The following is a 115,343-nucleotide window of genomic DNA, read 5'->3' as shown; positions in this document are numbered from 1 at the left end:
GTCTCGGCATCCCGACGGCGCCGTTCCGGGCGGTCGACACGCCCGACGACCTCGACCGCGCGATCGAGGTGATCGGCCTGCCGGCGGTGCTCAAGACCCGCCGCTTCGGCTACGACGGCAAGGGGCAGCGCATGCTGCGCGAGCGGGCCGAAGGCGACCGCAACGCCCTGTTCGCCGAGTTCGGCGGCGCGCCGCTGATCCTGGAAGGGTTCGTGCCGTTCGAGCGCGAGGTCTCGGTGGTCGGCGCCCGCGCCCGCGACGGCAGCTTCGCGGCCTTCGACCTGTGCGAGAACGAGCATCGCGATCACATCCTCGCGCTGACCCGGGTCCCGGCTCCCGGCGTGTCGCCCGAGACCCGTCGCGCGGCCCTCGACATCGGCAGGCGCATCGCCGACGCGCTGGACTATGTCGGCGTGCTCGCCGTGGAGATGTTCCTGGTGCGGGAGGACGGTGCCGAGCGCCTCGTGGTCAACGAGATCGCGCCGCGGGTCCACAATTCCGGGCACTGGACCATCGAGGGGGCGCGGACCTCGCAATTCGCCCAGCATGTCCGCGCCGTCTGCGGCTGGCCGCTGGGCGATGCCGCCCGGGTGGGCGGTCTGCCGGTGGAGATGCGCAACCTCATCGGCGCCCAGGCCGACGACTGGCACGCGCTGTTGGCCGAGCCCGGGGCGCATCTGCACCTCTACGGCAAGGGCGAGGCGCGCCCGGGCCGGAAGATGGGGCACGTCACCCGTCTCGGATCCGACCCGGCCGAAGCCTGAGGCTTCGGGGGCACACCCGCGCCGCCGCGTGCCGCGCGGAGGCCCCGACGCGGCGCCGGGGCAGCGTCGAGCCATACCTTCGCCACATCCCGCCGCTTCCACCAAGTCGTGGTCGGTGCCGAATGCTGTCGATCGATTCACCCGTGCCGCCTTTATCCTGTTGGGACGGGTGACGGGCCGGGTGACGAGGCGGCGCTTTCTTAAGCCGGCCTTCACCGTGATGCGCGACGGTGCCCCGGATCGGGTGTGCCCGGCGCGCGGCGCGGGCGCTTGGACGTGAGGGGCGAGGCGGGTACGCGGGATGCGGGCCGCGCCTCGGGGAGAGTGGGGCGATGATCGTACGCAACGGGCTGGTTCGGACGACGGCACTGATCGGCGCGGCCATAATCTCGGCCGCGGGCCTTGCGGGCTGCGAGACCGTCGGGAGCGCGGCCGGCCCGCGGCAATACGCCGTGCTGGAGACCGACACGACGGGTGCCACGAACGTGAACATCGCCTCGCTGACCGAGGTCGTGCAGCGCAACCCGAACGATGCGGCGGCCTACAACACCCGCGGTGCCGCCTACGCCCGTGCCGGCCAGTTCAGCGATGCCATCGCGGACTTCACCAAGGCGATCCAGATCGATCCGAACTCGGCCTCGGCTTACAACAACCGGGCGCTCGCCAGCCGCCAGATCGGACGCGACGGCCCGGCGCTGCAGGATTTCACCAAGGCGATCGGCATCGATCCGAATTACGGCCCCGCCTATATCGGCCGGGCTAATGTCGAGCGTGCTCAGGGCAACCTCGATCAGGCGCTCAATGACCTCAACGTCGCGATCCGGCTGATGCCCGAATCGGCCGAGGCCTATCATGCCCGCGGCCTCGTGCGGCAGAAGCAGGGTCAGGACACCCAGGCGATCGCCGATTTCGACGCCGCCATCGACCGCGACCCCTTCAAGTCGGCGCCTTACGCCGCCCGCGGCCAGAGCCTGATCGCCACGAACCAGTACCCGAAGGCGATCGAGGACTACAACGCGGCGCTCAACGTCAACAACAAGGACGCCACCTCCTGGGCCTATCGCGGCCTGGCCTACGAGAAGTCGGGCCAGCGCAAGGAGGCGATGGAGAACTACCAGCGCGCCTCGACGATCGACCCGAACAATTCCGTCGCCCGCGCCGGCCTCGGCCGGGTGCAGGGCGGGGTCGGCTCGCTGTTCAACTGATCGCGGCTACCCCAACCACGCCCTCATCCTGAGGTGCCCGCGTCAGCGGGCAACGAAGGAGGGCTTCGGGGATTGCGCGGCCGGCTGGAGGCCTCCTACGAGGCCTCCGCTGCGCTCCGGCACCCCAGCATGAGGGGACGGTCGGATGCACATCCCTCAGGCCGCCAGCAGCCCGTTCTCGTTCTGCGTGATCTGGCGCAGGTGGTGGGCGGTGTCGCCGAGCTGGTACTCGATCATGGCGAGCCGCTTGAAATGGTGGGCGCCGATATACTCCAGAGTCATGCCGATGCCGCCGTGGAGCTGGACTGCCTCCTGGCCGACATAGCGGCAGGCCTTGTTGATCTGCACCTTCACGGCCGACAGGGCCGCGGCCCGCGCTTTGGCATCCGGCGTATCCACCATCATGGCGGCGTAGAGCGCCATCGAGCGGGCCTGCTCCAGCTGAATCAGCATGTCCACGGCCCGATGCTGCAGGGCCTGGAAGGAGCCGACGCTGACGCCGAACTGCTTGCGGGTCTTGAGGTACTCGACCGTGAGCTTGTGGAGCGCGTCCATGGAGCCGACCGCCTCGGCGGCGAGCGCCGCGATCCCGTGCTCCACCACCCGCTCGAGGAGCGGCAGGCCGCCTTCGGGATCGCCCAGGGCTGAGTCGGCGGGGATCTGCACCTCCGAGAAGGACACTTCCGCGGCCCGGCCGCCATCCTGGGTCGGATACGCTTCGATGGCGACGCCCGCGGCGTCGGTCGGGACCAGGAACAGGCCGATCCCGTGCGGATCGCGCCGCTCACCCGAGACCCGGGCGGAGACCACCATCAGGCCGGCCGCGTCGGCGTTGGGTACGACGCTCTTGGCGCCGCTCAGCACGAAGCCGTCGCCGCTGCGACGGGCCGTGGTGGCCACGTCGGCGAGGTCGTAGCGGGACTGGCGCTCGGTGTGGGCGAGGGTCAGGCGCAGGCCGCCGGCGACGAGGTCCGGGACGAGGCGTTCCTTCTGCGCCGCGCTGCCGCCGAGCCGCAGGGCAGTCGAGCCGAGGACGAGGCTTGCCAGCAGCGGCTCGACCACGAGGTTGCGGCCGACCGCTTCCATGACCAGCAGAGTCTCGACCGGGCCGCCGCCGAACCCGCCTTCCTCTTCCGAGAACGGCAGTCCGGTGACGCCGAGTTCGGAAAAAGCCGCCCAGCCCTCCGCGGGGAAGCCCAGCGGCGCCTTCAGCCGCGCCTGGCGGCTCTCCAGCGACGGGTAGAGGTCGGCGGCGAGCCGCTCGACCGAGTCGCGCAGGAGCGACTGGTCCTCGTTCAGGTCGAAATCCATGGTGGTGTTCCCCTGGCCCCTCTCCTCCCCCTTGCGGGGAGGAGGCGGAGGTGGGGGTGGTGCAGGAGGCACCGTGGCACTCAATCCTGAGCCACCCCCACCCCTGACCCCTCCCCGCAAGGGGGAGGGGAAATCGCTCACAACCCCAGAATGCCCTTGGCGATGACGTTGTGCTGGATCTCGTTCGAGCCGCCGTAGATCGAGACCTTGCGGTTGTTGAAGTAGCTCGGCGCCGCCGCGTCGACCCAGTCGAAGCCGCCCGGCAGGTTGTTGGCGCCCGCCCCACGCGCCGGAGCCGCGAGGGCGAAGGGCCCGGCGAGTTCCACCAGCAGCTCGGTCGCCGCCTGCTGGAGCTGCGAGCCGCGGATCTTGAGGAGCGACGAGGCGGGATCGGGCTCCACCGAATCCGCCCGGCCCTGCTTGGCCGCCACCCGCATCTGGGTGATCTCCAGCGCCTTCAGCTCGATCTCCACCTCCGCGACGCGGGTCCGGAAGGCGGGATCATCCCACATGGTGCCCGAACCGGCCGGCATCTCCCGGGCGAGACGCTTGATCCGGGCGATCCGCTCCTTGGTGAGACCGATCCGGGCGATGCCGGTCCGCTCGTTGGCGAGCAGGAATTTCGCGTAGTCCCAACCCCGGTTCTCCTCGCCGACAAGGTTCTCGACCGGCACGCGGACGGAATCGAAAAAGACCTCGTTGACCTCGTGCCGGCCCTCCAGGGTCAGGATCGGCCGCACGGTGATGCCGGGCGTCTTCATGTCGATCAGCAGGAAGGAGATGCCGCGCTGCTTCTTGGCCTCGAAATCGGTGCGAACCAGGCAGAAGATCCAGTCGGCGTGCTGGCCGAGCGTCGTCCAGGTCTTCTGACCGTCGACGACGTAGTGGTCGCCGTCGCGCAAAGCCTTGGTCTTGAGCGAGGCGAGGTCGGAGCCGGCGCCGGGCTCCGAGAAGCCCTGGCACCACCAATCGTCGAGATTGGCCGCGCGGGGGAGGAAGCGTTCTTTCTGGTCCAGCCGCCCGAAGGTCGCCAGCACCGGGCCGAACATGTAGCAGTTGAACTGCTGCGGCAGCGGCACCGCCGCCTGGAACAGCTCCTCGGTGTAGATGTAGCGCTGGATCGGAGTCCAATCCCGGCCGCCCCATTCCTGCGGCCAATGCGGCACCGCCCAGCCCTTGGCGTTGAGGATCCGCTGGCTCGTGACGTAATCGTCCTTGGTGAGGCTGCGCCCCTCCGAGACCTTGCGGCGAATCTCGGCGGGGATCTCCGTCCGGCAGAAGCTTCGGACCTCGTCGCGGAACGCGATTTCTTCGGATGTGAAGCGGAGATCCATCGTCAGCCTCCGATCTCGAACAGGCCGGCGCAGCCCTGGCCGCCGGCGACGCACATGGTGACCACGGCGTAGCGCGCGCCGCGGCGGCGGCCCTCCAGCAGGGCGTGGCCGACGAGCCGCGCCCCCGACATGCCGAACGGATGGCCGACCGCGATGGCGCCGCCGTTGACGTTGACCCTCGAAGGGTCGATCCCGAGCTTGTCGCGGCAGTAGACCGACTGGGACGCGAAGGCCTCGTTCAGCTCCCACAGGTCGATGTCGGCGACGCTGAGGCCTTGCCGCTCCAGCAGCCGCGGCACCGCGAAGACCGGGCCGATGCCCATCTCGTCCGGTCCGCAGCCCGCCGAGGCGAAGCCCCGGAAGGTGCCGAGCGGCGTGAGGCCGCGCCGCGCCGCCTCCTCGGCCGACATCAGCACGCTGGCCGAGGCCCCGTCCGAGAGCTGGCTGGCATTGCCCGCCGTGATGAAGGCGCCCTCCCCGCGCACGGGCTTGAGCTTGGCGAGGCCCTCCAAATTCGTGTCCGGCCGGTTGCCCTCGTCCTTGGCGAGCCGGGTCTCGACCTCCCGGGTCTCGCCGGTTGCCTTGTCGGTCACCGCCATGACGGCGCTCATCGGGACAATCTCGTCATCGAACAGCCCGCGCGCCTGCGCGTCGGCCGTGCGGCGCTGGCTCTCCAAGGCGAATTGGTCCTGCGCCTCCCGGGAGATGCCGTAGCGTTCCGCCACGATATCGGCAGTCTCGATCATCGGCATGTAGATCGCCGGCAGGTGCGCCTCCAGCCACGCGTTGCGGGTCAGCTCCCGCTGGACCTTCGGCTGGACGAGGCTGATCGACTCGACGCCGCCGGCCACCGCCACCGGCACGCCGTCGAGGATGATCCGCCGCGCCGCGCTGGCGATCGCCTCCAGGCCCGAGGCGCAGAAGCGCGAGACGGTGACGCCGGCCGACTCGACCGGGATCCCCGCCACCAGGGCCGCGTGACGGGCGACGTTGCCGCCCGTGGCGTTCTCCGGATAGCCGCAGCCGAGCACCACCTCCTCGACGGCCTCCGGCTCCAGCCGCGCCCGGTCCAGGGCGCCGCGGATCGCGTGGGCCGCCAGGTCGGCGCCGCGGGTGAGGTTCAGGGCGCCGCGATGGGCCTTGCCGATGGGGGTGCGGGCGGTCGCGACGATCACCGCGTCGGTCATGATCTTCCTCCCGCTCAGGCGTTCTTCAGGCTGGCGAAGCTGCCGCCCGCGTCGGCGAGCTTCTTGAGGAGCGGCGCCGGCTCCTGGCTGTCGTCGCCGGTCTCGGCCGCGAAGCGCGACAGCGCCTCCGCGATCGTCTTCAGCCCGACCGTGTCGGCCCAGTGCATCGGGCCGCCGCGCCAGGCCGGCCAGTTGTAGCCGTTGATCCAGATCGTATCGATGTCGCCCGGCCGGGCCGCGACGCCCTCCTCCAGGATCCGCGCGCCCTCGTTGACCATCGGGTACATCAGCCGGGCGACGATCTCGTCGGGCGTGAAGCTGCGGCGGGCGACGCCGTGCTCGGCGGCGACGCGCGCGATCAGCGCCTCCACCTCCGGGTCGCGCGTGCCGGTGCGGGCGCCGTCCGGGTAGAGGTAGAAGCCGCGCCCGGTCTTCTGGCCGAACCGGCCCTGCTCGGCGAGCGAATCGGCGACCGGGGCCCGGCCGCCGAAATCCTTGCGCGAGCGCCAGCCGATATCGAGGCCGGCGAGGTCGCCCATGGCGAAGGGCCCCATCCGGAAGCCGAAACCGGTCACCGCCGCGTCGACCTCGTGGGGCAGCGCGCCCTCGAGCAGCAGGCGCTCGCCGGCCCGGCTGCGGCGCTCCAGCATGCGGTTGCCCACGAAGCCGAAGCAGACCCCCACCGTCACCGGCAGCTTGTTGAGGCGCTTGCCGAGATCGAGGGCGGTGGCGAGCACGTCTGGGGCGGTCTTCTCGGCGCGGACCACTTCGACGAGGCGCATGACGTTGGCCGGGCTGAAGAAGTGCAGGCCGAGCACGTCCTGCGGCCGGTTCGTGACCGCCGCGATGGCGTTCACATCGAGGTAGGAGGTGTTAGTGGCCAGGATCGCGCCGGGCTTGGCGATGGAATCGAGCTTCGAGAAGATCTCGCGCTTGACGCCCATATCCTCGAAGGCCGCCTCGATGACGATGTCGGCCTCCCGGGCGTTCTCCAGCCCGAGCGCGCCGGTGATCCGGCCGATCCGCTCGTCGCGCTGGGCCTCGGTGATCGAGCCGCGCTTGGCCGAGCCGGCATAGAGGCCCTTCACCCGGTCGAGGCCGCGCGCCAGGGCGCTCGCCTCCGTCTCGATCACCGTCACCGGGATGCCGGCATTGGCGAAGCACATCGCGATGCCGCCGCCCATCGTGCCGGCACCGATCACCGCGGCCGTGCGGATGGGACGGCGGGGCGTGTCCTTCGGCAGGCCGGGCACCCGGGCGGCCTCGCGCTCGGCGAAGAAGGCGTAGCGCAGGGCCTTGGAGCGCGGATCCTCCACCAGGGCGCGAAACTCGGCCCGCTCCACCGCCACCGCGGCGTCGAAATCCTGCTCCAGGCCGGCGCGCACGGCCCGCACCAGGGCATGGACGTTGGTGGCGTCGGGGTCGCGCTTCACCGCCTCGGCGGCCTGCGCCTCGAAGGTTTCGCGCGCCGCCGGCGTCAGCTTCTCAGACCGGTCGCGCACCCGCGGCAGAGCGCCGGAATCGGCGAGCTCCAGCGCCCGCCTGCGGGCCACCGCCACGAGGTCGCCCGGCACCACGGCATCGACGATCCCGAGCGCCGCCGCCTTCTCGGCGGAGACGGGTTCGCCGGTGAGCATCATCGGGAAGGCGGCGTCGGGCCCGATCAAGCGCGGCAGGCGCTGCGTGCCCCCCGCTCCCGGGATGATCCCGAGCTTGATCTCCGGCAGGCCGATCTTGGCGGACGGTGCCGCCACGCGGCCGTGGCAGGCCATGGCCAGTTCCAGCCCGCCGCCGAGCGCCGCGCCGCCGATGGCCGCAACCACCGGCTTCGGGCTGGCATCGAGGCGGTCCAAGAGGTCCGGCAGGCTCGGCGGCTGCTGCGGCTTGCCGAACTCGGTGATGTCGGCGCCGCCCACGAACACCTTGCCTTCGGCCGCCAAGACGATTGCCCGGACCGACGCGTCCGCGACGGCCTGCGCCAAGGCCCCGTCGAGGGCTGCCCGCATCGCTGCGCCGAGCGCGTTGACCGGCGGATTGGCGAGCGTGAGCACCGCCACGCCACCATCGACCTCCTGACGAACCACCCCAGACTCCGTGTTGTTCTGCATCGCAGAATGACTGTCTGCAATTGACTAGGATGTTGGTTAGATGAGCCGGTTACGTCAAGGCAAACGGCTTGATGGTTGGCGCAGCCCTGTTCCTGTTCTGCATTGCAGACTTCTGTAACAGCGAGCGTTTGACCGGCCTCTGCCGCCCGTGTCATCAAAACCGCGCCCGGTGCGATCGGCCACCAGTGTCGCGGATGCGGTGCCGAGAGGAACCGGGCGCCGGGGAAGGGGAGGAGCACGATGCGCAGCATCGATCTGAGCGAGCGACCCGGCCGTGGCCGATCGGCGCGCGAGCCCATGGCCGGGCGCGGCCGATGAGCGACGGTCCCGAGCAACCGCAGGCCGGGCGCCTGCCCGCGGCTCTGCGCGGACGGCTCGCCCTGCCGGTGATCTGCGCGCCGATGTTCATCGTGTCCGGCCCGGAGTTGGTGATCGCCCAGTGCCTGTCCGGCGTGGTCGGTTCCTTCCCCGCCCTCAACGCCCGGCCTGCCGAGTTGCTGGACGAATGGCTCACGCGGATCACGGAAACGCTCGCACAGGCCCGCGCTGCGGATCCGTCGAGGAAGGTCGCGCCCTTTGCGGTCAACCAGATCGTCCATGCCTCCAACGACCGGCTGGCGCAGGACGTCGAGGCCTGTGTCCGGCACCAAGTGCCGATCATCATCACCTCGCTGCGCGCCCCGGACGCGGTGATCCGGCCGGTCCACGCCTACGGCGGCGTGGTCTTCCACGACGTCACCAACGTCCGCCACGCCGAGAAGGCGCTGGAGGCCGGCGTCGACGGGCTGATCCTGGTCTGTGCCGGCGCGGGCGGCCACGCCGGGACGCTGAGCCCCTTCGCCCTCGTCGGCGAGATCCGGCGGTTCTACGACGGGCCTCTGATCCTGTCGGGGGCGATCACCTCGGGCGCGGCGATCCTGGCGGCCCAGGCCATGGGAGCCGACCTCGCCTATATGGGCACCCGGTTCATCGCCACCCGTGAGGCGAATGCGGCCCCGGCCTACAAGGACATGATCGCCGGCAGCGCGGCGGCCGACATCCTCTACACCCCCTACTTCACGGGTGTGCCGGGCAACTACCTGACGCCGAGCATCCGCGCCGCCGGGCTCGATCCCGAGGCCCTTCCGGTGCGCGACAAGACCGCGATGAACTTCGGCAGCGCCAGCGTGAAGGCGTGGCGCGACGTCTGGGGCGCCGGCCAGGGGGTCGGCACCATCGCGGACGCACCGGCAACCGCCGATCTCGTCGCCCGGCTCGCGCGCGAATACGCGGCGGCGCGGGCGCGGATGGCCGGGCTGTCCGCGGATTACGTAGGCGGGGCCGCTTCGTGAGCGTCCGCGTCGCCGATCCGGAGCCCGGAATCCGGCTCGTCACCATCGACCGGCCGGAGCGGCGGAACGCCCTCGACCGGACGACCTATGCGGGGCTGACCGCCGCCTTCGAGGCGGCGGGCGCGGACGCGGCCGTGGGCGCCGTGGTGCTCACCGGCGCGGGCGGCTGCTTCACCGCCGGCAACGACCTCAAGGATTTCCAGGACGTGGAGACCGGGGGCGACAGCCCCGGCCTGACCTTTCTCAAGGCCCTGCGCGCCTGTCCGAAGCCGGTCGTGGCGGCCGTCGAGGGCCATGCGGTCGGCATCGGTACGACGCTGCTCCTGCACTGTGACCTTGCCTATGCGGGCGACGGCGCCCGGTTCCGCCTGCCCTTCACGGCGCTCGGCCTCAGCCCGGAGGGCGGGTCGAGCTACCTGCTGCCGCTGGTGGCGGGCGCGAAGCGCGCGGCCGAGCTCCTGATGCTCGGGGAACCCTTCACGGCTGCGGATGCTGCGTCGGCCGGCCTCGTCAGCGCCGCCGTTCCCGCGGGCGCGGCGCTGGAGACCGCCCTGGCCAAGGCGCGGGCGCTCGCCGCCCTGCCCCGGGCCTCAGTCGCCGCCACCAAGCAGGCTCTGCGGCGCGGCTACGACGACGGCGTCGCCCGCGCCATGGCCGAGGAGGCGGAGGTCTTCCACGCGCTCCGTCGCGGCCCGGAGGCGCAGGCCGCCTTCGCGGCGTTCCTACGCCGATGAGGGCCGGGGAGACGACGGTGCTGACCGAGGCCGGCGCGGCCGTCCCGGGTGCGGACGGCGCCAAGGAGGACCGGCACTTCGTCACGGCGCTGGCCCGGGGGCTGGCGGTGCTCGCCTGCTTCGGTCCGGGCCGGACGAGCCTCGCCAACCACGACATCGCGGAGGCCTGCGGGCTGCCGCGCTCCACCGTGTCACGGCTCACCTACACCCTCACCAAGCTCGGCTACCTGCAGCACATGCCGGAACTCGGCCGCTACCGGCTCGGCACCGCGACCATCGCGCTCAGCTCGGCGGCGCTCGGCGGGCTCGACGTGCGCACCATCGCGCGACCGGTCCTGCGGGCGGTGGCGGAGGCGGCGAACGCCTCGGTGGGGCTGGGCGTGCGCGACCGGCTCAGCATGCGCTACGTCGAGTGCCAGCGCGGCCCGGCCGCGATCTCGCTCAACCTCGACACCGGTTCACGCATCTCGCTCGCCCGCAGCGCCATGGGCCGGGCCTACGTGGCGATCTGCCCGGAGCGGGAGCGCGAGGGGATCTACGAGGATCTGAAGGCGCTCGATCCCGTGGCCTGGCCCGCGCTCCGCGCCGGTCTCGACCGGGCGGTGGAGGAGCACCGGGAGATCGGCTGCTGCACCTCCTTCGGCGAGTGGCAGGAGACGGTCTGCGCCATCGCGGTGGGGTTCCATCCCGGCGGCGGCATGCCGCCCATGTCGGTCAATTGCGGTGCCCCGACCGTCATCACCGATGCGCGCTTCCTCATGGAGGTGGCGCGTCCGAAACTGATCGACGCCGTGCGCAGCCTCGACGGCGTCATGGGAGCCTGAGGACCTTTCGCGATGGATGCCGTTGCCGACCTGCCGCTCGCGGGGATCCGCGTCCTCGACCTGTCCCGGGTCCTGGCGGGGCCATGGTGCGCGCAGGTCCTGGGCGACCTCGGCGCCGACGTGATTAAGGTCGAGCACCCGGAGCGCGGCGACGACACCCGCGACTGGGGCGTGCCGACGAGCCCCGGCAACACCTCGTATTTCGACAGCGTGAACCGCAACAAGCGCTCGATCGGGGTCGACCTCGCCACGCCCGAGGGGCTGGCGATCGTGAAAGCGCTCGCCCGCGAGAGCGACGTGCTGGTCCAGAACTTCAAGACCGGCGGCGCCGAGAAGCTCGGCCTCGGCTACGCGGACCTGTCGGCCGAGAATTCCGGGCTGATCTACTGCTCAATCGCCGGCTATGCGTCGGACGGCTCGGAGGCCGGCCGGCCGGGCTACGACCTCGTCGTGCAGGGCGAGTCCGGCGTGATGGCGCTCAACGGCGAGGCCGGCGGGCCGCCCCTGAAGTTCGGGGTCGCGGCGGTCGATCTGTTCACCGGGCAGTTCGCCGCACAGGCCGTGCTGGCGGCCCTGTTCCAGCGGGAGCGGACCGGGCGCGGCAAGGCGATCGACCTCGCCCTGTTCGATTGCGGCGTGGCGCTGACCTCCTATTACGGCCTGGAGGCGCTGGCCCGCGGCATCGACCCGCCCCGATACGGGAACGCCCACCCGTCGATCGTGCCCTACGGGGTGTTCGAAGCCGGCGACGGGCCGGTGGTGATCACGGTCGGCAATAACGGCCAGTATCGCCGCTTCTGCGAGCAGGTGCTGGACCGTCCGGACCTCGTCGCCGATCCGCGCTTTTCCACCAATCTCGACCGCTCGAAGAACCGCGCCGCCTTCATCCCGGTCCTGGAAGCCGAACTCGCCAAGTGGGAGCGCGCACCGCTGATCGCGCGGCTGCGGGCGGCCGGCATCCCGTGCGGCGAGGTGATGGGCCTGCGCGAGGCGCTGACCTGTGCGCGCGCCGAGGAGGCCGGGCTCGTGGTCGCGGCGCCGGGGAACGCCCATGTCATTGCCCCGCCCTACCGGCTCGACGGTCGCCGGCTGCCGGTGCGCCGCATGCCGCCGAGCCTGGGCGACTCGAGCCGGGAGATCCTGACGGAGCGGCTGGATTATCCGGACGCGGCGCGGGACGCGCTCGTGGCGAAGGGCGTGCTCCGCTAGAGCGGGGCGCCGGTGTGCGCGCCTCTCCCGCGGAGAGGCGCGGGCTGAGGCAGCCTTATGCCTGTGTCGGTGCCGCGCGTGCCCGGGCATCGTCCAGCACCCGCATCAACGACACGTCCCAGTCGACCCGCGGCCGCCAGCCGGTGGCGGCCTGCAGGCGGCCGGCATCGCCGGCAGCGAGCGGGATCTCGGTCGGACGCACCCGCTCGGGAGCAGTCCGGACCTCGAAAGGCACCTGCGCCCGGGCGCGCAGGTCCGCGAGCACGCTGGCGATCGTGCGCGGATGGCCCGAGCTGATGTTGAACACGCTCCCGTCCGCCAGCGACTCCGCCCGGCCGATCAAGTCGGCATAGGCCTGCGCCACGTCGGCCACGTCGAGGAAATCGCGGTGGGAGGAGAGATTGCCGACGGCGAGGCACGGCGGCACCAGCCCGGCCTCGATGCGGGCGATCTGACGCGCGAAGGAGGCCACGACGAAGCGCTCGTCCTGGCCCGGCCCGATATGGTTGAACGGCCGCAGGACGACGAGCTTCACGCCGATCCGGGGCAGCAGGTCGCGCAGCAGCTGCTCGCCGACCCATTTCGACCGGGCGTAGGTGTTGCGCGGCAAGGGCTCGGCCGCCTCCGTGAGGGCGTGCCCGGCCAGGAAGGCGCTGCCGTAGACCTCACCGGAGCTGACGAAGAAGAACGTGCAGCCCGGCACGGCCTCGACGGCGGCGACGAGGTTCATCAGGCCGTTGACGTTCACACGCCACGTCTGTCCGGGCCCGCTGGCGGAATCGGCCACCGAAGCGAGACCGGCGAGGTGCAGGATCGCGGTCGGCCGGAAGCGGGCCACGAAGCCGCTCAGCGCGGCTTCGTCGAGAAGATCGAGCGTCTCATAGGTGACGCCCGCCGGCAGGTTCGGCAGCATCCCCCGGCCGATTCCCGCCACGCGGTCGCCTGTCTCTGCCAGCAGCGGGAGGACATGGCCGCCGACGAAGCCCGCGGCGCCGGTAACCAGGATACGCCTCACGACCGGTCTGCCGATCCGTGCCGCGCGGGCGGAGCCGCCGCGCGGTCGAGGACAGGAGCCGTCACCTAGCCCAGGTTCCGGGAGCCCCAGCGGGCGCCCATGCTGCCCTGCCCGCCCCCCGGCGAACTGCCCGCATCGGCGCCGATCGCCGGGCCCGAGGCGGTCTTCGGCCTGTGCTGGGAGCCGGCCGCAAGCGGTTTCGACGCCATCGTGTCGGGCACCTCGGACAGGTTTTCCTCGTCCCGGTCGGTGTTGAATTGTCCCGCCTTGCGGAACGTCCAGAGATAGCCCGGAACCACGGCCTCGGCGGCCGTCGGGGTGATCCCGATGCCCTCGAACGTCCGTCCCTCGGCCTTGGCGGCTTCCGAGACGATGTTGTCGTTCTGGAGCAGGATGACCTGATCGCGGGTGAGCTTCAGCGTGTCGGGCAGGAGGCCGAAGGTCAGGGTGTCGGCGATCTCCAGCAGGCGGGCCTGGAGCTTGGCGGCCGGGAGCGGCAGGTCGACGACGGGGCGCTTCCGCCGGATCGTCTTGAGCATGTAGCGCACGAAATGCTCCAGCGTGCCCACCTCCGGGCCGCCGAGTTCGTAGACCCTGCCGCCGGCTAAGGTGCCGTCGACCGCGCGGGCGATCGCCTCGGCGACATCGCCCACGAAGGCCGGCTGGAAGCGGGACTGACCACCCGCCAGGGGCAGGACCGGAAGCGCCCGGGCGAGGCTGGCGAAGCGGTTGAAGAAGCCGTCGCCCGGTCCGAAGATCAGAGAGGGCCGGAACACCACCGCGTCCGGGCAGGCGGCGAAGACCCGCGCCTCACCGTCCGCCTTGGTGCGGGCGTAGAGCGAGGGCGAGGCCGGATCGGCGCCGATCGCCGACACGTGGATCATCCGGGCACCCTGCCGGGCGGCGGCGCGAGCGATCGTCTCGGCGCCGTCGACCTGCAGCTTGGCGAAGCTCTGCGACCCGGTTTCCTGCAGGATGCCGACGAGGTTGATCAGCACGTCCGAGCGCTCGGCGGCGCGGGTCACCGAGTCGGGGTAGCGGAGGTTCGCCTGGACGGCCACGATCTGGTTGACCTGCCCCAGCGGCTGCAGGAACAGCGCGAGGTCCGGCCGGCGCACCGCGACGCGGATCCGGTAGCCGCGCTTGGCCAGAGCCCGCACGACGTGCCGGCCGAGAAAGCCCGAGCCGCCGTAGATCGTCACGAGCTGGGATTGCGGGCGCAGCGGCCCCGACGCCGTGAGGGGCGCCGTGTCCCGGGACGTGTTCGCAGTCGTCGTGTCTAGGCCGGTCATCGCCGTGGTCTCGGTCCGCGCGCGCCCGGGGGCGCCCTCTTGCGGCCTACTTAGAGCGGGGGGCGCGGGCGTTGCAATCAGGGGCCATCCGATCTTTCTGTTTTGACACCCGCGCGTGATGAGCGCGGGCCGGCTCCGGGAACGGCTGCCGGCTCCGTGCATTCCTCCGGACCCGTTCAACCCGCCGGACCCTGGACACGGGCCGCGCCGGAGAGGCCCGATGATTGTAGGGATGCTGATCTCTGCGGCGATCGCCGCGTTCGGGCTTCTGGTCGCCCTCGGCCGCATCGGCCATCCAATCGACGCCCAGCTCGTCAGCAATTACGGCTGGAGCATCCTGATCATCGGCGTCGCCCTGTTCGTGCTGTTCGCCGTCCGCTTCGTCACTCGGACGCGCCGGGCGCGATCCCCGCGCCATTCCGCCTGACGCGGCCGCTCCGGCGACGCTCAGGCGACCTTAACCCGACGGCGCATCTCCCGTGCGACGGCGGGGCGGCTCACCGTCCGGGGCGCGCCTACCGTGATGCTCTGGCGCTCCCGGGCGATGAAGGCCGTGGGCATCTCGGCCTGGAGATCGGCCTCCATGTCACGCAGGCTCGTATCGGAGTGCGCCGGGTGGAGGTGGATGATGGCCAGGGCCTTCACGCCCGCCGCCCGCGCCAGCTCGACGCCCTTCTGCCACGTGGAATGCCCCCAGCCCCGGCAGGTCGGGTACTCGCCGTCGGTGAACATGCCGTCATAGACCATCAGGTCGGCCCCGCTGACGAACCGAACCAGATTCGGATCCGGCCAGGGGTCGCTGTGCTCGATGTCGCTGATGAGGCACAGGCGCCGGCCCTGATGCTCGAACCGGTAACCGACCGAGCCCTGCGGGTGGTTCAGCGGAATCGTGTCGACCCGCGCCCCGTCCGGGAAGGTCAGCGTCTGCCCCGCCTCGAACCCATGATGGTTGAAGGTGCAGCACAGCTTGTCGAGCGTAACCGGGAAGAGCGGCGGCGCGAACAGGCGGTCGAGCGTCGGGCCGGCCGATTCGCCGCCGAGGTTGCCGCAATAGGTGTTGATCACCCGGTTGCAGTCGAGCACCGCCGGCTTGAAGAAGGGGAGACCGGCCGTGTGGTCGAGATGCAGGTGGCTGAACAGCAGATCGACTTCCTGGGGCAGGTCGGTCCGGTGGCCCTGGCCGAGGTTGTAGATGCCTGAACCCGCGTCGACGATGAACATGCGCTGGCCGCAGCAGACCTCGATGCACGGCGTGCTGCCGCCGAACTCGGCGTATTGCGGGCCGCTGACAGGGGTTGAGCCGCGGACGCCCCAGAAGCGGAGGACGAGGTCCTGGTCGGCCGCCGGGAGGATCGGCTCGGAACTGTTGGACATGGCGATCACGAATCTGCGGACAGACGGTCCCGATCCATTATGATCGAAACCCCGTCGCCGTTCCGGGAAGGGAAATGTGAATACGGCAGGCCGACGGGACAGGAGTACCGCGCATCTCCTGCCGTACCATGAATTGGTGTGCCGCGAGCCGCTGTGATGTGCGGCCGCGCACACGGATGGGCCGCTATCGGGGGTCGCTGCATGCCTAGAGGCTCTCGGCCGAGGCCAGGAGTTCGGGGACCGAGCCGGACAGATTCGGGCGGCCGGCGAGCGGGCCGCCGAGTCCGGTCGCCAGCCAGGAGGGCAGTCCGTCACCGTAGCGCGCCGGCAGGCGGGTGGTGAGCGCAGCGAACGGGTCGGCGGCGCGCAGGTAGGATGGGACGAAGCCCGCCATCCAGCGCGGCGACAGGACGGAATCGGGCGCGGCCCAGGCGGCCCAGACGGTTTCGGGTACCGGCCGCGCGGCGCGGTGCCCGGGCACGACCACCACCTCCTGCCCGGCGAAGGCTAGGGCCTCCGGCCGGCTGATGTCGCCGACCGCCCCGCCCCGGGCCGTGTAGGCCGCCCAGAAGGCGTTCTGGCCACCATCCGAGTAGGTGGTGCGCACGGCGGGCTCCCCGGCCTCGGCGAGCGCCGCGATCCGTGCCTCCTCCACGGCGCGGCGCGTGGTCACGGCCGCCTCGATCACGGGGTCGCGGGAGGGCGCGAAGGCGTAGCGGCCGGCGACCACCGAGACCTGGAGCTCCTCGCGACTCGCCTCGAACCGGTCGGAGCCGGCCTTGAGCTCGCGCCAGAAGGCGATGTTCGGATCCGTCCGATGCCGGGCCATGTTCTCCGCGGTCATTCGGAACGGGTAGGACTGGAACTGGAAGGCCGCCTGCCCGCCGTTCAGGGCGTCGCGGGCGATGGCGTAGATCTCGCCGACCGTGCCGTTGGTCATGGCGAAGCAGCCCATCGACGAGCAGATGCCGTGCACCATCACGGCCGAACCGGTGCCGCCATGGGCCCGGTCGTAGGCGTTCGGATAGCCGACGTCGAAGGACAGGTAGTAGTGCGAGTTCGGGTTCATCTGGCGCCGGGGCACCGTATAGAACCCCTCCGGGGTCTGCCGGTCGCCGCTCTTGCGCTTGGGCCCGAGCTGGCCGGACCAGCGGCAGATCGGGAAGGTCTTGATGAAGACGTAGCCGGACGGTCCCTTCTTCCAGACTTCGATCTCCGATTCCTTCTTGTAGGCCCGGAACAGGACCGGCGAAGCGGCCGTCACGCCCTTCTGCGCCATGAGGGCGAGGGTCGCGCCCGGGATCGGCGCCTCGGCCTTTCCGGCCTGCGCGGCGGCAGGGCCGGACAGGGCCAGGAGGGTGAGGATCGCGGCGCGCGGTATCGGGATCGTTCGAGGCATGGACCGTCCGCGCTGGATCAGCCGAGATGGCGCCGGACAGGCACGGCCTCCCGGCCTGACCAAAGTATTGCGGCGGCCGTGAGGCTGCCGGCCGTAAGCGCGGAGGGCCGGTCTCAGGCCGGGGCCGGCTCCCGTTCGAGCGCCGCCGGCACGGGCGCGACCACCGCGCTGTTCTCCACGACGATCACCGCGTCGAACGGCTCGGCGCCCTCGGGCACGCCCGTCTCGGGCAGGCAGACGATGAGGCCGCGCCCGGCCCGCGCCTGCCGCAGCCGGGCGAGGCGGTCGCGCAGGCCCTCGGCCTTGCGCTCGTCGGCGGCGATCGCGACGACCAGGATGTCGGGCTCGCGCGCGAGGCAGCGGGTCAGCTCGATCGCCACCCGCTCGCGGGCATTGATCGCGCCGTCCGCCAGCGCGCCGGTGCTGGGCTGGATCTCGACCTTGCTGTCCAGGCCGAGCCCGTAGACCGAAGCCTCGAGCCCCTCCTCGGCGAGCACCCGGCGCACCAGTTCCCGCACCCGCGGCTCGGCGTTGGCCTCGCCGAGGCTGATCCGGCCGAACAGCAGATTCTCCTCCAGGCTGGCGGCGGGATTGACCCGGGACGGATCGTGAAACTCCACGGCGCCCGCGAGGTGGGACGGCAGCATCCGGGCGAAGGAGCGTCGCGCCTGGACCAGCCGCGCCTCGAAGGCTGCGTCGATCAGGCCGAAGCGGTGGCGCGTCTCGCTGTAGCGCAGCGCGAGACCGATCAGGCGGATGCGGTCGCGCTGGCCTGCGGGGCCCCGTCGCAGGGCCGCGGCGTTGGGCAGCCGCACCACGAGATCCTCGAAATAGCCGCGCTCCGAGGCCTGGAACAGCGAGTAGGCGTCGAACAGCGGGTGGTCGTTGGGCAGGTCGGCGAAGATCTCCACCGTGCTCCGGGCTACCGACAGGCCGATCTCGGTAAGCGGGCGCACGAGTCCCTCGGCCTCCAGCACCGCCCGGAGATAGGGATGGCGGGCGAAGCGCAGCGGCGCGAAGGCGCCGCCCACCGGCTCGCCGAACAGGATGTTCTCGCCGATGCTCGCCTGATGGTTGTAGCGTTCGGGGTCGAACGGTTCGACGAGGCGCTCGGCTCCCTTGGCGGCGAGCGCCTGCCGCATGGTCCGGCGGGCGGTGACGATCGCGGCCGCGAGCCGCGGCTGGGTCGCCGGATCGAGGCGGCCGGTCAGGCCGCGGGCGTAGACGAAGCCGTCGAGGCCCGTGAGCCGGCTGATCCCGATCAGCGCGATGTCGTCCGGGGCGCTCGCCGGGTCGGTGCCGTAGAGCAGGTTCTGCCGCAGGGAGCCCGCCATCAGGATCGCCTCGCCAGCCGCGAAGGCGATGCGGCGGGCGCGTTCCGCGGCGTCGAAGGCGCGCAGATCCGCCCCCGCATAGGTGACGGCGCCCGCGGTCGGCTCGACCTGCCCCGCCAGCACCGCCGCCAGGGCCCGGGCGCCGCTGCCGCGGCTCCCGGTGATCGCCACATGTCCCGGCATGGCCACAGCGACATCGACACCGGCCAGGCGCTCGCCCGTCGCCGGATCGAAGGCACCCACGCCCTGGGTCGCGAGGAGTCCGGATCGGGGCAGCGGCAGTGCGTCGCCAATCCCGCCCGACCGCATCCTGCGGCCCTCGAGGGACGCGACGATGCGGGCGAGGTCGCGGAACCGCGGGCGGACGGCCTTGCGGACGGTCCAGAGACGCGCGCAGATCGCGGCGAGCCAGCCTGCGAGGCCGAAGGCGCCGACCGCGGCCAGGAGGGCGGCCGGATCCACCGGCGGAACCTGCGGTCCCGCCTGTCCGGAGCGCCACAGGGCCGTGCCGGCCGCGATCGCCGGCAGGATCACCGCCAGGGCGAGCGCCGGCGCCCGCGCATAGGCCAGCCGCGCCTCGGAGCGCGCCACGTTGGTGCGCATCGCGGTGACACGGGCCGCGATGCGCGTCCGCTCCAGGGCGGCCGCCCCGTGACTGCGAACCGCCGGGAGCCGCCGGACGAGGTCGTTGAGGTTCTCCTCCGCCCGTGCGCTCGTGCGCAGGCGCAATTCCTGTCGGTCCCGGGCCCGCTCCAGCACCAGCCCGTAGGCGAGACCGACCGCCCCCAGGCCCACCACCGCGGCCGGGATGAGCCGGGGCGCGGCGAGGCCCGCGAAGCCCAGCGCCAGAACCAGGGCGGCCAGCGTCATCGCCGGCACCACGATACCGGCGGCGAGCAGCCGGTCGGCCCGCGCCAGAACCTCGCCGACGATCCGGGCGAGGTTGCGCGCCTCGTCCCGGGCGCCGGCCGGTGCGTCGAGGATCGCCTGCAGGACCCCCTCGCGGACCGCATCGGACGCCCGGTTCTGGGCCTTGAAGCACAGGCGTGCCACGCTCCAGCCGAGGACGGCCAGGACCACGGCGCAGACGGCGATGCACAGGAAGGCCGCGAGTTCGAGCTCGGTCGGGCGCATCGGAAAGCCGGGTGCCAGCACGAGCTCGCGGCCCGGCAGCGCCACGGCGAGGCGCAGGAAAGGCAGCGTCGGCGCCTCGTCGCGCGGCAGCACGGCGATCAGGTCGCGCAGGCACAGCAGGGCGAGGGCGCAGAGCGGCGCGCCGATCCCGACCGCGAGGGAAACCGCAGTGACGTGGAGACGCCGCGCAGCGCGCCAGGTCAGGACGAGGGGATCGGATTCCATGCGTCTCCGGACGGGATCAGCCGAGGGGCCGGCCGAGGGCATAGGCCTTCGGGGCCGCTGCGGGAAGGGTTGCGGTCCGAGGCCACCGCGCTGCGACATGTCGGCCCGCGCGAGCCACGTTCTGGTCCCGGTCTGGAAGCGCTCTAGGTTACGGAAAACGCGGTGCAGAGTCGTCCGGGCGCGGCGACCGCGCTTCGGGGCCACCTCGGGTCGCACCGGCTGTGACGCGCGCGTGCCGGTGCGCCGCCTGAGTTTCGGCCGGAGGCAGAGGGTGGGGCGACGCTTGCGGCGAGGGGCAGGGCAGAACGGGCGGCGCCGGACCGCCGCGACGCGCGGGTGCGCCTGATGGCGCAGCTGTTCACCCCCGGCGCCGACGCGCTCTACCGCCTCGCCCTGATGACCGGCGTGGCCTGCCTCGTCGGTCTGCCGGTCCTGGCGGCCGGGATCGTGCGCTCGAACTACGTCACGGGCGTCGGGGTCGCGCCGGCCCAGCCGCTGCCGTTCAGCCATAAGCACCATTCCGGCGAACTCGGCATCCAGTGCCGCTACTGCCACACCACGGTCGACCGGGAAGCCACCGCCGGCATCCCGCCGACCCACACCTGCATGACCTGCCACTCGCAGATCTGGACCGGCTCCGAGATGCTCAAGCCGGTGCGCGACAGCTACGCGCAGGATAAGCCACTCGAATGGAAGCGGCTGAACAAGCTGCCGCAATACGTCTACTACAACCACTCCGTCCACGTGACGAAGGGGATCGGCTGCTCGACCTGCCACGGCGACGTCACGTCGATGCAGATGACCTACCGGGCCAACGCCTTCGAGATGCAGTTCTGCCTCGACTGCCATCGGGCCCCGGAGAAGTACGTCCGCACGCCGGATCAGGTCTGGAACATGACCTGGACGCCGCCGGCCGACCAAGCGACCCTGGGCCCGAAGCTCGTGGCCCAGTACCATATCCGCGGCGGGGAGCGGCTGACCGAATGCGGGATCTGCCACCGATGACCGGCGCCCCCGACATCGCGGCCCTGCGCGAAAAACTCGCCGGCGGCGACGGACCGCGCTTCTGGCGCAGCCTCGACGCCGTGGCTGACAGTCCCGAGTTCCGCGCCTATCTGGCGGCCGAGTTCCCGTCGGCGTCCCGGCTCGCCGCCGCCCCGGAGCGGCGCCGCTTCCTGAAGCTGATGGCCGCCTCCTTCGCGCTGGGCGGCCTCACCGCCTGCGGCGGGGGCAGCGGCCGCGACTACGAGGTGCCTTACGTCAACCAGCCCGAGCGGATCGTGCCCGGCACGGACCTGTCCTACGCCTCGTCGGCGGTGTTCGACGGCTTCGGCAACGGCATCCTGGTCACCACCCGCAATGGCCGCCCCCTGAAGATCGAGGGCAACCCCCAACATCCCTGGAGCCGGGGCGGGACCGACGTGCTGGCCCAGGCCTCGGTCCTCGGGCTCTACGATCCGTTCCGCTCCCAGGCGGTGCAGCATCTCGGCCGGCCGAGTTCCTGGGCGGCCTTCCGGGCAGACCTGCAGGCGCGGATGCCGGGCTGGCGCGAGAGCCGGGGTGAGGGTCTCGCCCTGCTCACCGGCCCGGTGACCTCGCCGGGCGTGGCGGCGCAGATCGCGCGGCTGCGGGCCGCCTACCCGGCTCTGCGCTGGTACACCGGCGCCGGCGCCGATCGCGGCGGGATCTATGAGGGCGCCCGCCAGGCCTACGGCCGGCCTTTGGAGACGATCCCGGATTTCGGCCGAGCCCGGACCATCGTGGCGCTGGACGGCGATTTTCTGGACCTCGGGCCCGGCCAGATCGGCCTGTCGCGGCGCTGGAGCGAGGCGCGGCGCGCGGCCTACGCCGAGGGCCGCCTCCTCACCCTCCACGCGGCGGCGCCGACCCCGACGCTCACCAGCGCCAAGGCGGATCGCGGCCTCGTGGTCCCGGCCGGCCGGCTCGAGGACCTCGCCCAAGCCCTGCTCGCCCTGGCCGCGGACGGCGCGGCCCCCGCAGGCGACGATCCCGTCGCGCGCTGGACGCGGAATGCCGGGATGGCGCTCGACCAAGCCCGGGGCGCCGGCATCGTCACGGCCGGCCTGACCGCGAGCCCGGAGCTGCACGCCCTGGTCCACCGTCTCAACGGCGCCCTCGGCAATACCGGCACGACCCTGGTCCACACGGCGCCCGCGGTTGAGACCGGCGCCGGGACGCTCGCGGAACTCGCGGAGGCGATGGATCGGGGCGCCGTCAAGGCGCTCGTCGTGCTCGGCGCCAACCCGGTCTACGAGGCGCCGGGCGCCCTCGATTTCGCCGCCCGGATGGGGCGCGTGCCGCTCAAGATCCACGCGGGGCTCTACTACGACGAGACCGGCGCGCATGCCGACTGGCACCTGCCCGCCGCCCATCCGCTGGAATCCTGGGGCGACATCCGGTCCCTCGACGGGACGGTGGGGCTGATCCAGCCGACCGTCGCCCCCCTGTACAACGGCCGGACGCCCGCGGAGATGCTGGCCTTCCTGGCCGGCGGCGAGGGCGGGGAGAGCGGCCAGGACGCCCTGGGCCTCCTCAAGGTGCAGGCGCGGAGCGCCGGCGAGGACGAGGCGGCTTTCGAAACCCGCTTCACGGAAGCCCTGCGCCTCGGCTTCTGGGTGGGCAGCGCGCGACCGGCCGAGACCGTCGCGCTGACGCAGGCCGCGGCCCCCGCGGCCGCTCCATCCCCCGCCCCTGCCGACGGGGTCGAGGTCCTGTTCCGTCCCGATCCGACGATCTGGGACGGCACCCACGCCGACCTCGCATGGCTGCAGGAACTCCCGAAGCCCCTGACCAAGGTGGTCTGGGAGAACGTGGTCGCGGTCAGCCCGCGCCTCGCCGAGCGCGAGGGGATCGCCACGGGCGACATCCTGCGGGTCGACGCCGACGGCCGCGCCGTCGAGGGGCCGGCCTGGATCCTGCCCGGCCAGGCCGACGACACCGTCACCCTCACCCTGGGATACGGCCGCGACGTGCCGGACCACCTCGCCCGCGGCCTCGGCTACGATTCCGCGCCCCTGCGCCCAGCCAGCTCGACCTGGCGCCTCGCCGGCGCCCGGCTGACGAAGACCGGCCGGCAGCGCAAGCCGGTGACCACCCAGCATCTCGGCACGATGGAGGGGCAGGACCTCGTGCGCGTGCAGGCCCTGGGCGCCGCGCCCGCGGGCGACCCGAAGGGCAAGCCGACGCCGGCCTCGTTCTACCCGCCCCCGGAGAGCCAGGACCGATGGGTCGCGGCGCAATGGGGCATGGCCATCGACCTCGACGCCTGCATCGGCTGCAACGCCTGCGTCACCGCCTGCCAGGCGGAGAACAACATCCCGGTGGTCGGACGCGAGGAGGTCGCGCTCGGCCGTTGGATGGGCTGGCTGCGGGTCGACCGCTACTACGCGGGCGACCTCGACGCGCCGACCACGCATTTCCAGCCGGTGCCCTGCATGCATTGCGAGCAGGCGCCCTGCGAGCTGGGCTGCCCCGTCGAGGCGACCCTGCACGACAGCGAGGGCCTGAACCTGCAGGTCTACAATCGCTGCGTCGGCACCCGAACCTGCCAGAGCTACTGCCCCTACAAGGTCCGGCGCTTCAACTATCTCGACTATACCGGCGGCATGACCCCGGTGGAGCAGCAGCAGCGCAATCCCGAGGTCACGGTCCGGTCCCGCGGCGTGATGGAGAAGTGCACCTACTGCATCCAGCGCATCACGGCGGCGCGGATCACATCCGCCAAGGACGCGCACGCGCCGATCCCCGACGGGACCGTCGAGACCGCCTGCCAGGGCGCCTGCCCGACCCGGGCGATCACCTTCGGCAACGTCGCCGACCCGGGGAGCGCGGTCTCGGCCGCCCGCCGGGACACGCGGGAATACGCGCTCCTCGGGCATCTCAACACGCGGCCGCGCACCACCTACCTCGCCGGGCTCGCCCCCGCCGCCGATCCCAACGGACGGGAGGGCTGAGCATGTCCGGCGCCCTGATCCGGCCCGACGCGACCCTCCCGGGCATCGGCGGCGCGGTCGCGGAGATCCCGCTGACGCATCCCGGCAACCGTCGCTGGTGGATCGCCTTCGCGGGCGCGGCCTCCCTCCTCGGCCTGTTCGCCCTCACCCTCGGCTACCTGCTCTACGCCGGCCCCGGGATCTGGGCCAACAACAACGCGGTCGTCTGGGCGCTGGACATCGCGAGCTACGATTGGTGGATCGGCGTCGCCTCCGGCAGCCTGCTGGTCTCGGCGATCCTGCTCCTTCTCGGCGCGGAGTGGCGCGGGGCGGTGAACCGCGTCGCCGAAACCCTGGCGCTGCTGGCCACCGCGGCCGCCGGGCTCTACCCGATCATCCATCTCGGGCGGCCGTGGTTCTTCTTCTGGAACCTGCCCTACCCCAACACCTACAATCTCTGGCCGCAGTTCCGCTCGCCGCTCCTCTGGGACGCGATCGACATCGTGTCGTTCCTGGTGATCTGTGTGAGCCTCTGGTTCATCGGCCTGCTGCCGGACCTCGCGACGCTGCGCGACCGGGCCCACAGCGAGGCTCTCCACCAGTTCGACGTGAAGGCGCCGACCCGCAGGCTCGCCCGGCTGCGCGCGCAGGTCTACGGCATCCTCGCCTCGGGCTGGCGCGGCTCGGCCGCCCACTGGCAGATCTGGGTCCAGGCCTACCGGACGGTGGCGCTGCTCGGCGTGCTGCTGGTGGTCTCGGTCCAGACCGGGGCCTCGGTGATGCTGGCGGGCTCGCTGATGCCCGGCTGGCACAGCACGCTCTTGCCGGTGAGCTTCCTGGTCAACGCGGTCTATTCGGGCGTCGGCGTCACGGCGGTGATCGTGATGCTGATCCGCCTCGTCTACGGTCTCGACGCCCTGGTGACCGACCGCCATCTCGACGTGCTCGGGCGGCTGCTGCTCTGCCTCGGCTGCGCCAGCGCCTATTGCTACGCGGCCGAGTATTTCGACACCTTCCTCAACGGCGACGCCGAGGGGCGCGGCGTCCTGGTCCGGCGCATGACCGGCGACCACGCGCTGGTATCCTGGACGGCGATCCTGTGCCTCGTCCTGCCCGCGCAGATCCTGTGGTCCGCCCGGGCCCGCACGGCGCCGCTGGCGATCGCGACGGTCGGTCTCCTCGTGGCGATCGGCGCCTATGCCGACCACGTCATGGTCCTGGTCGTCACCCTGACCCAGGACTTCCTGCCCTCCTCGAGGCTGCCCTACACGACCGATATCTGGGGCATCGCCACCTTCGCGGGCTCGATCGGGCTGTTCCTGACCCTGCTGCTCCTGTTCCTGCGCTACCTGCCGGCCGTCTCGATCGTCGAGAGCCGCCGCCTCGCCCTGACGGTGTCGCCGGCCGCCCAGGAGGCCGCCCGGATGGCGGCGTCCCGGGCCACGGGCCGCCCGGAGGAGAACCCGGTCACCGCGCCCCTGTGGGGCGTGTCGGCGACCTTCGCGAGCCAGGGCGATCTCGCCGCCGCCCTCCAGGCAGTGTCCGGGATCAGCCCGGATCAGGTCCATCTCGACGGGCACGGCCCGGTGCCGATGCCCCGCACCCTGCGGCCCCTGAGCCTGGAGGGGCGCTCGATCCTGCCCTACGCCCTCGCCGGGGCCCTGCTCGGCGGCTTCGGCTTCTTCGCGATGTGCGTCTACGCCACGGCCTACGACTACGTGTTCCTGATCGGCGGCCGCCCACGCCTGTCCTGGCCCTCCTTCGTGGTCCCCAGCGTCTCCTTCGCGATGATGGCGGGCTGCGTGGCGATCCACCTCGCGCTCCTCGTGCTCAACCGGCTGCCCCGCCTGAACCACCCGGCCTTCAACATCCCGGGCTTCCTGCGGGCCTCGGAGGACCGGTTCTTCCTCTCCGCGGAGGCGCGGGGCGACCGGTTCGACGCGGCGCGGATCGAGCGGCGGCTCGCGTCCCTTCCGGCCGAGGCCGGTCGCCCCCTCGAGATCCGGCGGATCCCGCGATGAGGCGCGCCGCTCCGCGCACCGGGCCGCGCGCCCTCCTCGCCTGTCTGGCCCTCGCGCCCCTGGCGGCTTGCGGCGAGGCCGACATGGCCGATCAGGCCCGGGCCAAGACCTGGGACAAGAACCCGTTCTTCCCCCGCGAGATCACCATGCGCCAGCCGGTGGCCGGCACCGTGCCGCGGCTCGATCCGGCCCGCGCGGCGCCGCAGCCGCAGACGATCAGCCGGGCGCTGCTCGACCAGGGCCGCGAGCGCTACGGGGTGTTCTGCACCCCCTGCCACGGGCAGGACGGCCGCGGCGCCGGGATGATCGTGGCACGGGGCTTCCCGCACGCCGGCGACCTCACCGCGGGGCCCGTGCGCGCGGCCTCCGCGTCCGACCTCTACGACGCGATCTCGAACGGCCGGAAGGCGATGTTCGGCATGGCCCAGATGATCCCCTCCGCCGACCGCTGGGCGATCGTCGCCTATGTCCGCGCCCTCCAGCTCAGCCAGGACGCCCCGGTGGCGAGCCTGCCGGCGGCGGATCGCGCGCGGCTGGAGGCGACGCCGTGAGGCGCCCCGCCCTGCTCGGCCTCGCCGGCCTCGTCCTCCTGGCCGTCTGCCTGATCGCGGGCGGCTGGCGCGGGGCCGCGGCCTCGTATCTCGCGGCGTGGCTCGTCCTCCTCGCCCTGCCGGTCGGCGCCCTGCCGGTGGTCATCGTCGCCGAGCGCTTCGGCAAGCGGGTCCGCGAGCGCGGCGGCATCGAGATGCTGGCGGGTCTGCGCCGGCTGACGGCGCTGATGCCGGCTGCGGCCGTGCTGGCGCTGCCGCTCCTGGCCGCCGCGCCCCTGCTCTATCCCTGGGCGAGCGGCCCGGCGCGCACGCCGCTCGCCGCCCTGTGGTTCACGATGCCGTTCTTCGTGGTCCGGGTGATCGTCTACCTCGCGAGCTGGACTTGGCTGGCGCTGCGCTTCGCCCGCCCGTTCGAGGCGCCCGGCGAGGGGCGGACCGTGCCGGCGGTGGGGCTGCACGCGGTCATCGGCACGCTGTTCGTCACCGACGTCGTCGCCTCCCTGGATCCGCGGCTCGACTCCACACTCCTGGGTCTCCTGGTGATGACGGCGTGGAGCGGCCTCGCTTTCGCGGCGGCGATCCTGCTGGCCTGGGAGGAGCCGGAGCCTGTGGGCCGCGGCCGCACAGCGCCCGGGCGGGGCCGGCTGGTGCCCCTGGTCGTGCTCCTCGCCCTCTGGGCCTACCTGCACTTCGTGCAGTTCCTGATCGTCTGGTCGGCCAACCTGCCGCCCGAGGTGGCGTGGTACTTCGCCCGCGGCGGCTGGGTCGGGCGGGCGCTGGCGATCGTGGCCGGCGCGGTCGTGGTGCTGGCCGGGCTCGCGACCCTCCGGCCCGGGCGCCCGACCACCCGGATCCTGGCCGGCGCGGCCCTCGCCGTCCACGCCCTGGAGATGTTCTGGCTGGTCACCCCGGCGGTGCGCGACCGCTTCGTCCTCCGGCCGAGTGACGTGCTGGCCGCCGGCGCCGTGTCCTGCCTCGCGGCCGCGCTGCGCCCCCTGATGCGTCCGCGCGCCGACCGCGCGGCCTCCGCCGCCCGCCGCGCCGGGAGGCCGGCATGAGCGCGAATGGACCCTCCGGGCTGATCCCCGCCATCCTCGCCGGGCTGACTTTGCGCGGCAGCAGCCTGCTGAACGGGCGCCCGCCGCGTCCGGCGGCCAACACCCAGCGCGATCCGAACGATCCCGGCCACGAGACGCGCGACGTCAACGTCCGCAACACCGTGATGGTGATGGCGGGCCTCGCGCTCACTGTGCTGGCGATCGTCGGCACGATGGTCTGGATGATGAGCACCTTCGCGGCGAGCCAGCGCCGGTCACTGCCCGCCCTGACGCCCCAGCAGACGACGCGGCTGGCGCCGCCGCCGCCGAACCTGCAGGCCGATCCTTTCGCCGATCTCGACCGCGAGCGGGCCGCGACCGAGGGGCACCTCGCCGGCTACGGCTACCGGGACGAGGCCCGCACCCGCGCCCGCATCCCGATCGGGCGCGCCATGGACCTGACCGTCGGCCGCTCCCTCGAACCGGCGGAGCCCGCTGCGCGATGACGCCGAGCCACGATTCCCTCCAGCTCTGGCCCGCCGCGGTCTCCGCCACCGCGACCGAAACGGACCTGCTCATCCTGGCCTTCACGGTGCTGACGCTGCTGCTGACCGTCCCGGTCTTCGTGGCGATCACCTACTTCGCCGTGCGCTACCGCGAGGGCTCGGAGGCGAACCGGAGCCCGTCCGGCATCCGTTCGAACCTCATTGAGATCAGCTGGATGCTGATCCCGTTCCTGCTGACGCTGATCTTCTTCGTCTGGGGCGCGCGGCTGTACGTCCACTCGAAGAACCCGCCTCCCGACGCCATGGTGGTCGAGGCGATCGGCCGGCAATGGATGTGGAAGTTCCAGCACCCGACCGGCCAGTCCGAGATCAACAACCTGCACCTGCCGATCGGCCAGCCGATCCGCCTGCACATCATCAGCCAGGACGTGATCCACGCCCTCTATCTGCCGGCCGTGCGGATGCAGGTGGCGGCCCTGCCCGACCGCTACACCGACCTGTGGTTCAAGGCCGACAAGGTTGGCACCTACCACCTCTACTGCTCGGAATATTGCGGCACCGACCATTCGGTGATGGGCGGCGAGGTCACCTTCATGAACCCCGGCGACTACCAGGACTGGCTGACCCATGCCGGCGCGCAGCAGGGCAAGGTCGCGGCCGGCCGCGCCCTCTACGAGGCCTATGGCTGCGCCGGGTGCCACGAGCCCGGCTCGGCCGTGAAGGCGCCGAGCCTCGCGGGCCTCTACGGCAGCCAAGTGAAGCTCGCCGACGGCCGCACCGTCACGGCCGACGAGGGGTGGTTGCGCGAGAAGATCCTGAACCCGAACGGCGACCGGCTCGCCGGCGGCGGCAAGCAGGTGATGCCGAGCTTCGCCGGCCGGATCCCGGCGGACGAGCTCGGCACGCTGATCGATTTCCTGAAATCCTACGCGGCCCCGGCCGCCGGCAAGGCCGCGGACGCGACGCCGCCGGGAGCGACACGATGAGCGCATCGGGCAGCATCGGCGGCACCGCCCGCCGCGAACCCCACGCCCCGGAATCGACGATCGGGCGCAAGGCCGATTACCTGCACGCGGAATCGACCCTGCGCTCGTGGTTCCTCACCACCGACCACAAGCGCATCGCGCTCCTCTACCTCGCGTCGATCACCGGCTTCTTCGTGATCGGCGCCCTGGCGGCGGGCGTGGTGCGCCTCGCGTTGATCGTGCCGAACGGCGCGATCATGACCAACGACACCTACAACAAGGCCTTCACCATCCACGGGGTGGTGATGGTCTGGTTCTTCCTGATCCCGTCGATCCCCGCGACCTTCGGCAATTTCCTGATCCCGCTGATGATCGGGGCCAAGGACCTGGCCTTCCCGAAGCTCAACCTGACGAGCTGGTACGTGTTCATGGCGGGCGCCCTGTTCACCCTGGTGGCGGTGGTGCTGGGCGGGGTCGATACCGGCTGGACCTTCTACGCTCCGCTCTCGACGGCCTTCTCGAACACCTGGGTCCTGCCGGCGCTGATCGGCGTGACCATCGTGGGCTTCTCGTCGATCCTGACCGGGCTCAACTTCGTGGTCACGATCCACACCATGCGGGCGCCCGGCATGACGTGGTTCAAGCTGCCGATCTTCGTCTGGGCGCACTACGCCACCAGCCTGATCTTCCTGCTCGCCACACCCGTCATCACCACCGCGCTGATCCTGTTGATCGCGGAGCGCGCCTTCCACATCGGCGTGTTCGATCCGGCCTATGGCGGCGACCCGGTGCTGTTCCAGCACCTGTTCTGGTTCTACTCGCACCCGGCCGTGTACATCATGGTCCTGCCCGGCATGGGGGTGATCTCCGAGATCGTCCCGGCCTTCGCGCAGAAGAAGCTGTTCGGCTACCGCTTCGTCGCCTACGCGTCGATCGGGCTGGCCTCGGTGACCTTCTTCGTCTGGGGCCACCACATGTTCGTCAACGGCCAGAGCGACCTGGCCTCGCTGGTGTTCTCGGCGCTGTCCTTCGCGGTCGCGGTGCCCTCGGCCGTGAAGGTCTACAACTGGACCGCCACGATCCATAAGGGCGCGCTCCGCCTCGACACGCCGATGCTCTACGCGATGGGCTATATCGGCCTGTTCGTGCTCGGCGGCCTCACCGGCCTCTACCTCGCGACGCTCGCCATCAACCAGCACATCCACGCGACCTACTTCGTGGTCGCGCATTTCCACTACATCATGGTCGGCGGCACGGTGCTGGCCTTCCTCGGCGGCCTGCACTTCTGGTGGCCCAAATTCACCGGCCGGATGTACAGCGAGCCCTGGGGTCGGGTCTCGGCGCTGCTGATTTTCCTCGGCTTCAACGTGACCTTCTTCCCGCAGTTCATCCTGGGCTATCTCGGGATGCCGCGGCGCTACGCGACCTACCCGGCCGAGTTCCAGCTCCTCAACGTCCTGTCGTCGGCGGGCGCCACCATCCTGGCGGCGGGCTACATCTTCCCGATGCTCTACCTCGTCTATTCCCTGTGGTTCGGGCGCAAGGCACCCGCGAACCCGTGGAACGCGAAGGGGCTCGAGTGGGAGACGTCGTCCCCGCCGCCGACGCATAATTTCCTGTCCCCGCCCGAGGTGCCGCGCATCCCCTATGACTACCCGATCCAGGCTCAGGAATCCCGGGACCAGCACGGATGAGCGAGCGGCTGGCCGACGGCGTCGGGGTCGCCCGCGCCGAGCATTTCGAGACCGTCGCGCAGCAGCGCGAGGCGGCGACGCTGGGCATCTGGGCGTGGCTGATCACCGAGCTGCTGCTGTTCTCGGCCCTATTCCTGGTGGCGCTGATCACCCGGATCCAGCACCCCGAGGCGACGGTCGCGGCCGCCAAGCACCTCAAGTTCTGGATCGGCGCCACCAACACCGTGGTGCTGATCTGCTCCTCGCTCACCATGTCGATGGCGATCGAGTTCTCGCGCATGGGCTGGCAGCGCGCCATGGTCCGGGCGATGCTGGCGACCGCGGCGCTCGGCGGCCTGTTCCTCGTGCTCAAGGGCTACGAGTATTACGCCGACTGGGACGAGCACATGATGCCGTTCCTCAGCAACCGGCCGTTCGCCCTCGCCGAGACACCAGCGGCGCGGCTGTTCGTGAACCTCTACTACGTCGCGACGCTGCTCCACGCGCTGCACCTGTTCACCGGCATCGCGCTCCTGCTCGGCATGACCTGGATGGCCGCCAAGGCCGGGTTCCTGTCGCGCCACCAGAACTGGATCGAGGTCTACGGCCTGTACTGGCACTTCATCGATCTGGTCTGGATCCTGGCCTTCCCGATCCTCTACGTGGTGAACCGGTAGGATGCGCTCCCCCCTCGCCGCCCTGGGCGCCGACGACCGCGCCCTGCTCCGGAAGCGCCTGCGCACCCCGGTGCTCACCTTCCTGGCGCTGCTCGCCCTGCTCGCCGTCAACGTGACTCTCGGCGCCACCCTCCCCTTCGCGCAGGTCTGGATCGTCGAGCTCGCCGTCGTCGCCGTGATGGTGGCGCTGATCCTCCTCGTCTCCATGGAGGTGATCCACGAGCCGCCGCTGATCCGGCTGTTCGCGGGACTCGGCTTCTTCTGGGTCGCCATCTTGGTCGGCATGACACTGACCGACTATCTCGCCCGCTGAGCCGGCGCGAAAGCCGTTGTCGGGATCGCGGAACACTCCTAAACGTCGCGGCTTCCCCGCAGAGCCCGGCTGAAACACGATGTGCGAACTGCTCGGCATGAGCGCCAACGTGCCGACCGACATCCGCTTCTCGTTCGCGGGCCTCGCCCGGCGCGGCGGCGAGACCGGGCCGCACGCCGACGGCTGGGGCATCAGCTTCTACGACGGCCGCACCTGCCGCAGCTTCCACGAGCCGGAGCCGAGCGCCCGCTCGCAGCTCGCCCGGCTCCTGCGCGACATGCCGATCAAGAGCCGGATCGTCGTCGCCCATGTCCGCAAGGCCAATCGCGGCCGGGTCAGCCTGGAGAACACCCATCCGTTCGCCCGGGAATTGTGGGGGCGCCGCTGGACCTTCGCGCATAACGGCCAGCTCAAGGGCGTGAAGCGCCTGCCGCTCGGCGGCTTCATGCCGATCGGGTCCACCGACAGCGAGCACGCCTTCTGCTGGATGCTGGGACGGCTCCAGGCCCGGTACAAAGCCTTGCCCCGGCCCGAGACCCTCGACCGGGCGGTGGCGGACCTCGCGGGCGAGCTGCACGCGCTCGGCGTGTTCAACATGCTGCTGACCGACAGCCGCACCCTCTACGCCCATTGCGGCAAGCGCCTCTGCTATCTCACCCGCCGTGCCCCCTTTGGGAAGGCCACCCTGATCGACGAGGACTGGCAGGTGGATTTCTCCGAGGAGACCACCGAGCACGACGTGGTGACGGTGATCGCAACCCAGGCGCTGACCCGGGACGAGTGCTGGACCGACCTCGCCCGCGGCGACGTCCTGACCCTGCGGGACGGGGCGATCCGGCTGTTGCGGCCGGCCAACTTAGCTTAAGTGTAGTTTGCCCGAGGGTGCATGCCCGCCCCCGATGCGCTAGAACCCTGGTAACAGGGGCGCATCGGCCGGACTTCCCCCCGGTTCAAGCCGGCAAGCGCTCCGCCTCGACCTTCTCGGGACCGCAGGTCGAGCCACGATGAGCTGACGAGCGCGATACGCATGACCCGCGACGACACCGATACCGTCCTGTCCCAGGAGGACGGGACGCGGGATGGCCGCCCGAACCTGGCCCCCGGCATCCGGACGCATCTCGGGGAGCACCTGCGCACGGTCTACGACCGGATCGGCGAGGAGACGCTGCCGTCCCGGTTCGCCGAGCTGATCGAGAAGCTCGAGGCGGCGCTCCGGGCCCGCGGCGAGGCGATCGAGCCGGAATTCCGCAACGGCCTGCTCGCCGCGGTTCCGTCCCTGCGCGCCTTCGCGCTGTCGCTGACCTCGAATCCGGCCCGCTCGGACGACCTCGTCCAGGACACCCTGCTCAAGGGCTGGCAGCACCGCGCCCGGTTCCAGCCGGGGACCAACCTGAACGCGTGGCTGTTCACGATCCTGCGCAACATCTTCTACTCGGATCACCGCAAGCGGGTCCGCGAGGTCGAGGATCAGGACGGGTCCTACGCCGCCCGCCTCGCCACCGCCCCGCACCAGGGCGACCGGCTCGACGTCGAGGATCTGCAATCGGCGCTGGCCAAGCTGCCGCCGGACCAGCGCGAGGCCCTGGTCCTGGTCGGCGCCGAGGGCGTCTCCTACGAGGAGGCCGCGGCGATCATGGGCTGCAAGGTCGGCACCGTGAAGAGCCGCGTCAGCCGCGCCCGCGGCCGGCTCGCGGAGCTGTTGGGCTACGACGAGGAGGATCTCGGCTCCGACCGGTTCATCCAGTCGGCGATGCCCAAGGACGCGTAGCCGCTCCCCGGCCTCGGGCCGGCGCATTGTAAAATAGGATGCATCCGAAACCGGGGATCGGGCGTTACCGGCCCGAGCTTCGCCGCGTCTCCGCGGCGGAACACCACGGAACGGAGCAACCCGTATGACCTTCAAGACCCTCATCGCCGCCTCGGCCCTCGCCCTGTCGCTGCCGCTGGCCGCCCAGGCCCAGGGCACGATCCCGGGCGCCGAGCGCGGCGCGGCCGCAGGTGCCGATGCAGCCGGCCCGATCGGAGGCATCGTCGGCGGCGCGGTCGGTGCGGCCACCGGCACGGTGGGCGGCATCCTCGGCGTCGACATGGCCCCGCGCTTCCGCAGCTACGTCCGCGAGCGCAACGTCCGCTCGTACGATTATGATGGCCGCGTCGCCGTCGGCTCGACCCTGCCGGCCTCGGGCGTGACCTACTACGACGTGCCGAGCGAGTACCGCGTGCAGCCGGGCTACCGCTACACCGTGGTGAACGACCGCCCGGTGCTGGTCGACCGCGGTCACCGCATCGTCGAGGTCATCGACTAACATCCCGGGCCGGTCCAGAACCGGCCCACAATCCCCCGGAGCCTGCGCTCCGGGGGCCTTCCCCCAGAGGCGGCCGTCTTCGCAACGCTTCATCCGTCCGGCCGTTGATAGGCGGTCCGACCCGTGAGGCGATCATGAACGACGATCCCAACATGCCGAGTAAATCGCTGCCCGAGCCCGTGCGCGACCATCTCGGCCAGCAGCTTCGCGGCGTCCTGCCCGTCGAGGCCGACAAGCCCCGCTTCCTCGGCGACGATCCGGTGCCGGAGGTGTTCGAGCCGCAGATCCGCCGGCTCGAGACGCGCCTGAAGACTCACGAGGAAGGCACCGGCGCCGTCGGTCAGGCCCTGGACCAGATCCTCGACGCGTTCGGCGTCAGGCCCGAGGACACCGACAAGCGCGCCGGCTGAGCCCTCAGATTCGAGGCTTTGTCGCCAGGAGGTCGCGGATCTCCGAGAGCAGCTTCACGTCGGCCGGCATCTCGTCGGGCTTCTTGGCCTCGGCGTGCTGCAGCTTGTTCATGGCGCGGATCACCAGGAACAGCACGAAGGCGACGATCAGGAAGTTCAGGGTCAGCGTCAGGAACTGCCCGTAACCGATGACGGCGCCTTGCTTCTTGGCATCCACGTAGGGCAGGCCAGCCTGCACCTTGGACGAGAGCGGGATGTAGTAGTTCGAGAAGTCGAGCCCCCCGGTCGCCGCGCCGATCACCGGCATGAAGACGTCTTGGACCGCCGAGTTGACGATGGCCCCGAAGGCCGCGCCGATGATCACGCCGACCGCGAGATCGACCACGTTCCCGCGCAGCGCGAATTTTTTGAATTCTTCGAGCATCCGTCAGCCCCCGCCGATTGCTGCCAAGATAGGGGCCGGTGCCGGGACGGCCAGGGTCCAGCATGAGGCCGGCCGCGTCACCGTCGACCGCTTCTCGTCTTTGCGCGCAGGCGCGAAGCACTCCAGCCGCGCGACGCTGCCCGATGGTGTGCGGCCCCGGATTGCTTCGATCCGCGCGCAAAGACGGCGCGCGGCCTGCTAGGCTGGGTCTGCCGGATTGGTGATCGCCGGCCCCTCCCCGGTCGCGGCGGCGAGCTCCGCCTTGGCCCGGCGGCGGTACTGGGCGGCGACGACCGGGATGGTCAGCAGGTAGCCGGCACTCACCGTGACCAGCGCCTCGAACGGATAGCTGATCAGGATGCCGAAAGCCGCGACCCCGAACAGGAAGATCGGCAGGACCAGGCTGCGCGGCACCCGCTTGCCCATGGTCTTGCCCGAGTAGGTCGGCACCGTGGAGACGACCATGAGGGCGATGCACAGGACGTAGATCAGGATCGCCGGCGCGGCCCACTTCTCCAGGCCGAACCCGAGGAAGTGCAGGTAGAGCGGCAGCATCGCGGTGAGCGCCCCCGCCGGTGCCGGCATGCCGACGAAGAAGTCCTTCTTCCAGTCCGGCCGGTTCGGGTCGTCCAGCATGGCGTTGAAGCGGGCGAGCCGCAGCGCCATGGCGATCGCGAAGATCAGCGCGACGATCCAGCCCACCGACTTCAGGTGGAACAGCACGAAGCCGTAGAGGATCAAGGCCGGGGCGCAGCCGAAATTCACGAAGTCGGCGAGCGAGTCGAGCTCGGCCCCGAAGCGCGAGGTGCCCTTGAGCAGCCGCGCCACCCGCCCGTCGATGCCGTCGAGGACGCCCGCCGCCACCACGGCGATCACCGCGGGCTCGAACTTGCCCTCGAAGGCGAGCCGGATCGCGGTCAGCCCGAGGCAGAGCGCCATCAGGGTGATCATGTTGGGCGCGATCATCCGGAACGGCACCGGCTTGAACCGGCGCGGGCGCGGCTCGTTCGGATCGGGCGCGAAGGGCGGGAAGAGCTCGTCCATTGTCCGCCTCAGATCCGCTTGAACACCCGGTCCGGACCGCCGCCGAGATCGGCCAGGACCGTCTCGCCGGCCACCGCCTTCTGGCCGAGCCCGACCAGCACGGTCGCGCCCGCCGGCAGGTAGACGTCCACCCGCGAGCCGAATCGGATCAGCCCGAACCGCTCGCCGACGCCGAGCACGTCGCCCGCCGAGACGAACCCGACGATCCGCCGGGCCACGAGGCCGGCGATCTGCACCACGCCGACGCGCTTCGGCTGGCCGGCATGGCTGGTCTCGATGACCATGCCGTTGCGCTCGTTGTCGTCGCTGGCCTTGTCGAGCTCGGCGTTGAGGAACAGGCCCGGCGTGTAGTGGATCTGGCCGATCCGGCCCGCCACCGGCACCCGGTTCACGTGGCAGTCGAACACGTTCATGAACACCGAGACCCGCAAGGTCGGCACCTGCGGCAGATCGAGCTCGGGCGGCGGCAGGACGGTGGCGATGAGGTTCACGCGCCCGTCGGCGGGCGAGACCACGAGCCCGTCCGCCACCGGGGTGACGCGTTCCGGATCGCGGAAGAAGTAGCAGACCCAGAGGGTGAGGATCAGGAAGATCCAGCCGAAGAACTGGGAGAAGTAGCCGGCCAGCACGGTCAGCACGATGCCGATCAGGATGAAGGGATAGCCCTCCTTGTGAATCGGCACGAGCGTCCGGCGGATCGTCTCGATCAGGTCGGTCATTGTTTTTTCGGACTCACGGGGCCGCGGGCTGGCGGACAGGTCGGACGCGCGGATGGCAGCCCGTCGGGCCGCCGTCAACTTTCCAAGGGTCGCGGGCGACCCCGCAGGTCGGCGGCCTGGGACAGGGAACCGGGCTCCGGGCCGCTTCAGCGCCGCCGAAGATCGAGGGCGCATGCCTGGGAGCTGCACGGCAAGGAGGGTCTTTACAGGCCTCCCGTCATCCCGGGGCCGCGCGGCGGAGCCCGGGATCCAGACACGCCGACGCGGCAGGGTCTGCATCGCCGCCGGTTCTGGATTGCCCGCCTCCGGCGTGCCCCTTCGGGTCCGGGCTCGCCTGCGGCGCCCCGGAATGACGGGGCGCAGAACCGAAAGGGCGCCGCATCGCCGCCAGACGGCATCGTCCCGCGCGCCTTTGGCGCCGAGGGCATCGGCCGGGGCGATGGCGGTTGAGAGCCACCGATGCGGGCTGCCACAGCCGCCTCGACGCCGCTGTGGCGGAGGCCTACGGGTGGCCGAATGATCCCGCCGACGGGCGGATCCTGGCGCGGCTCTCGCCCCCGATTCGAGCGTGCGGCGGCCGGGCGTTAGAACAAGGACACCGCCATGGTCGTACGCATCGCCCTCCTCGGTCTCGGCGCCATGGGCCATCCCATCGCCCGCAACCTCGCGGCCAAGCGCGCCTCCGAGGCCGAGACGATCGTCGCGGTGGATTCCGATCCGGCGCGCCTCGCCGGCCTCGACGCGCCGGGCCTCGTCGCCACGGCGGATCCGGCGGCCATCGACGGCGCCGAGGTGCTGTTCCTGTGCCTGCCGAACGGCGACGTGGTCGAATCGGTCCTGCTCGGCGCGGGCCGGCTCGCCGAGCGGTTGGCGTCCGGAGCGGTCGTGGTCGATCTCAGCACCATCGCGCACGCCAAGGCCGTGGCGATCGGCCGGGCCCTGGAGGCGACCGGGCGGCGCTTCGTCGACGCCCCGGTCTCGGGAGCGCCCGCCGGCGCGGAGGCCGCGACGCTGACCGTCATGTGCGGCGGCGAGACCGAGGCCGTCGCGCAGGTGCGCCCGCTGCTGGAGCGGATCGGCACCCGCATCCTCCACATGGGACCGGTCGGGGCCGGCCAGCTCACCAAGACGATCAACAACGTGCTCTACGACATCAACATCGCGGCGCTCGCCGAGGTGCTGCCGATGGCGGTCGCCATGGGGCTCGATCCCGATCAGGTCGCCGCGGTGGTCACCACCGGGACGAGCCGGAGCTACGCATCGCAGTATTTCGTGCCCCGCATCCTGCAGGGGCGCTTCGACGAGGGCTACCCGCTGGGCGCGGCCTACAAGGACTTGGTCGCCGCCGCGGCGGTCGCGGCGGAGAACGGCTTCCCCATGCCGGTCACGGCGGCCGCCACCGCCACCTACCAGACGGCGCTCCGCCAGGGCCACGCCGACAAGGATAAGGGTGCGATGGTGCTGCCGTTCGAGGACCTGCTCGGGGTCAGGGTGCGATCGGGCCGGTAGGGCCGGATCCAACCCTGGCCGTCCCCGATAGGGTGGTAGACGTGCGGCCTGACCGGCAAGCCGGACCCGCCGCTCCGGGTCTCGTCGCGATGAGGCGGGAGCGGCGCAGCTCTGGCCTTCCCGTCACTCCGCCGCCGCCGTCTCCGGCACGGCGCCGCGCCCGCGCACCGGCACAACAGGGGCATCGGCCCGCTGGAGCACCTCCAGGGCGGCGTCGGCTTCCCGTTGGCGGTCCCAGAGTGCCGCGTAGACGCCGCCGGTCTCCAGCAGCTCCGCATGGGTGCCGCGCTCGACGATGCGGCCGTGGTCGAGGACTAGGATCGCGTCGGCGTTGACCACCGTCGAGAGCCGGTGGGCGATCACCAGGGTGGTGCGGCCGCGGCTGACCCGGTCCAGAGCCGACTGGATCTCCGCCTCGGTGAAGGAATCGAGGGCCGAGGTCGCCTCGTCGAGCACCAGGATCGGCGGTGCCTTCAGGATTGTTCGGGCGATGGCGACCCGCTGCTTCTCGCCGCCCGAGAGCTTCAGGCCGCGCTCGCCCACCGGCGTGTCGTAGCCCTCCGGCAGGCTCGACACGAAGCCGTCGATCTGCGCGAGCCGGGCCGCCTCGCGCAGCTCGGCGTCGGTGGCGTCGGCGCGGCCGTAGCGGATGTTGTAGCCGATCGTGTCGTTGAACAGCACCGTGTCCTGCGGGACCATGCCGATCGCGGCCCGCAACGACGCCTGCGTCACCGCGGCGATGTCCTGCCCGTCGATGCTGATCCGGCCGGCGGAGGGCTCGTAGAACCGGAACAGCAGGCGCGAAAGCGTCGACTTGCCGGCGCCCGAGGGCCCAACCACCGCCACGGTCTGGCCCGCCGGGATCTCGAAGGTGACGCCCCGCAGGATCGGCCGCTCGGGATTGTAGGCGAAGCGCACGTCCTCGAACCGCACCGTGCCGCCCGCGACCGCCAGCGGCGCGGCGCCGGACCGGTCGGCGATCTCGGGGTTCTGCCCGAGGATGCGGAACATGTCGTCGATGTCGATCAGCGCCTGTTTGATCTCCCGGTAGATCATGCCCATGAAGTTGAGCGGCATCGAGAGCTGCACCAGCATGGTGTTGGCGAGCACGAAGCCGCCGATCGTGGTGCGCCCGGCCATGATGTCCCGGGCGGCGAGCCACATCACCACGGTCATGCCCAGCGTGAAGATCACCGCCTGGCCGGCATTGAGCACCGCCAGCGACACGTAGGTCTGCGTCGAGGCCTTCTCGTATTTGGCCATCGACTCGTCGTAGCGGGAAGCCTCCCAACGCTCCGCGCCGAAATACTTCACCGTCTCGTAGTTGAGCAGCGAGTCGACCGCCTTGGTGTTGGCGTCGGTATCCGACGCGTTCATCCGGCGGCGGATGGCGATCCGCCACTCGGTCGCCTTGTAGGTGAAGGCCAGGTAGGCCGCGACCGTCAGGAAGGCGGTCGCCGCGTAGGTCCAGCTGAACTCGTAGGCCAGCACGCCCAGCACCAGCACGAACTCGACGATAGTCGGCACCAGGGTCAGCACCATCAGGCGCGACAATTCCTCGATGCCGGCGCGGCCCCGCTCCAGAACCCGGGTCAGGCCGCCGGTCTTGCGCTCCAGGTGAAAGCGCAGGGACAGGCGGTGCATGTGCTCGAAGGTCTGGAGCGCCAGCCGCCGCACCGCGTGCATCGCCACCTTGGCGAACAGCCCGTCGCGCACCTGGGTTAGCGCCGACATGGCGATCCGCGACACGCCGTAGAGGGCGATCAGCAGCATCGGCGCGGCGAGCAGACCCGTCGGCACCGGCGCATGATCGCCCCCTTGGCCGCCGACCGCCGCGACCAGCGCGTCGGTGATCCACTTGAAGGTGAACGGCGTCACCATGGTCACCAGCTTGGCGGCGAGCAGCAGGCCGAAGGCCAGGAAGACGCGGCGCTGCAGGTCGGGCCGGCCATGGGGCCAGAGATGCGGCCAGAGCCGCCGGTAGGTGGCGATCAGGCCGGGGCGCTCGGCCGGGATCTTCGGCCCGGCCGCGGGCGCTGTGTCGTCGGTCATGCGGGTTCTGTCGGGAGGAGCGTTACGAGACCCGCATATAGGCGTGTGACCGCGCCGGATCACCCGCGCTGCGCGCATGTCCCCGTCTCACGCCCGCCAGAACGGCTTGTCGATCTCCGCGCGCAGATCCCACGGCTCAAGGCCGATATCCCGGAGCTGGTCGGGATGGAGTGCTGCGAGAGCTCGCCGCGTGCGGATCCGGCGCAGCCAGAGCCGGAGCACGGACGGGCCCGCGGCGGGGCCGGGGGAAGTGGGTGAAGCAGACAGCGTGACGGTGGGCATCGCGGACGATCCGGTGGCAGGGTTGCAGTCCGGCCGGGATTGCTGGCGAAGGATTGATCCGATACATTGCTCGGATCAATCGAAACATTGACCTCGGAGCAATAATGCGGTCCGCGGATTACCGGTCCGTCGCCGACGCCATCGCGGCCGAGATCGCGGCGGGCCGGATGCGCCCCGGCGAGCGGCTGCCGCCGCAGCGCGACTTCGCCTATGCCCGCGGCATCGCGGTCTCGACGGCGAGCCGGGTCTACGCGGAGCTGGCGCGCCGGGGGCTCACGACCGGCGAGGTCGGGCGGGGGACCTATGTCCGGAGCGATGCGGGCCGCGTCGGGCCGCTCCAGCCGGAGCCGCCCCCGGCCGCGGTCGATCTGCAGCGGACCCATTCGCGGCTGCCCGAGCAGGAGACCGTGCTGGCGGAGACGCTCGCGGCCCTGGCGCGGAGCGGCGGCGAGATCGGATTCAGCCAGTACGGGCCGGCAGGGACGCCCCGGGCGCGGGCGGTCGCGGCCGGGTTCCTGGCTCGCGACGATTACGCGCCCAAGCCGGCCGACATCCTGTTCACCGGCAACGGCCGGCAGGCGCTCGCCGCCGCCCTGGCGGCGCTGGCGGCGCCGGGGGCGCGGATCGGCTGCGAGCCGCTGACCTATCCGGCGGTTCGGGGCATCGCCGCCCGGCTGGGGATCACCCTGGTGCCGGTCGCCATGGACGCGGACGGGATGTGCCCGGAGGCCCTCCTCCACGCGCATCGGACGGCGCCGCTGAGCGGTGTCTACATCCAGCCGACCCTGCAGAACCCCTTGGGGGTCACGATGGGGCCGGCGCGACGCGCGGACCTTGCGGCGTGCCTCGACCGGACGGGGCTCACCGCCATCGAGGACGCGGTCTACGGCTTCCTGGCCGACTCGCGGCCGCTCGCCAGCCTCGTCCCGGACCGGGTGATCCTGATCGACAGCCTCTCGAAGCGGGTGATGCCGGCGCTGACGGTGGGCCTGATCGCCGCGCCCCCGCACCTGACCGACCGGCTCGCGGCCTCGGTCCGCCAGGGCGCCTGGACGGCGCTCGGCCTATCGCTCGCGGCCGGGATGCACTGGATGGCCGGGGGCTCGGCGGCCGCGCTCGCGGAGGCCAAGCGCCGGGACGCCACCGCCCGGCAGGCCGTTGCCCGGGCGGCGCTCGCGGACCTGCAGGTGGTCGGCGATCCGCACGCCTATCACCTGTGGCTCGAACTGCCCGAGACGTGGCGGGCCGAGGCCTACGCGGCCGCTGCCCTGCGCCAGGGCATCGCCCTCCTCCCGGCCTCGGCCTTCGCGGTCCATCCCGGCCACGCGCCGAACGCGGTCCGCCTCGCGCTCGCGTCTCCGTCGCGGGAGGAACTCGACCGGGCGCTGCGCAGCCTGCGCCGGCTCGCCTTCGCGGGTGACGATCAGGTCGTGGAGTGAGCGGGACGCGAGGCCGGCGCGACGCCTCTCAACCGCGAGAACGCCGCGATCGGACAGCGGAGCGGCCTGTGCCGTCCGTGAGCAGTATTCTGATCATATGTTGTCGCAGCGCAGAGATCCTGCGCTGAGGTTCGTAAAACTGCTGCCGTTCGACCATAGCGTCGACGATCGACCCACCTGCCGATTCCTTGGCGATCGATCAGGCCCGGGATACGGGATGCGCAACGTGCGGAAGATCTCATGAAGATTGCGATGATTGGGGCCGGCTATGTCGGCTTGGTCTCGGGGGCGTGCCTGGCCGATTTCGGCCACACCGTGGTCTGCATCGACCGGGAGCCCGACAAGATCGCCAGCCTGCACGCCGGTCGCATGCCGATCTACGAGCCGGGCCTCGACGCGTTGGTCGCCGAGAACGTGCGGCAGCGCCGGCTTTCGTTCAGCACGTCGATGCGGGAGGCCGTGGCCGAGGCCGATGCGGTGTTCATCGCGGTGGGCACGCCGTCGCGCCGCGGCGACGGCTTCGCCGACCTGAGCTTCGTGTTCGACGCCGCCCGCGAGATCGCCGGGGCCTTGTCGGGCTTCACCGTGGTGGTGACCAAATCGACGGTGCCGGTGGGGACGGGCGACGAGGTCGAGCGGATCATCCGGGAGGCCAACCCGGCCGCGGAGGTCTCGGTGGCGTCGAACCCCGAGTTCCTGCGCGAGGGCGCGGCGATCGCCGACTTCAAGCGGCCCGACCGGATCGTGGTCGGCACCCAGGATGCCCGCGCCGAGGCGGTGATGCGCGAGGTCTACCGGCCGCTCTACCTCAACCAGGCGCCGATCCTGGTCACCGACCGGCGCACCGCCGAGCTGACCAAGTACGCCGCCAACGCGTTCCTGGCCGCCAAGATCACCTTCATCAACGAGGTCGCCGACCTGTGCGAGGCGGTCGGCGCCGATGTCCAGCAGGTCGCGCGCGGCATCGGCCTCGACAAGCGCATCGGCCCGAAGTTCCTGCATGCCGGGCCGGGCTACGGCGGCTCGTGCTTTCCCAAGGACACGCTGGCGCTGGTCAAGACCGCCCAGGATGCCGGCACGCCGCTGCGGCTGGTCGAGACCGTGGTGGCGGTCAACGACCAGAGGAAGCGCGCCATGGCCCGCAAGGTGATCAAGGCCTGCGGCGGCTCGGTGCGGGGCAAGACCGTGGCGCTGCTCGGGCTGACGTTCAAGCCCGACACCGACGACATGCGCGACGCGCCCTCGCTGGCGATCGTGGCCGGGCTGCAGGATGCCGGCGCGCGGATCGTGGCCTACGATCCGGAGGGCATGGCCCACGCCCGCACGCTGATGCCGGAGGTGACCTACGCCGAGGATGCGTATGCCTGCGCCGAGGGCGCCGACGCCCTGGTCATCGTCACCGAGTGGAACGCCTTCCGGGCGCTGGATCTCGACCGTCTGCGTCGGACTATGGCGTCCGGAGACGCCGCCCCCGTCCTGATCGATCTGCGCAACATCTACGATCCCGAGAGCGCCGCTCGCCACGGATTCACCTATCGCGGCATCGGACGCTGAGACGGTTTGTTGCCGGGGGGCTGACATCGGCGCTCGATATCGGGCGCGGGGCAGTGCCGGCTCGGCGGTGGCCGTCCTAGCAACCTGCGCCGCTCGGCCAGGCGTTGCTTAGCCTACGCCGGCTCGCCTTCGCAGGGGACGATCAGGTCGTGGAGTGAACGGAGCTCGACGCCGGGTCCGCCGCCTCTTGACCGCCAGAACGCCACGGCCGGACCGTGGACCAGCCTGCTTCCCCCCCTGATGCGGTACACGATGCCCTCTCCTCCCTGCACCAGGGAGAAAAACAGGGAAGGCTTCCGCGCTCACCGTATCCACTTACGGTAGGTCGGTTCTAATGATTCGGTCGCTCGAAGCCCTGTTGCGCCTACGCCAGAGCCGACATGCTCACGGATTATGTTCTTGATACGTTCTAATGATAGTAGGTCTTGAAACGTCTCAGGTGCAGATCTAAGTTGGCGTTGCCCGTCATGTCGACGAGTACTCACAGACGACCGATTGCAATCGGTAGCTGTGCTTCACCAAAGTTTAGCGGCGGCAGCCTTCCACATGCCGCAGCGGCTTCGACAATTTCCCCGGGAGCCACGCGCGTCGCGCGAGTGGGGAAAGTCGATGGTCGTTGCGCGGTTGCCTTGCCCTCGGTCTCCAATTTGGAGGCCTATAATGCCAGCATCGACATCGAAGCTTGCGGCGTTAACAGCTCAGTCTAACGCACTCCCTCTCGACAGCGCCCCCCGGATCGCGCTTGGACCGGGCATCGAGGCGCGATACGGCCTGTGCCCCTGCAGCACGCTCAAAACCAACCCGGCCGCCGTTCGCGTTCATCCCAAACAGCAGATCAAGAAGCTCGCACGCGCTATCGAGGCGACGGGTCCCCTCGCCCCGGTGGTCGTCGGCGAGGACTACACGATCCTCTCCGGCCATGCTCGGGTCGAGGCAGTCCGAGCGGCATCGGAATCGATACCGATTGTGCAGGTCTTCGGGCTATCCGAGGCGCAGAAGCGCACGTTCCTGCTGTCTGACAACCGCATCGGCGAGGATGCGCGGCTCGACCGGCAACGGCTCGCCAAACAGATCCCGGAACTGACGGTCCTCCTTCAGGATGCCGGCTTCGAGATGTCCGATACGGGCTTCGAGATCGCTGAACTCGACGCTTTAACCTTCGATTTCGCCGATCAGGCCGGGGCCGATGACGACGTCGATCCGGCACTGCTGCAGGAGCCCCTCGTCCTGCGCCCGGGCGACCTGCTTCAGCTGGGGGATCATCGCCTCGCTGTCGGCGACGCACGGGATCCGTCCCTGCTGGATCGGCTGTTGGCGGGCACTGCGGTCGAGTGTGCGTTTCTCGATGTACCCTACAATCTCGCGCAGGCGGAGCTCAGCACGCGCGGGAAGGTGCGGCACCCGGATTTTGCGTTTGCCTCCGGCGAGATGAGCCAGCAGGAGTATGTCGCGTTTCTATCTGCCGCGCTGAGAAATGCGGCGCGCGTTTCGGCACCGGGGGCCGTGCATTTCGCCTGCATCGATTGGCGGCACGTGCAAGACTTGCTCGCAGCGGCTTCCAACGTCTACGGCGCATACCTCAACCTCGTCGTCTGGAACAAGACGAATGCGGGTCAGGGTGGTCTCTATCGCAATCAGCACGAGTTGATCGGCGTGTTCCGGGTCGGCGAGGCGCGTCACCGCGACAACGTGCAGATGGGGCGGTACGGCCGCAATCGGTCGAACGTCTGGACCTATCCCGGCGCCAATGGTTTCGGCGCGGCGCGGTTAGCGGACCTCGCCGCTCATCCAACCGTGAAGCCTTTGCAACTGGTTGCAGACGCTTTGAAAGACGTCACGCGATCCGGCGCGGTGGTGCTCGACACGTTCGTAGGTTCCGGCACAACCATCTTGGCCGGAGAGCAGGTCGGGAGACGGGTGCGAGCCGTCGAGATTGAGCCACGGTATGCGCAGGTCGCGATCCGCCGCTGGGAGCGGATGACGGGGCGTACGGCGGTCTGTGCGGAGACCGGGGAGAGCCTCGATGATTGGCTTCAGGCGCGTACCCGGCGCGCGGATCCGAAGATACATGACGCGCCTGCATTGTCTGATTCGTCGGAGGCGAACGGATGCGTGCTGCCACCCACATCAGAGGGAGCGTCCTCCGCGCCACCTAAACCGCGCGCACGAGTTCGCACGCGCGTGGTATGACTGATTGCCGGAGTGCAGAACCTTGCGAAGCGCTCCTGGCCCTCCGTGGTTCCGCGTGCAAGGTGCATACCTTTTCGGAACGCATCGGGTGCCGCGGGTTCGGAGAGCTAAAGCAAGATTCGTCTCTGCAGCAGTCTGCAATACTCGGCACAGAATCTGTTCTGTGCTTTAAGATGTCGCAATCAGTGCTGGTTGCAATGCGCGGAATAGATGATAAATGTATTGACATTGAAACTTGTTGAGGGGTGTCGGAACCTAAGCTTCGCTCATCTGGCCAACGGGAACTTTGCGGCGCACCGCGCGAGCAGCATTCCAAGGCGTCTGAAATACCTTCGTAAAGAGGGTAAGACGTAACGGGATGTCGATGCACGCGGTCAGGGGCTCCACTCGACACCAACGTGTCGGAGAATTGATGATGAGCGATAGCAACGATGATGAGAAAGTTGGCCCCGGGCGTCCACCTCGCAAGCATCGTTTCCAAAAGGGCATATCTGGAAATCCTCGCGGTCGGCCGAAGGTCGATCTAGATTCAAAGTTGATGGCTGAACAATATCTTCAAGCATTTTTCGAAAGGAAAGTGTCGATCAACGGCCGGCGCGGCCCGGAACGGGTTAACGCCGTCGTCGCTATGATGATGATTTGGTCCCAGAAGGCGCTGAATGGCGACACGAACGCTATCGAGAAAATCCTCGATCGATTGGACCGTCGAGCTTCGGCCGCTCCGCCTCCCAGACGCACACTAACGCCAGAGCGGTCCGAGGACGACGAGGCGATCTTACGCCGTTATCTGGGTCCCGCCCCTAATCTGCCCTCTGAGGTTGAGTTCCCGGACGACGAGACGAGGAGTGATGAGGAGGGCGACGATGGTTGATCGCGCTCGTTTCCTGAGGGCGCTCCTTCGCCGTGAGCTCTCCGCTTTCATTCACCGGACGTTCCAGGCTCTCGAGCCTGGAACGCCTTACCAGCACAGTTGGCATCTTGATCATCTCGCTTGGCAGCTCAACCGCATCGCGCGTGGCGACATCAAGCGGTTGATCATCAACGTGCCGCCGCGATCGATGAAGTCCATCGCCGTCTCGGTGGGCTTCTCGGCTTGGCTTCTCGGTCACGCGCCGAGCCGCCGGATCATCGCGGTCTCGTACGCCGCTGATCTCGCGCGGAAGCTCTCACAAGATACCCGCACCGTGATGGAGAGCGCGTGGTTTCGGGAGCTGTTCCCCGATTGCGCTCTGGTTCCGGGCCGACAACGCGATCTGGAGCTTACCACCACGCGGCGCGGCGGCCGGCTGGCGGTTGGGCTCGGCGGCAGCCTGACCGGGCGCGGCGCCGATATCATCCTCATCGACGATCCGATGAAGGCGATCGATGCCTTCTCGGCAGCCGAGCGGCGGCGGGTGATCGAATTCTACGAAGGCACGCTGGTCTCGCGCCTGAACGACAAGGCCAACGGCGCGATCGTGATCGTGATGCAGCGTTTGCACGCCGATGATTTGTGCGGGCATCTCCGTGAGCGAGCTTCGGAGGAGTGGGAGGTGGTGGAACTCCCCGCGATCGCCGTCCGGGCCGAGTCGTTTCAGCTGAGCGATAGACAGGATGATGTCTACTCGCGGCCACGCGGTGAGGTGCTCCAACCTGGGCGTGAGCCCCTTGACGTGCTGGAGGGGCTGCGCCGCCAGCTCGGCACCCTGACCTTCAGCGCCCAATATCAACAGGCACCGGTGCCGGCCGAGGGCAACGTGATCCGCCGGGATTGGCTGCGCTTCTACGAGGATGGGGAGGACCCGGAGACCTTCGAGCGCGTGGTGGTCTCCTGGGATACCGCTTCGACTCTGGGAGAGGCGAGCGACTGGTCCGTCGGCACGGTCTGGGGTGTGCTGGGATTAGACTACTACCTGCTCGACATCGTGCGCGAGCGTCTCGAGGCCCCCGAATTGCGTCGAGAAATCGTGAGCTTGAGCCGGCATTGGAGGGCGAACGCGACCCTGATCGAGGATACGGAGCTCGGGCGCGCCCTCCATCAGGATTTGCGCCGGACCGGAAACTTGTCGACGCTCCTCCATCGCTCACGCTACGACAAGGAGGCCCGGCTCCTGGCTCAGGCCGCCCGATTTGAGGCTGGGCAGGTACACCTACCATTGGATGCTCCGTGGCTCGCCGACTACATCGCCGAGCTGATGGCTTTTCCGAACGGCCGCCACGACGATCAGGTCGACAGCACCTCGCAGGCGCTCGATTACCTCACCGCTCGCGCGTTGTCCCCTCTCCCGCTGCAGCGCCGGAATCCCGTGCGTAGAGATATCGAGCGCCGCTGATGCGATTTCATCAGTGGGGTCAGCCTGCTTCTGCCGGAGGATGCCTATGTTCTCGGCGTCCGGCTCGTCGAGTCCGGAACAATTTGCGGCAGCGCCCGAATTCGACTGGACTGCTGCCGTGAAAGGAGCGTGAATGGTCGTGCAACGAAGCAGTGAGCCAGCTGAAGCGCGGCGGATAATCATGAGCACGCTTGTTCCAAACGGAGTTATCCGTCAGTTCACGCACGCCATGCGTCAGGCCGAGGCGGGCACGGCGATGGTAGGCATCAAGATCTGCGGTGCGGTTGAAGTGCCGACTGAGAACAGCCGCCCACCTCTCAACTTCAAAGCTCCGGGGCGAGATGCCGCGTCGCTGCGGGTTCTGTGCCCCAGCGGCGAGCATATGGCGAGACGAGCACCTCTATAGCTCCGGGCTGAGGTACGCCGGCCGAACCGGATACCGTCGTCCTGAGGATCGCGTCGCCCCGCAGGCTCATCGAGCCGCTCGCGGGGCCAGGGCAGTGGCGGGGCGATCCCGCCGCGAGCTCAAGGCGCGCCACTATGCACAGGGATACCTCAATACAGAACCGCCCCCTGCCCTCTCCCGGTTGGAAAGCGCAGTCGCCATCACGACGCGGGTTAGCATCAGCAGCCGCACGCGCACGCTGTGCGCTGTCGCGCGCTCTCCTGGCGTGAGGGCGGCAATGTCCAATCGCAGCATCTCCTGGGCCGCCGCCCTGCGCGAGCTGAAGGCTGACCGTGCCATCCGGCAGCCCGTGCGCGAGGAGCGCCTGCGCACGAGCACCGGCTTACGCGGCGCGCCGGTCCTCGCGATGAGCGCGTGGCGCGGACACTCCAGCCGGCGCTACGTCGTCGTGGTACAGCCACTCGACACTCCAGATCTCGTCGCCGAGAGCGCAGCTGTCGTCCTCGCTGTGTCCAGGGATGAGCGGGGCCAAGCCTCGATCGTCGGTGCTCGGGCCTGCGAGGTCGGAGATCCCGGGTTCCTCGGCTGGCTTGCCGCCTGTGCCAGGCTCGGCGCGCGTGAGCTTCATGCCTACCGGTTGGCCGAGACTGCGCCTGAGCGCTCTGCGGTCGCGGCCGACCTTGGCGGGTGCATGACCCGAGCCGCAGCAGGAGCAGCGTGATGATCCGGCGGGAGTTCAGCAAGGCTGTCCAGAGGGCTGCGTTGGCCCGGGCGGATGGGCGCTGCGAGGGCGCACTCACGGACGGCAGCCGCTGTCCATGCGCGTTACAGGTCGGGCGGTTCCACTACGACCACATCGTCCCGGCGGCGCTAACAGAGGATGCCTCGCTGGCGAACTGCCAGGTGTTGTGCCGGCCCTGTCACGCGGCAAAGACGGTGGTGGATGTGGGCGTGATCACGCGGGTGCGGCGGGTGCGTGACCGGCACATAGGCGTCGTCGATCCGCATCGGCGGCCGTTGCCTGGTAGCAAGGCCAGCCCGTTCAAGCGGCTGATCGGCGGCGGCGTGATCCGCCGCGACACAGGCGAGCGATTGGATAGACGCGGTAAGTAGATAAATTTTCCCTTGGCCTGCAGGCCGCCCGGCTCGCCGGCGAGGGCCTTCTCGTGCTCAGCGGCCACCAGCCGAAAGGCTCGAACCTACGCTGCCCGAGAGCTGGCTCGGGAGACCCAATTGCGTTCCGTTCGGATTGGAGTTGAGGTCCGTATCCGGCGTGACGAGGCTGCCAGGAGAGGGGTTTGTCGACTGAGCCGGCTCGAACACCTGCTTGGCGCCAGCTAAAGGAACGATGACCCGCTCTGGCCGGATCTGGGTCTCACACAGGCCTTGGCAGATCGGTACCATGACATCGGTCGGCTGGCAGATTGGCCTCATCTCGCCCTGGATGCACGTACAGCGGCACAGCGCCGAGGCAGGGGCCGGAAGGAGCAGCAGCGAGGCAGCGAGCAACAGGGTACGCATGTCGATCGGTCCGATTTGCGCGGTGGCGTTCAAGGCTGATAGCATAGTCGCAGAGACAGCTGGTACGCAGTTTCAGCCTTCGGGCTGTCACGCAGTCCCGCCGCGGGACGGCTGTACATTCACCGTCCACCCTCCCAAATGACCGCTGCCCGCAATTTTTCGTTCCGGGCTCGTCAAGCGTAGGCCGCCGACGCTGTTCTTCTTCGGGGATTGATGGCCAGAGCCGCCGCGGGAGCAGTGTGATGATCAGGCGGGAATTCAGCAAGGCTGTGCAGAGTCGGGGGCTGCACTGTTCGATCCTGCTGACACGTCCGATGAAGGGACAAGGGCAGCCACATCCCCGACAAACTCATCCGCGACATGTCGACGGGAACGAGCGGCGGGCGCTTAGCTCGAGAAGCTCGGCCCGAGAATAAGGCCATCAGGGCGGCGGCATGATCCAAGGCATCAATCCTATCCTCATCGTGGCCGAGTCGCTTCGGGCGCACGGCTTCATCGTCGAGTCGGATGAGGAACTTGATTTCTGGCGCATCGACGGGGGGAATGGATCACCGACGTGGACCTGCTGGTGCTCGCCTTGCGTCACAGCACAGTGGGTGCGCCGCAGCTAATGAACTGAGCAGAGACGTGACATTCACATGGTGCCTCCGATAAAGGAGTGGCAAGACCTCCTTGAACAAGGCTGCTGCCGAGCGGCTTCCGTGCTGAGAGTGGTCGTCGATGAGGAAACCGTCTGCCACGTGGTGGAGCAGCGCGGTATTGATATAGTGTTAATTTCACCAGTCGTCGCGTTAATTCGGCGCCAGTCATCAACCCGCTGCCTTGCGCTGTAAGTAACTATATTACTCGGTTCTGCACGCGAGTTCGTCCGGTTTCCGCATGTCTTCAAATCCTACAATCCTGGCGTCACTCAGTGAAGTTGCGCACGCGTACGATCTGATACTCTGCGATGTTTGGGGCGTGCTCCACGACGGCGTTCATGCGCATCGGGCAGCTGCTGAGGCTCTGATCGCATTCCGCGAGTGCAGCGAAGAAAAGCAACATCCTGTTGTTCTGATCTCGAATGCTCCTTGGCCTCAAGCGAATGTGCGCACGGCGCTCGACCGCTTTGGTGTCCCGCAGGCGGCTTACGACGCGATTGTCACGTCCGGTGACTTGACACGAGAACTCATCGCAGCACGCCCGCGCGCGCGCGTATTCCATCTCGGCCCCGACCGCCTCGCCTGCCTGCTTTCCGGTCTCGACATCAGTCAAGTCGAGGCAGGAGAAGCCGATCTCGTCGTCTGCACGGCCTTGATCAACGACGAGGTAGAGTCGGCGGAAGATTACCGAGACCTACTCCAGGCGCTCTGCGATCGAGACGTGCCAATGATTTGCGCGAACCCCGATATCGTGGTCGAGCGCGGCGACCGACTGCTTCCATGCGCTGGTGCAATCGCAGCTACCTACGTGCTACTTGGCGGTACGGTAGCCTACGCAGGTAAGCCATATCGCGAGGTTTATGATATCGCGATAACCAAAGGTACCTCAATTTTTGGTTCATCTGTCGACCGGACGCGCGTCCTGGCGATCGGAGATGCGATCCGCACCGACATTGTAGGCGCGCGCGGCGCGGAAATCGCGAGCCTTCTAGTAGCTCAAGGCATCCATTCCACAGAGATCGGAGCTCATACGGAGCGAGGTGATCTTGAGGCACTTGCGGCGTGGTTGAGCTTTCAGGAGGTGCGCCCGGACATGATGATTACTCACTTGCGGTGGTAAGTAATTCGCGATTGGTGACTTATATAGAATGGCATCAAATCTTCTGGGTTAGACAGATTTTTTATCAGTCCTCTTCCGAGCTCGCAGTTCTTCCACACTTTCCGCGGAACGGTTGCGGCGACGGGACACACGGGCTGATTAACGTTGACAATGATCATGCCTTTTTTCCTGCCGAGCTGCGCAATTAAGCGCGTTATCCGTTCCAGGTGCTCACTGTTCTCGATGCCGGGCCGGGCTATGCGCGGTGTGATGCTGCGCGCTCGGCACTCACGCTGACATCGGAGATGATCGTAGCCCTTGTCGGCGTATAGCTTGTTCGGTCTGCGATGCAGGCAGCTATGACGTTATGTGCGCACGTTCGGCACTGCATCGGACATGGTAGCCAGCCTCCGGCTGTCGTGGCAGTTGACCGCGGTGGGAGTTGGGCCGAACGACGCGTAGTAGATATCTAAAACGAGGTGGCGCTGATCGCGAAGCAGCGCCGTCGACTCGCGGTACGTTGCCCGATCTGCAGGGTGTGGGTTGTCGTGACCCGACTGGTCCTTTGGACCGAGCCGCTTGTGAGGCTACTGCATGGCAGCGGCCATGGGTAGTCGGAAGGCTGGATCCGAGACACTGGCCGAGGCCAGACTGTTGCCTCGTGCCGTTTGACCTTGATCTGGCGCAGCCTCTGCACAACCTGTTCTGTACTCGTTTTCTGACCTTGCCGTAGGTCCCGATCCTCCGGTCCCGACTGACCCTATGCATCAGCCCGGCCCACAGCTAGAGCGGTGACCGACCGGATAGAATCGCCTGGGGTTTCGGCTGGGACGGAGTTGTGATTCGACGGACGGCTTACCGAGGAGGAGAGCCGATGGCCTCCGCCCTGTCTGTGGATCTACGCGAGCGCGTCGTGGCCGCAATCAAAGCGGAAGCTTCGCGCCGGGAAGCGGCACGGCGCTTCGAGGTCAGCCCGGCCAGCGCCGTGCGCCGGCACGGGACCTTCGTGCAGGAGGGTCGGACGCAGGCCAAGCCGATGGGCCGCGATCAACGCTCGCACACCACCTTCGCCAGGCTCAAACCCCTTCTTCGTGCCGAGGCCGCCCGCACCATCAGCGATCTCTGGGACACCATCCAACGAGCCTTCAGACGCTTCACGTCAGCTGAATGCCGCCGCTATCTCGCGGCCGCAGGCTACGACGCATATGATCCAACCTGATCGGATACCGCTTTAGCCGGTCAGGTCACTGAGCCGTCGAGGTCACCTTCCAGGAAGTGCGCGCTCATCTCGGAGTCGAGACGCAGCGGCAGTGGTCCGACACGGCGATTGCCCACACTACGCCCAGCCTGCTCGCCCTGTTCTCGATCGTCACGCTGCTGCTCGCACGGCTCCCGGCGCGCCACCGGCGATGCGTCCCGGCCGCCGCGTGGTACCTCAAACCACGCCCGACCTTCGCCGATGCCCTGATCGCCGTGCGACGTGCAATCTGGCGCGAGCGGACTTTGGCCGCATCACCGCGCCGACGCGGCCAAACAAAACCACGCTTCCGTTTGCCCGCGTCCTGGGCCTATGTCCTCTGGTACGCCGCATGAAAGGCCGAACGCGAGCTAAGCCAATGTTTGCCGGTCAGGTTAGATGGCAGGCGCAAATTGAAGCTATCTGTCAAATCATAAGCTGTTCGGCCTCGGGAATGCTGCTCTAAATCAAGCCTGCATTTTAGAGACAACATGCTTGACGATAATGAGCCCCAAAGAAATGGACGTGAGTCCAAAAGTAAAGATATATATGTAGTCAATCTCAAAGTTGGTATGCGGGTAATAGGCCGATCTCATCCATTCCGCCAGCTGCAGAACCGGATTATATTTCATCCAATAATATATCTTTTCCGGAAGGTAGCTCGGAAGAAACATCACACCGCTGGAAACATACAGCAGAATGCTGACTAACATATAGCCGAGCAGCCATCCGGGGAAGAAGCCGATGATTGCAACGTTGATCGTGCCAATTCCGATGCCGAGAATCACGGCTGACAAATAGGCGCACATAGCAACAAACGGATCTGCCGGCACCGGATTAGCGCCTATAACGATAAGAACGCTAATAATGACCAGGAGCGCCAAGAAACCCGTTACGATTTCGACGAGGATGCGCGCAAGAATGACGTCAAACAACTTGACTTGAGGATAATAAGTCAATGGGCGGTTCATTATGACCGCTTTCATAACTTCACGTGAAATATATTGAAATACCAGCACTGGAACTGCCCCCGTTGCGAAGAACAGGGCTCTGTCGTCTCCCAGTGGGGCTGGGAGTTTTTGGAATGAATAAATTGCAATCAACATAAAAATGTGCGCGCACGGCCATAGAACAATTACGCCGTAGCCCCAAAGCGAGGCTCCGAAGCGCGTTCGCATATCGCGCAGCATCAAAGCGTGTAACACATGTAGATAGGACTCTGCCGGGCTCTTCGTTGTTGTAGCGTCGGGTAATGTCGGCATCGGGAATCGGTCCCTGCTGTTCCCCTGCTCTCTGTTGGTAAAAATCTGGCCAAAGTGCGTTCGACGGCACGTCCACTTGACCTAACCGATCAGCTTTGGGCGATAGCGGTTGCCGCATGCGCAAACGCTATCTGCACCCATTGGTGGACGAGGTCTGCCGGAAGATGGCCGTTTCCGAGCCGACGTTTTACCGCTGGAAGAAGCAGTTGGAGGATGAGAACAGCAAGCTCAAGCGGCTGGCCGCGAGGATCGCGGCGAGCGTCGGCAGCCGCGCGCCGCTGGTCCGCGCGCGCCCGATCGTGCCAGGTGGGCGCCCGCGGAGCGGGATCGTAGAGTGCTGCGTCGAGCCGCAGGCGCGTGATCGCCGTGATGCGAGCGCGGCGCATCGCGTCGAGGAACAGCAAGGCCGAGAAGCCGCTGTCGCCCACCACGACGAGGTCGCGCCTCGGCAGCCAGCGTCGGGCCTGGAGAGTGAGTTGGCCGCCGACGTCGAGCAACGGCTTGTGCCGGCGGCCCCGTTCACGACAGGCGCGCTCTGACGGCACCAGCGCGGTCAGGAACGGCAACGCCCAGATGCGCCCCGCCCAGGGGACGGGGCGAGCACCATCAGGCTCATCCAGCGCAGCCCGCTCGCCTTGACGAAGTGGCTGTCGGAGGAGCGAACCGGATCACGGTAGATGCCTTTGGCCGCGATCCGCTTGCCGCGACGACGCTCGATCGTGTCGTCCAGTCCCAGGACCACGGGGCCGCGTTGCGCAAACGCATCGACGAGGAGCCCGAGCAAGATACGGCTGCCGGAGCACGGGCACCACGCCGCCCGGTTGAGGATGCGGTGGACGTTCACGAACCGCCGCTCCTGCGCGCGGCCCATGATGCGCAGGACGCTTGTCACCGTGCGCGGCCCCGGCGTGAGGATCGCGCCGACCAGCAGGTTCTGGGCGTGTCGCCACGAGCGATGGACGAACAGCGGTGCGAACGCCAGGATGATCCCGGCGAAGCGGGTGGGCAGGGGCAGCATGGCGGTGTCTCTTGACGGGGACGCCACCAGCCTATCCGTCACGCCCGCTTCGTCGCCTCCGCCCACTCAACCCGCCGCAAATGGCCAAAGTCGAGCTAAGGGCGCGCTTCAATTTGAAGCGACGTCTGGCTCAGATTGAGAACTTGCGAATAAAAGCTCTCACAGTGCTGTCCACTTTTTCTTCCGTCACATGCCAAGCTGCCCCATCATCTCCTGCATAAAAGTCGCTGCAATTAGAGCCCACCCACCGAAACACTTCAAAGGATGGCCAATAGCTGACACTGCCGATTGATTTATCCTGGACGATCTCATGCGCCGCAAGGCGCATTGTCGATTTAGATATGCAATCAGCCTCTACACAGGAAGCAAACTCAAAAGTCGCCAGGAGTGGAACCGGCGAAACGGTCAGGATGATCTTTACGTTTTCTGATTGTTTTTTGATGAAATTAATGAGATAGCGGATATTTTCTACATTCTCAGAAACGCTCGTCGTTTTATACATGTAGCGCTCTGCTAAAACGTGAGCGCTTAAGCTGGACGGCCGCGGAAGTACAAAGTCACCGGTTTGTCGGTCAAAGAAAGCCGGGGCAACGCCCAATGTCAAAATGAAGACATCGCTGTTTTTGATTGATTCGATTGTTTTTTCCGGAGTCCATCCGGTGGGGAGCAACTCCTTAAAGCGCTCCGAAACTTGGGGGTTGACATTGTGCGCGCTAAGCCAATCCGCAAAGCAGCGATTAGCAAATGTTGTATTGATATGCTCGGATATATCCATGTGCTCACTTGCATACCCCGCCTGTCGCAAGCTGCGCGATATATTTCTGGCGAAGCACGAGCCCATGGAGAAAAATCTTGTGTTCTCGTGGATCGAAATCCGCTCTTCCTTCTCATCAAGCGCAATATGTTCGAGAATCAGATGTTCTAAGTTGCCCCTGAGTTGTTCAGTCTTGGGATATCGGCCAACTTTTCTCTTTTGAGATCCTTCTGCTTTGGCTTTCGGTACTGCCCGCCCTAAGCGTACCGTCTCCCGGTTTGCTTCATTGTCAAACCGATCAGGTGCAAGTTGCATCGCACGTTCTAGCGCGGCCAAGGCCTCTTCGAGGTTGCTGCCATGGTGCGTCAGGGATTCACTCAGAGCAGCCCAAGCCTGTGGATCATCTATCCGTTGAGTCACAATCCGATAGAATTCTATTGCCTTGTCAAGCGGTCCAACGTTCAGGCACCTTTGTGCGGCAGCAAGCAATACGAAATTGCTGGCGTCAGACGCGCGCGTTAATATCTCTGGATGGTCATCTATTATACTTACCAATATATCCCTGGCTTGGGCCTGTTTATTATGCGTGCCGTCCTCAATGCCGTCGATCGCACGCACTCTGTTCCATAGTAGAGATTCACTCAGAGCAGCCCTAGCCTGTGGATCATCTGTCCGTTGAGTCACAATCCGATAGAATTCTATTGCCTTGTCAAGCGGTCCAACGTTCAGGCACCTTTGTGCGGCAGCAAGCAATACGAAATTGCTGGCGTCAGACGCGCGCGTTAATATCTCTGGATGGTCATCTATTATACTTACCAATATATCCCTGGCTTGGGCCTGTTTATTATGCGTGCCGTCCTCAATGCCGTCGATCGCACGCACTCTGTTCCATAGAGCATCGTCCGGCACACCGCCGGAACGTTCTTGGGAGTCTTCATCGTAGGTGATGTTGTTTTCATGGTCTGACATTCGTATGTTCCTGCAAGTCCGAACTCGCAAAGCTGCTTTTCGTGGTTCGTACCGTATGGGCGCCGGCGATGAAGACTCTCTGGGAATGCCTGTAGCAACACAAAATTTTTGTAAGTTAGGAAGTCGCTGATAGCTGGTGCAGTATCTTCATCGGCTCGACTCGGTCGCGTAGTCGTTGCGCTGGTGAGGCAGGGTCGTTGCCATAGCCACCGCGTCCCTCTGCCAAGCCGGTGTTCACAAAGTGTACCAGCGGGTTGTGATCCGACGAGGCTGCGTCGGCGTTTAACGCTGATAGCTGGCCGTGCTGAACCCGGCGCTCGGATCGCGGCCTTCTTTCTAGGCGGCGAGGAGGAAGTGGGTCAACGGGTCTAAGAATATCCGTCGTCAGATGATTTGAGACGAGTTGGGACGCTCAGGCACGGAGGCTCTGGTCCACGTGGGTTGAGAGGCTAGGCAGCCTGCGTGGTGGCGCAAGCGGCGGTCCATGAGGGTCTGGCGCTTGATCCGCGCCCGATTCTGCAGGATGGCCTCGCCGCGGCCGAAGTAGACGTCGGCGGGCGTGAGGTTGCCTAGGCGCTCGTGAGCGCGGGCGTGGTTGTAGTGATCGACGAAGGCGGCGACCCGCGCCTCCAGCTCGCCGGGCAGGTAGGCGTGTTCGAGCAGGATGCGGTTCTTGAGCGTCTGGTGCTAGAGCCTGTCGTCACCTGAGGTGATCGAGGGCTGCGGCGAGGCAGAGGAATCCGGTGAAACTGGAGGCGGTTTTCTCATAGCGCGTGGCAACCGCCCGCCACTCCTTGAGCCGTGCCCAGAGCCGCTCGATGGTCTGATCACAAACGACAAATTCTGCCTGGTGCGCACGGCGCAGCTCGTCCTGACGTGGCGGCGGCGGCCCTTGCGTGGGCGTGGATGCGTGCAGGCGAACGAGGGCTCAGGCCTCGATCTGGAGAGTGATCGGGGAGAGGCCATGCGTCGCCACCGGCAGGTCCGCCGGCAGATGCTGGCTGCTCCGGACGGGGCACGGCGTTGGGACCGGGCGTACGCGCTCATCTTGGAGTGGGGACTACCCGCGGCCAAAACCGCGTCGGTGGGAACACGCATCACCTCCCGAGCGACACAGGAGGTGAGCTATGAGAACGGCGGTCTACGTGCGGGTCTCGACTGTGCGCCAAGCCCAGGCCCAGACCATCGACCAGCAGCTTGAGCGTCTGCGCACCCACTTACAGGCTCAGGGCGTGGCCCTGGACAGCACCGCCATCTTCCGGGACGACGGCCGCAGCGGCGCGACACTGAACCGGCCCGGCCTGGATCGGCTGCGCGATGCCGTGCGAGCCGGCGAGGTCGGCCGCGTGCTGGTCACGGACCCTGACCGGTTGTCGCGCAACTACGTGCAGATGATGGTCCTGCTGCAGGAACTGGAGCAGTTCGGCTGTCAGGTCGTCTTCCTGGACCGGCCGATGGGGCGGGATCCTCAGGACCAGCTGCTGTTGCAGATCCGGGGCGCCGTGGCAGAGTACGAGCGTACCCTGATCGCGGAACGCATGCGGCGGGGACGGCAGATGCGAATGCGAGCCGGCTGTTTGTTGCCCTGGACCCGGGCGCCCTACGGTTACCGGCTCAACCCTGACCGCCCGCGCGACCCGGCCGGCGTCACACTGGAGCAGGCGGAGGGCGCCGTGGTCCAGGAGATCTTCGCCCGCTACGGGACTGTCAGGGATTTCGTGTGCGGGCGGCCATAGTGGATCCGATGGAGGTTCTCGATGGCACGACGCAAAGCACCCCGTATCCCTGACGCGCTCCTGGACCACTGCTGGCCGGGGCTGATCCGAAGTCGGCGTTCGAGGCCGACGGCCTGCTGGACGAGCTGAAGAAGGCCCTGGCCGAGCGGGCGCTCAACGCCGAGATGGACCACCATCTGGCGGGCGAGGACGCCGGCAACACGCGCAACGGTTATGGCCGCAAGACGGTCACGACCGAGACAGGCCGGATCGAGCTGGCGATCCCGCGCGACCGGCAGGCGACGTTCGATCCGCAGCTGATCGCCCGCTATCAGCGCCGCTTTCCTGGCTTCGACGACAAGATCGTGTCGATGTACGCCCGCGGCATGAGCACCCGAGAGATCGTCTCCCAGCTGCTCGAGCTTTACGGCATCGAGGTCTCGCCCGACCTGATCAGCACGGTGACCGACGCGGTGCTGGAGGAGGTCGCCGCCTGGCATGCCCGGCCGCTGGAGCCGGTCTACCCGATCGTGTTCTTCGACGCCCTGCGGATCAAGGTGCGCGACGAGGGCGTGGTCCGCAGCAAGGCCGTGCACATCGCGCTGGGCGTACGCGGCGACGGCTCCAAGGAGATCTGATCGTTCCAGCGTCGCCAGCGCGATAAAGCCGCAGCGCTCGCCGATCAGCAGAGGACAGCGCAGGAACGTGCGGGTTCGAGCGGCGGTCGACGAGCCGCTTGGACGCTAAGGATGAGCCCCCCGCTATCTCACGCAGTGCGCTTCCACGACGAGCTCAGCGGCCTGTGGTCGGACGCCGACAGGTTGAAAATGCAGGCGATGGATAAGCGTGGCAATCGGCGACCTCACATTCAGCGCAGGCGCAGGTCGTCCTCGCTCTCGCGGGCGAGCCGCAGCAGGTTCTGGCCGTAGGCGGTCTTGGCGAACATCTCGCCGCGGGCCACGAGCTGGTCGCGGGTGATGAAGCCCTGCAGGTAGGCGATCTCCTCCAGGCAGGCGACCTGAAGGCCCTGGCGGTGCTGCAGGGTGCGGACGAACTCGCTCGCCTCCAGCAGGCTGTCGTGGGTCCCGGTATCGAGCCACGCGTAGCCGCGCGACATCCGCTCCACATGCAGCTGCCCGCGCTGAAGATAGGCCTCGTTGACGCTGGTGATCTCCAGCTCGCCGCGCGGCGAGGGCTTCACGTCGGCGGCGATGTCGAGCACCTGGTTGTCGTAGAAGTACAGGCCCGTCACCGCCCAGGTCGATTCCGGGTTCTGCGGCTTCTCGACGATCTTGGTCGGGTGGCCAGACTTGTCGAGGTTGACCACGCCGTAGGCCTGCGGGTTGTCGACGTGGTAGGCGAACACCGTCGCGCCCTGCCGACGCGCGGCCGCCCGCTCCAGAAGCTCGCCCATGCCGGCGCCGAAGAACAGGTTGTCGCCCAGGATCAGCGCCACGTCGTCGTCGCCGACGAAGTCGCGCCCGATGACGAACGCCTGCGCGAGGCCCTCCGGCCGCGGCTGCAGCGCGTAGGAGAACTGAAGCCCGAACTGCTCGCCGGTGCCGAACAGCCGCTTGTAATTGTCGAGGTGCTCGGGCGAGGAGATGATCAGGATCTCGCGGATGCCGGCCAGCATCAGCACCGAGACCGGGTAGTAGATCATCGGCTTGTCGTAGACCGGCAGCAGTTGCTTGTTGATCGACAGCGTGGCCGGGTGCAGCCGCGTGCCGGAGCCGCCGGCCAGAACGATGCCCTTCATGGCTTGGAAACTCCCTCTGAGACCGGCCCGACGAGCCGGTCCAGGATGTCGTCGAGCGCCGCCTGCCAGGGCCGCGGCGCGACGCCGTAGGCGTCCGTGAGGCTGTCGGTGGACAGGCGCGAATTGGCCGGCCGCCGGGCCGGGGTCGGGTAGGCGGAGGTCGGGATACCCTTGACCGGCACCGAGCGGCCGCCGCGGCGGGCAGAGCCGGCCACGATCGCCTCGGCGAAGCCGCGCCACGTGGTGTCGCCCGCGTTCACGCAGTGGAACGTGCCGGTGGGCGCCGCCGCATCGGTGGCCAGGCGCCGCGCGATCACCGCCAGCGCGGCCGCGAGATCGGCGGCGGAGGTCGGGCAGCCGTGCTGGTCGTCGACCACGGTGAGCGCGTCGCGCTCGGCCGCGAGCCGCAGCATCGTCTTGACGAAGTTGCCCCGGTGCGGGCTCACCACCCAGGCGGTCCGGACGATCGCGTGGCGCGGGTTGCCGGTCCGCACCGCCAGCTCGCCGGCGGCCTTGCTGGCCCCGTAGACGCTCTGCGGGTCGATGGCGTCGTCCGGCGCGTAGGCCCCATCGGTCTTAGTGCCGGCGAACACGTAATCGGTCGAGACGTGGACCAGAGGGATCTGCCGCGCCGCCGTGGCGGCCGCCAGGATCGCTGGCGCGAGCGCGTTGAGGCGCCAGGCCGCGACCACGTCGGATTCGGCCTTGTCGACGGCCGTGTAGGCGGCGGTGTTGATCACCGCGCGATAGTCCCGGGCCGCCAGCGCCGCCGCGACGGCGTCCGGGTCGGTGATGTCGAGATCCGCGCGGCCGGGCGCGTGCACGGACACGTCGCCGGGCCAGGACAAAGCCTGCAGCTCGGTGCCGACCTGGCCGGCGCCGCCGAGGACGAGGATGTCCATCAGCCGTTGAGCCCCAGGCGCTCGCCCTTGTACCGTCCCTCGCGGATCGGGCGCCACCAGCTCTCGTTGTCGAGGTACCACGCCACGGTCGCCTCCAGCGCCTGCTCGAAGGTCTTCTGCGGGCGCCAGCCGAGCTCGGTCTCGGCCTTGGTGCAGTCGATGGCGTAGCGCCGGTCGTGGCCCGGGCGGTCGGCGACGAAGCTGATCAGCTGCTCGTGCGGGGCGCTCTCGGGGCGCAGCCGGTCGAAGGCCGCGCACAGCGCTTTCACCACCGCGAGGTTGTTGCGCACCGCGCGGCCGCCGAGGAGGTAGGTCTCGCCGATCCGGCCGCGCTCCAGCACGGCGACGAGGCCCTTGGCGTGGTCCTCCACGTGGATCCAGTCGCGCTCGTTCAGGCCGTCGCCGTAGACGGGCAGCTTCTTCCCCTCGAGAGCGTTGAGGATCATCAGCGGGATCAGCTTCTCGGGGAAGTGCCGCGGCCCGTAATTGTTCGAGCAGTTGGTCACCAGCACCGGCAGGCCGTAGGTCTCGTGCCAGGCGCGGGCGAGGTGGTCGGACGCCGCTTTCGAGGCCGAGTAGGGCGAGCGCGGATCGTAGCGGCTGTCCTCGGTAAAGAACGCATCCGGCGGCAGCGAGCCGTAGACCTCGTCGGTGGAGACGTGGAGGAATCGGAAGGTCTTCTTCTCGGCCTCCGGCAGGGCCTCAAAGTGGCCGCGGGCGCCGTCGAGCATGGTCTGGGTGCCGATGACGTTGGTGCGCACGAAGGCGCCCGGATCGGTGATCGAGCGGTCAACATGGCTCTCGGCGGCCAGGTGCATCACCGCCTGCGGCTTGAACTCGGCATAGGCCTTCTGGACGGCCTCGCGGTCGCAGATATCGGCCTCGACCAGGCGGTGGCGCGGGTTGTCGGCGAGCGGCGTCAGGGAGACCGGGTTGGCCGCGTAGGTCATCGCGTCGAGGGTGCAGACCTCGTGGCCGAGGTCGTTGACGAGGTGCAGCACCAGCGCCGAGCCGATGAAGCCGCAGCCTCCGGTCACCAGGATGCGCATGGCAAAAAAACCCTCTTGAAGAATCGTCTTGAACAGAATGACGGGGCAGAAGACCGGCCGGCGTGACCAAATTACGGCCGCGTCGCGCGGGAGATCAGAACACCCGCCCGAGATCGGCGAGCTTCGGGGCGCGGCGGTCCTTGTCGGAGAGGATCGCCGCCTCGGGCGAGACCGGCCACGGGATCCCGACCTCCGGATCGTTCCAGGCGAGGGCCCGGTCGTGCTCGGGGCTGTAGTAATCGTCGACCTTGTAGGCGACCATGACGTCGGGGGTCAGGGTGCAGAAGCCGTGCGCGAAGCCGTGCGGGATGAACAGCTGCTCGCCCGTGTCGGCATCGAGCGTCACGGCCACGAACCTGCCGAAGGTCGGCGAGCCGCTGCGGATGTCCACCGCCACATCGAGGATCGCGCCCTGCAGGACGCGGATCAGCTTGGCCTGCGCCCGGGGGGCGATCTGGAAGTGCAGGCCGCGGATCGTCCCCTGCGGCGCCGAGAAGGATTGATTGTCCTGGACGAAGGCGGTGGTGATGCCGGCCCGCGCGAGGGCGTCGGCCCGGAACGTCTCGGAGAACCAGCCGCGCGCGTCGCCGAAGCGCTTCACCACGATGCGCTTCACGTCCGGAATCTCGGTCTCGATGATGTCCATGCCAGCGCCTTTCCACGCAAATGTCACTTCATATCCTGCGGTAGCTCGCTCACCGCACCTACTGAGCTCAGTTTCCGCATGGTTCCTCACGGCCTAAGGATGACCTGACCGGCTGGCTTTGGGCCGGGCTGATTGAGAGGATCAGCCAGGACTGAAGGATTCGGACAAGCCGCGAGGTCAGAAGACGCGCGCGGAGCAAGTGGTGCTGAAGCTGCGCCAGATCGAGGTGTGATCGGCCCCCACGAGGTGGTCCATAAGCGAATTTAGTGCGCGGTGGGCCGCTCCACCACGGGTAGCTTGGCCGGCGGAGCCGGTCGGGCGAGCGCAGTCAGCCAAGCGGTGAAGGCTGGCACGAACACCTCAGGGGCTGGCGGGCGGTATCCGAGCGACGCGTGGGGGCAAACGGCGTTGTAGTGCCGTCTCCAACTCTCAATCACGATCTGTGCCTCCTTGAGGATGTAGAAGATCTCGCCATTCAGGAGTTCGTCCCGTACGTCACTGAAGTAGCCCCCTAAATGACCGGACAGGGGCTCACGCTTGTGGAAGTGTGTGCCTATGACCGACCCTATGGTGAGTTCTAACGACCCGCCCCGCGCCGAACGCGTCGAGGTGATCACCTCCGTCCAGCGGCGTCCGGCACTGGACTACGCAGGAGAAGGTGCGCCTCGTCGAGGAGACCTATCCGCCCGGCCAGTCTGTCTCGCTCGTCGCCCGCCGCCACGGGCGGAACGCCAACCAGCTGTTCACGTGGCGTCGGCTGATGGGTAAGCGCTCGGCGAGCGGCCCGGTTGATCAGGCGGCCTGAGCACCCGTGGCGACCGGCGACCAGTTCCAGGGCAGGAGTTCGGCCAGGCGTTTGGCTGGATGATCGGCGAGGCGGGTGAGCACGTCGCGCAGGTAGGCCTCCGGGTCGAGCCCGGTGAGCTTGGCCGTCTCGATCAGCGTGTAGAAGGCAGCCGCCCGCTCAGCGCCCCGCTCCGAGCCGGCGAACAGATAGTTCTTGCGCCCGATCGCGACGGACCGCAGCGCTCGCTCGGCTGGGTTGTTGTCGAGCGCGATCCGCCCGTCGTCGAAGACGCGGGTCAGCGCCGTCCAGCGCACCAGCATGTAGCGGAACGCCTTGGCGAGATCGGAGCCGCCGGAGAGCTGCGGCAGGATCGTCTCCGCCCAGGCCTTCAGGGCCGTTGCGAGCGGTCGTGATCGGGCCTGGCGCTGCCGTAGGCGCTCGTCGGGAGGCTTGCCGCTGACGCAGCGCTCGACCTCGTAGATCGCGCCGATCCGTTCCAGGGCCTCGAAGGCGACCGCTGAGCCGGTCCTGGCATGAACATCGAAGAACTTGCGACGGGTGTGCGCCCAGCAGGCGGCCTCGATCAGCGCGCCGCCCGGCCGACGGCCTTCGTAGAGCCCGTTGAAGCCGGCATAGCCATCCGCCTGAAGCACGCCGGAGAACGCCGCCAGATGCGTGCGCGGGCGCTCGCCCTTCCGGTCCGGCGAGGCGAAGAACACGGCCGCTGGCGGTCGCGCTCCGCCGTGGGGGCGCTCGTCGCGCACATACGCCCAGAGCCGGCCAGTTCTCGTCTTCCCCGCCCCGGGCGCCAGGATCGGCACCGTCGTATCGTCACCGTGCAGGACGTCCGACCCGGCGATCACCTCCGTGCGCAGGAGATCGACCAGCGGGGCCAGCGCGGCGGCCGTGGCGCCCATCCAGCCGGACAGGGTCGAGGTCTGCAACGTGACGCCGTCCCGCGCATAGATCTCGGCCTGTCGATACAGGGGCAGGTGATCGTCGAACTTGGCCACGGCGATATGCGCGAGCAGCCCGGGGCCGGCACGGCCGCGGGCGATGGCGTGGTAGGGCGCGGGAGCCTGCACCACGGTCTCACAGGCTCGGCAGGAGAAGGCCTCGCGCAGGTGCCGCACCACCTTGAGGCGGCCCGGCACGTAGTCGAGGCTCTCCGTCACGTCCTCGCCGATCCGACGCAGGCGACCGCCGCAGGCCGGGCAGGCGCACGGGCCGGGATGAGCGACAGTCTCGCGCGGCAGATGATCGGGTAAGGGGCGGCGCCCCGGCCCTCGGCTTGCCGCCTCGACCGCCTCGGCGACGACCGGAGCCGCCGCGAGGCGCTCGGCCTCGTCGACCTCCAGGGCCTCGATGGCGAGTTCGAGCTGCTCGACGCGGGCTTGCAGCTTCTCGGACGAGACGCCGAACTGCGCTCGCTTCAACCTTGCGAGTTCGCCGCGCAGCTTCTCGATCAGCGTGTTGGCATGAACGGCGTCCCTCGCCATGCTGACGATCATGCGTTTGAGCGCATCCACGTCATCCGGCAGCGAGGCAGGATCGAGAGCCATGCCAATAGCTTAGATTGCCCATGACGGCTCCGCCAGCCCCTCTGGGCGTGGCGTCCCTCAGCCTGCGATGCGCGGCCGGTCCGTGCGTTCCGGCGCCCGCCAGTCGATCCCCTCCAGCAGCATCGCCAGCTGAGCCGGTGTGAGCGCCGCCGCGGCCCCTGCCATCCCCGGCCAGACGAAACGGCCTCTCTCCAGCCGCTTCGAGAACAGGCACAGCCCCTGGCCGTCCCACCACAGGACCTTGATCAGCCGCCCCGCACGGCCGCGGAAGACGAAGGCCTGACCAGAGAACGGATCATGGTGCAGGTGGTCCTGCACCAGCGCGGCGAGCCCGTCGAAGCCTTTCCTCATGTCCGTGTGGCCGGTGGCCAGCCACACCCGCGAGCCCGAGGGAACGGGGATCATCGATCCAGCAGCGCCGCGAGAAGATCCCGCACGAGAGATGGATCGGCACCGGCCTCGGCACGCAGCCGATGCCCGCCGACCAGTTCCACCTCAATGGCGCCACCCGGCGCACCCTGATCACGGTTCGGTAGCCCCACCGGTGCCGGCAGTGCGAGCGGAACGAAGGGAGGCGGAACCGGCAGGGCCGCCGCCCGCTCCTCATCCCAGGCCTCGCGTCGCCAGCGAAAGAGCAGCGATGGCGTCAGGCCATGGCGACGCGCCACAGACGAGATCGACGCGGTGGTGCTCTGCGCCTCATCGAGGATCGCTCGCTTGTCCTCACGCGTCCACGAGCGACGCGTGCCGGCTACGACGATATGGGGCGAGATCGTAGGTCCAGACATAGGGCGGATACAGGCCTTCGCGACAGCACTGTATCCAGGTCTCGGATCGTATCCCGCAAGGCGCCTGCCAACGAGCGCTTACGCTGATGGAGCGCGGCGCGTTCACGGCCGCCGGGGCTGGCGAAGAAGTGGTGCCCGCCTCCGAGCTGCGGGCTGCCTGAGCCACAGATCCGTGAGCTGCAGCGGCTCCTGGGCAAGAAGACGCTGGAGACCGGGATCCTGCGCGAGGCGATAGAGCGGGTCGCCGCCCCCAAAAAGTTGCCCTCGCGCGTGACCTCGTGGCCGGGGACGGCCGGTGAGCGCTGTGGCCGCAGCTTTGAGCGTGTCGCGCCCGCACCTCGCCTCGTCCAGGCAGGCCTCCCCCGTCTGGAGGCCCATGGGCCGACGCGGCCGTCCGCCCACACCCGACGCCGCGTTGCTCGGCGCGATCCAGGCGCTCATCGCGGATCCGCCGACTTACGGCTATCGGCGCGTCCATGCCCTTCTGCGCCGGCAGGCCGAGCGGGATGGGCGGCCTGCGCCGAACGCCAAGCGGATTTACCGGGTCATGAAGGTGCACGGCCTCCTGCTCCAGCGACATGCGGGGGAGCCGAGACGCGCCGTCACGAGGGCAAGGTGGCGGTGGCCGTGCGCAACACACGCTGGTGCTCAAACGGGCTGGAGATCGCAGCAGAGAACGGTGAGCGTGTGCGCGTCGCCTTCGCGCTCGATTGCTGCGATCGGGAGGCGATGAGCTACGTGGCGACCACGGCGGGCATCACGGGCGAGGACGTCCGCGACCTGATGGTGGCGGCCGTCGAACACCGCTTCGGGCCGGTCAACCAGCTGCCGAGCCTGATCGAGTGGCTGACTGACAACGGTAGCTGCTACGTGGCCCGCGACACTCGCAGCTTTGCCCGTGAACTTGGATTGGTGCCAAAGACAATCCCGCTGGAAAGCCCGCAGAGCAACGGCATGGCCGAGGCGTTCGTGCGAATCTTGAAACGCGATTACGTACGTGTCTCGGTGCTACCGGACGCCGAGAGCGTGCTGCGCCAGCTCCCCGTTTGGCTGGCACACTACAACAACCTTCATCCTCATCGTGCGCTCGGCTACCGTTCGCCGCGCGAGTTCATCGCCCGATCAACCCAGGAGACCCTGTCCGGTCTTTAGGGGGCAACAACAGTCACTGAACTCACGCCGATGGCGCGGATAGCGTCGGAGACGCTCTGGCCCTGGGAGATCAGCACATCCGCCTGCCGCAGCTTGGCAACGATCTCCTCGGGCTTCGGGTGCTTGGACATGTCATCCGTCCTCCTGGCTCAATAGCCATACCAAAGGGCGGACCTCTTCGATGGGGACGGATCAGCGGCAGAGCTGCAGCCATGGTGCTCCTCTGTGTTCCGAGAACCATGGGATCACAGCGCCGACCACCGCACTACCCCGGTCGACTCAGATTGAACGGCAACAGCTCTACCCGCTTCGCCCCCATCAGATACAGTGGACTGCTTGCCGGTCAGCAAAGTCAGCAACTGGATGCGCTGGCGGACCACTGCAGGGCGCGTGCTTGAGCGCTCGGCTGAACTCGCGACGCAATTTCAAAGGTGTGCTAAAGAGGGTGGCGTGCTTGGTGTCACAGCGGTGATGCTTGGCACCTTCAGCCCATGGTCGGAGACGCTCCACAGATGACCGAGTCTAAACCTTCCGCGCCGGCAGAGCGCTACGACGCGGTAAGTGCGGGCGAACGAGCCCACCTTTCTCAGGAAAAGTGCGCGTCTTAACGCTCGGCATAGAATTAGTTTTCTTCAGAAGAATTGTAGCGATGGCAGGGCCATTCTCCTCTGTTTGTAACAGACCTGCGCACTCTAAAAGATGAGCAAATGAGCGACTTCATTTCTGACTTGCCGACGATCGGCGTCCAGGCAATTACGCAATCCTTCCAAGGAAACTGTGAGATTGAGGCGCCGGTACGTGTGGACGGGATCGCCGTTAATACAAAAATCGGCGCCTTTACTTATGCGCAGAAGAACACTTTATTCGTCGATGCCACGGTTGGGCGATTTTGTTCCATCGCAGAAGGAGTAACTTTAGGGCCCGGAGAGCATCCCACTGACTGGCTATCCACCCACCCCTTCGTTTGCGATCCGAACGATGTCGCGGCAAGCCTATCGCAATGCTTTCCGCAATATCGTGATTGGCTTGGATCGAAATCAAGCCGCGGCGATGAACATTGGCGAGGAGGCGTCGAGATTGGGAATGACGTTTGGCTTGGCCAAAACGCTTTTGTCCGGAGGGGTGTAAAGATTGGACACGGAGCCATTGTCGGCGGTGGTGCTGTCGTTACGCGCGACGTGGCTCCATATTCCGTTGCCGCAGGTAATCCGGCCCGTCATATCCGCTTCCGCATAGCCGAGTCTGCTATCGAGAAAGTTCTTGCCTCACGATGGTGGGACTATGATCTGCGGCCGTTAACTCACAAAATCGACTACTCGGACTTGAACGCTGCCGTCGATCAAATTGTCTCGGCAGCAGAGGCTAATATCATACAGCCGCTTCTCGTGAAAAGATATGAAGTAACTGCTCATGGCGCGAGGTTTATTGGTCAATCGGCCGGGTAGATACAACTGAGATTCTATCAAAGTAAGGCGATTATTCCAAAGTTCTGTGGAGGATAACAAAACGACAGGATCGTGATCAGCTCCACAGGCCGGAAAGCCATTCCTCAGGGCCGGACTAAAGCCAATCCCGCGCCGCTTGACACGAGTTAGCGGGTGGCGTGTTGACGGCTGAAGGAGCTTGCTCATGCCTTCACCGTTGTCTGTGGACCTGCGCGAGCGTGTCGTGGCTGTCGTGGCGTCAGGTGCCTCGTGCCACCGAGCGGCAGCTCGCTTTGGGGTCAGCGTGTCGAGCGTCAGCCGCTGGTCGCAGCTCGCCCACCAAGAGGGCGATGTCGCGCCCAAGCCGATGGGCGGCGATCACACCTCGAAGCGTATTGGGGCGCATGCCGAGTTGATCCTGGCGGCCTCCGAGCAGGAGCCGCGCCTGTTCCTGCGCGAGTTGCGCGACCGGTTGGCTGAGGAGGGCGTGCAGACCAGCACGAGCGGCCTGTCGCGCTTCTTTGCGCGCCACGGGATCAGCTGGAAAAAGGGGCGACGTACGCAGCTGAGCAGGAGCGAGAGGACGTAAGAGCGGCCCGCGAGGCGTGGTTCGAGGCGCAGCCCGAGCTCGATCCGGACCGGTTGGTGTTCCTGGATGAGACAGCAGCCGCCACCAACATGGCGCGGCGCTACGGCTGGGCCCCGCGCGGCGAGCGCTGCCGGCTCGCAGCCCCGTTGGGCCACTACAAAACCACGACCATCACCGCCGCCCTACGCACGAGCGGGCTGTGCGCCACCGCGTTGCTGGACGGCCCACGAACGGCACGCGCTTTTTGCCGTTACGTCACTGAAACCCTCATCCCGGACCTGTAGCCTGGTGACGTCGTCATCATGGACAACCTACCAGCCCACAAGGTTGCCGGCGTGCATGACGCGATCGAGGCCGCAGGAGCGCGGCTGCTCTACCTCCCGTCCTACAGCCCTGATTTCAACCCGATCGAGCAGGTTTTCGCGAAGCTGAAGGCGCTGTCGCGAAGTGCGGCCGCCCCGCACGATCCCGGATCTCTGGGCCGCGATCCAACAGGCGTTCACGCGATTTACTCCGCAGGAGTGCCGCAACTATCTCGCCGCAACCGGCTACGGGAACGACTTGGTCGCCGCTACCTGACCGGGAACAGCTCTAGCGTATCCCTCGAAAGCACCGCATACAACGGGCTATCTAAGCGATCCCATGATAAAGTTACGCTATGCCCTTGCCAAAACTAAGGTGGAGCCGTTGTATACGGCTAACGCCAGTACAGCCTCTCCATTGCCCGTCCCTCCAAAAAAAGCGCGATCTATATCGACGCCGGAGAAGCGGCTACTTGTCGGCTTAAATTTGGCTCCTCTTATGACAAGAGTTGTTCTCCCGGGTTTATACTCGTGCCAGTACTCCGCTTCTTCCGTGGACGGAACTTCGCCCGAAATAAAGCACAGTCGTAAGGAGAGAGGTTGGTCGCTAGAGATTTCAACGTCCAGGTAAATCAAAGTCTCTGAATTTATCGCAATAGGTGGAAACTTGAATTTCATGTCGTCCCATTCGCCTGTCAGCCTCAATCTGGATCTAACGTCGTAATTCACAATGCATTCTCCACGTCTAATTTGATATCGTCACAGGAGTCGGAATTGAAGACTTCAGCCGCCGCATTATTAAGCTTTCAATTGTGCGGGCCATCTCCTCCTCACTCGGGAATCGCTCGGAAAACTTCAACCCACGCAGCGAGAGAGCTAGCGCTTGCTGTGGGCTATTCAGAAGATCCAGTATTCCCGCTGCGATTGCTTCCGGCTCCGGATCGACCAGCGTACAGTTGTCGAATGAGCCATAGTTTACCTCATTTTGGTTGACACTCAGATCCACAACCGGACATCCACAAGCCATCATCTCATAAGGCACCAACGAAGGGTTTGTTGTCGAGAAACATACTCCAACCGTAGCGTTTCTATAAAGATCGCCGAGTTCCTCCACCGTTTCAGTTAAGCCAAGCGCTTTGAAAGGAAATGGAACATGTCCAAATTTCTCGGCTCGGCTCCCATAGAAAACGATTTCTGTGCCGGGACGCTGATCGTGAACAAGAGCTAGGGCTGCTACTCCGAGTTCATAGCATCGCCTTGGCATATCAGGTCGCGCAAAAAAGATCACTTGGTCCCTATTCTTGCTAATCGCCTGATTGTGGTAATAAATTCTTCGATCGATCGGAAATAGAAAGTGATCGCCTTCAGTCACTCCAACGTATTTGTCAATCATTCTAAGCGGCCATGGGCCCGACGTTATGTGGTAAAATCCAAACTTGTAGGTCTGGAGCGCACGAACATAATCCGTTCCCATCGGGAAAAACATAGGCTCAAAATCTTGGATAAAGTTGATGATAAGCTTGGCGCGATCCCTGTTCTCACGCGCGATATAAGAAGTTGTCCAATAAGTAGCAATGAGAACGTCGCAGTGTTGTATGGTCTTAAAGTCCAGATATGCCTCCTTAGTTCCAATGTCGAAAAAATTGGCAGAAATGAAAGATATGACATCGGATCCTGTTCCAAATCGATGATTATCGCGGGTAAAATAAACACTGCACTGATGGCCGAAATCGGAGAGATATTTGACGGCCCGGAATATATTCCTATGCCCTCCTGAGCCTTCGAAAGGCTGCGGAATGATCCAGCTGATACGAAGCCTCTCGCCCTCCCGTGGCATAACTCCCGAATCGGGGTCACCGACATGCTCGTTGTTGTGGCTCTTTAATATATCATCATAACATCTAAACAATCTTCCCCCGAGTTCAAGTGGCGAATAATATCTTAGATAAGACAGATGTGCTTCGATCGCCATCGAGTTTCTGCTTGAGGGGTCTTCGATTAAATATCTCAAAAAATTGTACCAGTCTTCAGGTTTTTTTGCGACAAATCCATTTATTCCATCGGCGATCGCGCTCTCGAAAGCCGGAATTTCAGACGCGATCGTGGGCACCTTGCAAAGCGCCTGCTCAACAAACTTAAGTTCACTTTTGGATTTGCAGAATGCGCTGCTCACGTCGAAAGGGGCAAGGGCGACGTACAATGTTGACGTCTCTATAAGTAAGTCCCTCCAATCGATGAAAGGGATTCTCACTACTTTGTGCTCAAGACCAGCAAGATGCTCCGAAACGTCTAAATACCCAACGATCTTCAAGAACACATCTTCAAACTCTGTGAGTATACGACGAAGAGCCGGCGCAACTTCAGCAAAATCGCTTTGATGAGACTTTGTTCCGCTGAGATAACCGATGAACTTAGCTTCACCGCGCCACGGAAGCAAATTTTCGCATATGTTAATCTGTTCGCTGTTTACAGAAAATGGGATGACCCAGCATTTCTTCCCCGAAAAAGAAATCAGCTGGCTGCGAAGGTAATCGGTGGACGTGGTAACATAATCAGAGGCGAGCAGCGCGGAACTTATGCTTCTCACTCCTTCGACATAATTTGCTTTCTCGTCTTCGCTCATGCGCTGGTATGCATCTATTCCGTCGAGTTGCGTGTCGTCGAAAACCAAGTCATCAATGTCATACACAATAGGTATATTGAGCGAATGCAATTTGCTGTATAATTTTTGCACACGCTCATTGAAGCCGCTCCTAAAATTCACCAAAATGGAAAACTTCGACAGGAAGGCCTCGTCAAACAACCTTTCGTCAATGTCATAAAGCCATTCTGAGTCAATACCTTCGAGGGATAAGTACTCCATATGGTTGAACACTCTATATCTTTTGCTGGGTCCTTCCACGCAGCCAAGAAGAAATAACACTTTAGATAATGATTGCATCCCTGGTGTTCCTTAGAAGAGATATTCGGTTTTACAAAGCCGTTATAATTGGCTCACGTCTGTCACAGAATATTTGTGCGATTTTAGGTATTACTAGACAATTCAGCCTATCTTGATCTATATAATTGCGATCGACACAACAATATAACTCGGGGCAGCGGTGAGAATGTGTGACATGTTGCCAGCCGTTACTAGTACATCATCGCCTAACTGGCGAGCACCTTGCGCGACGTCCGTCATGGCAATATACATCTGCGAAGCCTAGGGTACATCCGAGAAATTGCCGGCTATTGACTTTCCATCCTCACCTAATTGGACAGCAGCTTGCGCGACGTCCTTCGCCGCAATATGCACCAGCGCAGCCGTGAGCATGTCCGATAGGTCGCCGACTGTTGGCTTTCCGTCCTGGCCCAACTGGTCGGCAATCAGTGCGTCGTACTTTGTTTGTAGTGTCAATAAGCTTTTTTCAAGACGCGCGGCTCGATTTTCCAGAAAATAAAGACGCGATTCGTTTTCTGCGTTGCGCTTTTTGATGTCTGCGGTGGTAGCACTGTCGGTGTCCAAAGCATTCCGTATCGTCATTTTTCACCGTCCGGTCTTTTGCTCGGTAGCTGGCTCCGAGCTGTCGCTGATACTCGGAGGCTTGGTACATGAGTTCAGGAATCGACGCTAGGTAGGGGACTCATTCAGGTCCATGCGATGACAGAGGAAACGAGCGCGACGGCTGCGAGATAGTTGCAGGCTAGGCGATCGTAGCGGGTCGCAACGCGCCGCCAGTTTTTGAGGTGGCCGAACAGCCGCTCGATCCGATTGCGCCGCCGGTAGGCGATCCGGCTGTGCTTATAGGGTACCGTCCGGGTGGCCGTGGATGGGAGGGTGGCGATCACCCGGTGGCTCTTCAGCCAATCCCTCAAGCTCTGTGCGTCGTAGGCCTTGTCGGCGATCAGACGCTTGGGCGGCACCACAGCGCACAGCAAGGGCAGCGCCATGGTGATGTCGGCCACGTTGCCGGGCGTCAGGGCGAACGCGACCGGTCGGCCACGATCATCGGCCAAGCAATGGATTTTACTCGTAAACCCGCCTCGCGAGCGGCCGATCGCTTGGCTCCAGGCCCCCCTTTTCCGCCTGATGCCGAGCGGTGGGCCTTCACGTGGGACGCGTCGAGCATCAACTCATCTGGCACGGGGCCTGCGGCCGCGATCTTGGCGAACAGCCGCTGCCAGATCCCGCGCTGAGACCATCTGTTGTAGCGGTTGTAGACCGTCGTGTGCGGACCGTAAGCGGAGGGCGTGTCCTGCCAGCGGCAGCCGACCTTCAGGACGTGCAGGATGCCGCTGATCACTCGCCTGTCGTCGACCCGTGGCTTGCCCGGTTGGCCGTGAGGTAGGTGCGGCTCGACCCGCCCCCAGGCTTCATCGGAGAGCCAGAACAACCGTGCCATCGCGAACCTCCTGCGCTGGAAACCCCAATCTCAGGAAGAAAACGCGAGCAACAGCAATTGGTTGTATGAGTTCCCTACCTAGCATTACAGTTGCGTTTTTGTGCGAGTTGGCTGCCGGTTGGCTCGGCTTGGCTTCCGGCGTTGCCGCCGTTTAGAGCTGTTCCCGGTCAGGTAGCGACGGCCAAGTCGTCATCGTAGCCGGCTGCAGCGACGTAGTTGCGGCACTCCTGCGGGGTGAAGCGGGTGAATGCCTGGCGGATCGCCGCCCAGAGATCCGGGATCGTGCGGGCGGCCGCGCTGCGCAACAGCGCCTTCAGCTTTGCGAAGGCCTGTTCAATCGGGTTGAAGTCAGGGCTGTAGGATGGGAGGTAGAGCAGCCGAGCCCCTACGGCCTCGATCGCATCCTGCACACCCGCGACCTTGTGGGCTGGCAGGTTGTCCATGACGACGATATCGCCAGGGTGCAGCACCGGGACCAAGGTCTCGGTGACATAGCTGCAAAAGCGCGTGCCGTTCGTGGGGCCGTCCAACAGCGCGGTCGCGCACAGCCTGCTTGTGCGCAAGGCGGCCGTGATGGTCGTGGTCTTGTAGTGGCCAAACGGAGCCGCAAGCCGGCAGCGCTCGCCGCGTGGGGCCCAACCGGAGCGCCGCGCCATGTTGGTGGCGGCCGCCGTCTCATCCAGGAACACCAAGCGGTCCAGGTCGAGCTCGGGCTGGGCCTCGAACCACGCCTCGCGGGCCGCTCTTACGTCTTCACGCTCCTGCTCAGCTGCGTACGTCGCCCCTTTTTCCAGCTGATCCCGTGCCGCTGGAAGAAGCGCGATAGACCGCTCGTGCTGGTCTGGACGCCTTGCTCAGCCAGTCGGTCGCGCAACTCGCGCAGGAAGAGGCGCGGCTCCTGCTTGGAAGTCGCCAGGATCAGTGCGGCATGCGCCTCAATACGCTTCGAGGTGTGATCGCCGCCCATAGGTTTGGGCGCGACATGGCCCACTTGGTGCGAGCGCTGCGACCAGCGGCTGGCGCTCGACACGCTGACCCCGAAGCGCCTCGCGGCGCGATGGCAGGAGGCACCGGCCGCCACGGCCGCCACGACACGCTCGCGCAGATCCACAGACAGAGGTGAAGGCATCGGAATGCTCCTTCACCCGTCAACGCGCCACCTGCTAACCTGTCTCAAACGGCGCGGGACCGGCTCTAGCGTCGAGTACACCACGCTGCGCCCGGCCTTCACAGCCTCGACGGCAAGTGCCGTGGCCAAATGGCTCTTGCCGGTGCCGGGCGGCCCGAGGAGATGGACGACCTCGGCCCGGTCGATGAAGGTCAGCTCCGCCAGCGCCATGATCCGCTCCCGGTCGAGGGAGGGCTGGAAGGTGAAGTCGAAGCCGGCGAGCGTCTTGATCGTCGTCAGGCGTGCGACCAGCAGGGCGGTCTTCACCCGGCGGTTCTCGCGCAGCGTCAGTTCCTCCATCAGGATCTCGTCGAGGGCGGTAATCCCATCGATCTCGCCCTGCTCGATGCGCCGGACCGTGGCGTCGAGGACTTCGAGGGCTCGCGGCATGCGCAAGCCGACCAGGCTGTGCTTGATCCTGTCGAGGGTCGTCGCGGCATGGGAGGTGGCGGTGCGGGTCATGACCGGACCCCGATCCCGGCGGCGAGCCGCTCGCCGACGGCTTGGTAGACGGTCAGGGAGCGTTGCGCGACGTGATCGCCACTCCGACCGATCGGCAGGCTGTCGGGATGGCCGTGCCGCATGGCCCGGGCAGCTCCTCCCTGCCGATGCTCGGGATCGACGCAGTACTGGCGCCGTCCCTCCAGGATCGGGTGGCTCGCCACGAGCCGGCCGCCGTCGAGGATGCGGATCGTGTCGGGCAACTGGTGCACTTCGACGACGCGCCGCGTCCGATCCGGCACGCTGTAGTAGTTGCCGCCGATCGAGACGAGGCCGTCGTGGCTGACGCGCCGTTCGAGCTTGAGCAGGACGTCGAAGGGCACGGCGGGCAGCGGCTGCAACTCGGGCTTCTCGGCGGCGAAGGCCTCTGAGACGATCCGCTGCGTGGTGCCATGCAGGCGGACGTTGGCGATGGTGTCGAGCCAAGTCCGGAGCTGGAGGTTCAGGTCGTCGAGGTCGCGGAAGGAGCGGGCCAGGAAGAAGTCCTGGCGGATGTAGGAGAACGGCCGTTCGACCTTGCCCTTCGTCTTGGCCCGGTACGGCCGGCAGGCACGCGGCAGGAAGCCGTAATGTTTGGCCAGCGCCAGCAAGGATCGATTGTAGACGATGTGGCCGTCCGCGGCCTCGCCGGTGACCGCGGTCTTCATGCGGTCGTAGAGGATCTCGATCGGCACGCCGCCGAGTGCGGCGAACGCCTGCATGTGACAGCGCATCAGCGTCTGCAGATCCTGATGCAGGACGAAGCGCGCCTCGATGTGCCGGGAATGGCCGAGCACGAGCGAGAACAGATGGCCGAGCACGAGCGAGAACAGCCAGACGATGCAGCTCGCGCCCGGTGCGTCTGTGAAGGTGACCACGAAGCGAGCGAAGTCGACCTGCGCCTGCTGGCCGGCGGGGGTCTCGAAGCGAACCTCGTAGGGCTTGGCCTCGGGCGGGCGGGTCGCGGCGACGAACCGCTTCACGGCGGTGTAGGCCCCCGTATAGCCGCGCGCCCGCAGCTCGCGGGTCAGGCGCACGGCGCTGAGATCGGGGAAAGCCGTGACGCGCTCGCGCAGGTAGACGAGGTAGGGGGCGAGCTTGCTCGGACGTCCGGCTGGGCGCGGACCGTAGGCCGGTGGTTCGAGGCCGCGCTCGATGTACTTCCGGACCGTCTTCGGATCACGCCCTGTCCGGCGGGCGATGGCGGTAACCGACAGGCCCTGTCGGTGCAGGTCGAGGATCATGAGGAGTTCTCCCCGCAGGACCATCCTCGTCGCTCCCGACCGATACGCATCGGCCGGCATGGTGGCGCAGGATGGAAAAGCCTGAGAGCGCGGGGTGCCCTGCGCGCTCTCAGGCCCGGGCACCGACCAGGGAATTTTCGATGCCCACAATCAGGGAGTATTCAACGCCCGCTGACACTTAAGATCGGGCGACACGCTCATCCCGGACAACCTCAGCGCCCACAAGGTGGCGGGCGTGCGCGAGGCGATCGAAGCGGCCGGAGCCCGGCTCCTGTAGCTCCCACACTACAGTCCTGAGTTCAACCCGATCGAACGTGCCTTCGCGAAGCTGAAAGCGCTTCTGCGCAGCGCGGTGGCGCCCGCCGTCTGCGATCTCTGGGCGGCGATCCACAAGGCCTTCACGCGCTTCTCGCCCGAGGAGTGCCGCAACTACTTCAAAGCTGCCGGCTACGAGGATGAGGCTTTTGCTTCAAGCTGATCGGGTCCCACTCTAACGGATCGCCGTGGAAGCGCGAGGCGAGATGGTGTCCTTTGGACAATGTTTTTGAACTCGGTTCGAGGAATTCATCGCAGCATCAGCGCGTGGCAGCTGTGTATCTCTATAGCCTTTGCTGCGGTCAATCCCTGCAATGTGTACACCGCGTCCTCCGGTGATATTTGCGGTGATATTTGTTTTTCACAGCGAGAATCCAGACGATGAGCGGCCAGGATATACTTTCATGCCGCTCCCCTCGGGGCGGCTGCGGCAACGTCGATGTCGAGCACTGCTTGACATATCCGCACATGCCCGCAACTTCCTGAAACGAATAGTCAAGCTAATCCGACCGACCATATGATCGAGGGCGCCGCCATTAAGCTCCTCCGCTACGATGGCCGGCCTTATCTGAAGCGCGAACGGCGTCTTTTAATATCAGGTTAATCTTTTCGGGGTCGCCCCAAATCGCCGGCGAGTCGTAAGCGCGATCCGGAAATTCTCCAAATCTTGGCCTGATCCTGAGGCCGTTGCGGGAAATAAAATCCTGTATTACGTCTTTGAGTTTTGTGGGCTTGCCTGAGCAGCAATTGATAATCCCAGTCACTGAGGTCTGGCATACGCATGCGATTATCTGTCGGCTTAACTCATCTAATGTAACAAAGTCATACATATTGTTTCCGCTATTCATGGGGAAATGCAATTTACCTTCCAATTCCCAATTTATGATCTTTGCAAAGAGCGAGTTGCCCCTGCCGTTATCGCTCAAAATGTAGAAAGCACGCAGCCACTGTGCGGCGATGCCGTTCTTGCCGGCCTCCAATAGGAATGCTTGTCTAAGCGTATTTTTAGCAATGCCGTACAGCGAGCCAGGATTATTGGGTGTCCCTTCGTCTATGCTTCCTTCCCAGTAGCCGACCTCGTGCATCGTGCCCATCGCCGCGATCTGCCTGACATTAAGGTGCATCATGTCTTTCAGAAAATCAAAATGGTCAGGTATAGATTTTATATGAACTGGGTTGTCGTGCTGAAACCCTCCTTGCCAGGCAAGATGAAGCACAATATCAGGGATATTGTTTGTTTGCAGGAGGATCTTAGGAAGGGCTCTGAAGTCAGCTATAATCTTTTCAACCTTCGGATCTGCGCCAAAATCTTTCTGATCGACCGCGATGACGCGAAGGCCGACATTTGTTGCGGCCTCCATAATTGACGGACCCATAAATCCCGCTGCGCCGGTAATCAATATCGATGTCTCTGTCATTTCTTGATCCGGTTTTGCGCTCTCATGACCTTTGAATTGTTCCGTGATTGAGATTAACGTCGGTCTCTATGTGCTCATAATTGTGTAACGAGGCGCAATGCGATTTTCTTCCTTCGATGGTGTCTTTCCCTCAAGATTTCACTCCCACCTTCCGGGTACTCCGGAGGTGCCGCAATCAGAGCCCAGATCCGCTGAATTACTTTTTGCGTAACGGGCTTGCTTGGTCAATAGGAGGTGGGCCCGTGCTTTCCAACACGCGGTGGCCCCATTTCCCTTTGTTTTGTATGGCTTTGCGTGCACTGTGCCGCATTCGCGGGCTAAGTCGGTGAAAGTCTGGGTGGCCGATTTTGGTCCGTTGACGAGGGTATCGTTACCAACTTCGAGGCTCTAACAAAACCCGTTGCGGCGCGTTGAGAGGAGATGGTGGGACCGCTGCTTTCCGACGGCTCGTGGGCCGAGATTGCAATGCAGCTGCCGCACGAACCAGCGAAGCCCAAGGGCGGGCGCCCTCGAACGCCCGACCGCGCCGCGCTGACGGGCATCCTGTTCGTGCTGCGCTCGGACTTGCCGTGGGAGTAGCTGCCCCGGGAGATGGGCTGCGGCTCGGGTGCGACCTGCTGGCAGCGCCTGCGAGACTGGCAGAAGGTCTGGTTGTGGGATCGTCTGCAGCAGGTGCCGCTCGACCGAACCGGACGCCAAAACGTCATCGACTTCAGCCGTGCCCAGCTCGACAGTGCCTCGATTGCCGCAAAAACGTATGGCCTGCCCCATCGGCAAGTGGCTCTGGATCGTCTGGTCGAGCAGTCTTTATAAACGTATCCGGCCTTCCGGCGCAGTCCTTGGCTAAGTTGGAGATCCGCGCGTCCTGGGCCTCTTCAAAAGGTCGGCGCCGGGTGTCAATTTTGCGGAGAGGCTTCCAAGACACCGGTCGAATGTCGAGCAAGGGCTTATGCTGACGTCCCCTTAGCGACAGGCGCGCTCGAGCGGCACCAGCGCGGTCAGGAACGGCAACGCCCAGATGCGCCCCGCCCAGGGGACGGGGCGAGCACCATCAGGCTCATCCAGCGCATCCCGCTCGCCTTGACGAGGTGGCTATCGGAGGAGCGGACCGGGTCGCGGTAGATGCCGTCGGCCGCGATGCGCTTGCGGCGGCGGCGCTTGATCGTGCCATCGAGCGCCAGGATGACCGGACCACGGGATGCGAAGGCTGATATGAGCATCCCGAGTAGGACGCGGCTGCCGGAGCGCGGCCACCATGCCGTGCGGTTGAGGATGCGGTGGACGAACAGCGGCGCGAACGCCAGGATGATGCCAGCGAAACAGGCAGGCAGGGGCAGCATGGCGGTGTCTCTTGGCGGGGACGTCACCAGCCTACCCGGCACGCCCGCTTCGTTACCTCTGCTCACTCAACCCGCCGCAAATGGCCAAAGTCGAGCTTAGGGGACTCATTCCAGGGTCCTGAGGCACGAGCGCTTAGGAGCTCATTCCACGTTGCTGGCTCGGAGTGGTGTCGCCTGCGGGAATGGGGTCTCCGGTTGAGTTCGCCTTCAATTGCCGGTAACCCGCCGCGGTTGCTGGTCGCCACTCGTCGCTTTGCCCGAAGCTGTCGCGGGGATCTGGCCAGCTGAGTTGTTGCGCAAGGTCGAACGCATGCAGCGGTTCGATCGCAGGAGCTGACTTGATGGCCCTTCATATTCTAACGGGCGGCGCCGGCTTCGTGGCGGCGAACCTCATCGCGCGCCTCCTTGGTCGAGGGGAAGAAGTTCTTGCGCTGGATAACCTCTCACGCGGCCGTTCGGATTTCTGGCGCCCTTTTGAAGCACAGCAGGGCTTCCGTTCATCGGTCGTAGATTGCGCGGATCTTCAAGCCTTCCGGACTGTACTGCGCGATGAGGTTCAGGGTATCGAGATCAGCGCCGTCTGGCATCTTGCGGCCAACTCAGATATCCCCGCCGGTATTGCGGACCCGCGGATTGATCTTGAGGGAACGTTCTTGACAACGTTCAACACGCTTGTCTTGATGCGAGAATTTTCAATTCCAATCTTACATTTTGCCTCAAGCTCAGCAATTTACGGTGATCATGGTGAGACCGCGATCCACGAAGATGTCGGGCCGTTGGAGCCCATATCCAACTATGGAGCGATGAAGCTCGCCTCTGAGGCGCAAATTCGCGCTGCTGTGGAAGCGTTCTTGCCCAAGGCCAACATCTTCCGGTTTCCGAATGTCGTCGGCGTGCCGGCGACGCACGGCGTCATCATCGACTTCATCAACAAGCTCAAAGCCACGCCGCGCATACTCGACGTCCTTGGCGACGGCACGCAGATGAAGGCCTACCTACACGTCGAGGAGCTTGTCGACGCGATGCTTTTCATCGCTGACCACGCGCAGGGCCGGTACAACGTCTTCAACGTCGGCCCGTCCGATAGTGGGATCACAGTGCGCGAGATCGCCGAAGCGGTGCGCGACCGTGTCTCCCCCGACGCTGAGATCCGCTATGGGGATGGTGGCCGCGGCTGGGTGGGCGATGTTCCGCGCTTCCGTTACGTGACGGCGCGGCTCGCTGAACTAGGCTGGCGCCCGCAACTCGACTCGAACGGAGCAGTGCGGCGCGCCGTCGATCAGATCGCAGCGCAAGAGCTCGACCGCGGCTGAGGCGCAAGTGATGCAGGCAGTCATTCTCGCTGGAGGTAAGGGCACTCGTCTCGCCGAACGGCTCCAGGGCCGGCCGAAGCCCCTCGTCGATGTCGAGGGCGTTCCCCTCTTAGAGCGCCAGATTGTCACCCTACGGGACTACGGGGTCGACGATGTTGTCGTCCTCGTCAATCACGCGGCTGACCAGATCGAGGCGTTCTGCGCGGATCGGGATAATTTCGGACTTGCCCGGCTCGCGCTCGTTGACGACGGAGAGCCGCGAGGTACGGCTGGCGCAGTGCTCGCCTGCCTCGATCGGCTCGCGGAGCGTTTCCTCGTCATTTACGGAGATACACTCTTCAACATCGACGTCGACCGCTTCCTGGCGATGCACGCGGAATCCGGTGCCGACGCGACGCTATTCCTTCACCCTAACGACCATCCATTCGACTCCGATCTCGTCGAGATGCAAGACGGCCGCATCACGGCCTTTTTCCCCAAACCTCACCCGCCAAGTGCGCTGCGGCCAAACCTCGTCAATGCAGCCTTCTACGTTGTCGAGAAGCGGGCTCTAGAAGGCTGGCGGGGCTTTCCGACGCCGGCAGATTTCGGACAGGACCTCTTTCCCGCAATGGTCAAGGGAGGAGCCTTTCTTCAAGGCTTCAACAGCTTTGAGTACATCAAAGACCTCGGTACTCCGAAGCGGCTCGACAAGGTGTGTGCTCACCTCAGGAGCGGCGTGGTAGCGCGCGCTACCTACCGCACACCGCAGGTCTGCGTCTTCATCGATCGAGATGGCACTCTTAACGAACTGCGAGATTACGTGCGAAGGCCGGAGGATCTTATCCTCCTTTCCGCAGCGGCGGAAACGGTGCGGCGCTTCAACGATGCCGAGCATCGAGTTGCGGTGGTGACGAACCAGCCCGTGATCGCGCGCGGGGAGTGCTCGTTCGAGGGACTGCGCGCGATACACGCCAAGCTCGATATGGCTCTTGGCGAAGCCGGTGCCTTTGCTGATCGCCTCTATTTCTGCCCACATCATCCTGACGCCGGATTTCCCGGCGAAGTTCGCGCGCTCAAGGTGGAGTGCGAATGTCGCAAGCCGAAGGCGGGGCTGATCCTTCAGGCTGCCCACGACCTGAACGCTGACCTCTCGCGCTCATGGATGATCGGCGACAGCACGAGCGATCTCCTTGCAGCCCGCAACGCCGCCGTCCGGTCGATCCTCGTACTAACGGGCGAGGGTGGGCAGGACGGCAAGTACCGTGTCCGGCCAGACTTCACCGTCCCCGACATCGCCGCCGCCGCCTCGCTCATCCTCACCGTCTACCCGAGGCTCGTCGCAGAGACGGAAACCATTGTGGATAGGATCCGACCGGGAGATCTCATCCGCATTGGTGGCCCGGCCCGCTCGGGCAAATCGACAGTTGCAGCGGTCCTTGCGCACGAGCTTCGCCGTGCGGGCAACGACGTGGTTGTGCTGCCGCTCGACTCCTGGATCAAGCCCGAGGCGGAGCGGACGGACGGCTTGCTCGGCCGCTTCGATGTCGAAACTGCGAGCGCTGCCCTGGATCCATGGCTCGCCGGTGGCGAGACCGAGATCGACCTGCCCTATTATGACAGGCGGCGCCGCCTGCGCGTTCCTGGGGAGACGCTCAACCTGCGGTCCGACAGCGTGGTGATCCTCGAGGGGGTGCCGGCCCTGGTGCTGCCGCTCTCGACGCGCCGTCGAGTGCTGACGGCTCATCTCGGCACTGACGAGGCAGGCCGCAAAGCGCGCGTGATCGCCGACTTGGTCGACCGCGGGCTCGCCGACCATGACAGCGCTGCTGCCGTATACGACGCGCGCATGTGCGACGAGATCCCGCTGGTCGAGAGAGCGGGCTGCGGCGCTGACCTGCGGCTTGACCTCGATCACTGTTTTTCCTGACTCTGCGACCGGACCGTCATGATCATCAGCCGAACACCCCTGCGCATGAGTTTTGTCGGCGGCGGCAGCGACCTGCCGGACTTCTACCGTCGGCACGGGGGGGCCGTCCTAAGTACGGCCATCGACAAGTACGTGTACGTCAACATCAATCGCAAATTCGATGGTGGTATTCGCCTCGCCTACTCGAAGACGGAGGAGGTCGAGTCCGTCGATCAGATCGAGCACCGTCTCGTGCGCGCGGCGTTCGACTGCCTCAACATCACCGGCGGGGTTGAGATCACGACAATTGCCGACATACCGTCGCGGGGAACCGGGCTTGGCTCCTCGAGCTCCTTTACCGTCGGACTTCTGAACGCAGTCAGTGCCTACCTGGGTAGGCATATCTCGCCCGACGACCTCGGGCGGCTAAGTTCAGAGATCGAGATTGAGCGCTGCGGCGAACCGATCGGCAAGCAGGACCAGTACGCGGCCGCTTACGGCGGCTTGAACCTCATCGAATTCAAGGCCGACGACAGCGTGCTCGTGACGCCGATTATCATGCCTGCCGCGCAGAGGAAGGCCCTCGAGCAACGCATCGTCGTATTCTACACCGGCATCACCCGCAGCGCCTCGGGTATCCTCAAGGAGCAGTCGCAGGCTGTGGTGAGCGATCAGGCCAAGCGCGGAGCCCTGATTCGCATGGTCGAGCTTACCTATCAGCTGCGCGATGAATTGCAGCGTGGCAGCCTCGACGCTTTCGGAGAGATCCTAGACGACAACTGGAACCTGAAGCGAACGCTCGCCAGCGGCGTCAGCTCGGCGGAGATCGACGAGTGGTATGCACTGGGAAAGCAAGCCGGCGCAATCGGTGGCAAAATACTCGGCGCAGGCTCCGGAGGTTTTCTGATGTTCTACGCGCCCGAGGATCGTCACCCAGCTATTATCGAAGCTTTAGGCCATTTACGTCAAGTCAAGTTCGGCTTCGAGCAGTTGGGAAGTCGAATTATATTCTACAATCCTAATATGGAAGCCGCGTGACCGCGGAGAATTTCGAGTGCGGCGCTCAATAATATGGTGCACTGAAGGTCTTAATCCACGGAAAAGGTCAGTCCTGCTTCATGCGGTGGCGCCAGATACAAGCCATCGAACAAATTCTACTTCAGAGGTATCGGTTTGAACCTGAGGCAACGCTGCAAAGCGTCTTGTATTCCGAGGCTGCCTGGGGCGGACATCGCGCCTATGAATTGAGAAGTGAGACGACGCGGCTGTGGCCAAACGGATGCCTTGATTGGCCGCCAAACGTGCGCGCTCTGACGCGCAGAGACGAGTTGTGCAGAGCCCCGCGCTCCGGACAACTCCGCACCCCAAACAGGAATTCTAGGATGAGCCAGCACCACACCGCGGTCGTGAGCCCCTTCGCATCCGCCTATCTCGAGCGACTGACCAAGGTACTGGGCGAGCTGAACTCTCAGGATATCGATCGCGCGATCGATGTCATCCGTCAGGTGTGGCATGCAGGCGGTCAGATTATCACCCTGGGCAATGGAGGCAGTGCCATCACGGCGCTCCACTTCGCGACCGACTGGAGCAAAGGCGTGTTTGAGGCAACGCGTCGGCCATTCCGCGGGCGAAGCCTCATCGACAACATGGGCATCGTGACGGCTTATTCGAACGACGTGTCTTATGCCGACGTGTTCGCGGAACAGCTCCGCAACATCGCCACGCCCCAGGATCTCATCGTCGCCATATCGGGAAGCGGCAACTCGGAGAACGTCGTTCGCGCCGTGAGCTACGCGAACGAGATCGGTTGCGAGACGATTGGCCTCGTGGGCTACTCTGGGGGCAAGTTGAAGTCGCTTGCCAAGCATGTTGTTTGGGCTAATGTCAACGATATGCAGATCGCTGAAGATGTGCATGCCATTTTCGGGCATATTGTCATGCAGGCTCTCTGTGGAACCGAAAAATAGAAGAGCATTTTAAGCTACGTTGCGCGGGGCAGTGCGAGCTGTTCAGCGCTATTAGACGGGGAATCGCTGATTGGGTTGAAATGTTCTCCAACAGCTCCCGTCTTGGGTGTCCTTTCTTCGGGGACCACATAGTGGGTGCTTTCGAGCGGCTCTCGAGCGACGGCCTTCTTGAAGCTGTCTGTCCGCGTGGCAAGCTGCAATTCTCCGGTGGGATCAGGTGAACATCATTTCAGACATCGCAGCAGGGGATGAGGCGGTCGTTGAAGAGCTCGCAGCCCTTCGGCGTCAGGTTATGGAGCTGAATGCTGATCGCGAGCGCGCGACGCGATCGCTTCAAGATTTGGGGAGGTCGATCGCGGATGTTCGGGCGGCGGAAAAGGACCGGGCTGAGCGAGTCTATCGATCTGCCGCGCGGGCTTTGTTATACGCGCAGGCGTCCGCGAGGGCCGAGACCTGCCGGCGCCTCTCGGCTGAGCTGCAAAAGAGAGCGGGCGCGACCAGCAACAATGGAACAACACGGGGGGCGCCCGTCAATTCCACGGAGGATGTCGATGAACTCGCCGGGTCGCCACTGTTCTCGGCAGAGTATTATCTGAAGGACAATCCTGACGTGGCTGCGACAGGTATGCAGCCTATCGAACATTTTATCCACTACGGCTGGCGAGAGCTGCGGCGGCCTCATCCTCTGTTCGATACGGCATGGTACCTCCAAGCCTACCCGGAAGTGCTCTCGGAAGACATAAACCCACTGCTTCACTACCTCCGCCGAGGCACACGCGAAGATAGGCGGCCCAATCCTGTTTTCGACAGTCGTTGGTATCTCGCAGTCAACACCGACGTGGCGCTGGCCGGCGTCAATCCACTCGCGCATTACATCACGGACGGCGCTGCAGAACAAAGATATCCGCATCCGCTTTTTGATGCTGGCTGGTACGCCCGCACATACGATGTGGATGTGGACGTACCTTGGAGACCTCTCGCCCATTTCCTCGAACAGGGCCTCGACGGCGGATTGAAGCCGAGCGAGAGCCTTGATCCACTGCAGGACATCGCGAGATCCATCGGACAAACGGATGGGTCGACGGATGCGCTGGCTCGCTGTGTCGAGACACACGTCGTCAGTTGGCTTCACCGTACCCAGCAAGCCGCAACCACGGACAGCTCAGCCGTCCCGTCTCCATGCGCTGACGACCTTGCCAGTTTTTTTCCGGCTCTTTCGCGTCAGGGACAGGGTCCGGAGCAACGTCAATCAGAAGCGCTACGCTTCGGCAAAATCGGGTATGTCGGCCTCGGAAACGGCAACCCCAGCTTTCCATATCGTGTGACGCAGAAGGCCGAAGTCCTGACGGAGCTCGGGTATTCCGTCCACTGCATTGATGTTGCTCAGCTAGTTAAAAACAAGCCTTTGCTAAAGACGTTAGACATTGTCGTCTTTGCGCGGGTTGATTATGCTGCAGTCCAGTGGGCGATCGAGCTCTGCCGGGCGAGTGGCTGTATTATTGCATTCGATATCGACGACTACGTCTTCGATCCAGCTGTCGCCAATCCCAACTACGTCGACGGGTTGCGAGAAATACCAGCCAAGGATCATGGTGAGTATTATTACGGAGTGCTCGCTTACAGGAAAATGATCCTGTGCTGCGACGTGACCTTCGTCACGACGGAGAAGCTTCGCCGCGCCGTTGCGCAACTTGGGAAACCCGCAATCATCTTGCCGAACTCTGCAAGCGCGCAGACTGTCGCGGTCTCCGAGGTGGCGCGGCTGGACCGGGAAGAGCGCCTGCCGTCTCAGTCCGTCGTGATCGGGTTTGCCAGCGGGACCAAGACTCACCAACGCGACTTCCGCGTAGCCCTCCCGGGGATCGTCCACGCCCTCGCAACTTTCCCTGAGGCGCGGCTCAAGGTAGTCGGCCAGTTCGACCTCCAGGAATTTCCGGAGTTGTCCCCCTATAAGCTCCGCATCGTTCAAGCGCCGCTCGTGCCGCCGAGCCAGTTGCCGAGTGAATACGCGTCATTCGACATCAATATTGCCCCGCTTGAGGTTGGCAACCCGTATTGCGAAGCAAAGAGTGCGCTGAAGCACCTTGAGGCGGCGCTGGTCGGGGTCCCGACTATAGCCAGCGCGACAGAACCATTCCGGAGAGCGGTAAAGGACGGTGTCACCGGGCTCCTTGCGAGGACGCAGGACGAGTGGGCCGATGGGTTGGCACTGCTCATCTCCAACAGGCGAAAGGCTGCTGCGATGGCGGAGGCGGCGCGCCAAGAAGTTTTGCACATTCTTAGGAGACGGCACGACGCGATCGTCGGAGATGTGTTCGCAAATTTGATTGCCGCCCGCTTACGAGGCGACCTGAATCTCCCGAGCCGACTTTTTGATGATGTCGAGCAGGACGGCGAAGAGGTTGATGCGACGGTCGGGCGCCGACTGCTCAAGATCGGCTGGGTGATTCCCGGTCTGATCATCGGGGGCGGTGGTCATCGCAATATATTGCGGGCAGCTCACCACCTCCAATCGTTCGGACATGACGTTGGTCTGTACTTCTGCTGGACGAATCAAAATCCCGACGAACTCCGTGAGCTTGTCCATAAACACTTCTATCCCTTTGAGGGCCGAGTTGCCATAGCCGGCGATGAGTTTTCAGGTTATGACGATGTTGTCTTTGCTACCCATAATGGTACAGTCGATTTGGCCGTCCGTATGACCGACGTAGATGCTCAGACCTTTTATTTTGTTCAAGACTTTGAGCCGTTGTTCACTCCCATGAGCTCGGACTATATCAGAGCCGAAAATACCTATCGGCGCGGATTGTATGCTATCACATCGGGCCCTTGGTGTGCCAAAGTTCTTCGACGTTCGTTCGGAATGCAGGCGGATTTCTTCCGATTCCCCGTTGACAGGGCGATATATTATCCGCGCCCGGACGTGGTCGAATCGAACCGGATCATCTTCTTCGCGAAGCCCGATATGCCGCGGCGGTGTTTCGAATTGGGGGCGGAGGCGCTCCGGCATGTTCATAGTTTGCGCCCGGACATTGAAATCGTGTTTTTCGGCGGCCGCGGTGCTGCGAAGTTGGTCGATTACCCGGTGCAAGGCATGGATATCGTCCCGACTATCGATGACCTCGCCGTCCTCTATGCGTCGGCGAAGGTTGGCGTGGCGTTCTCGACGACGAACCCCAGTCTGATCCCTTACGAAATGATGGCGTGTGGTCTGCCGGTTGTCGATCTCGATCGAAATGACAACGACGCGAACTACGACGATCGACGCGACATCGCCTTTCTGGCAGATCCGGAACCTGCGATCATGGCCCGTCAGATCATCGCGCTCTACGACAACGAGAGTGAGCGACAGAAACGGTCGCAGAACGGCTTGGCTTTCGTGGCGAAGTTCCCGTCCGAGTTAGAGATGGCTCACAGGGTCGATCAGCTGATCGCCGCGCGCCTGCAAGCCGTGTCACACGGCCGACGTTCATCGGAGTAAGCTGAATGTAGATGGCGGGCCTGGACGGGTGGTCCGCTTCCAGCCTTCGTGTTGATCTGACGGGTTCCGCTAGCGGGCCCGATCGCGCTCGACCTTGAAGGACCGCTTGGCTGTGCGACCCGCCGTTGCGGGCGACCTCGAGCCCGTAACGGCGGCCCGGCCGGTACGGGCTACCAAGCCGCCAGTGCGGCCCGTTTCCACGTATTTGGGGCGACGCAGCGGTATTCATAGTTAGCGTCCCAGGCGTGCTGACCGGCGATGCACGGCGCGTGCGCGGAACTCGGTGGGGCACCCCCCTCCTCGCGAAGCGACCCAGACAGGCGCAGATTTCCGGCCGGATCGAACGCTGCCACGGTCTTCGTGTCGGCGTTATCTCGCACCGATACGCCGCGCGTGCCCCCGATCACCCGGAGATTGTTCGCGTCATCATTGACGATCCGTGCCCCAGCCGTGCCATCCCGTCCGCTGAACTGGATCGCGTGTCCGTTCGAAAGTACGATCGGTGCGTTCCCGGCATAGGCTGCCGCGCCGCTGTTGACGAGCGAGCCCATCCGCGTGCCTGCTATCCCGAACAGCCCTGCACCGGAGGCCGCAACACCGCCGATACCGATGCCGTTGTTGAATGTCCCGCCCCCTACACCGCCGAGCTGGATGGCGGGGCCCGGTATGGGGCTGTTGAACGCGTTGATGGCCAGCCCCATGGAGTTGGACGAGGGAACGACTCCGGCGGCTGGTTCGACATCAAGCTCGAGGGCCACGAGCTTAGGAACCTTCACGCCTGGATCGGTTCGGGCGATGAAGTTCGCTCCGAACACGGTGGCACCGTTGGCGCCCGCCACGGTGCTGGAGGTGAGACCGACGACGTCGGAGGATGCGCCCGCGTTGTGCGCCTTCACGAAGAGCGTCGAAAGAGGGGATGGCTTCCCCGGTGCAGGAATGGTCTGCGCATCGAAGCTCTTGCCGAGGCCGAGGAAGGCGTAGGTTTTGCCCGGCCAGATCCCGCCCTCGCTCGCGACCGGGTTGGTGCCGTCCTCGAGAAGCCAGTCCACGCGCATGGTACGCCCTGCCGTCGCCGTTTGCGGCCCGCGCGTGAGGCTGCCGGGCAAGGTCGGCAGAGTGAACGATGGAGCTCCTCGGCGTTCCCCACCGAGATCCGATGAGGTGGCATCCAGGGCCAGCGCAGAGCCGCCGTGCAGGATAGCGGCTGTTAGCGGGATGATCAGAGCGGTTCGCATGGCACCACGTCGACAACTATGGAGGGATCAGGACCTATCGCGGACGCTTCAACGGCGTAAGGGAGAGATTTGGGCTGGGGCTGTGCCAGTCGCACTTAGCGGCGCGGGCATTCGTCCGACTGGCGCGGTGGTCCGGCCATTAAGGGACCAAAACGCTCTCCGCCGAGAGGGTTGCTGGCTCTGCAAATGAGCGAGCACAAGCAAATACACAGTGCATTTTCGATGATCCGACGATCATGGAGGATGCAAACAACGAGCCGTTGAGTTGCGTTGAAGGGGGCTTAACTTGTCGATGCAGACGCATCGCCAACTCCGCCGCGGAAGAATGGGTTTGTCGAGTACTTCAACGCGAGGCTGCACGACGGAACTGAGCGGCGAGACCTGCTCAGCCTGCACAGCGCTCTCGGCTACCGCCCACCGACTCGACCATGCGCGGGTTCAGCGTCATCGCTCGGCTGATTGCAATGGCCAAACCGCTCCGTCCGCCAAGCCATACTTGGCCAGGAGGCCGACCCCGCACGGCTTCAACATTGGATTACCGCCTTAAAGCCGATCAGCATGGCTGAGTCGCATCCAGGAAAATGGCTTCGCGTATCAGCGGACCGAGTTCTGCTTAAGTTATCGTTATCGTGAAGCCCCTGAGCAACTGCGCCTTAAGTCCGAAAAATCGAAAAACAGCCGAAACGGTCTGGCCGGGATAGTTCTCCAACGGCTGTTGCTTCAACGCTGAATGCTGTGATCGGAGGATGTCCGTCCTGACCAGAGCCGCATAATTCAGAGGATCTTCATCGACGCGCTCCGCAACCACAAGGTGGGATTCGATCGATAGCGCGCCGCGGGGATCGCCCGACTTTTCCGGATATGGAACTTGATAGTAGCGGGCGCTATCCCGTAGGACGCCCGTAGCAAGCTCGGCAACTTCGGCGGTCTGGGCATGAGACAACATCATGGCCACGGCGGCGTCGCTCAGGAATACCGCGCGACTCAGAAGCAGAACTTGTTGTCCCCGCGCGATTTCAGCTGCTTTCGTCAAGGAATCGGCAGGACCGGCCGTCGGGGGCATCCGGTGGAAAGCGCAGCCATTCAGCATGTTCGAAAGATATAGCGTGTCATCATTCGATCCATAGTCTAGGACGATGATCTCGACGTCCCGGTAAACTTCTGAGACGGCCACTCTTTGCATCAATGCGTATATAAATTCAGCCTTGTTGTGCGTAGAAATCACTATCGATAATATTGGGGCGTCAGATTTATTGATGTATATTTTAGATCCTGAAGCAAAAAACTGGTGCAGGTTGTAGAGTGCCGAGCGCTGCGAGATCAGCCCGCGGGAAAATTCGTAGAAATCATCATTTTGTGAAAACAAACACGTCTCGGCTAAGGAAAGATCTGCCTGACGCGTGTCGTAGCCGAGTTGATTAAGATGTTCTCTCCAGCCGATAATGTCGAAGTTGGTGATGCAGCGATTAAACAGAGAAGCTTTTACATATGGCAGACCGTCAAGTGTGAGCTCGCGCCATTTTTCAAGCGTATAATTAGCTGTGTTCGCAGATTTATGCAAAGCCTCGCACGCGAGGGCGTGACTTTGCATTAACCGGGCGAACTGTGTCTCGTATGCGTGAATGACATCGTTCTTGTGCTTGAACGAAACAATATCATTCACAAAATTTCGAAACGCTGGCGCGCAGAGCGCCCTATCCTTAAGTGCCAAAAAATAGCTCTGAAGATGCCACCCAAACTGGTAGTTGTCAGTCAGCCCAATAATGTCGGCCTCGGATTCGGCGATACGATCTAATATTTTTTGAAATGACACTTGTGTAAATGGCCCAAAGATACTATCGTTTGCAAGGAAAACTGCTTTTTTAGAATAAAGTACACGATTTACACGAAAAATATGAGACCAAGCGGCAAAATCATAACCTTTGTTTTCCCGTTTGTAAATCACATCTGCCAATTCAGAGATAGGATTATCGATCTGAGTTGTAGAGCTGTTGCTGGCAACGATCAGAATGATACTGATTGAGGCATCTTTGTAAGCTCTCAGATGCGCTTCAACGTGAGGCTTGACCTTCGTTCCGGGCGCATGTGTCACGAACAGCACGACGCGGTCAGATAATGTTCCTGCTTTCAACAGCTCTAATGCGGCCCGCTCGACCGGCTCGTGCGCCGGGAGGACGGACGCATTAGGCTTTCTCCCGGAGATGATTCCGTATTTTATGAAATGCTCGATCGGCGACAATCCCGAGCTAGCCACATCACCGTAATGATCAGCATACCAATGGGCGTCGAACACCCCCTTCCAAACAGCCCTGTCTTCTGCGGAAGTATTGGGCGCTCGGCCTTGATAGACACCCAGCCTTAGGTAGTGCTCGAGCGGGGTCAAGCCAGACGCGCCGATATCGGCATATCTTGCGGTGTACCATTCGGCATCAAACCAGCCTCGCCACTTGGACCGAGACTCGGAGCGTTCATTCGGACTGCGCCGTTCTTTATGGCCGTACGTCAGAAAATGATTCAGCGGCTTCATGCCGCTTTCGGCGACGTCGCGATTGCGGCAGAGATACCAAATTGGATCAAAGATCTCGGTCAGCTCCGCCCGTTCCTGCGCATCGGCGTTTGGAAAATACTGATGTCGTTTCCCAAAAACTAGGTAATGCGAAATCGGGTCGTCGTTCTGATCGAGAATATCTGCATAGAAGGCAGTGTACCAGGAAGAGTCGAATGCGTCATCCTTCAATATGTCCTCAGCCCTCGCATTAGGGGCGCGACCTTCTTTTTGCCCGTAAGCCGTAAAATGGTCTGATGCGGTCATCCCACTACTCGCAACATCTTGGTAGCGGCTCAGATACCAGATGGGATCGAGATCGGTTATGCCGTATTCGTTCATTGCGCTGGCCACTCTAGACATTCAATATGCACAATCCTGCGCCTGTATATTTTGTGAAGACATGAAATGCAAAATTCAGCTTTGTGCATAAAATAGTCCAAGCATGTTTCTAATATCAAAACTCGTTGATTTGACCTGTGAAGCTGCGCCACCTTCGATTTCCGGTCACGTCTCGGAGAATGACGAGCCGCCGTTCCCCTGTCCTGTGTGCCCGGATGCTTCATGGCTTGCGCGGATCAGCCTCTTCCCGTCAGGACGTCAAGGCCGCGTAGGACGAGTGTGGGAGCCACCACGTAATTGGCATGAAAGGCGTGCACGTCCGCGCCGGCGACGGTCTTGCCGCGAATGAAGAGCACTTCGGCTCCGCTTGACCGGATCATACTGGTATAACCGCGGAAATTAAACGACCGGTCCTCATGAATTAGCGCAATGACGCGAGCATTGGGATGACAGAAGATGCAGTTGGTGAGCGCGGAACTCGCTGAGCCGACGACGATGTCGGCTGTGTGATAGATCGCGACTTGCTCGGCGAACGACAGTTTCTCGGGGTAGACCACCTCGAAGCCCTGCCGTGTCAGAGTCTCGATGATTTCCGCCTCATTGAGGAGCTGGCGCTGGACGAAACCGCGCCGCGACAAGAATATTCGGCGGCCGGTTGAGCGCAGGTCGACGCCGCTCGTGGCGAGCCGCTCCAGCACCTTGCCGCGCATGGCGCCGAGGACGTCCGAGGGCCACACGGCGTCGTAGACCGCCCGCCCCGGTTTGCTGTCGAATGGAAAGAATGTTGGGACTGGAGCGATGCCGAGTTCCCTGAAACGCGTCGCCTGCGCGGGCAACGGCAGGATCGGCCTGTCCCGCTCGTCGAGCAGCTCGACGATCTGTCGATGGGTTTCCGGCATATGATCGTCAATGCAGATCGGAAATCCCGACGGACACGCTCGGTCGTTGAACCACTGCATGCGCGGCACGAACTCGAGAAGCCAGTGTCCGTAGTTCTTGCTCTGAAGCCCGAACATCATCAGCCCGGCATTCAGCGTTCGCGTCTCGGCCGGTTCCTCAACCAGGGCACGCTTGGTGCCGTAGACCGCCATCATAATCTGGTCGGGATTCACGCCGTCCTTGATGTCCGCGACGCCGCTGTCTGGATGTGCGGCGAGGTCGTAGATCAGGCGGTTCCCTTGAAGTACGAGGTTGCTGCGCGGGAAGGTGAGGCAATCCTTGAACCTGGCGACGTATTGCGGCGGCGCGTCCAGGGTGCCGCAATCCGAGGTCAGCGCGACCGGACCTTCGAGGAAGCTGATCTCGGGCTCGGTGATCCGGCGGGCGCCGAGCACCTCGTGATAGCTCCCCTCCCCTTCGGCGGCTTGGCGCGCGGAGACGATGTCGTAGATCCGCAGCGGCCCGAGCCCGAGGACGTCCCGCGTCCGCTCGTTTAGCTCTCGCGCTTCCTCGTACCGGCCCTCCTCCGCCAGGGCCGTCAGCTGCAGCCGGCGCAGGTTGAAGATCTTCCGCTCCAAGGTGTCGCCGTCGACCGTCAGCGCTTGCCCGCCCAGCTGGTCCCGAGCCACCCGCGCGAGGAGGTAGCTGCGCACCGCGCCCTCAGCGTCGCCAGCGAGCTCGTAATCCCAGGCGATGTGGACGAGCGACGGGTCGTTTTGGCTCCGGTCCCCGGCGGCTGCCTTGGCTTCCCGCAACGCTTCGAGGAGCCCGTCCACGCCGTCGAACGCCTTGCGCCTGCACAGGTCCAGGATGCCCGTCCGGATCGCGGCGAGACGATACTGCGCGGCTTGCGAGGGCGTGACCCGAGCGGCCAGGTCATAGGCGCGGGCGGCGAGGTCGAGCCTGTTCTCGCCCTGGAACCGGAAGGCCAGGGTCGCGAGATGCTGGGCGGCGATCTCCGGCCGCCCCGTCGCCAGTGCCGCAAGCTCGCCCTCGAGCGCGTCCAGCGCGGCGGCGCCGTTCGACCGGTTGGCCTGCGTCACGATCTGCCGGAAATCGCCCTGCATCGTCCTCGACCGCTCCCCACGACCCCGCTCGCTGCGCCTCAGCGGGCCGCCAAGGACCGTTCCACGCTGCCGCATACCGCGCCGATCTGCTCCGGCGTGATCGCCGGGAAGAACGGCACGCCGATCGCACTCGCGGACACCTCCGCTGTCCGCGCGAGGCCGTCATGGCGGCAGGTCGCGAAGGCGGGATGCGCCTGGCAGCCAGTCCCGTACCAGCGCCGCCACTGAATCCCGTCCGCGTCGAAGCCCGCCGTGACCGCCTCAGCGGAGGCGGGCTCGAACAGCGCGCTGATCGTCATGGTCAGCCACTCCCGGCCGAAGCCCGGCTGCATGCGCACGCCGATCCGTTCGAAGCCCGCGACATAAGCGAGCGACGCGGCCCGCAATTGCCGGATGCGCGCCTCGAGGCCGTCGAATACCGCCAGTCCGACGGCGGCGGCGTATTCGGAGATCCTGTAATTGCCGCCCCGCACCTCCGAGACGCGGCTGCTGGCCGAGAAGCCGAAGCCGGTCATGGCGGTGGTCTGGGCCACAAGATCGGAGTCGGTGGTGAGGATCGCCCCTCCCTCCCCGATCCCGAGCGCCTTCGTGGCATGCAGGCTGACGCAGATCGGCTGCCCCCCCACGCGGCGGAGGTTAAGCGAAGCGGCCGCGGCGTCGAACACCACCGGGATGCCATGCGCTGCCTCGAAGGCTTCCCAGGCCTCCACGTCGATCGGCGCGCCGTAGGGGCTCACCACCACGACGGCGGCGACGTCGCCCTCGGCTGAGGCGATGGCCTGCGCGGCAATCGCGGGGGTCAGCGATAGCGTTCCGGGATCGACATCCGCGAAGTACGGCTCCAGGCCGACATTGACCGCCGCATGCGCGGTGGCGACGAACGTGTAGGCGGGCATCAGGCAGAGCCGACCCGTCCGCCCGGCAATCCGGTAGCGCAGGGCGAGCTCAATGGCCGTGGTGCCGCTGCCGGTGATCGTCGCCGCCACCGGTGCGCCGCCGGCACGCTCCGACACGAAGCGGCAGAGCCGGTCGGTGAACTCGCGGGAGAGCGGCCCGTAATTGCTATAGATGTGCTTTTGATCGATCCGGCGCAGATACGGGACGATCGCATCCGTCTCCGGCAGGCTTGGAATGAGCACGGGGATCATTGTCGAGACACGTCCTGACTGTCGGCCGCACCACCCTCATGCGCACGCCCGGTGACGGCGTCCGCTATACATGGCCGGGCAGGTGCGCAAAAGGTACCGACCCGAGCCTGTGCGGTCGGCCGCCGCTCTGCCGCTAGCTGCGCCGCAAGGGCCGCGCTGGATTGCCGAACACCGTCTGGCCCGGCGCCACGTTCCGGATCACCACGGCGCCGGCGCCGACCACGGCATGCGCGCCAATACGGATCCGCGGGATTACGCAGGCGCCGGTTCCGAGGAAAGCACCCTCCTCCACACGGACATGACCGGCCAAGTGGACCCCTGGGCTTAGCGTCGCGAAATCATCAAGGACGTCGTCGTGGGCGACCGTGCAGCCTGGATTGATGAGAACGTGCTCGCCAAGCTGCGCATCCGCAGTGATCGAGGAATGGCCGAGGATCACCGCGCCCACACCGATCCGGCTGCTCGCCCCGACCAGAACGCCGGGATCGATGATCGAGGTAAACTGTGCGCGGATCTCTGCCCGCAGATGCGCGACCGCTCGGGCCCGAGGCCCGGGCTCGCCGAGGGCGACGACGAAGCGCAGGCTGTCGTCGCCCGCGAAGCTGCGCACATCCCGCACCACGGGCCGGCCCCGGAACGTATCCGGTGCGTCGATCCCGGGATCGACGATGCTCGCATGTAGGTCGATCGCCGTCCCCTTCGCGTTGAGGCGTCCCAGGGCATCGACGATTTCGCGCGCGAGCGCGCCCGCGCCGTACAGGACGAGGCGGGTCGTCATCGCGCCGAAAACCGCGACCCGGTCCGGCTGAGGTTCCGTCCCGATTTCGGCGTGTCGCTCCGGTCATCGTCCATGCGCAGGGTCCCTGCCTGTCCAGTGCCCTGCCCTACACGAGACCGCGGGCGCCCTCCAGCGCCCGGGATGCCTCGTCACAGAGCGCGTGTTCCATTACACCGCCCGCGACGGGGCGCCGGCCGGCGAACGCGCCGGAGAGTGGATGCGCATCAGCGCGGGACGGACATGAGGCCGACGCAGAAATTCATCGACCTGATCCGGACGGTCAATCGCGACAATGCTCTGGACGTCATTGGACAGCTCCGGGGCCTCATCGCCGCCGAGGATCGCGCAGATCCCAGGCTGGGGGCCATGCGCCGGCACCTCGAGACTCTCGCGTTCCGGCTGGAGGGCAGCGACCGCCTGGGTGGTGCCGCGGAGACCTACGATCTGATTGGTGCGATCACCACGGATGACCGGGAGCGCTGGTTGAGGCGTGCCGCGCTCGCGCGCCTGCGCGACCTGTGCGGGCGCGGCCAGTTTGAAGAGGCCAGCGCCGCCATCGCACGCCTCCGGGCCGAAGGCGCAGCACCCGCGCTCGTCCAGGACGGCGTCGCGACCTTGCTTCAGCTCGCGTGGGCGTTCGAGTGCAGTGGCGAGGCCGAGGCCTGCGTCCAATGCTATCGGCTGGCTTTCGAGCTGAACGGCGGCGATGACGGGATCACCACCGCCGACGGTGATGCCATCAGCGGCAAAGTCAAGAAATTGCGCCGGCTGCAATTCGATGCGCTGCTCGAGGACGGAAACTTCGCCGCGGCGATCGCGCTACACGGACAGACGCGCCACGTCACGGCTTCGGGTCCCTTCGTTGCCTACGATGTGGTGACCGTCGAGGCGCTCGCCGCCGAGGGCGGCGCCACCTACACCGAGCTTGTGCCGCCGCGCCGCATCCCGGCGCCCGAGCTTCGGTTCTTCGAACCGTGCCCTCCCCTCACCTCGGCACCGGGCGACCTCGATATCCCGGCCCAGTACCTCGCCTTCGTACGGGGATGCCGCGCGTTTCCGCGGAGTAACGTCGTCATCAAGGATGACAAGCTCGTCTACGACTTGGCCGCCCATCCCCGACGGGGCGACATTCTGGTGCAGGACGGCGTCAATCAGGATCAGATGTTTATGGCCGCCTTCGGCGCCACGCGTGCCGTTGTGGAAGTGCCCGAGACGGTGGCGACCGTCGAGGCCGGGCTGATGATGTTCGGCATGCAGAGCCGGAACTACGGGCACTGGTTTTGCGAATTCGTGCCGCGGATGCTGGCCTACAACGACCCACGCTGCCCGGATGGGCTCCCGCTCTGCATCGACGATCACATGCCGGCCTCCCACGCGGAGATCCTACGCCTGCTCGATACGCGCGATCGTCCCGTAATCACGCTGCCGCCCAGGCCGGTCGCGTTCGAGCTCCTCGGCATGGCGCCGGTGCCGGCCTTCTTCCCCTTCGACATGAAGCCCGGACGCCCGTTCTACGACACGATCTGGCCGGCCGACGTCTTCGCAGCGGTGCGCCAACTGATCCTGGACCGCGCCCAAGCGCGCGGGATCCTCTCGGGCCGGACCGACCGGCGCCTGTTCATCTCCCGCAAGGCCTTCACCCAGCGCGCCCTGATCAACGAGGCGGAGATCGCCGAGCGGCTGCGCCCCCTGGGCTTCGAGGTGATCTACCCGGAGACGATGTCGTTCCTCGAGCAGGTCGAGGCCTTCCATTCGGCCGCCCTGGTGGTCGGCTCGTCGAGCTCGGCGCTCAGCAACGCCCTGTTCTGCAGGCCCGGGTGCCGGATCCTCGGCCTGATCCACGAAGAGCTGTCCTTCAACTTCCGGGGCTATACGAGCTTCATCGAGGCCGGCGGCGCGCGGATCCTGTTCCTGCGCGGGCGCACGCTCCCGCGCCCCGGCGTGCACGCCTTCCACGTGAGCTATACGGTCGATCCCGGACAGGTTGTGGCCGCCGTCGCGGCGCTGGAGACCGAGGTCGCCACCGGGCTGCCGGCCGGATTTGCGGTCCAGGCTGCGGACGACCGGCCGATCCGGGTGCCGGATCGCGACCCGTCCCGGTCCCAGACGGCTGGGACGGCGGGGGCCGGGCGCATCGATCCCGACCGGCTCGCGCGCGTCAGGACGTTGGCGGCCGGCCGGCATGCGAGCGCGGAGGCGGGCCTGTGCGCCCTCGAGGCGGTGGCCTACGTCGCGGGCGAGCCCCACTCGGATCAGCCGGCCTGCGCGTCGCCGAGCCTCGCCGCCTTCATCCGGACCTGGAGCGACCGCCTGCCTCAGGACGCGCGCGACGCCCTGATCCTCCCTCTCGTCCCGCGCCTCGTCGGCACGCGCGGCTCGGAGGCGTTGGAGCGCCGGCGCGTCGCCCTGGTCGTGGATTGGCTGGTCCGCACCCACGTGCCGGCGTGGTTCCGCCTCGCCAAGCTGAACGTCGAGGCGGACGAACTAGCCGACAGGCCGGCGCTCGGGGACGTCGCTGATCTGACCGCCTGGTGCGATCACCTGAAACGGGCGCGCAAGCGGGCGGCGGTCGCGAATCCCACCCTGCGCCAGACCGGGGCCGGGGTCCGGGCCGCGGCCTGGGACGCGACCCATCAGGCCGCATGGGCCGTCATCCGGGACGATCTGGACGCCGCCGGCCTGCGGATCCTCGCGGCCGGCTGGGACGCGGCCTACTCAGCCGCCTACGCGGCGGCCCGGGCCTGGGGGAAGGCGCCGCTGGAGCCGACACGGCGCGCACTCCAGGAGTCCGCTCTGGCGCTGGTCGAGCGCATGATCGGACTGCGCGAGGCGGACCTGCTTGGACTGGGTTCGGGTGAAGCGAACCCGTCGTCGGATGCGGCCGCGCACCCGCCGGTCCGCCACGACGCCGAGGCGCGGGCATGAGCGCGGACCGGCAGACCGGGCTGGCGGATCCCGTCGCGTCGAGCCGGCCGACCGTGTCGCTCTCGGGGACCCGCTGCCTCGTGCTTGGCGGCGGCGGATTCCTCGGCCTGAACCTGTGCAACCGTCTCGCGGCGGCGGGCGCTGAGGTCACCTGTTTCAGCCGCAGCCACCCGCAGCCCGAGGTCCTCGACCGGCGCGTGAGCCGGGTCACCGGCCAGTTCGCCGACCGCCTCGCCATCGCCAACGCCGTCGAGCGTCAGGACGTCGTCTTCCACCTGATCGCCGGATCGATCCCGGAGAGCTCGAACCGGGATCCGTCGGCGGAACTCGCGGCCGCGCCGATCGCCACCCTGCACCTGCTCGAGATCTGCCGCTCGGCCCGGATCAAGAAGCTCGTGTTCTCGTCCACCGGCGGCGCGATCTACGGGATCCCCCGCTCCATCCCGATCCCCGAGCAGGCGCCCACCGACCCGATCTCGGCCTACGGCATCAGCAAGCTGATGATCGAGAAGTCGCTCTACCTATACCGCCACCTCCACGGCATCGACTACCAGATCCTCCGGATCGCCAACCCGTATGGCCGGTTCCAGCTCGGCACCAAGCATCAGGGCCTGATCGGGAGCTACATCCACCGCGTCCTCTCGGGCGTGCCGCTGGAGGTCTGGGGGACTGGCGAGGTGGTGCGCGACTTCCTGCATGTCGACGACGTCAGCGACGCGTTCCTCGCCGCCGTCACCTATGAAGGACCGCACAAGATCCTGAATGTCGGCAGCGGCGTGGGCCTGAGCGTCAACCAAGTGATCGCCGAGCTGGAAGCGGCCTTCGGGCTGGACCGCCTGCCCTGCGTCTACAAGCCTAGCCGCGCCGCCGACGTACCGGCCAACGTCCTCGACACCGCGCTGATCCGGTCCGAGTTCGGCTGGCAGCCGCGCGTCGTCCTGCGCGCGGGGCTCATCAGCACGATCGCGTGGATGCGCGCCCATCTGGCCGAGGCGCATCAGGGCGTGCCGTGGCATCCGTCCAGCTCGTGAGGGCTGAAGCGCTTCCGATTGTTAACGCCACGTCGCCCGATCGGCGAACCTGGGATAAGTGGGACCCTTCTCGCGGCTTACACGCGAGTATTCACCTGCATTAACAGCGGCCTTGACCTCAGACCGGCGGCTGCTCAGCCCCTGGCTGTATCTCTGAGTGAGGAAACTAATGACATCGCATTTAACTCACGAAATCGCGACGGACGAGAATTTCAACGAGGCTCGATACCTCGCTGCAAACCCCGACGTAGAAGCCGCTGGGATCCCCGCATGGTTCCATTTTGACAAAGCTGGGCGCAGTGAGGGACGAAAGCAATTCGCCGTAGATACAAGGAATCGCGCCTCAAAGTACGCTCGCTTTAGGCACGTACTTCAAAGCCCTTATGGTGCTATTCACACGGGAACATTCCCGATCGTGACGAGTTCTGCGCACTTCGACCTTGATAGCTATGCCAGCGAGAGCGCAAATTCGAGCCATGGCTGGTTTGACCAAGAAATTATCGCGAATTCGGATAAGCTCTATCTGGATCTTGGGTGCGGCCTTCGAGATAGAACTTTCGATAACTGTCTATATCTTGAAGTTTACAATTCGGCATCGGCCGATCTGATTGTAGAGCCCAGCTGCACGTATCCCATCAAAGACGCAAGTTTTGATGGGGTGGGATGCTTCGCCGTACTTGAGCATACTCGTCAGCCCTGGCTCGTCGTCTCCGAAATATATCGAATGCTTAAGCCGGGCGGTAAAGCGTTCATCGATTGGCCGTTCCTACAGCCGGTTCACGGCTATCCTTCTCACTTTTTCAATGCGACACGCGAAGGCCTCAAAAGCTTGTTTGCAGATAACGGGTTCGAGATCCAGATCTGCGAAACGCAGCCGCATGATCAAGTGTCATACACGGTCCGGTGGATCTTGAGTGTATTGGCAGCTCGGCTGCCTGAGGGCAAAATTCGCTCTGAGTTCGAGGGCATGACAGTACGCGATCTCGTCGCCTTGGAGCCCAGCGGGCTCAGATGGGAGCAGTTTATCAAAGCTCTCGACGACTCGGCCATCGAAGAGCTTGCTTGCGGAAATTTCCTTTTGGCTACGAAACCGGATAGTTGACGGATGAGCCAGCTTCGTTTGCCGAAGTGCAGCTACGAAGCCGGCGCGTCGGAGCGGTTTGCAGAAGCCTAATAGCGCGCAATCTGAACCGCCCGCGTGGTCCAGCTCCCGGCCGAGCGCCCGAGCTACCCGTCTAAGTCAGTGCACTAGCCGGGCAATGTGAGGTGGTGTACGCCGCCGCAACGGCGTCTTTGAGCGCTGCGCGGAGGGTTTGTATAGCCATGACAGACAGCCGGCACGAGAAATATCAGCGCTTTCGCTCAGTGCTGATGGCGCCATATGACAACGATCCTCGCGCAGCTTTTCCAATATTTACGACCAATAGGCACTTCAATCTGGAGGATTATGCATCTGAGAGCGCGAATGGAATTGTGGACTCTTTCAATCATCTCGCTACGGCGCAGCCTGATAAGCTATTCATGGATCTCGGTTGCGGACGTGTGGAGGCGCCACTTGATAATGTTCTCTATGTCGAGGTGTACCCCTCTGTTTCCGCCGATCTAATTGTCGAGCCTAACTGTCGCTATCCGATCAAAGATGAAAGTCTGAGCGGTATTGGCTGTTTTGCAGTTCTTGAACACACCCGTCAACCTTGGCTGGTCGTCCAAGAAATGCGCCGTATGCTCAAGCCAGGCGGCAAGGCGTTCATCGACTGGCCGTTTCTCCAACCAATCCATGGCTACCCGTCTCACTACTTCAATGCTACGCGCGAGGGCCTTACGTCGATCTTTGAAGATAATGGATTCGCTGTGGACAGGGCGTTCACCGGACATCATCAGACCGCGGCCTACACGATAGGTTGGATTTTGGGCTCGTTCGCCCACAATCTACCACCAGATCTGCGCGCAGAATTTCTTGGCATGAGAGTGGAAGAACTGTGCAGCATCCCATATCAAGACCCCCGTTGGTGGCGGTTCATCAATGCTTTGCCGCCGGAGGCTCAGTCAGAGCTGGCCTGCGGTAACATGCTGTTCGCCACGAAAACCTAGGAGCCTGTCCGAGTGATTCCCTCGACGGCGGATCGGGAGGATGATTCACTCGGCTCATGGCCAAGGTGTTCCGCGCGTGGGACGTCGATCAGGGCTGGCTGCTGCCGCCCTCGCTGCACGAGTTCGTGCCACCCGGGCACATGGCGCACTTCGTCCGCGATACGGTGCGAGAGGCGCGGGACCTCTCGGCCATCCTCGACACCTGCACAGAGGAGCGCGGATACCCGCCCTACCATCCTGGCATGATGGTGGCGCTCCTGCTCTACGGCTACAGCCGCGGCCTGTACTCCTCGCGCCAACTCGCCCGCCCCTGTGAGGCGCGGGTCGACGTCATGGCCGTGACCGGTCTGAACCGACCGGATTTCCGCGCCATCGCCGACTTCCGCAAGCGCCACCTCGTGGCCCTGTCCGACCTGTTCGTGCAGGTGCTGCGCCTATGTCGGGCGGCGGGTCTCGTCGAGTTCGCCCACGTGGCGGTGGACGGGACCAAGCTGAAGGCGAACGCCTCGCGCCACAAAGCCATGAGCTACGGCCGGATGAAGGCGGCCGAGCCGGCCCTGACCGCTGAGGTCCAAGCCTGGTTGGATCGCGCGGGCGAAGCTGACGCGGCGGAGGATCAGGCTCACGGTGCCAGTCGTCGGGGTGACGAGACCCCGGACTGGAGGGCCGACAAGCAGCGGCGGCTGGAAGCAATCCGCGCCGCCAAGGCCGCGCTGGAGGCGGAGTCGGCTGATCCGCCCGATCCCGAGGACGAGAGCGGGCCGGGCGCCTCGTCGGGCATGCGTTGGCAGGGCCGGCCACTGCGCGGCGAAGACGACAGTCCGCCCGACCGGGCGCAGCGCAACTTCACCGACCAAGACAGCCGGATCCTGCCCACGCGTGATGGCTTCGTACAGGGCTACAACGGCCAGGTCGCAGTCGACGCGGCGCATCAGGTGATCGTCGCGTATTGGCTCGTGACCAACTCGGCCGACTACCGCGCGCTCGTGCCGGTTGTGGACGGGATCCGGGCTCATCTTGGGCGCAAGCCGCGGGAGGTCTCGGGCGATGCCGGCTTTGCCAACGAGGCGAACCTCGCCGCGCTGAAGGAGCGGGGCATCACGGGCTACCTCGCTCCGGGCCGGGCGCGTCATGACGAGGCGGACGCAGCCGGCCGCCGGAGGCTGACCAAGATGCCGTTGATGAGCGCGATGGCCGCCCGCTTGAAGCGGGCTGGGCGCCGCAGTCGCTACCGTCTTAGGAAGCAGGTGGTCGAGCCGGTGTTCGGACAGATCAAGCAGGCCCGAGGCTTCCGACAGTTCCTGATGATAGGGCTCGATCAGGTCCGGGGCGAGTGGGCGATGATCTGCACCGCCCATAACCTGCTGAAGCCGGCACAGGCAGGCCGCTGAAGCCGCTGGTCCGCCCTCATTGGCTCCCGACTCGCCCCTTCTACCAGGCTTCAAACCCGGTTACTCGGACAGGCTCCTAGCTGTTTGATCCCGCGGTGTGGTGGTGCGGGTGACCATCATGCGGCGAGCGATGCGTCAACGTCTATCGGGCATACGGTGCGGAACTAAGCAGCCCGCCGAGTGCTGCGCGAGGCGCACCGAATGGCATGAAGGGCAAAGACGAGGCCGAATGTCGCCAACATGACGGCTGATTCTGACGGGTGTGGGCGATGATCCGAGCCGCGGCACCAGAACCAAGATCGCGCGTTCTCTTCCTGCAATCCAGGGCACTGAGTTTTGCGATGATCGATTCTAAGCGGTGGACGGATGTGCGGCTCGGAAGCCGAGTACGGCGGACCTGGGACGGTGCGGTCCTACGAGTTTCGGCGAAGTATCAAGACCGCGACGGAACCGTGCGATTTCAGTGCCGGACCGAGGCCGCTGACAGCGTCATGGTTTCTGGTTCCGATCTCGATCTGATTGATTGAGGCCCACAAGACTGCAGGACTTCCTGAGCGAGAAATCGGTTCATATCGCCGCCCTTAGCTATGCGAAGCGCGTGTCTTCAGCTCTCTACGTCCAAGCGCAATTCTCATGTGCTTGGCGCGGTCCGAGTGGCGGCGGCGTAGCCTCGTAACAAATTAGGGGAGCCTTGAATCTCAATTGAGGCATCGAACAAGCGATGTCTATGGCCAGTTGCATCGGATCGCCGAGCGTGATCTGCGTCTCGCTGCCCACTGGCTATAAGTCATGATTTCTACCGGCTCGTCGCCGAGATTACGCGCTAACGGTCGCTGCAAGTCGCGATCGATTTATGTGCGCCAGTGAATTTCTGGCGCGTCTTCAGACGCAAATTTCATAATATTAGCTCAGTTTGATGGCTTGGGCGTCCCGCGCTCATCGCTCATCGAGTCCGGCGGCGGCGAGGCACAGCTTGACGTAGGGGTGCAGACCCGGATCGATATGATCGATCCAGACCCAATCCTCATGATGGCTGTCGAGATTTACCTCGACGGATTGCTGGCGGCTGAACAGAAAGAAGCATGTGTTGACGCTATGGACGGCGATGCCTTCAGGGCCGTCCTCGAAGATAGTCTCGTCCGTATGAATGATCGGACCGACATGGCAGTCGATCCCGGTCTCGTCCAGCGCCTTGCGGGCAGCGGCTTGGCGAAGGGTCTCGCCTTTGTGGACCCGGCCGCCGGGGAGCCAGAGCTGGCCTTTTGCCGGGGCGTCGCGACGTCGGACCAGAAGGACACAGCCATCGTTGACGATGGCCACGTCGACACAGACGATCGGGATCGCCTCCAGGATCTGGTTGTACAGGTGCTGGGGGATGAAAGACATCGAACGGGTGTCCTGATTACGGGCGCGCCCGTGATGGTCGGGCGCGCCGTCACGAATCCGGGGGGGGGCCGGGCAGGCGGTCGCAGGGGCGTCAGGGTCGGTGACCCTGACGCGGCCAGACCGGTCGGGTCTTGGGATCCGGCGTTCCGCAGGCATCGCACCGGAGTGTCATGCCCGCATCCGGTACGAAGCTCGTGGAGGCCCAGCGCCCGACATGAATCGAAACCTCGGCCTCATGTCCGCACGCACAGATGGCCCGAAGCGCTGTGACCCCGCGATCCATGGCGTTCTGAAGGGTCATTGGGGTGATCTCGCGCCCGTCGGCATCGTAGGCGCGGCGCGGGTTGCGGGCGTGCGCGGACACCGGGTCTCGACCTCCGAGGATGGATGGGTTGGCCACGGTTAATCCTCCCGCTCTCCGGACATGAGCACCGCCCGAGGGTAATGGCCGACGCTGCAGTCTCCGGAGCGCCTACGATCAGGCACGTGCCCTACCTTGGCCGCCCCCGCACGGCCATTTTTGCCTGCAAATGCGTTGTGCACGATTCGCGAGGAGACCGCATGTCCTTCCTGCACGACCTGCCGATCGCCGACCTGATCGCGCATTACGGCTATCTGGCGATCTTCGTCATCATCACCCTGGAAAGCGCCGGCCTGCCCTTACCTGGCGAGACGGTCCTGCTGACGTCGGCGGCCTATGCCGGCAGCACTGGCAACATCAACATCGCCGTCGTGGTGGCGATCGCCGCGACCGCCGCCATCCTGGGCGACAACGCAGGCTACTGGGTCGGCCGCCGCTGGGGACTGCCCCTGCTCCTGCGCAAGGGCCACCTGATCGGTCTCGACCACGGACGCCTCAAGCTCGGGCAGTACCTGTTTCGTCGGCATGGCGGGAAGATCGTGTTCTTCGGCCGCTTCACTGCGATGCTGCGTGCCTACGCGGCCGTCCTTGCCGGCGTGAACAAGCTCGATGCCCGCCGGTTCTTCGCCTTCAACGCGCTGGGCGGCGTCGCCTGGGCCTCGATCATGGGCTTCGGGGCATATCTGTGCGGACGCTCGATCGAGAACGTTATGGGGCCGGTCGGCCTCGGCCTACTGGCCTTCGTCCTGCTCGGGGCCGTCGCCTTGTGGTTGTTCATGCGCCGCCACGAGGCACGCCTGATGGCGGATGCCGAGGCCGAGATCCCGGGCCCACTCGCCGAAGGTCTGAGCGTGGAAGCGCCGCGGCGCCAGGAGGCTCGGGCCGTGGCCGCCGGTCCTGCGGCGCGACGCGCGGACCTGCCGGACCTTCAGAGCCAAGTCGAGGCGTTCCTGGCGCAGCGGGAGGCTGATCGGGCGCACGCCGATGCTTCGGCACGGCAGAAGCACCCGCCGATGCCCCTGCCCCTGTGGTTCAAGGGGCTCGCCCTGCTCCTCATGGCCGCCGCCGGGATGGCGCTGGCGTCATGGCATTATGGTGTCACCGGCGGCTTCTATGGGCGCTTAGTTGGTCACGTAGGGATCATCGGCATCGTGTTGATCTTGCTCGGGGCCGCCGTCCTCCTGACGCTCATCCGTCGTCGGCTGCGGCGTGGCGGGCCGTCGAGCCCCGTCGAGCAGGCCGAGGGCGCCATCGGGCTGGCGGCCTGAGCCGGCGTCTCGCACCACATCCGACGCCTGAACTTGGGGTAGGCACGCCCGGCTCGCTATGCGAGAAGCCACGCCGCGCGGCGGTTCGGCGGGACGTGAGCGTGCCGGTCCGGGCGGCCGCACGTCCCCTGCCCCCTGCGCCGACCTGGCGGGCGCGCCGAGAGGGACGGACGACGGCATGCATCCGGATCTGCCTGGATTGTTCGATGCGGGCTTCGTGGCCCGTCGCAACGGCGAGGCGCGCGGCATCGACACGGCGGCGGCCTACGCGGCCGCGGGCTGGCACTCCGATGTTGATCCGAATCCCCTGTTCGACACGGCTTTCTACCGCGCGCAGGTCTCGCCCGCCGACGCGACCGGGCTCAGCCCGGCCGAGCATTACTGCGCCCATGGGGCTGCGATCGGGCTCGATCCCGGGCCGCTGTTCAGCACCCGCACCTATCTAACGCTCTACCCCGACATCGCGGAGGCCGGGGTCAACCCGCTCGGCCATTATCTCAATTACGGGGCCGCGGAGGGTCGACTGCCTAACCTCTTGGAGGGGCGCGCCCTCGCCGAGGCGGCCGGGGCAGGTCTGGCGCGCGATCCGGCAAACCCTCATGCGCGGGTGCAGGCCGCCGCGGAGCGTTTGCACGCCGGCGATGGCGCCGCGGCGCTGTCGCTGCTGGACGGAGGGCCCGTTGCGGGGCTTCAAGCTGTATTGGTCCGGGTCGGTGCTCTGCTCGCCTTGGGGCGGCGTGAGGCGGCACGTGAAGCGGCCCACGCGGCCGCGCAGGCGGAGGGCGACGGCCTGATCGCCCGGTGTGCCCTGGCCGCCTACCTCGCCGAAACGCTGGGCCGGCTCGGAACCGCCGCGGCGGCCTACGAGATCGCCCTGGCGGTCGGATGCGAGGATCCGGCCCTGTTCCGCTTCCGCCTTGCGGTCATCTTCCGGATGTGGGGTCGGCTGCTGGAGTCGGAGGAGCAGGCGCGTCTTGCTCTCGAACTCGGCGATGCCAGCTCTCACACGCGAACCCTGCATGGTCTGCTGGCACGCGATCGCGGCCAAGCCGAGCGGCACTTTGCAGAGAGCCGTGCCGTGCCGGATTTTGCCCCGGAAGCCTGGCAAGGCGCCAACCAAGCCTGGGCCGTCTACCCGCACGTGACCGGGTTTGCTCGCCCGGCCCGCGGGCGCGGGACCGGCCTCCTCCTAGTCGACTCGAGCTTCCCATCCCGTTTCTCGGCCTTCCGCTACGGCGAGCTGCTCACCTACCTGTACGCCATCCCGGAGAGTCGTGTCGCTTCGTCGCTGCGTGACATCGACCGCTACCGTCCGGACCGGACCTTCCTCGACGAGCTGCGCCAATTCGAGGCAGAGCATCCCACCCTCGCTGGCCGGGTACGCGCACTGAACACCGGCCACGACCTCAGCGCGAAGGTCCTGCACACGACCTTTCTGCACGGCGCGGCCGTGCTGCTCGCCTCGAACCCCGATCTGCGTGCCGAGCGCTTCGTCTTCACCCTCTATCCGGGGGGCGGGTTCATGCCGAACGAGCCGGTCTCGGACGCCAAGCTGCGGCGCGTGCTCGGCGACCGCCGTTTCGCCAAGGTGCTCACGACCCACACCCTGCAGCGCGACTACCTGCTCGACCGGGGCTGGTGCGATCCGCAGCAGATCGCCTTCATCTTCGGCGCCGTCTCGCCGGATTGTTGGGATGTGGCGGCGAGCGCCCGTTGCTCGCGGGTCGAGCGCCCGCTGCAGGATACGATCCGGATCTGCTTCGTGGCCCAGCGCTACACGGAGCTCGGCATCGAGAAGGGCTGCGACGTGTTCACCGACCTCGTCCGGCGCTACGCCGACGACCCGCGCTTCGAGTGGCACTATGTCGGCGACTGGAATGCGGAGCTTCTCGGCCTCACGCAGACCGACCGGGTCCGTTTCCACGGCGTGCAGCCGGCCTCGTTCTTCCCGGATTTCTATCCCGGCATGGACATCGTCATCTCGCCGAACCAGTCGCCGATGGAGCGCGACGGCGGCCTCGGGTCCTTCGACGGCTTCCCCACCACCTCCTGCGTCGAGGCGGGCCTGCGCGGCGTGGCGATGTTCCTCACCGATTCCCTCGCGTTGAACCGCCGGCTCGACGGGACCCACGCCATGGAGCCCGGCGTGGAGTTCGAGCTGATCACGCGCGACGTCGACGGGATTGCCGACCGGATCGAGTTCTACGCCGGCGACCGGGAGGCGCTCCGGCGGCTCAGCGAGGCCGGCCGGTTGGCGATCTTGCGGGAATACAGCTTCGAGAGGCAGATGCGGCCGCGCCTCGACCTGCTCCGGGCGCAGCTCGATGCCGCGTAGATCCGCGGCACGGCAGCCCCTGGGGATCATCGGAGAGAGGTGCAAGCGCCGATGCTGCGGTTCCTGACCAAATCCGCGCGCCCGCAGCCCGAGTCTCGGCCGCCGGCCGGGCGGCGGATCTCGGTCGTCATCCCGTCCTACAACCACGCCGCCTACATCGCGCAGGCGATCGGCTCGGTGCTGGAGCAGGAAAGGCCAGTCGATGAGCTGATCATCGTCGACGATGGCTCCACCGACGCGTCGCGGGCCGTCATCGCCAAGGCCATTGACGGCTATGACGGCTCGGTCCGCATCCTGTGCGACCTGCTCGACCGCAACGGCGGCGCCCACGCGGCGATCGCGCACGGCCTGTCGAGGGCCAGCGGGGACGTGCTCACCATCCTGAACTCGGACGATGCCTATGCGCCGGACCGGTTCCGCGCGATTCACGCGGCGCTGCCGCCGGAGGGCGACTTCATCGCGTTCACCGGCGTCGACTTCATGGATGATTTCGGCGCCCGGCTCGCCGAGGACGATCCGGTCCGAGTCTGGTACCGCGACGTGCTGGGTCAGGCCGGCGCCTGCCCGACGATCGGCTTCGCGCTGCTGCGGGCCAACATCGCGGTGACGAGCGGTAACCTCGTGTTCTCGCGCGGTCTCTACGAGCGGGTCGGCCCGTTCGCGGACTACCGCATGTGCCACGACTGGGACTTCCTCATCCGCTGCATGGTCCACGTGGAGCCGATCTTCGTGCCCGGCGCGCATCTCCGGTACCGAACTCACGCGACCAACACGCTCAAATCCACCGGCGACCTGATGCAGGGCGAGGGATCGGCGGCGCTGAAGACCTATCTCGCTCTGATCGCCCGGGGACCGACGGCCAACCGGCTGGCGCCCACACCGGAGAACTGGCCGGTCTATTTCCGGTTCTTCACCACGACCTACGCGCCCTGGTTCACCGGGCAGCCGATCGACACGGTCGTCCAGCAGCTCTTCCCGGACCCCGAGACGCGCCCCTCCTGGCTGTCGGCGGAGCCGGCAGCACCAGGCGGCTTCCTCACGTCGCCCGCGCCCGAGCAGGATGCGCTGGCCTTGCGCCGGGTCGTCGGGCTTCTGATGCCTCGCTAGCCGTATGATTCAGATCGCTCTGCTTGATGATCGCTGGTCGAGCCTTTGTACTGGCGATCGCGTGTCGCGCATGGCGTCTCACCAGGTAGGTTTTGTGGGCGGCGGACTGCGTCGGACCCACAAACCGGCGCGTCCCGAACGCCGTCGATCGGACGAATTTCATCCTCGGTCATAGCGACGTTCCCGGCTTGAGCGGCTGCTCGGGCACCGCTCATCAAATCTTGACGCGCGAAATTCCGGAGCGTTCGTCCGCCATCTCCGTTCTTCAGCCACGGGATCCTGCGGAGGAACATCCAGGCATGAGCACGGAGTGGGCGAGCCCCCGTTTCAGCGAACTCGACGCCTGGGAGAGTGCCGACATCCTGCAGGCGCTCTGGGAGGGACAACTCTCGGCCGTTGCCGCGATCGGGCCTGCGCTTCCGGCCATCGCCGCGGCCGCGGCGGCCGCCGAAGCCGGCCTGCGCCGCGACGGGCGCCTCCTCTATGTGGGGGCCGGCACCTCGGCCCGGATCGGCGTCCAGGACGGGGCGGAGCTGCCGCCGACCTTCGACTGGCCGGAGGAGCGCCTGGGCTTCGCCGTGGCGGGCGGAGAAGGTGCGCTGGTCCAAGCGGTCGAGGGGGCCGAGGACTCGACGCAGGACGCGGCACTCTGGGCCGAGCGCGCCGAGATCCGGCCGGACGATGTCGTCATCGGCTTGTCCGCAAGCGGGATCACGCCATTCACCCTCGCCGCGCTTCGCAGCGCCCGCGATCGCGGTGCCGTCACCATCGGGCTCGCGAACAATCCTGACACGCCACTCCTGCGCGACTGTGCGCATCCGATCCTCGTGGCGACCGGCGCGGAAGCGATCGCCGGCTCGACGCGGATGAAGGCGGGAACCGCGCAGAAGATCGTGCTCAATCTGCTCTCGACGCTGATCATGATCCGGCTCGGGCGCGTCTATCGCGGCCGCATGGTCGCGATGCGGGCCACGAACACCAAGCTGCGCCGACGGGGCGTCGCGATGGTGGCGCAGATCGCCGGCTGCGATGCCGAAGCCGCAGCCAGCGCCCTGGCCGCGGCAGAGGGGGACATCCCGCGCGCGGTGCTTGTCGCCCTCGGGATCGACCGCGACGACGCGGCCAGCCTGCTCATGCGCAACGGCGGCAACTTGCGCGCAGCTCTGGCCGAAGCGGGGCCGGCATGAGCGACCCCGCGCCGATGCCGAATGGGCCCGAAACCTCCATGGCCCGCGAGATCGCCGAGGTGCCCGCCGTCGCCGCCCCTCTCTGCACCGGCTGGGCTGAGGCGGAGCGCGTCGCCTCAGTCCTCAGCGCACGTCGCTTCCCGTTCGCGGTCGTATGCGGTCGCGGAAGCTCGGGTCATGCGGGCGTCTACCTTCGCTACCTGATCGAGACCCGATGCGGGCTCGCCGTCTCGGCATCGGCCCCATCCGTCGTCACCGGATACGATCGCTCGCCGCGAATGGATGGCGCGCTCTTCATCACCATCTCGCAATCCGGCCGGTCGCCGGACCTCGTCGCGGCGACGCGCACCGCACGCCAGGGCGGCGCCCTCACGCTCGCGCTCGTGAACGATGCGGCCTCACCCGCCGCGAGGGCCGCCGATCTGGTCTTGCCGATCGAAGCCGGGCCTGAACGGGCGATCGCGGCGACGAAGACGGTGGTGAATTCGATGGTCGCGAGCGCCGCACTGGTCGCGCGCTGGTCCGGCGACGACGCGCTGATCCGTGGCTTGGCGGATCTGCCAAGCCGCCTCGCTGCGGCCTCCAACCTCGACTGGAGCGCCTGGACTGCCGATCTGGCGAGCGCGCCGGCCGCCTTCGTCACGGGCCGCGGTCACGGCTTGGGCTCGGTGCGGGAGATCGCGCTCAAGCTTGCTGAGACCTTGCGCCTGCCAGCCCTCGGCTACAGCGCCGCGGAACTGCGGCACGGGCCGCGTGCCGCGATTCAGGCCGGGACCCCGGTGCTGGCGTTCCGCCAGGACGATCAGCTCGCCGAGGGGATCGACGCGCTCGTTCAGGACCTCCGGCGCGCGGATTTGCGCGTCCACGCCTGTGGCGGGCCGAACGGTAACTTGCCCTGGCTTGCGCCCGATCACCCCGCCTGTGATCCGGTCGCCATGCTGGTGCCAGCCTACCGCGCGATCGAGCGAGAAGCCCGCCGCCGCGGTCTGGATCCGGACGCGCCTGTGGGCCTCACGAAGATCACGGAGACTCTGTGAGCGCCCTTGATCTCGTTATCCCCGCCGCACGCCAGGATGCACCACCGGCGGGCTGAGTCTCGGAATAACGCGCAGACGCCCTGAAACGGTCTGGAGGCAGGTTCGTTCGTTCAGAGAACAGGATCCCGCGGGTCACCTGTGCAGGACGGACCTGGCTCAGAACTCACCCGGAGGTGTTGTTTGGGAGTCATGAGGCACTTGTCGACACGCTGCCGGACATTGGATCCTGCGCTTGCTCACCGAGACTCTGCGACCAGGCGCCGGTTCCCTCGGGACTCGTGATCATGCAGGCTCCAGACCTTCCGCTCTCCGCACAGGGCAACGGCATCAGGCTGATGGCCATCGATGCGGGAGCCAGCAAGACGATCGCGGTCTTGGCAGACGCGCATGGAACCGAATTGGCGCGGGCGCGGGGAGCGGGTGCGCATATCGGCCTGCTCGGCGCAGGCGTCTGGGACGTAGTCCTGCCGACCGCCGCCGCTGCCCTCGCCGAGGTGGGCTCGGCGCTCGTGCCCGAGCAATTGCATTGCTGTCTGGCCATCGCAGGTGGCGAGCATGTGGCCGCGCTCGCGGCGGCTCGCGCGGCTTCGCCCCGGTTCGGGCGCCTACAGGTTGTGTCGGATGGTCTTGCCGCCCTGAGCGGCTGTCTCGGTGCAACGGAAGCGGGTGTCATGGTCGCGGCTGGCACCGGCACCGTCGCCTGGGCCAGATCGCGGCACGGCAAGACCACGAAAGCGGGCGGGCACGGCTTCCCGGCCGGGGATGAGGGCGGGGGAGCCTGGATCGGTCTGCAACTGATCCGACATACGCTGCTCAGAACCGATACCGCAGAGTTCGACGCACTCGCCAATGCCGTTCTCGACCGCTTCGGCGGCGACATCGCGCGACTGCACGCGTGGCTGTCGATCGCAAGTCCGGCCGATTACGCGACCCTGGCGCCGATCGCCTTCGACCTCGTCGTGAGCGGCGGACCCGCATCAGCGATCCTGCGTTCGGCGGCCAGCGAGCTTGTGCACCTTGCCGAGCGAGCAGATCCCAGCGGTGAACTCCCCCTGGTCGTGACGGGCGGTCTCGCGGCGCCTCTGCGCCCCTGGCTCACCGAAACGACGCATCGGCCGATACGGATCACCGCTGACGCTGTGATCCGCGGAGCCCTCTCCATTGCGCGCGAGACGGACGCTCCAGTGAGCGCTCCGGCGCTCGTGTCCGGGATTAGGAGCATCGCCGGTCGGATCGTCACGCCCGCGGGTGTGGTGACAGGCGAACTCCGCTTCCGCCGGACTATCGAAGAGGTTCGTCCGGGCCCGGCGGCTGAGGATGCACCGCTGATCCTGCCGGGCTTCATCGACCTGCAGGTGAATGGCGGCGGGGGCCACGACATCATGGGTGGCGACCCGGACGCCGTGCGCAACACCGGGCGCTTCCATCGCACCAGGGGCGTTACAACCTGGCTGCCCACAATCATCACCGAAGCGGCCGACGAGCTGGAGCGCGTCACGCGCTCGGTCGCCGCAGCACGTGCCGATAGCCAGCTCGGTGAGCCGGACATGGCGGGGCTGCACCTCGAAGGCCCTTTTATCAGCGCCACGCGGCGAGGCACGCACGGCCCCCACACCGCCGCGCCGAGTTGGGACCTCGTCAGCCGGTTGCATGCCATTGTGCCATTGCGCGTCCTGACCTTAGCTCCAGAGCTTTCAGGCGCGCTTCTCGTGACGACTCTGGCGAGGGAGGCCGGCATCCGCGTGCAGCTCGGCCACTCCGACGCGACTTACGACGAGGCTGCTGCCTTCTTCGCCGCGGGCGGCTCAGGCGTGACCCATCTCTACAACGCGATGAGCCCCTTGCAGGGCCGGGAGCCGGGGGTGGTCGGGGCCGCTCTGGCACATGCGACGAGTGCGCAGATCATCGCCGATTTCATTCACGTGCACCCGGGCGCGCTGCGCGCCGCCTTACGGACGATCCCCGACCTCTTCTGCGTCTCAGATGCGGTGGCGGCTGCCGGTATGCCGGACGGCGATTACAGTCTCGGCGGGGTATCCATCCGCAAACGGGGGGACCGGGTCAGCAATACCGCAGACGCACTGGCCGGCTCAGCCGCGCCGCTCGACGTCGCGTGGCGCAACCTGCGGTCACTGGGACTGACCGTCACGGACGCGACGCGCCGGGTCTCGGCACTCCCGGCTGGCTATCTTGGGCTGAAAGACCGTGGGGCGCTTCAACCCGGGCTGCGGGCCGACATCGTGGCCATGGACGATGCAGGCATGGTGACCCAGGTCTACGTGGAAGGGGAGCCTGGCGATGCACGCTAGCCAGGCGATCACCATACCGTCCGGCGTGCCTTGCTGGCAGAGCCGGCTAGCGCCGGGAGCACCCTGCTGCGGCCCACGCACTGTCTGTCACTCAGGGTTGACCGGTCTCGGAGGCGATCGTATCACCCCGCCTCACTTCACAGGGGCGCCCTGTCGCGCCGGTATCCGGTCGATCCCGCCGCGCGACGATGCGCGTGAGCTCCTGAGAGCGTCGTGACTGAGACGGAGCCGACCTTGGGCGAGGACGTAGAGGCGCTGCGGGCCGAGCTCGCCGAGACCCAGGCACGGCTCAAGGAGGCGCAGGGCGAACTCGCCCGTCTGGTGCGCCTGGCCGAGGCCGATCTTCAGCGCCGGCGTCCCGGTGAGCAATCGAGCGTCGTCGCGTCCTCGGTCCGCCGCCCGGCCGCCAAAGAGGTCGCGGCCCGCATCGCCCGGTTCGCGCATCTCTACCGCGAGGCCGCGTCCGCCACGCCCGATCGCGCGCCCGTCGTCCCCGAGGCGACGATGCTCGGATGGCTCGAGACCTCCGGCCTGTTCGACCGCCAGTTCTACCTGACGTGCAACGA

89 protein-coding genes and 13 pseudogenes (2 of these 102 cut by a window edge) are annotated in these 115,343 nt (G+C 66.1%); 58 read left to right on the top strand and 44 right to left on the bottom strand.

The annotated features are described in order from the left end of the window. Together AC3WSN_RS05555 and AC3WSN_RS05550 are read left to right on the top strand one after the other, a co-directional pair. Window positions 1-764, top strand: partial view of a 5-(carboxyamino)imidazole ribonucleotide synthase gene (locus tag AC3WSN_RS05555; RefSeq protein WP_492536683.1) — the 3' portion only. The gene continues 349 nt to the left of window position 1, outside the view; the window shows 764 of its 1,113 coding nt (coding positions 350-1,113); its start codon lies beyond the left edge, outside the window; it ends in the stop codon at window positions 762-764. Between the two features lie 332 nt (window positions 765-1,096). Further along, the gene (locus AC3WSN_RS05550; protein WP_192710012.1) at window positions 1,097-1,969 is read left to right on the top strand and encodes a tetratricopeptide repeat protein; all 873 of its coding nucleotides are present in this window, start codon (window positions 1,097-1,099) and stop codon (window positions 1,967-1,969) included. Between the two features lie 156 nt (window positions 1,970-2,125). Here the strand turns inward: AC3WSN_RS05550 and AC3WSN_RS05545 are convergent, their stop codons facing one another. From AC3WSN_RS05545 to AC3WSN_RS05530, 4 genes are all read right to left on the bottom strand, one after another. Then, window positions 2,126-3,280 (bottom strand): acyl-CoA dehydrogenase family protein, encoded by a 1,155-nt coding sequence (locus tag AC3WSN_RS05545; RefSeq protein ID WP_492536682.1) that lies wholly within the window; start codon window positions 3,278-3,280, stop codon window positions 2,126-2,128. A 137-nt stretch (window positions 3,281-3,417) separates the two neighbouring features. After that, entirely contained in the window at window positions 3,418-4,614 is a 1,197-nt protein-coding gene (locus AC3WSN_RS05540; protein ID WP_492536681.1) for an acyl-CoA dehydrogenase family protein, read from the bottom strand. 2 nt (window positions 4,615-4,616) lie between these two features. Continuing rightward, complete coding sequence (locus AC3WSN_RS05535; RefSeq protein ID WP_492536680.1) at window positions 4,617-5,801, bottom strand: acetyl-CoA C-acyltransferase; 1,185 nt, start codon at window positions 5,799-5,801, stop codon at window positions 4,617-4,619. A gap of 14 nt (window positions 5,802-5,815) precedes the next feature. After that, window positions 5,816-7,909: a 3-hydroxyacyl-CoA dehydrogenase NAD-binding domain-containing protein gene (locus tag AC3WSN_RS05530; RefSeq protein WP_492536679.1), complete on the bottom strand. Its 2,094-nt coding sequence runs from the start codon at window positions 7,907-7,909 to the stop codon at window positions 5,816-5,818. A 314-nt stretch (window positions 7,910-8,223) separates the two neighbouring features. Between AC3WSN_RS05530 and AC3WSN_RS05525 the strand changes: the two genes are divergently transcribed. From AC3WSN_RS05525 to AC3WSN_RS05510, 4 genes are read left to right on the top strand one after another with little or no spacing between them, the layout of a single operon-like run. Further along, the gene (locus AC3WSN_RS05525; protein ID WP_492536678.1) at window positions 8,224-9,240 is read left to right on the top strand and encodes an NAD(P)H-dependent flavin oxidoreductase; all 1,017 of its coding nucleotides are present in this window, start codon (window positions 8,224-8,226) and stop codon (window positions 9,238-9,240) included. Then, window positions 9,237-9,974, top strand: coding sequence for an enoyl-CoA hydratase-related protein (locus AC3WSN_RS05520; RefSeq protein ID WP_192710006.1), 738 nt, complete (start codon window positions 9,237-9,239; stop codon window positions 9,972-9,974). Before AC3WSN_RS05525 ends, AC3WSN_RS05520 begins: the two co-directional genes overlap by 4 nt. 17 nt (window positions 9,975-9,991) lie before the next feature. Then, a complete protein-coding gene (locus AC3WSN_RS05515) occupies window positions 9,992-10,798 on the top strand; it encodes an IclR family transcriptional regulator (RefSeq protein WP_492536677.1) in 807 nt (268 codons plus the stop codon). A gap of 12 nt (window positions 10,799-10,810) precedes the next feature. Further along, entirely contained in the window at window positions 10,811-12,007 is a 1,197-nt protein-coding gene (locus AC3WSN_RS05510; protein WP_492536676.1) for a CaiB/BaiF CoA transferase family protein, read from the top strand. A 55-nt stretch (window positions 12,008-12,062) separates the two neighbouring features. Here AC3WSN_RS05510 and AC3WSN_RS05505 read toward each other — a convergent pair whose 3' ends face one another. Together AC3WSN_RS05505 and AC3WSN_RS05500 are read right to left on the bottom strand one after the other, a co-directional pair. Next, window positions 12,063-13,022, bottom strand: coding sequence for an NAD-dependent epimerase/dehydratase family protein (locus AC3WSN_RS05505; protein ID WP_492536675.1), 960 nt, complete (start codon window positions 13,020-13,022; stop codon window positions 12,063-12,065). Between the two features lie 65 nt (window positions 13,023-13,087). Next, window positions 13,088-14,314, bottom strand: coding sequence for a complex I NDUFA9 subunit family protein (locus AC3WSN_RS05500; RefSeq protein ID WP_373622419.1), 1,227 nt, complete (start codon window positions 14,312-14,314; stop codon window positions 13,088-13,090). A 232-nt stretch (window positions 14,315-14,546) separates the two neighbouring features. Between AC3WSN_RS05500 and AC3WSN_RS05495 the strand changes: the two genes are divergently transcribed. Beyond that, the gene (locus AC3WSN_RS05495) at window positions 14,547-14,741 is read left to right on the top strand and encodes a hypothetical protein (RefSeq protein WP_492536674.1); all 195 of its coding nucleotides are present in this window, start codon (window positions 14,547-14,549) and stop codon (window positions 14,739-14,741) included. Window positions 14,742-14,761: 20 nt separating this feature from the next. On the opposite strand, the gene AC3WSN_RS05490 is transcribed toward AC3WSN_RS05495, so the two are convergent. The 3 genes from AC3WSN_RS05490 to AC3WSN_RS05480 all read right to left on the bottom strand — a co-directional run bounded on the left by AC3WSN_RS05490 (window position 14,762) and on the right by AC3WSN_RS05480 (window position 19,780). After that, window positions 14,762-15,688 carry an MBL fold metallo-hydrolase gene (locus tag AC3WSN_RS05490; RefSeq protein WP_492536673.1) on the bottom strand — a complete coding sequence of 309 codons (927 nt, stop codon included), beginning with the start codon at window positions 15,686-15,688 and terminating at the stop codon, window positions 14,762-14,764. A 205-nt stretch (window positions 15,689-15,893) separates the two neighbouring features. Beyond that, window positions 15,894-17,087, bottom strand: a complete 1,194-nt coding sequence (locus tag AC3WSN_RS05485) for a L,D-transpeptidase family protein (RefSeq protein ID WP_492536672.1) — start codon at window positions 17,085-17,087, stop codon at window positions 15,894-15,896. Between the two features lie 113 nt (window positions 17,088-17,200). Further along, window positions 17,201-19,780, bottom strand: coding sequence for an ABC transporter ATP-binding protein (locus AC3WSN_RS05480; protein WP_492536671.1), 2,580 nt, complete (start codon window positions 19,778-19,780; stop codon window positions 17,201-17,203). Window positions 19,781-20,125: 345 nt separating this feature from the next. Between AC3WSN_RS05480 and AC3WSN_RS05475 the strand changes: the two genes are divergently transcribed. From AC3WSN_RS05475 to AC3WSN_RS05410, 14 genes are all read left to right on the top strand, one after another. Continuing rightward, window positions 20,126-20,785, top strand: coding sequence for a cytochrome c3 family protein (locus AC3WSN_RS05475; RefSeq protein WP_192709998.1), 660 nt, complete (start codon window positions 20,126-20,128; stop codon window positions 20,783-20,785). Continuing rightward, window positions 20,782-23,754, top strand: a complete 2,973-nt coding sequence (locus AC3WSN_RS05470; RefSeq protein WP_492536670.1) for a TAT-variant-translocated molybdopterin oxidoreductase — start codon at window positions 20,782-20,784, stop codon at window positions 23,752-23,754. Before AC3WSN_RS05475 ends, AC3WSN_RS05470 begins: the two co-directional genes overlap by 4 nt. Window positions 23,755-23,756: 2 nt before the next feature. After that, the gene (locus AC3WSN_RS05465; protein ID WP_492536669.1) at window positions 23,757-25,754 is read left to right on the top strand and encodes a quinol:electron acceptor oxidoreductase subunit ActD; all 1,998 of its coding nucleotides are present in this window, start codon (window positions 23,757-23,759) and stop codon (window positions 25,752-25,754) included. After that, window positions 25,751-26,305 carry a c-type cytochrome gene (locus AC3WSN_RS05460; protein ID WP_492536668.1) on the top strand — a complete coding sequence of 185 codons (555 nt, stop codon included), beginning with the start codon at window positions 25,751-25,753 and terminating at the stop codon, window positions 26,303-26,305. Before AC3WSN_RS05465 ends, AC3WSN_RS05460 begins: the two co-directional genes overlap by 4 nt. Then, window positions 26,302-27,363: a hypothetical protein gene (locus AC3WSN_RS05455; RefSeq protein WP_492536667.1), complete on the top strand. Its 1,062-nt coding sequence runs from the start codon at window positions 26,302-26,304 to the stop codon at window positions 27,361-27,363. The genes AC3WSN_RS05460 and AC3WSN_RS05455 overlap by 4 nt, the downstream gene beginning before the upstream one ends. Further along, on the top strand, window positions 27,360-27,848 hold the full coding sequence (locus tag AC3WSN_RS05450; protein ID WP_492536666.1) for a hypothetical protein: 489 nt from the start codon (window positions 27,360-27,362) through the stop codon (window positions 27,846-27,848). Before AC3WSN_RS05455 ends, AC3WSN_RS05450 begins: the two co-directional genes overlap by 4 nt. Beyond that, the gene (gene coxB / locus AC3WSN_RS05445) at window positions 27,845-28,834 is read left to right on the top strand and encodes a cytochrome c oxidase subunit II (RefSeq protein WP_192709992.1); all 990 of its coding nucleotides are present in this window, start codon (window positions 27,845-27,847) and stop codon (window positions 28,832-28,834) included. The genes AC3WSN_RS05450 and coxB overlap by 4 nt, the downstream gene beginning before the upstream one ends. Then, window positions 28,831-30,507, top strand: coding sequence for a cytochrome c oxidase subunit I (locus tag AC3WSN_RS05440; RefSeq protein ID WP_492536665.1), 1,677 nt, complete (start codon window positions 28,831-28,833; stop codon window positions 30,505-30,507). The genes coxB and AC3WSN_RS05440 overlap by 4 nt, the downstream gene beginning before the upstream one ends. Continuing rightward, entirely contained in the window at window positions 30,504-31,163 is a 660-nt protein-coding gene (locus AC3WSN_RS05435) for a cytochrome c oxidase subunit 3 (RefSeq protein WP_192709990.1), read from the top strand. The genes AC3WSN_RS05440 and AC3WSN_RS05435 overlap by 4 nt, the downstream gene beginning before the upstream one ends. 1 nt (window position 31,164) lies before the next feature. Beyond that, entirely contained in the window at window positions 31,165-31,476 is a 312-nt protein-coding gene (locus AC3WSN_RS05430; RefSeq protein WP_492536664.1) for an oxidase, read from the top strand. 79 nt (window positions 31,477-31,555) lie between these two features. Then, window positions 31,556-32,341, top strand: coding sequence for a class II glutamine amidotransferase (locus tag AC3WSN_RS05425; protein WP_192709988.1), 786 nt, complete (start codon window positions 31,556-31,558; stop codon window positions 32,339-32,341). A 162-nt stretch (window positions 32,342-32,503) separates the two neighbouring features. Further along, complete coding sequence (locus tag AC3WSN_RS05420; RefSeq protein ID WP_192709987.1) at window positions 32,504-33,244, top strand: NepR family anti-sigma factor; 741 nt, start codon at window positions 32,504-32,506, stop codon at window positions 33,242-33,244. 124 nt (window positions 33,245-33,368) lie between these two features. Continuing rightward, a complete protein-coding gene (locus tag AC3WSN_RS05415; RefSeq protein ID WP_192709986.1) occupies window positions 33,369-33,782 on the top strand; it encodes a DUF1236 domain-containing protein in 414 nt (137 codons plus the stop codon). 134 nt (window positions 33,783-33,916) lie between these two features. Continuing rightward, window positions 33,917-34,192, top strand: a complete 276-nt coding sequence (locus AC3WSN_RS05410; RefSeq protein WP_192709985.1) for a hypothetical protein — start codon at window positions 33,917-33,919, stop codon at window positions 34,190-34,192. Between the two features lie 4 nt (window positions 34,193-34,196). On the opposite strand, the gene mscL is transcribed toward AC3WSN_RS05410, so the two are convergent. The 3 genes from mscL to AC3WSN_RS05395 form a co-directional block, all read right to left on the bottom strand. Then, window positions 34,197-34,616: a large conductance mechanosensitive channel protein MscL gene (mscL, locus tag AC3WSN_RS05405; RefSeq protein WP_492536663.1), complete on the bottom strand. Its 420-nt coding sequence runs from the start codon at window positions 34,614-34,616 to the stop codon at window positions 34,197-34,199. 198 nt (window positions 34,617-34,814) lie between these two features. Further along, window positions 34,815-35,660: a CDP-alcohol phosphatidyltransferase family protein gene (locus AC3WSN_RS05400; protein ID WP_492536662.1), complete on the bottom strand. Its 846-nt coding sequence runs from the start codon at window positions 35,658-35,660 to the stop codon at window positions 34,815-34,817. A gap of 8 nt (window positions 35,661-35,668) precedes the next feature. Then, a complete protein-coding gene (locus tag AC3WSN_RS05395; protein ID WP_210331941.1) occupies window positions 35,669-36,418 on the bottom strand; it encodes a phosphatidylserine decarboxylase in 750 nt (249 codons plus the stop codon). A 564-nt stretch (window positions 36,419-36,982) separates the two neighbouring features. On the opposite strand from AC3WSN_RS05395, the gene AC3WSN_RS05390 reads away from it, so the two are divergent. Further along, the gene (locus AC3WSN_RS05390) at window positions 36,983-37,888 is read left to right on the top strand and encodes an NAD(P)-dependent oxidoreductase (RefSeq protein ID WP_492536661.1); all 906 of its coding nucleotides are present in this window, start codon (window positions 36,983-36,985) and stop codon (window positions 37,886-37,888) included. 123 nt (window positions 37,889-38,011) lie between these two features. Here AC3WSN_RS05390 and AC3WSN_RS05385 read toward each other — a convergent pair whose 3' ends face one another. Both AC3WSN_RS05385 and AC3WSN_RS05380 read right to left on the bottom strand, forming a co-directional pair. After that, window positions 38,012-39,940 carry an ABCB family ABC transporter ATP-binding protein/permease gene (locus AC3WSN_RS05385; protein WP_492536660.1) on the bottom strand — a complete coding sequence of 643 codons (1,929 nt, stop codon included), beginning with the start codon at window positions 39,938-39,940 and terminating at the stop codon, window positions 38,012-38,014. Between the two features lie 87 nt (window positions 39,941-40,027). After that, window positions 40,028-40,222, bottom strand: coding sequence for a DUF1127 domain-containing protein (locus tag AC3WSN_RS05380; protein WP_492536659.1), 195 nt, complete (start codon window positions 40,220-40,222; stop codon window positions 40,028-40,030). A 104-nt stretch (window positions 40,223-40,326) separates the two neighbouring features. Here AC3WSN_RS05380 and AC3WSN_RS05375 point away from each other — a divergent pair, with 104 nt between their 5' ends. The 7 genes from AC3WSN_RS05375 to AC3WSN_RS05345 all read left to right on the top strand — a co-directional run bounded on the left by AC3WSN_RS05375 (window position 40,327) and on the right by AC3WSN_RS05345 (window position 49,236). Further along, window positions 40,327-41,661 (top strand): aminotransferase-like domain-containing protein, encoded by a 1,335-nt coding sequence (locus tag AC3WSN_RS05375; RefSeq protein ID WP_492536658.1) that lies wholly within the window; start codon window positions 40,327-40,329, stop codon window positions 41,659-41,661. Window positions 41,662-41,901: 240 nt separating this feature from the next. Then, entirely contained in the window at window positions 41,902-43,215 is a 1,314-nt protein-coding gene (locus AC3WSN_RS05370) for a UDP-glucose dehydrogenase family protein (RefSeq protein WP_492536657.1), read from the top strand. A gap of 660 nt (window positions 43,216-43,875) precedes the next feature. Next, window positions 43,876-45,405 carry a DNA modification methylase gene (locus AC3WSN_RS05365; protein ID WP_492536656.1) on the top strand — a complete coding sequence of 510 codons (1,530 nt, stop codon included), beginning with the start codon at window positions 43,876-43,878 and terminating at the stop codon, window positions 45,403-45,405. 412 nt (window positions 45,406-45,817) lie between these two features. Then, window positions 45,818-46,276 (top strand): DUF5681 domain-containing protein, encoded by a 459-nt coding sequence (locus AC3WSN_RS05360; protein WP_492536655.1) that lies wholly within the window; start codon window positions 45,818-45,820, stop codon window positions 46,274-46,276. After that, a complete protein-coding gene (terL, locus tag AC3WSN_RS05355; protein WP_492536654.1) occupies window positions 46,269-47,717 on the top strand; it encodes a phage terminase large subunit in 1,449 nt (482 codons plus the stop codon). Before AC3WSN_RS05360 ends, terL begins: the two co-directional genes overlap by 8 nt. A 683-nt stretch (window positions 47,718-48,400) precedes the next feature. Further along, entirely contained in the window at window positions 48,401-48,844 is a 444-nt protein-coding gene (locus AC3WSN_RS05350) for a hypothetical protein (protein ID WP_492536653.1), read from the top strand. Further along, a complete protein-coding gene (locus AC3WSN_RS05345; RefSeq protein ID WP_492536652.1) occupies window positions 48,844-49,236 on the top strand; it encodes an HNH endonuclease in 393 nt (130 codons plus the stop codon). The genes AC3WSN_RS05350 and AC3WSN_RS05345 overlap by 1 nt, the downstream gene beginning before the upstream one ends. A gap of 57 nt (window positions 49,237-49,293) precedes the next feature. Here the strand turns inward: AC3WSN_RS05345 and AC3WSN_RS05340 are convergent, their stop codons facing one another. Continuing rightward, window positions 49,294-49,677 (bottom strand): hypothetical protein, encoded by a 384-nt coding sequence (locus tag AC3WSN_RS05340; RefSeq protein WP_492536651.1) that lies wholly within the window; start codon window positions 49,675-49,677, stop codon window positions 49,294-49,296. Window positions 49,678-50,523: 846 nt separating this feature from the next. Between AC3WSN_RS05340 and AC3WSN_RS05335 the strand changes: the two genes are divergently transcribed. From AC3WSN_RS05335 to AC3WSN_RS05325, 3 genes and pseudogenes are all read left to right on the top strand, one after another. Continuing rightward, window positions 50,524-51,405, top strand: a complete 882-nt coding sequence (locus AC3WSN_RS05335; protein WP_492536650.1) for a TIGR01459 family HAD-type hydrolase — start codon at window positions 50,524-50,526, stop codon at window positions 51,403-51,405. 853 nt (window positions 51,406-52,258) lie between these two features. Further along, a pseudogene (locus tag AC3WSN_RS05330) lies at window positions 52,259-52,459 on the top strand (IS630 family transposase); the annotation flags it as partial. After that, window positions 52,451-52,603, top strand: a pseudogene (locus AC3WSN_RS05325) (IS630 family transposase); the annotation flags it as partial. The pseudogenes AC3WSN_RS05330 and AC3WSN_RS05325, both read left to right, overlap by 9 nt. 485 nt (window positions 52,604-53,088) lie before the next feature. Here AC3WSN_RS05325 and AC3WSN_RS05320 read toward each other — a convergent pair. From AC3WSN_RS05320 to AC3WSN_RS05295, 6 genes and pseudogenes are all read right to left on the bottom strand, one after another. Continuing rightward, window positions 53,089-53,883, bottom strand: coding sequence for an ABC transporter permease (locus AC3WSN_RS05320; protein WP_492536649.1), 795 nt, complete (start codon window positions 53,881-53,883; stop codon window positions 53,089-53,091). Between the two features lie 89 nt (window positions 53,884-53,972). Continuing rightward, window positions 53,973-54,428, bottom strand: a complete 456-nt coding sequence (locus AC3WSN_RS05315; protein ID WP_492543018.1) for a transposase — start codon at window positions 54,426-54,428, stop codon at window positions 53,973-53,975. Between the two features lie 8 nt (window positions 54,429-54,436). Next, window positions 54,437-54,901, bottom strand: coding sequence for a transposase (locus tag AC3WSN_RS05310; RefSeq protein WP_492536648.1), 465 nt, complete (start codon window positions 54,899-54,901; stop codon window positions 54,437-54,439). 130 nt (window positions 54,902-55,031) lie between these two features. Continuing rightward, on the bottom strand, window positions 55,032-56,624 hold the full coding sequence (locus AC3WSN_RS05305; protein WP_492536647.1) for a GSCFA domain-containing protein: 1,593 nt from the start codon (window positions 56,622-56,624) through the stop codon (window positions 55,032-55,034). Window positions 56,625-57,083: 459 nt separating this feature from the next. Continuing rightward, window positions 57,084-57,311 (bottom strand): annotated as a pseudogene (locus AC3WSN_RS05300) (integrase core domain-containing protein); the annotation flags it as partial. Window positions 57,312-57,324: 13 nt separating this feature from the next. Then, window positions 57,325-57,540, bottom strand: coding sequence for a transposase (locus tag AC3WSN_RS05295; RefSeq protein WP_492543016.1), 216 nt, complete (start codon window positions 57,538-57,540; stop codon window positions 57,325-57,327). A gap of 211 nt (window positions 57,541-57,751) precedes the next feature. On the opposite strand from AC3WSN_RS05295, the gene AC3WSN_RS05290 reads away from it, so the two are divergent. Next, a complete protein-coding gene (locus tag AC3WSN_RS05290; RefSeq protein WP_492536646.1) occupies window positions 57,752-58,360 on the top strand; it encodes a recombinase family protein in 609 nt (202 codons plus the stop codon). A 21-nt stretch (window positions 58,361-58,381) separates the two neighbouring features. Continuing rightward, a pseudogene (locus tag AC3WSN_RS05285) lies at window positions 58,382-58,974 on the top strand (IS256 family transposase); the annotation flags it as partial. A gap of 233 nt (window positions 58,975-59,207) precedes the next feature. On the opposite strand, the gene rfbA reads toward AC3WSN_RS05285, so the two are convergent. The 5 genes and pseudogenes from rfbA to AC3WSN_RS05260 all read right to left on the bottom strand — a co-directional run. Next, window positions 59,208-60,098, bottom strand: coding sequence for a glucose-1-phosphate thymidylyltransferase RfbA (gene rfbA / locus AC3WSN_RS05280; protein ID WP_492536645.1), 891 nt, complete (start codon window positions 60,096-60,098; stop codon window positions 59,208-59,210). Continuing rightward, window positions 60,095-61,000 (bottom strand): dTDP-4-dehydrorhamnose reductase, encoded by a 906-nt coding sequence (gene rfbD / locus AC3WSN_RS05275; protein WP_492536644.1) that lies wholly within the window; start codon window positions 60,998-61,000, stop codon window positions 60,095-60,097. The genes rfbA and rfbD overlap by 4 nt, the downstream gene beginning before the upstream one ends. Continuing rightward, the gene (rfbB, locus tag AC3WSN_RS05270) at window positions 61,000-62,049 is read right to left on the bottom strand and encodes a dTDP-glucose 4,6-dehydratase (protein WP_492536643.1); all 1,050 of its coding nucleotides are present in this window, start codon (window positions 62,047-62,049) and stop codon (window positions 61,000-61,002) included. The genes rfbD and rfbB overlap by 1 nt, the downstream gene beginning before the upstream one ends. Before the next feature lie 94 nt (window positions 62,050-62,143). Beyond that, window positions 62,144-62,695 carry a dTDP-4-dehydrorhamnose 3,5-epimerase gene (rfbC, locus tag AC3WSN_RS05265; protein ID WP_492536642.1) on the bottom strand — a complete coding sequence of 184 codons (552 nt, stop codon included), beginning with the start codon at window positions 62,693-62,695 and terminating at the stop codon, window positions 62,144-62,146. Window positions 62,696-62,958: 263 nt separating this feature from the next. After that, window positions 62,959-63,189: pseudogene (locus tag AC3WSN_RS05260) on the bottom strand (integrase core domain-containing protein); the annotation flags it as partial. A gap of 152 nt (window positions 63,190-63,341) precedes the next feature. Between AC3WSN_RS05260 and AC3WSN_RS05255 the strand changes: the two are divergent. Further along, window positions 63,342-63,500 (top strand): annotated as a pseudogene (locus AC3WSN_RS05255) (transposase); the annotation flags it as partial. Here the strand turns inward: AC3WSN_RS05255 and tnpC are convergent. Genes tnpC through tnpA form a run of 3 tightly spaced genes read right to left on the bottom strand, consistent with a single transcriptional unit; the run spans window position 63,488 to window position 65,832 of the window. Further along, a complete protein-coding gene (gene tnpC / locus AC3WSN_RS05250) occupies window positions 63,488-65,044 on the bottom strand; it encodes an IS66 family transposase (RefSeq protein WP_492536641.1) in 1,557 nt (518 codons plus the stop codon). The pseudogene AC3WSN_RS05255 and the gene tnpC overlap by 13 nt on opposite strands. Before the next feature lie 57 nt (window positions 65,045-65,101). Beyond that, window positions 65,102-65,449 carry an IS66 family insertion sequence element accessory protein TnpB gene (gene tnpB, locus AC3WSN_RS05245; protein ID WP_492536640.1) on the bottom strand — a complete coding sequence of 116 codons (348 nt, stop codon included), beginning with the start codon at window positions 65,447-65,449 and terminating at the stop codon, window positions 65,102-65,104. Next, entirely contained in the window at window positions 65,446-65,832 is a 387-nt protein-coding gene (gene tnpA / locus AC3WSN_RS05240; protein WP_492536639.1) for an IS66-like element accessory protein TnpA, read from the bottom strand. The genes tnpB and tnpA overlap by 4 nt, the downstream gene beginning before the upstream one ends. Before the next feature lie 376 nt (window positions 65,833-66,208). On the opposite strand from tnpA, the gene AC3WSN_RS05235 reads away from it, so the two are divergent. Both AC3WSN_RS05235 and AC3WSN_RS05230 read left to right on the top strand, forming a co-directional pair. Further along, entirely contained in the window at window positions 66,209-66,565 is a 357-nt protein-coding gene (locus AC3WSN_RS05235) for an IS3 family transposase (protein WP_492536638.1), read from the top strand. Then, window positions 66,448-66,984: a DDE-type integrase/transposase/recombinase gene (locus tag AC3WSN_RS05230; protein WP_492536637.1), complete on the top strand. Its 537-nt coding sequence runs from the start codon at window positions 66,448-66,450 to the stop codon at window positions 66,982-66,984. The genes AC3WSN_RS05235 and AC3WSN_RS05230 overlap by 118 nt, the downstream gene beginning before the upstream one ends. 11 nt (window positions 66,985-66,995) lie before the next feature. Here the strand turns inward: AC3WSN_RS05230 and AC3WSN_RS05225 are convergent. Then, window positions 66,996-67,115, bottom strand: a pseudogene (locus AC3WSN_RS05225) (IS3 family transposase); the annotation flags it as partial. A 576-nt stretch (window positions 67,116-67,691) separates the two neighbouring features. Here AC3WSN_RS05225 and AC3WSN_RS05220 point away from each other — a divergent pair. After that, window positions 67,692-68,429, top strand: coding sequence for a CatB-related O-acetyltransferase (locus tag AC3WSN_RS05220; RefSeq protein ID WP_492536636.1), 738 nt, complete (start codon window positions 67,692-67,694; stop codon window positions 68,427-68,429). A 184-nt stretch (window positions 68,430-68,613) separates the two neighbouring features. Further along, a pseudogene (locus tag AC3WSN_RS05215) lies at window positions 68,614-69,576 on the top strand (IS630 family transposase). A 468-nt stretch (window positions 69,577-70,044) separates the two neighbouring features. On the opposite strand, the gene AC3WSN_RS05210 reads toward AC3WSN_RS05215, so the two are convergent. The 6 genes and pseudogenes from AC3WSN_RS05210 to istA all read right to left on the bottom strand — a co-directional run bounded on the left by AC3WSN_RS05210 (window position 70,045) and on the right by istA (window position 76,597). Then, window positions 70,045-72,174, bottom strand: coding sequence for a glycosyltransferase (locus AC3WSN_RS05210; protein WP_492536635.1), 2,130 nt, complete (start codon window positions 72,172-72,174; stop codon window positions 70,045-70,047). A gap of 327 nt (window positions 72,175-72,501) precedes the next feature. After that, a complete protein-coding gene (locus AC3WSN_RS05205) occupies window positions 72,502-72,804 on the bottom strand; it encodes a hypothetical protein (protein ID WP_492536634.1) in 303 nt (100 codons plus the stop codon). A 122-nt stretch (window positions 72,805-72,926) separates the two neighbouring features. Next, window positions 72,927-73,681 (bottom strand): annotated as a pseudogene (locus AC3WSN_RS05200) (IS5 family transposase). A gap of 167 nt (window positions 73,682-73,848) precedes the next feature. Beyond that, a protein-coding gene (locus tag AC3WSN_RS05195; protein WP_492536633.1) for an IS630 family transposase occupies window positions 73,849-74,810 on the bottom strand; the annotation gives its coding sequence in 2 pieces (ribosomal slippage) (window positions 73,849-74,462 and window positions 74,462-74,810; 963 coding nt in all). 30 nt (window positions 74,811-74,840) lie between these two features. Beyond that, a pseudogene (locus AC3WSN_RS05190) lies at window positions 74,841-75,311 on the bottom strand (ATP-binding protein); the annotation flags it as partial. After that, window positions 75,308-76,597 (bottom strand): IS21 family transposase, encoded by a 1,290-nt coding sequence (istA, locus tag AC3WSN_RS05185; RefSeq protein ID WP_492536632.1) that lies wholly within the window; start codon window positions 76,595-76,597, stop codon window positions 75,308-75,310. The pseudogene AC3WSN_RS05190 and the gene istA, both read right to left, overlap by 4 nt. A 154-nt stretch (window positions 76,598-76,751) precedes the next feature. Between istA and AC3WSN_RS05180 the strand changes: the two are divergent. Next, window positions 76,752-77,051, top strand: a pseudogene (locus tag AC3WSN_RS05180) (transposase); the annotation flags it as partial. Window positions 77,052-77,424: 373 nt separating this feature from the next. On the opposite strand, the gene AC3WSN_RS05175 reads toward AC3WSN_RS05180, so the two are convergent. Further along, the gene (locus AC3WSN_RS05175; protein ID WP_492536631.1) at window positions 77,425-78,306 is read right to left on the bottom strand and encodes an NAD-dependent epimerase/dehydratase family protein; all 882 of its coding nucleotides are present in this window, start codon (window positions 78,304-78,306) and stop codon (window positions 77,425-77,427) included. 420 nt (window positions 78,307-78,726) lie between these two features. Here AC3WSN_RS05175 and AC3WSN_RS05170 point away from each other — a divergent pair. Then, window positions 78,727-79,068: pseudogene (locus AC3WSN_RS05170) on the top strand (transposase); the annotation flags it as partial. Between the two features lie 236 nt (window positions 79,069-79,304). Here AC3WSN_RS05170 and AC3WSN_RS05165 read toward each other — a convergent pair. Continuing rightward, the gene (locus tag AC3WSN_RS05165; RefSeq protein ID WP_492536630.1) at window positions 79,305-79,646 is read right to left on the bottom strand and encodes a hypothetical protein; all 342 of its coding nucleotides are present in this window, start codon (window positions 79,644-79,646) and stop codon (window positions 79,305-79,307) included. A gap of 341 nt (window positions 79,647-79,987) precedes the next feature. Between AC3WSN_RS05165 and AC3WSN_RS05160 the strand changes: the two genes are divergently transcribed. The 5 genes from AC3WSN_RS05160 (at window position 79,988) to AC3WSN_RS05140 (ending at window position 88,295) form a co-directional block, all read left to right on the top strand. Beyond that, window positions 79,988-80,959 (top strand): NAD-dependent epimerase/dehydratase family protein, encoded by a 972-nt coding sequence (locus tag AC3WSN_RS05160; RefSeq protein ID WP_492536629.1) that lies wholly within the window; start codon window positions 79,988-79,990, stop codon window positions 80,957-80,959. A gap of 10 nt (window positions 80,960-80,969) precedes the next feature. Next, window positions 80,970-82,868 carry an HAD-IIIA family hydrolase gene (locus AC3WSN_RS05155; protein WP_492536628.1) on the top strand — a complete coding sequence of 633 codons (1,899 nt, stop codon included), beginning with the start codon at window positions 80,970-80,972 and terminating at the stop codon, window positions 82,866-82,868. A gap of 18 nt (window positions 82,869-82,886) precedes the next feature. Then, window positions 82,887-83,885 carry a GHMP family kinase ATP-binding protein gene (locus tag AC3WSN_RS05150; protein ID WP_492536627.1) on the top strand — a complete coding sequence of 333 codons (999 nt, stop codon included), beginning with the start codon at window positions 82,887-82,889 and terminating at the stop codon, window positions 83,883-83,885. Window positions 83,886-84,229: 344 nt separating this feature from the next. After that, window positions 84,230-84,814, top strand: coding sequence for a D-sedoheptulose-7-phosphate isomerase (locus AC3WSN_RS05145; protein WP_492536626.1), 585 nt, complete (start codon window positions 84,230-84,232; stop codon window positions 84,812-84,814). 217 nt (window positions 84,815-85,031) lie between these two features. Then, the gene (locus AC3WSN_RS05140; protein ID WP_492536625.1) at window positions 85,032-88,295 is read left to right on the top strand and encodes a rhamnosyltransferase WsaF family glycosyltransferase; all 3,264 of its coding nucleotides are present in this window, start codon (window positions 85,032-85,034) and stop codon (window positions 88,293-88,295) included. Between the two features lie 170 nt (window positions 88,296-88,465). On the opposite strand, the gene AC3WSN_RS05135 is transcribed toward AC3WSN_RS05140, so the two are convergent. From AC3WSN_RS05135 to AC3WSN_RS05115, 5 genes are all read right to left on the bottom strand, one after another. Continuing rightward, window positions 88,466-89,530 (bottom strand): hypothetical protein, encoded by a 1,065-nt coding sequence (locus AC3WSN_RS05135; RefSeq protein ID WP_492536624.1) that lies wholly within the window; start codon window positions 89,528-89,530, stop codon window positions 88,466-88,468. 613 nt (window positions 89,531-90,143) lie between these two features. Beyond that, window positions 90,144-92,429 (bottom strand): rhamnan synthesis F family protein, encoded by a 2,286-nt coding sequence (locus tag AC3WSN_RS05130; protein ID WP_492536623.1) that lies wholly within the window; start codon window positions 92,427-92,429, stop codon window positions 90,144-90,146. A gap of 224 nt (window positions 92,430-92,653) precedes the next feature. Beyond that, entirely contained in the window at window positions 92,654-94,423 is a 1,770-nt protein-coding gene (locus tag AC3WSN_RS05125) for a glycosyltransferase family 61 protein (protein WP_492536622.1), read from the bottom strand. 38 nt (window positions 94,424-94,461) lie between these two features. After that, complete coding sequence (locus AC3WSN_RS05120; protein ID WP_492536621.1) at window positions 94,462-95,571, bottom strand: DegT/DnrJ/EryC1/StrS family aminotransferase; 1,110 nt, start codon at window positions 95,569-95,571, stop codon at window positions 94,462-94,464. A 133-nt stretch (window positions 95,572-95,704) separates the two neighbouring features. After that, window positions 95,705-96,349, bottom strand: a complete 645-nt coding sequence (locus AC3WSN_RS05115) for a NeuD/PglB/VioB family sugar acetyltransferase (RefSeq protein WP_492536620.1) — start codon at window positions 96,347-96,349, stop codon at window positions 95,705-95,707. Window positions 96,350-96,589: 240 nt separating this feature from the next. On the opposite strand from AC3WSN_RS05115, the gene AC3WSN_RS05110 reads away from it, so the two are divergent. From AC3WSN_RS05110 to AC3WSN_RS05090, 5 genes are all read left to right on the top strand, one after another. After that, window positions 96,590-99,274, top strand: a complete 2,685-nt coding sequence (locus AC3WSN_RS05110; RefSeq protein ID WP_492536619.1) for a glycosyltransferase family 61 protein — start codon at window positions 96,590-96,592, stop codon at window positions 99,272-99,274. Then, window positions 99,271-100,305, top strand: coding sequence for an NAD-dependent epimerase/dehydratase family protein (locus AC3WSN_RS05105; RefSeq protein WP_492536618.1), 1,035 nt, complete (start codon window positions 99,271-99,273; stop codon window positions 100,303-100,305). Before AC3WSN_RS05110 ends, AC3WSN_RS05105 begins: the two co-directional genes overlap by 4 nt. Before the next feature lie 169 nt (window positions 100,306-100,474). Continuing rightward, entirely contained in the window at window positions 100,475-101,407 is a 933-nt protein-coding gene (locus AC3WSN_RS05100) for a class I SAM-dependent methyltransferase (protein WP_492536617.1), read from the top strand. A gap of 221 nt (window positions 101,408-101,628) precedes the next feature. Beyond that, window positions 101,629-102,396 (top strand): class I SAM-dependent methyltransferase, encoded by a 768-nt coding sequence (locus AC3WSN_RS05095; RefSeq protein WP_492536616.1) that lies wholly within the window; start codon window positions 101,629-101,631, stop codon window positions 102,394-102,396. Between the two features lie 56 nt (window positions 102,397-102,452). Further along, complete coding sequence (locus AC3WSN_RS05090) at window positions 102,453-103,787, top strand: IS1182 family transposase (protein ID WP_492536615.1); 1,335 nt, start codon at window positions 102,453-102,455, stop codon at window positions 103,785-103,787. Window positions 103,788-104,723: 936 nt separating this feature from the next. Here the strand turns inward: AC3WSN_RS05090 and AC3WSN_RS05085 are convergent. Continuing rightward, window positions 104,724-105,329 carry an NUDIX domain-containing protein gene (locus AC3WSN_RS05085; RefSeq protein ID WP_492536614.1) on the bottom strand — a complete coding sequence of 202 codons (606 nt, stop codon included), beginning with the start codon at window positions 105,327-105,329 and terminating at the stop codon, window positions 104,724-104,726. 405 nt (window positions 105,330-105,734) lie between these two features. Here AC3WSN_RS05085 and AC3WSN_RS05080 point away from each other — a divergent pair. The 7 genes and pseudogenes from AC3WSN_RS05080 to AC3WSN_RS05050 form a co-directional block, all read left to right on the top strand. Next, a pseudogene (locus AC3WSN_RS05080) lies at window positions 105,735-106,370 on the top strand (DedA family protein); the annotation flags it as partial. Between the two features lie 610 nt (window positions 106,371-106,980). Beyond that, the gene (locus tag AC3WSN_RS05075) at window positions 106,981-109,137 is read left to right on the top strand and encodes a glycosyltransferase family protein (RefSeq protein WP_492536613.1); all 2,157 of its coding nucleotides are present in this window, start codon (window positions 106,981-106,983) and stop codon (window positions 109,135-109,137) included. A gap of 51 nt (window positions 109,138-109,188) precedes the next feature. Further along, a complete protein-coding gene (locus tag AC3WSN_RS05070; RefSeq protein ID WP_492536612.1) occupies window positions 109,189-110,244 on the top strand; it encodes a glycosyltransferase family 2 protein in 1,056 nt (351 codons plus the stop codon). A gap of 299 nt (window positions 110,245-110,543) precedes the next feature. After that, window positions 110,544-111,431 (top strand): N-acetylmuramic acid 6-phosphate etherase, encoded by an 888-nt coding sequence (locus AC3WSN_RS05065; RefSeq protein ID WP_492536611.1) that lies wholly within the window; start codon window positions 110,544-110,546, stop codon window positions 111,429-111,431. Further along, the gene (locus AC3WSN_RS05060; protein ID WP_492536610.1) at window positions 111,428-112,468 is read left to right on the top strand and encodes an SIS domain-containing protein; all 1,041 of its coding nucleotides are present in this window, start codon (window positions 111,428-111,430) and stop codon (window positions 112,466-112,468) included. Before AC3WSN_RS05065 ends, AC3WSN_RS05060 begins: the two co-directional genes overlap by 4 nt. Window positions 112,469-112,752: 284 nt before the next feature. Further along, window positions 112,753-114,777 carry a BadF/BadG/BcrA/BcrD ATPase family protein gene (locus AC3WSN_RS05055; RefSeq protein WP_492536609.1) on the top strand — a complete coding sequence of 675 codons (2,025 nt, stop codon included), beginning with the start codon at window positions 112,753-112,755 and terminating at the stop codon, window positions 114,775-114,777. 213 nt (window positions 114,778-114,990) lie between these two features. Then, on the top strand, window positions 114,991-115,343 hold the 5' portion of the coding sequence (locus tag AC3WSN_RS05050) for a hypothetical protein (RefSeq protein ID WP_492536608.1). 85 nt of this gene lie beyond the right edge of the window; only the first 353 of its 438 coding nucleotides appear in the window; its start codon is at window positions 114,991-114,993; its stop codon lies beyond the right edge, outside the window.

The organism is Methylobacterium sp. FW102-HT35C08, from assembly GCF_058790235.1.
This window is presented reverse-complemented; position numbering and strand designations above follow the sequence as displayed.

Coding starts and splice junctions, on each gene's coding strand:
- AC3WSN_RS05550 (WP_192710012.1), top strand. CDS start 1,097: ATGATCGTACGCAACGGGCTGGTTCGGACGACGGCACTGATCGGCGCG.
- AC3WSN_RS05545 (WP_492536682.1), bottom strand. CDS start 3,280: ATGGATTTCGACCTGAACGAGGACCAGTCGCTCCTGCGCGACTCGGTC.
- AC3WSN_RS05540 (WP_492536681.1), bottom strand. CDS start 4,614: ATGGATCTCCGCTTCACATCCGAAGAAATCGCGTTCCGCGACGAGGTC.
- AC3WSN_RS05535 (WP_492536680.1), bottom strand. CDS start 5,801: ATGACCGACGCGGTGATCGTCGCGACCGCCCGCACCCCCATCGGCAAG.
- AC3WSN_RS05530 (WP_492536679.1), bottom strand. CDS start 7,909: ATGCAGAACAACACGGAGTCTGGGGTGGTTCGTCAGGAGGTCGATGGT.
- AC3WSN_RS05525 (WP_492536678.1), top strand. CDS start 8,224: ATGAGCGACGGTCCCGAGCAACCGCAGGCCGGGCGCCTGCCCGCGGCT.
- AC3WSN_RS05510 (WP_492536676.1), top strand. CDS start 10,811: ATGGATGCCGTTGCCGACCTGCCGCTCGCGGGGATCCGCGTCCTCGAC.
- AC3WSN_RS05500 (WP_373622419.1), bottom strand. CDS start 14,314: ATGACCGGCCTAGACACGACGACTGCGAACACGTCCCGGGACACGGCG.
- AC3WSN_RS05495 (WP_492536674.1), top strand. CDS start 14,547: ATGCTGATCTCTGCGGCGATCGCCGCGTTCGGGCTTCTGGTCGCCCTC.
- AC3WSN_RS05490 (WP_492536673.1), bottom strand. CDS start 15,688: ATGTCCAACAGTTCCGAGCCGATCCTCCCGGCGGCCGACCAGGACCTC.
- AC3WSN_RS05485 (WP_492536672.1), bottom strand. CDS start 17,087: ATGCCTCGAACGATCCCGATACCGCGCGCCGCGATCCTCACCCTCCTG.
- AC3WSN_RS05480 (WP_492536671.1), bottom strand. CDS start 19,780: ATGGAATCCGATCCCCTCGTCCTGACCTGGCGCGCTGCGCGGCGTCTC.
- AC3WSN_RS05475 (WP_192709998.1), top strand. CDS start 20,126: ATGGCGCAGCTGTTCACCCCCGGCGCCGACGCGCTCTACCGCCTCGCC.
- AC3WSN_RS05470 (WP_492536670.1), top strand. CDS start 20,782: ATGACCGGCGCCCCCGACATCGCGGCCCTGCGCGAAAAACTCGCCGGC.
- AC3WSN_RS05465 (WP_492536669.1), top strand. CDS start 23,757: ATGTCCGGCGCCCTGATCCGGCCCGACGCGACCCTCCCGGGCATCGGC.
- AC3WSN_RS05460 (WP_492536668.1), top strand. CDS start 25,751: ATGAGGCGCGCCGCTCCGCGCACCGGGCCGCGCGCCCTCCTCGCCTGT.
- AC3WSN_RS05450 (WP_492536666.1), top strand. CDS start 27,360: ATGAGCGCGAATGGACCCTCCGGGCTGATCCCCGCCATCCTCGCCGGG.
- coxB (WP_192709992.1), top strand. CDS start 27,845: ATGACGCCGAGCCACGATTCCCTCCAGCTCTGGCCCGCCGCGGTCTCC.
- AC3WSN_RS05440 (WP_492536665.1), top strand. CDS start 28,831: ATGAGCGCATCGGGCAGCATCGGCGGCACCGCCCGCCGCGAACCCCAC.
- AC3WSN_RS05435 (WP_192709990.1), top strand. CDS start 30,504: ATGAGCGAGCGGCTGGCCGACGGCGTCGGGGTCGCCCGCGCCGAGCAT.
- AC3WSN_RS05430 (WP_492536664.1), top strand. CDS start 31,165: ATGCGCTCCCCCCTCGCCGCCCTGGGCGCCGACGACCGCGCCCTGCTC.
- AC3WSN_RS05425 (WP_192709988.1), top strand. CDS start 31,556: ATGTGCGAACTGCTCGGCATGAGCGCCAACGTGCCGACCGACATCCGC.
- AC3WSN_RS05420 (WP_192709987.1), top strand. CDS start 32,504: ATGACCCGCGACGACACCGATACCGTCCTGTCCCAGGAGGACGGGACG.
- AC3WSN_RS05415 (WP_192709986.1), top strand. CDS start 33,369: ATGACCTTCAAGACCCTCATCGCCGCCTCGGCCCTCGCCCTGTCGCTG.
- AC3WSN_RS05410 (WP_192709985.1), top strand. CDS start 33,917: ATGAACGACGATCCCAACATGCCGAGTAAATCGCTGCCCGAGCCCGTG.
- mscL (WP_492536663.1), bottom strand. CDS start 34,616: ATGCTCGAAGAATTCAAAAAATTCGCGCTGCGCGGGAACGTGGTCGAT.
- AC3WSN_RS05400 (WP_492536662.1), bottom strand. CDS start 35,660: ATGGACGAGCTCTTCCCGCCCTTCGCGCCCGATCCGAACGAGCCGCGC.
- AC3WSN_RS05390 (WP_492536661.1), top strand. CDS start 36,983: ATGGTCGTACGCATCGCCCTCCTCGGTCTCGGCGCCATGGGCCATCCC.
- AC3WSN_RS05385 (WP_492536660.1), bottom strand. CDS start 39,940: ATGACCGACGACACAGCGCCCGCGGCCGGGCCGAAGATCCCGGCCGAG.
- AC3WSN_RS05380 (WP_492536659.1), bottom strand. CDS start 40,222: ATGCCCACCGTCACGCTGTCTGCTTCACCCACTTCCCCCGGCCCCGCC.
- AC3WSN_RS05375 (WP_492536658.1), top strand. CDS start 40,327: ATGCGGTCCGCGGATTACCGGTCCGTCGCCGACGCCATCGCGGCCGAG.
- AC3WSN_RS05370 (WP_492536657.1), top strand. CDS start 41,902: ATGAAGATTGCGATGATTGGGGCCGGCTATGTCGGCTTGGTCTCGGGG.
- AC3WSN_RS05365 (WP_492536656.1), top strand. CDS start 43,876: ATGCCAGCATCGACATCGAAGCTTGCGGCGTTAACAGCTCAGTCTAAC.
- AC3WSN_RS05360 (WP_492536655.1), top strand. CDS start 45,818: ATGATGAGCGATAGCAACGATGATGAGAAAGTTGGCCCCGGGCGTCCA.
- terL (WP_492536654.1), top strand. CDS start 46,269: ATGGTTGATCGCGCTCGTTTCCTGAGGGCGCTCCTTCGCCGTGAGCTC.
- AC3WSN_RS05350 (WP_492536653.1), top strand. CDS start 48,401: ATGTCCAATCGCAGCATCTCCTGGGCCGCCGCCCTGCGCGAGCTGAAG.
- AC3WSN_RS05345 (WP_492536652.1), top strand. CDS start 48,844: ATGATCCGGCGGGAGTTCAGCAAGGCTGTCCAGAGGGCTGCGTTGGCC.
- AC3WSN_RS05335 (WP_492536650.1), top strand. CDS start 50,524: ATGTCTTCAAATCCTACAATCCTGGCGTCACTCAGTGAAGTTGCGCAC.
- AC3WSN_RS05320 (WP_492536649.1), bottom strand. CDS start 53,883: ATGCCGACATTACCCGACGCTACAACAACGAAGAGCCCGGCAGAGTCC.
- AC3WSN_RS05310 (WP_492536648.1), bottom strand. CDS start 54,901: ATGCTGCCCCTGCCCACCCGCTTCGCCGGGATCATCCTGGCGTTCGCA.
- AC3WSN_RS05305 (WP_492536647.1), bottom strand. CDS start 56,624: ATGTCAGACCATGAAAACAACATCACCTACGATGAAGACTCCCAAGAA.
- AC3WSN_RS05290 (WP_492536646.1), top strand. CDS start 57,752: ATGAGAACGGCGGTCTACGTGCGGGTCTCGACTGTGCGCCAAGCCCAG.
- rfbA (WP_492536645.1), bottom strand. CDS start 60,098: ATGAAGGGCATCGTTCTGGCCGGCGGCTCCGGCACGCGGCTGCACCCG.
- rfbD (WP_492536644.1), bottom strand. CDS start 61,000: ATGGACATCCTCGTCCTCGGCGGCGCCGGCCAGGTCGGCACCGAGCTG.
- rfbB (WP_492536643.1), bottom strand. CDS start 62,049: ATGCGCATCCTGGTGACCGGAGGCTGCGGCTTCATCGGCTCGGCGCTG.
- rfbC (WP_492536642.1), bottom strand. CDS start 62,695: ATGGACATCATCGAGACCGAGATTCCGGACGTGAAGCGCATCGTGGTG.
- tnpC (WP_492536641.1), bottom strand. CDS start 65,044: ATGGCTCTCGATCCTGCCTCGCTGCCGGATGACGTGGATGCGCTCAAA.
- tnpB (WP_492536640.1), bottom strand. CDS start 65,449: ATGATCCCCGTTCCCTCGGGCTCGCGGGTGTGGCTGGCCACCGGCCAC.
- tnpA (WP_492536639.1), bottom strand. CDS start 65,832: ATGTCTGGACCTACGATCTCGCCCCATATCGTCGTAGCCGGCACGCGT.
- AC3WSN_RS05235 (WP_492536638.1), top strand. CDS start 66,209: ATGGGCCGACGCGGCCGTCCGCCCACACCCGACGCCGCGTTGCTCGGC.
- AC3WSN_RS05220 (WP_492536636.1), top strand. CDS start 67,692: ATGAGCGACTTCATTTCTGACTTGCCGACGATCGGCGTCCAGGCAATT.
- istA (WP_492536632.1), bottom strand. CDS start 76,597: ATGGTCCTGCGGGGAGAACTCCTCATGATCCTCGACCTGCACCGACAG.
- AC3WSN_RS05175 (WP_492536631.1), bottom strand. CDS start 78,306: ATGACAGAGACATCGATATTGATTACCGGCGCAGCGGGATTTATGGGT.
- AC3WSN_RS05165 (WP_492536630.1), bottom strand. CDS start 79,646: ATGCTGCCCCTGCCTGCCTGTTTCGCTGGCATCATCCTGGCGTTCGCG.
- AC3WSN_RS05160 (WP_492536629.1), top strand. CDS start 79,988: ATGGCCCTTCATATTCTAACGGGCGGCGCCGGCTTCGTGGCGGCGAAC.
- AC3WSN_RS05155 (WP_492536628.1), top strand. CDS start 80,970: ATGCAGGCAGTCATTCTCGCTGGAGGTAAGGGCACTCGTCTCGCCGAA.
- AC3WSN_RS05150 (WP_492536627.1), top strand. CDS start 82,887: ATGATCATCAGCCGAACACCCCTGCGCATGAGTTTTGTCGGCGGCGGC.
- AC3WSN_RS05145 (WP_492536626.1), top strand. CDS start 84,230: ATGAGCCAGCACCACACCGCGGTCGTGAGCCCCTTCGCATCCGCCTAT.
- AC3WSN_RS05135 (WP_492536624.1), bottom strand. CDS start 89,530: ATGCGAACCGCTCTGATCATCCCGCTAACAGCCGCTATCCTGCACGGC.
- AC3WSN_RS05125 (WP_492536622.1), bottom strand. CDS start 94,423: ATGCAGGGCGATTTCCGGCAGATCGTGACGCAGGCCAACCGGTCGAAC.
- AC3WSN_RS05120 (WP_492536621.1), bottom strand. CDS start 95,571: ATGATCCCCGTGCTCATTCCAAGCCTGCCGGAGACGGATGCGATCGTC.
- AC3WSN_RS05115 (WP_492536620.1), bottom strand. CDS start 96,349: ATGACGACCCGCCTCGTCCTGTACGGCGCGGGCGCGCTCGCGCGCGAA.
- AC3WSN_RS05110 (WP_492536619.1), top strand. CDS start 96,590: ATGAGGCCGACGCAGAAATTCATCGACCTGATCCGGACGGTCAATCGC.
- AC3WSN_RS05105 (WP_492536618.1), top strand. CDS start 99,271: ATGAGCGCGGACCGGCAGACCGGGCTGGCGGATCCCGTCGCGTCGAGC.
- AC3WSN_RS05100 (WP_492536617.1), top strand. CDS start 100,475: ATGACATCGCATTTAACTCACGAAATCGCGACGGACGAGAATTTCAAC.
- AC3WSN_RS05095 (WP_492536616.1), top strand. CDS start 101,629: ATGACAGACAGCCGGCACGAGAAATATCAGCGCTTTCGCTCAGTGCTG.
- AC3WSN_RS05090 (WP_492536615.1), top strand. CDS start 102,453: ATGGCCAAGGTGTTCCGCGCGTGGGACGTCGATCAGGGCTGGCTGCTG.
- AC3WSN_RS05085 (WP_492536614.1), bottom strand. CDS start 105,329: ATGCCTGCGGAACGCCGGATCCCAAGACCCGACCGGTCTGGCCGCGTC.
- AC3WSN_RS05075 (WP_492536613.1), top strand. CDS start 106,981: ATGCATCCGGATCTGCCTGGATTGTTCGATGCGGGCTTCGTGGCCCGT.
- AC3WSN_RS05070 (WP_492536612.1), top strand. CDS start 109,189: ATGCTGCGGTTCCTGACCAAATCCGCGCGCCCGCAGCCCGAGTCTCGG.
- AC3WSN_RS05065 (WP_492536611.1), top strand. CDS start 110,544: ATGAGCACGGAGTGGGCGAGCCCCCGTTTCAGCGAACTCGACGCCTGG.
- AC3WSN_RS05060 (WP_492536610.1), top strand. CDS start 111,428: ATGAGCGACCCCGCGCCGATGCCGAATGGGCCCGAAACCTCCATGGCC.
- AC3WSN_RS05055 (WP_492536609.1), top strand. CDS start 112,753: ATGCAGGCTCCAGACCTTCCGCTCTCCGCACAGGGCAACGGCATCAGG.